This window comes from Cohnella silvisoli (assembly GCF_021190915.1).
GTDB classification, from domain to species: Bacteria; Bacillota; Bacilli; order Paenibacillales; family Paenibacillaceae; genus Cohnella; species Cohnella silvisoli.
In genome coordinates this window covers 634,386-749,728 of sequence record NZ_JAIOAP010000001.1, presented here as the reverse complement: position 1 = coordinate 749,728, position 115,343 = coordinate 634,386, and the positions used below count along the sequence as shown (strand labels likewise).

The window sequence follows — 115,343 nt, the reverse complement described above, 5'->3', positions numbered from 1 at the left end:
CAATATGGAATTGCTCCTCCCGCTAACGGTGCTGCTTGGAAAGATATTTTCGCGTTGGCTATGCGGTTTCCGAATAAGGGGACGGATGGACAACCCCTCTACGGTATAGGCACGAATTATTATCGCAACATTACGCTTAACTGCATTCTTGAAGCAGGTCGAACAGAAGGGCTGTCTTATATCCAACCTCAAACGCTTAAAGTCACGATGAATACGGAAAAATGGCGAACGATATGGAATTACGCGATTGAAGCGTTCAGGTCTGGCGCCATTAAAGGGGAAGAAGAATCGCTCGGCGGGAACGATCCTTCGTTCATGACCGGACAAGTAGCCATGACACTCGGAGGTTTCTCATCGGCGTATAGCTTTGAGGAATATGCTGAAATGTTCAAAGTCAAACGCATCAACTGGGGAATCATCACGCCTCCCGTCGATCCCGGGCAGCCGGACCGCTCCCGCTCCTATACCGTAGATGAGATATTCGGCATATCTACCGCATCGATGCATCAAGAGGAAGCCTGGAAGCTCCTTGAGTTCATCGTGTCCGATGCCGAGAATATCCGTAACAGGGCCAACTATCGGAGCCAGGGGATTCCTTCTATTACGGAATATATGCAGCCGCTCAGCAATTGGGATGACCTCTCGCCTATATATAAGCTTCAAGCCAATCCGGATAATCCGAATCCTTACCTTGTCATTGACCCTAAAATCGTGACTGCGCTCCAAGACGTTGCCCAACCGATTCTCGATCAGGTCATCCGAGGCGACAAGACTGTTGAGGCTGCGCTTGCGGAAGTGGAGCTTAAGGGGCAACAGGCGGTGGATGTGAAGAGGATGGAGTTGCAAAAGGGAGCCCTGCCCAAGTAAACCGAACTTATTCGCTTTTGAAATTAAAATTTCTAGCCAAATAAATAACCGGCGTGGACGCTACCGATATTACGAACTTAATCACATAAGTCGTGATGGCGATTTCCCACCACACATCCCAAGTATACAGTCCCGCGAATGCGATCGAACAGAAGATGAGCGTATCGACCAATTGACTGACGCCCGTGCTTCCGTTGTTGCGTATCCACAATTGGCTGCGTGTCGGGTACTTCACCTTTAGTTTGCTGAATAGTTTAACGTCAAGGAATTGGCTGACGAGATACGCGGTTAAGCTTCCCAAAGCGATACGCGGCGCCAATCCGAAAATCGTCTGAAGCGCAGGCTGACCGAAATCCGTCTCCTGAGGCTCGAATACGAGCACCATCTGCATAATAGCCGTGGACATCAGCAGGAAGAAGAACCCGAACCACACCGCCTTCTTCGCTTCCTTCTCTCCGTACTTCTCATTCAATAAGTCCGTCGTCAGATAGATCGTGCCGTACATCGTGTTGCCCAGCGTCATGACGAAGCCGAACATTCCGATCGTCTTAACCACTTGAATGTTGGCGAGCACTACAGCCGCGGCAATCCAAGCATATAACCCCTGCTTTCCGAACATCCGGTAGCAGATCAGGAATAGCGCAAAGTTGACTAGGACGAACAACGCGCCCCAACCGAAATTAAACATAACCATCCTCCTAGTTTTGTTGACGCGGGAGTTTGCGAACCGCGGCTCCGCTTTGCGGAGCAAACGTCTACCATTATAACATACAACAAGAGCCGGCAACCCAGAGGAATTCCCCCCCAGTCCACCGGCTCCCGTCTCTTCATCAAATCACTCTTTTACGCAGATTTACGTTCAACCGCCGCGACTCCCTGCCGCTTTATTTTGCCAACGAACAAGCTCAGAGGCAACGCCGCAACCGCTATGAATGTAGCGATGACATACACGTCGTTGATGCTCATCGTGAAGGACATCATCCCGATATGGATTTTGTCCGTATCCCCTGCTTGCGCTAAATTGGCGGCATGAGTAATGGAGCGCGAGGCAAGCAACGTCGTGAAGATAGCAATCGCGAACGACCCGAATACGTTCCGCGTCCAGTTCGTAATCGCCGAAGCGTGTCCCGATAGCTGTGCAGGAATTTGCTCCATGGCCGCGTTGCTTGACGGCATGACCACGAATGCGATGCCTAAGTTCCGCACGATCATCCACCATACGATATAGGAGTGAGGGACATCGACACTTAACCAGCTTAGCGTCAGAGTACCGACCGTCAACAAAACGATCCCAATAGACATCAACCAACGAGGCCCTATAACGCCATACAACTTCCCGACAAAAGGCATAGCGAGCGCCATGACTAAAGATGCGGGCAACAAAATTAATCCCGTATCCATCGGGGACACATGTTGAATTCGTTGCAAGAACACCGGGGTCAGCAGCGTGCCTGAGTATAAGCTAATCGTTATAATATTGGCTATAATCGCATTTAAGGTAAACCGACCGTTCTTGAATACCCGCAAGTTAAGCAGCGGAGTTTCGACCACGAGCTCACGCCAGATGAAGAGGATTAGATTAAGAATTCCAAATGCGAGCAGAAGCGCTATTTTCCACGAATCCCATCCCCACTTATGACCTTGGCCAAGAGCCAGCAATAAGGAAGAGCTGCTTAGGATAACGGTCACGAAACCAAGTCCGTCGAAGCTTTTGGGAACGTTCAGCCGATAATAAGGAATATAGGCATATACAAATGCGATTGCGATCAGTCCGATAGGAATATTCATTAGGAACAGCCATTGCCAATCGAAGTTTTGCAGCAGCCAGCCGCTGATCGTCGGTCCGAAAGCCGGAGCCAGCATGGCGGACAATCCCCACAAGGAGATGGCCATCGCTTGCTTCTCCCTCGGTATGACCTGATAAATAATCGACATCGTAGCCGGAATGATCAAACCGCTGAATGCTCCTTGCAGTACCCGAAACACGATCAAAGTTTGTTCGTTCCAAGCTGCGGCACACAAGGCGGAAGTAGCGGTAAATCCGATCAACGAGAAGAGGTAAAGCCGTCTGTAGCTGAATTTCTCGCCTAAATAACCCGCTATCGGAGCCGTCGTGCCCATAGCCAGCATGAATCCGGTTAATGTCCATTGCACTGAGCCAAGCGTTGTGTGAAAATGGTCCTTAAGAATTTCGAGCGCGAGATTAATCGTAGCCGAAGCAAGCACGCAAAGGAAAGAGCCGATAAAAATAGCAGTCATAATCGGCCAGAAACGGATTTGTTGATTATTCGTATTACTCATAATGGCTCTCCACACCCTCAATTGATAATATGTCTCTATTTACATATAATAAAGAACGAACATCATCATACTATGATTAGGCCCATATGTCAAAGTTTACTTATAGTCGGGAGAAAAATAAAAATGAACACGCTATCGTACGGTTTGCTCAGCTTTCTATCACGATCATCCTGTTCCGGGTATGATCTGATGCTCCAAATACAGCCATTCTGGCCGGCCAAGCATAGCCAAATCTATCCTTTGCTTGCCCAATTGGAGAAGGATGAATATGTTCAATACGAGCATATTTCACAGAGCGACAAGCCGGATAAGAAAGTCTACTCCCTAACCGACAAGGGAATAGAGGCGCTGCGGGAATGGTTATCCGAACCGGCTTCCGACCCCGTCATGCGAGACGATTTATATTTGAAAGTGTTTTGCATGTCATTGGTGGATTCGAATACCGCCCGTAATTTATTCATCAACCGTTTACAGCACTATCAGCAAAAGAAGCTCAAGTTTGACAACAAATTACCCCAACTGCAATGCATGACAGGATTGCCGCCGGACGAAATCCCTTCTTTCGACTCTCCATTCTTCGGAGCTTATCTTCTGCTCCAGAAAGCGATTAGCGTCAATGACGCGAATATTAAATGGTGCGAATGGGCATTAGAGCAGATAGCGTCACCGGCGGCTGAAAAGAGGGATTCCGTTGAGTGAGCAACAGACGGGTGAAACGGCGGAGAAAGTCATTATCATCGGAGCTGGCCCTTGCGGTTTAGCCGCAGCGCTTGAACTGCAGGCCATTGGGATCGAGCCGCTGCTTATCGAGAAACGGACGGTCGTCCACTCCATTTACCAATACCCGACGTATATGCAGTTTTTCAGCACTTCCGAGTTGCTCGAGATCGGCGGCATTCCGTTCACGACGCCGCTGGATAAGCCTACCCGGCGTGAAGCCCTTCAGTATTATCGCGATGTGGCGCTGCGCCGCAAGCTGCGTATTCAAGCCTATGAAACCGCGGTTTCAATCCTACGAAGAGAGAACGGACTATTCGCAGTTGAAACCCATGATCAATTCGGGGCATCGCGAATTTATACCGCACACTCTGTCGTTGTCGCTACCGGTTACTTCGATCATCCTAATCTCCTCGGCATTCCCGGTGAGGAAATGTCCAAGGTGAGCCACTTTTTTACGGAAGCCCACCCCTATACCGGAATGAAAGTCGCCATTATCGGCGGAAACAATTCGGCCGTCGATGCGGCGATGGAGCTTCTTCGCGTTGGAGCGGAGTTAACCGTCGTTTATCGCGGCGAGGATTATTCGTCCAGCATTAAGCCTTGGGTACTTCCGCTCTTCAAGAGCATGGTCGACAAAGGCCGCATTTCCATGCTCTTCGGCTGCCGCACGGTTCACATCGGCGAGAGGACGATTACCGTCCAGCCCATTGCCGAAGGGATTGAACCTATCGTTATCGACAATGATTTCGTACTCGCACTAACGGGGTTTCGCCCCGAACGAACACTGCTTACGGATACCGGCGCTGAAGTCGATGCTTCCTCAACCATTCCGACCTTTAATCCGGAGACGATGGAAACGAACGTTCCCGGACTGTACATCGCAGGCGTCATTGCGGCAGGACGCGAAGCCAACGAAATCTTCATTGAGAGCGGCCGCCATCACGGGAAGCTCATCGCCGGACATATTCGTGAGCGACTACTCTCCTAATTAAGCTATCCACGTTATTACGCCCGTAAACGGATCGATATCCGTGGCGGGCTTTTTGTTAGGTTAACGGCGGATACGGAATTCAAAGATGGGGCATCTTATTGCCTGCAATTGAACTTGGCATTCATGAAAATCGTTATTAAGGTAAGAAAAGGAGTGTGGTTAACATGACTTCAATGAGAAAAAGCACTCGGTTCCTGATCGCAGCATTGCTCGTTTTTCTTATTGCCGGGTGCACCAATGGCAACAATACTTCACTTCCGACTTCCGGTGTCCAATCATCGGAAAGCCCGCCTGCCGTGTCCACCGATGTTCCTTCAACCTCTTCAAGCGAATCTCCTCCATCGAATAGCTCTAACAACGAAAGCCCAGGGAACGTGCCTTCCACCTCTCCCATTTCGTCGATTGAACCCGTTTCAATGGGTAAGGTAACAGCCCTAAGGCTCGCCAATTTCAAATCGGGTTGGGCAGGCGGAGAAGGCTGGATTGCCAGAACCGACGACGGCGGCAAAAGCTGGAAGACGCAGCTGCAGCATAAGTATATCGTTAATCAATTATTTGCTCTGAACGACCAACAAGCATGGGCAACGCTCGATATCGGGGATTCGAAAAGCTTGCGGTTGCTTCACACCTCCAATGGAGGCAAGAAATGGACGGAAGCAGGAAACGTGCCTAACCGTGCATTCCTCCATTTCGTAAATTCCAACGAGGCTTTCAGCGGTAACGCCCGTACGACGGATGGCGGCAAAACTTGGGTAAAGCTCCCGGTTCCCTCCGCTCTCGCTGGAGATGCCTATTTCCATGATCACAGCAATGGTTGGGCGGTCACTCAGGGAAAAGACAAATTCAGCTTCACTCGCACCACCGATGGCGGGAAAACCTGGCGCTCGGTGATGACACGTACGACAGTGGCACCTGCTACCGGGGCTGTCATTCGATCAGCAGGTAAAAACAATGCATGGGTTGAATTAATCGGCGACTCCGGAATGACCCAGACTTCTTATTCCCTGTTCCATACTATAGATGGAGGGAAATCGTGGATTCCCGTATTGGCCCACTCCGGCGCTGGGTCCGGTCCGGCTCCGGGCTATGAGAGTGGAAAGGAAACGAAAGTTCCCGCTAACATGGGTTCAGGTCCCGGCGCCCTCTATGTCGTGAATACCCAAGTCGCATTCATGGGAGGACAGTGCATGGCTTGCGATCTTACAAACACAATGGGTAAAACAACGGATGGCGGAAAAACGTGGATTAACCTGAAGGGAGCGTTTCCCGGTTACGGACCACAGCAAATCGCCGCCGCGGACGCGAACCACATCTGGTGGATTAACACCGACAACGCCGAGCCTTCCGTCATGTACACATCCTCCGATGGCGGCAAGCATTGGAACAAGGTGCATACTTTCGATAAGCCTAAGCAAACTTAATTGCTCGTATCCGAAACCTGCGACCGGATCATGCGACGGTGCCGTTAAGCCATTTCTTGAAACTTGTTAGCAGACTAATAACGACCCTACGTGCCGCTATTTCCGGAATCGACACCTAGTACCCAAAGAGCGGCTTGTAGCTTCGATCCCCAATCATCGCATTCTGACAGTTATAAAAAATAAACGGCCAAGCAAGTTTTACCCTGCTTGACCGTCAACGCTTAAAACCTATGAACTAACACTATCATTACGGAATAACCACCAACGCAGCCGACTTGGCAGGCAGCTTCAAAGTAAATCCATCCGTCGCAACGTTTACTCCGCCGCTTGCCGACAACCGTTTCGAAGAGTTGAATCGGTAGACATCAGCTAACGCGCCCTCCCCGAACGAACCGTTTACTTTAACCGAACGAATGGCGCTGTCTTTGTTGAACAGCAGCACGTATGTTTTGCCGTCGGGCGCGACAATCGTGTAGGAGCCGAGCGCATCCGGAATCGAGCTCTTCGTGCGGACGCTGTCCCCCTTGATTTGACTGCCTTGTCCATCGTAATTCAAGTACATCTTGAAGGCGTCTTCCAACGGCGTGCCTGCTTTAAGCGTCCCGAACCTCGTCGCCAAGTCAACCCCTTCGCGGCCGAAGATGGCGAGCGCCTCGGCTTGCGCCAAACCTGCGGTAATACCGTCTCCATTGCCGAAGTTGTATTCGGAAATGGCCAGTTTCGTATCAGGCGAAATGTTGTTGATCATATCCTTCATCCTTGGAATAAGCCGGATCGGCTCCTGAATCCAAGATTGGTCGATGAAGTTAGGATCATACAACGACTTGAGCGATTGGAATCTCCGCTTGGCGACCGCCGGACCTTCTTCAGCGGCAGCTACTCCGTTCTCTTGCGGGTAGAAGTGAATGTCCAGATAATCTACTAGACGAACATGATTCTCATCTTCGTAGGCTTTAACTTTCTCCAGATACCACTCCAGGAACGGCTTTCCTTCATGGGCTTGGCGATCCGGTCCGTCCGCACAATTGTCCGCCGATGAGTAGAAGTATGCGCACCATCCCCACGAAGTAGGACCGAACACCTTCGCTTGCGGATCTTCGGCTTTAATCGCAGATCCGTACCGTTCCGTGAAACCCCAGATTTCGTCATAGGTCGGTGCTGCCGGATGTACGTCACGATGCGTGACGTGCCAAATTTCCGGTTCGTTGTCCAGCGCATAGTAATGCAATTTGTTGCCGGTTCTATCCTCAATATGCTTCATCCAATCCGTTACGAACTCCGGTCCGACCGGTTTGGATGTATCCGTTGGATCGTTATTTGTAATTTCCTTGCCATTAACGAGTACACCGTTACCGGCATCTGGATGCTCCTGAGGGGAGCTTTGCTGTTTACCATACTTCTGTTGGCTGAAACCGAAAGCCAAATCGCGAGATTTAGGAGTCCAACCGATGGTCGGAACGGTCAGAAGAACTTTACCGCCCTTATCATGCACGCCGTCGATAAACCGATCCGACGTTGAGCCGTTCGGCAAGTCGCCCGCGTTGTCATTCTCGTAAGGAAAGTTCATGAAGTACCAGTCCGACGACCGATTGGCCGTATCTAACTGCCAGTTATACCTTGTCGTATTATTGCCGCCCCAACGTTGAACCGGGAATGTAAGCGTGGAATCCGTTGGATGCATATCATCGTAATTAATGCCGTAGATTTCCGGATTAATAGGCTTGCGATCCGAATTCTTATCAACCGTAACGGTGACCGTCGGCAGCTCCGGCTCCGGAAGCTCTCCCGCATGCAGGTTCTTCAATAATCGAACATCGTCGATGTACACGGCAGCTTGATTGTTTTCGGTCGCCGCTTGGAAAATAAATCCGTCGAACTGGCCGTCCGTTAAACCCATATCGGCAAAATTGACCGTAACGTGAGTCCACTTGTTCGCCGGCAAGCTTCCTCCCTCCGCATATTTCGCGATATCCACCGAGCCAATGCCCATCGTTCCGTCGTAACCGTGCAAGAGCAGCTTCTGCCCGCCCGTCGTGCCTCCGTGAATCCAGAAATCGATGCCGTAATAATCGGATATCTCTTTCTTGGTATTGCTTACTAGCCACACGCCATCCCAGCCATCCGGCTCGAATTTGATGGAGCGCGTGCCATCGTGGACTTGCTCCGCATTGTCTAAATCCTTGTCATGCCAGCTTTGATTGCGGAATCCGTCAACAAGCTTATCGTCATATACGTTCTCACTAGCTGTTTCAGTGACCTGCACATAGGCAACGGCCGTAAAGTCTTTGTATGCAGCCGTGATTTTGGAAATGCCCGTCGACACAGCCGTCAGTTCACCCCCGTTAACCGCTACGATACCAGGGTTGCTGGACTGCCAATTCGCTTTACTGGACACAACCTCGGTCGCCCCCGTTTCCACGAGCGATTCTGCATCCAAGCGGTTAATCTCCCCCGGGAGCATAATCAATTCAGGCTTGTCCATCCGTACTTCGACCATTGCAGGAGGAGCCACGTATTTGCGCACTAGAGCGATATCGTCTAAAAATAAGGCATCCTGAACCCCGTCTGTTCCAGCGATGATCAAACCATCGAACAATCCGCCCGGCAGCTTAAGATCCGCCAGCTTGAGCTCCAGCTTCGTCCATTGTCCGCCCGGCACTCCGCTCGCGAACAGCTCGCTGCCGGACAGCTCCTTTACGGCTTGTCCGCCGGACATGAATACTAACTTCAGCTGCTGACCTCCCGATTCGCCGCCGTTAACCCAAATTTGCAGCTTCTCGTAATCTTTTTCCGTCAGGCCGCGATCGCTGTACAAATAGATTGGATCATCTCCGTTAGGCAACATGCGAATGGAGTTTTCCCCTGTGTGCACGACGTCGTGGTTATCCAGTTCGTGCGTTACCCAACCATAATCTTTAATTTGAGCGTTTAACGAATCGTCGTACATATAAATTCCGTCAACCGGCTCGATCGGTGCGGTCTCTGCACGCTCAAGCACTTCCAAAGGAACCGTGGCCTCTGCGCCTTCATACCGAGCGGTAATCGTCGTTTGACCCGGCTTCAGACCTTTAATCAAACCTTCGCCTACCTCGGCAATACTCGTATCCGAGGAGAACCAAGTCACTCCGCTGTTCACCCGATTCAGAGTACCGTCTGCATGCTTAGCAATCAACGGAGCGCTGAGAAGCCCACCCTCGCGTACAATAAGCTGCGGTTGCTCGAAAAGCAATCCGACGACTTCGCTATTATGCGGCTCTTCCTCGGAAGTAGAACCTCCTGCCCCATCCGGGAGAAAGGTTATATCGTCCACATAAACCGAATCTTGCTCTCCTTCTCCCCACAGCCAGATGCCATCGAGCAGCCCTGTCACCCCAAGCTGAGCCAGCGGAACGCGTACTTCGCTCCACTTACCTGCCGGAATGCCGTCGCCGCCTCCGACGATCAAGTCCCCTACCTTTTTCTCCACGATAGGTTGTCCGCCAAGCGAAAGCACCAGCTTAACCTGTTGACCGCCTTTATCGCCGCCATGAATCCAGAACCGCAGCGTGCCGTAATCGGCTGCAGACATAACCCGATCCTTGTAGAAATAAAGTGCTTTATCCCCATCGGGCTTCATCCGAATCGAATGGCTTCCTGTCTTGACGATATCGGTCGACCCCAAATCTACATCCGCCCAGCCGTAATCCATGAACTCTCCGGACAAGCCGTCATCGTATACGGTCAGGTCGTCCACCGATTTCCCTTTTACGTGCGGAGGGATAATCCATTGGCTCCACAGTAGAACAATAGCCATAATAACTGCGAACCCCACTCTTCTACTCATTCCGTTTGTTGCATTTCTCATCTTCCGTCTCTCCCTTGCAAATAAAATCACTATCGGTTTATCGTACCTCTCGATGGTAATGGCGGAGGCACTTGCCGCATAGTGACACGCGTCACCTTTTTTGTCATTTTAGTCATGACATCGCCCAAGGTCCCTCTTTTCTATACTCGCCTGTGTTAATCTGAGAGCATCCTAATCTTAATGAAAAGAAGATGCCCATGATCCAAGTGCTGGTTGTCGATGATCAAACATTGCTGCGGGAAGGCCTGCAGACGATTATTAATTTGGAAGAGGATATGCGGACGGTCGGCTTAGCCGCTAACGGATTGGAAGCGATCGAGATGACCGCAAGCTTCAGTCCGGACCTCGTCCTAATGGACATCAAGATGCCGCTCCTTAACGGGATTGACGGCATGAAACGAATTAAAAAGGATTATCCCGACACGATCGTTCTCATGCTGACGACATTTTTGGAAGACAATTTGATTATCGATGCGATGGCCAACGGGGCCGACGGCTTTCTGTTAAAGGACATGGCGGGAGAGCAGATCGTCCAGACGATCCGCGAAGCGATGAAAGGCCATCTCATCCTTCCCGCCCCGATTGCCGCCAAGCTTACCGCGCGGCTGTCCTATTGGAGCCAGACAGAGCCGGGGCCCTTCTACGAGCATGCGCTGGAGCAGAATGGCCTTTACTTCAACGAGAAGGAGAGGGAAATCATTCTCCTGCTCGTACAGGAAAAACCGAACAAGCAAATCGCCTCCACCCTCTATATGAGTGAAGGAACGATCCGCAATTATATTAGCGTCATCTACAGCAAGATCGGCACGAACGACCGGAATGCTGCCATCATCCGCCTGAAGGAGTTTTTAATCCCATGAAACGCAGCACGACTTCCTTGCTTGTATGGCTGTTCGCTTGCGCAATTATCCTCGGCTTATTCTTGCCTTCCTTCTTCATAAAGCGGAACGATTACCTCGGAGGGCAAAGATCCCCGCTTGCTGCCCTACTAAAGAATTGGGAAGTGTATTACGGGCAGAACCCTGTCGCCGGCGACACCTGGAAAACCTTTGGCGAAGCCGAATGGAAAAAGATGAGCCATTATGAAGGTACCCTATGGGTTCGGCGCACGCTGCCCGAGCTTCACTGGGAAAACCCTTATTTGTACCTTGGCGGAATGAACCGGTTCGAAGCGTATTTGGACGGAAAGTCGGTTTATCGCTTCCATATGGAGCCGGGTCTTGTCTGGAACCATTTCCTCGTGAAGCTTCATCCGATTCGAATAAACCCGGAAGACCATGGAAAGGAACTGACCTTAAGAATGAAATGGGACCGCCTCCCGTTTACTGCCAGCTTCTGGGTGTTCGCAGGAGATCCTGACCAAATGTTGAACCTTATGCTTCAGTCCGATTTGCCCAGATATATTTATTCTGTGTTGTATCTCACCGTCGGTTTGGTAGGAATCGCACTCCTCGCCAGGCGAAAAGAACGATTATATGTATGGTTCACCCTGTTGGCATTGTCCGCTGGCCTTGGGCTTCTGCTGCAGTGCATTTCGCTGCAATGGTTCGTGAAAGTTGAAGCCTTGTATTACTGGAAGGACTTATTGCTTCCGTTCGGCGTATACGCTTTTACCGGACTCTATGGGGAAGTTCTGGGTGCCTCCAGAAGGCATCTCGTTCAGATTACAAAGAACACTTTGTTCCTCTACACGATCGCTACCTTGTGTGCGGGGATATGGAGCCCGACCTGGTATTGGAAAATGTTTTCCGACGTACTGCCTTTCCTTGCGATAGCCGCGATGGGAGTCGTTACTTATGCTCTGGTACGTTATCGGAAAGACACGCAGGGGCAGAACGAGAGAAAGTGGCTGCTGAGAGGTTACGTGATACTGGTTGTTTGCGGGTTAGTTCATATCATCTCTATCTATTTTTATAACCCGTTGTTGCGAATCTTTTCATTATGGCCTTATATCAATGCCTTGATCGCTAACGTTCTTCCTAACGGCCTTCTCTTATTCATGCTTTGCATGGTCATGGTTCTTATTAATAGGGTAGGGCGCGTGTATCGAGAGTCGGAACGGAATGCCAATGAGCTTATGGTGAAAAATAGCGAGCTGGAACAGTTTCATCGCAATCTGGAGCAGTTGGTGGACATTCGGACTAAAGAGCTGGAGGAGGCGAGCCTTTCCTTGTCGGTGACTTTGCGCGAGAAAGCGGAGACGTTAGCCGAGGTATCCGTATTGGAGGAGAGAAATCGGATCGCGCACGAAATGCATGACGTTGTCGGCCATACGCTTACCGCCGCGATCGTTCAACTGGAAGCAGGCAAGAAGCTGGCGGCCAGGGAGGGCAACCTCCCTATGGATAAGCTGGAAACGGTCAGCGCGCTCGTTCGCAAGGGCCTGGATGACATCCGCAAAACCGTGCGCTTGCTGAAAACCGATAACACTCCCGTTAAACTTGAATCGGCGTTACAGGAGCTTATTCGGGACACGATTGAGTCGATGGAAGTCGCGATCGAAGCGAATATCGAGATTCCATCCGGCTTGGGAAGATTAACCGAGCAAGTCATCTATCACGCCCTACAAGAAGGATTAACGAACGGAATCCGCCATGCCAGATGCAGTTTATTCCGATATACGCTCCGTCCGAACGGGGATCATCTCGAATTCAAGCTGTGGAACGACGGCGCGCCCTATGGCTATTCAAAGCCGGGGTTTGGCCTGACCACCATGATGGAGCGTGTTCATCTGTTGGGAGGTACGATTAGCGTAGGCTCAGGCAAGGGGGATGGCGGGTTCCCGGTTGGTTGCGAGCTGACGATTACGTTGCCGCTGCAGCTGTCGCTGCCTTCGGCCCCTTAACGATTATCGACTTTCTCCGGATACAGATCATGATTCATCAGACGGTGCTCCGCCATTTGCTCGTATTTGGTACCAGGCTTGCCCCAGTTGCAATAAGGGTCGATGGAAATGCCGCCGCGCGGGGTGAACTTTCCCCAAACCTCGATATAACGTGGTTCCATCAAACCGATCAAATCGTTCATGATGATGTTCATGCAGTCCTCGTGAAAATCGCCGTGGTTCCTGAAACTGAACAGGTAAAGCTTAAGCGACTTGCTCTCCACCATCCGCAAGTCCGGGATGTACGAAATGTACAGGGTGGCGAAATCCGGCTGACCCGTCATCGGGCAAAGGCTCGTAAATTCCGGGCAATTGAACTTGACGAAGTAGTCTCTGGCCGGGTGCTTATTGTCGAATGCCTCGAGCACTTGCGGATCGTATTCGAATACGTAACGCGTTCCTTGATTGCCAAGCAACGTTATATCTTGCATTTCTTCTTTCGTGCGCATGAAAAAAATCCCCTTCCTGGATGAGAAGAAAGAGAATAGCGGGAACAGCTCCAATGCCACTAAAAAAATGAAAAAAACGGCACCTCGCTAAAGACCGAGGCTGCAGCGAAGGGCTGCAGCCGGGTCGATAAGACAAGTGATCGTTTTCTTAGTTTTTTATAGAGGGAGTTCGCGAACCTCTTCTTCTTTAATTATACATCCGTACTATACCACAGAGTACTTCGGCAGCCAATCCCCATGAGCTTCGATAAGATCGTCGCACATCGAGATGATGTCATCCATCGATAGCTCGGCAGCGGTATGCGGATCCAGCATCGCCGCATGATAGATATGCTCTCTCTTGCCTGTAATCGCGGCTTCGATCGTCAGCAATTGCGTGTTGATGTTAGTGCGGTTAAGCGCGGCGAGCTGCGGCGGAAGGTTGCCTACGTATGTTGGATTAACGCCCGAGCGGTCGACCAGACACGGAACTTCAACGCAAGCTTCGCGAGGCAGGTTGGCGATCAAACCGCCCGTGTTCATGACGTTGCCGCCGATCTTGAACGGTACGTCCGTTTCCATGGCTTCGAAGATATACGATGCATATTCGTGGGAGCGATGGTGCTCCAGATTCGAATCGTTGATAAGTTCTTCGCGCATCTTCTTCCAATTGGCGATTTGTTCGATGCAGCGGCGCGGATATTCGTCGAGCGGAATGTTAAAGCGCTCGATGAGCTCCGGATAGTTGCGTTTGATGAAATACGGATGGTACTCGGCATTATGCTCGGAAGATTCCGTAATATAATAGCCGAATTTCAGCATCATCTCGAAGCGAACCATATCCCAATGCTTCTCGTTCTGCTTTGCGGCCGCGCGTTTCTTGATTTCCGGATAGATGTCGACTCCGTCTTTCGTTGCTTCAAGCAGCCAAGCCATATGGTTGATACCGGCAATCTTTGTTTTAACGCCCGTCTGATCCATGCCCAAATGCTTGAACAATTCCGGTACGCATGCTTGTACGCTGTGGCACAAGCCAACCGTTTTCACGCCGCCGTAGGTGTTCATAACGTTCGTCAGCACAGCCATCGGGTTCGTGTAGTTAAGGAACCACGCATCCGGGCAAACCTCGCGGATATCCGCTGCGAAATCGAGCATAACCGGAATCGTACGCAGATTGCGGAAGATGCCTCCGATTCCGACCGTGTCGGCGATCGTCTGTCTCAAGCCGTATTTCTTGGGCACTTCGAAATCCGTAATCGTACATGGGTCATAACCGCCCACTTGAATAGCGTTAACGACATATTTAGCGCCGCGCAGCGCATCCTTGCGATTGGTGAACGACTTAATAACACACGTGCTTCCGGATGTCTTTTTGATGTTATTCAGCAAATTCTCCGAATCTTGCAGACGCACCGGATCGATGTCGAACAGAGCAATTTCAAAGCCTTGAAGAGCCGGCGTCAGCATGACGTCGCCTAACACGTTTTTCGCGAATACCGTGCTTCCCGCACCTAAAAAAGTAATTTTAGACAATTTGAAAACCTCCGAATAACAAAGTGAATGGCTATCCTCAATGTAATGCAAGCGCCATCAAAAGAGTATGGATTGATTACGCATCTATATGGACATTTGTAGTTTATTTGTTAAAGTAATAGAAAAGACTTGCAAGGAGACGCGGCCATGAATCCAGGGCACCATTATTACTCCCACAGCATCAATCCTTCCCCCATAGAAGGAGAAATTACCGTGCTGTTCAGCGGAGAAGGCCAACCGCGCAGCTTGCATAAGATGGGGCCAACCATACACGATTACTATCTTATTCATACGGTATTATCGGGACAAGGCGAATTCAACGTCCGCGACCAACGTTACCGCTGCAACGCGGGAGATACCTTCATCATTTTTCCCGGGGAATTGTTTTCCTACCAAGCGGACGAGCACCAGCCATGGCAATATGTTTGGATCGCTTTCGTAGGACATGGAGCAGCTGCTTTAATGGACTCGATCGGAATTTCACGCGATGACCCGGTCATTACCGGGAGCCCTAATCCTAATATTCGTGAATATTATAGCAGGCTGCACAGCTGCTTCCAGTCCGATTCCTTGCCCGAACTCTCCAACTTGGAATCGGGAGGATGGGTTCGCCTTCTGTTCCAGCAACTCGGACTTGCGAAACGCCGGCTTGAAGCTGCTAACCCGCCTGCAGTAAGCTTAATCGACCATACGATGAAACAAGCCATACAGTTTCTAACGCTGCAGTTTTCGCAGACGATCTCTATCGAGCATATGTCGAATGTGCTGGGGTACCACCGAACTCATCTATGCAAACTATTCAAACAAACCACGGGACTATCGCCTATGCAATATTTGCTTAAGATCCGCATGGAACGGGCTGAGCAGTTGCTCACGACCCCGATGACGATTGACCAGGTCGCTTCCTCCGTCGGCTTCGGCGATGCGCTGTATTTTTCGAGAAAATTTCGCAAATGGCGGGGGCAATCCCCTTCCGAATACAGAAAAACGCTCCGGAATGTTCCGCAGCGTTCTTAGGTTTTACGATAAAGATCGTTTTATTGGTGTAATGCTAATTACATGCTTAACGCAGGACTCAGCTTTCTCTCCGTACTAATCCATACTAACCCTGCCGCCATACAGACAGCTCCAACCATCTGCCAGGACGTTATGCCCTCGTCGAAGAAGATAAGCCCCGCGATGACCGCGGCAGCTGGCACAACGTAACGGAAGAAGTTGGCGCGCGCCGCGCCGATCTTATACATACTTGCATTCCACACGACAAAAGCGAATACAGTGCATATGAGAACGTTATAGATAATAGCCGTATAGTGCCCCGCTCCGAGCCCGTTCCAATCAACTTTACTCCAACTCCCCCATGTTAAAGGAGCCATAAACAAGCTGCCGAAGAAAATAAACCACGTGCTGACGCGAAGGGAAGAGTACTGCCTCATCAACGGCATGCAAGCAAGGTTAAACAACGCTCCGATAATGCTAACGCCGAAAGCAAGCAGGTTGCCGATCATATGATCGGATGATAGATTTAATCCTTCTCCGCCGCCTAGAATAATGAATGTAACTCCGACAACGGCCGCAGCTCCTCCAACGCCGAGGCGTCGAGTAAACTTCTCTTTGACAAACAATGGCGCAAATAGAGCTGAAAAAATCGGCCAAGGCGCAACGTTCAACAGTGAAGCATTGGCAAGCGTCGTATATTTGATCGAATACATAACGGCGATTTCTAGCCCTGTCACCCCAATGAGTCCAATCAGAGCAAGTTGCAACAAGACTTTCAAAGGAATGCCGATGCTGCCTTCTTTCATTTTCAAGATTAAGAAAAAGAACGGTACTGCCAATCCGAAGCGAAGAAAGGAAAACAGAATCGGGTCGAACGTATCCATCGCGGAACGAGATACTCCGAAATTCGCCCCCCATATTGCCGCTACAAGCGTAAGTCCTGCGTAGTAAATCCATTTTTTGTCCATGCTTTGTTGTCTATGCTCCGATCTGAGGAGATAATCTACTATCTATCGTATTGTTTTAAGTACAAGTAAGTTCCAATCTCATTGAGTATAATATCTTGATTAAGGTTGGTAAAGGCCGTTTTAGGTATGCCCAGTGACACTTTTGAGCTTAGTCAGGTAAGATTTCCAAACCGATGCATCCGTGTCTTCGCCTGGTGTTAATTCTAAGATCGTTTTACTGCCGAATACCTCCTCGAAAGAACGCCCGTCGTACTTCTCGGACAGTTCTTGAATAGAGTTTTTCAAGTAAGTGAATTCGTCAACGACCGGCTCCTCGTTTTCATTCTCCCAATTTTGCTTCAAGACCGATACGGGTACCCGGTTCCCGTTCGGAAACATCACTACGGCATCTTCAGGAATTCTAAGGTGTTCCCTTCCATGCCTTATTACTCCTTCAATTCTGCCATCGCGAACCCAATTATTGATCGTTTGGACCGTAGTTCCGGTATACCTGGACAAATCTGTTGTTGAATACACGATATTGGATTTCTGTTTAGATGCTTCTTCACTGATAAGCTCTGTCAACTTATTGAAGTATTCAATAAGTACTAGTCTATCTTGAAAAAGATTTTCATCCCACGTTCGAACGATGGTATCCGCATTTTTTACGGAGTGTGCAAGCGCTTTGACCAAGAGAGCGCTTGTCGCATAATCCAGCTCAATCATCTGCCTAAAAAGACTTGGTGCTTGTTGGTTAAAAGCCGCTTTTTCTAATGTGGACATCGGCATTATCATCACCTCACACCTCCATTTTATATAATCATCATATGAATTACAATAATTTATAAAGTGAAGTGAAAACAAAATGAAAAATATTACTCTCATTATTATCCGTCAGAACAGAAAAAATGCATGTCCAACAAAACAAAGAACCCCCACCAAAGGAGGCTCTACAACAAACCTATCGGCACAACTAACCAACATCAGTCCAAGCTAAAGTCCGCCAAACCAAGCGGCAGCGGCGCCGGCTTCTCGCAGGTGCTTTGCATCAAGTAATGCGCGCCTTGGTTGGAAGCATCATGGAAACCATGCATCGCTTCCAGCACATGATAGGCCATGTCGCCATTCGCGCGGTGCTTGCGGCCGGTTTGAATCGCTTTAGCCATATCGGCCGCACCTACGCCGCGCGCGTTCTCGGCTTTCCCGTGCGTGAGCGGGATTTCGGACCATTCCTTGGCCCCTGCGCGCCAGATGCTGACCGGGCCGCCAAAGCCGTTCGGATCAGGCACGATGAGCGTGCCTTCGCTTCCGTACACTTCGATGCGCGGCAAAAGCGAATTGCCTTTCACATCGAAGCTGGTCAAGATCGTCCCGATCGGGCCGGACGCAAAATCGATTACGCCCGCAATATGCGTCGGAGTTTCCACTTTAACCTTCTGGCCGAATTTCGGCTGGCTCGTAATCGTCCGTTCCAGGAAGGAAATGCGCGTCGAGCCCGTTACCCGGGTCATCGGTCCGAGCATCGCAACGAGAGCGGTTAAATAGTATGGACCCATATCGAACATCGGGCCGCCGCCCTTGTGGTAATAAAACTCAGGAGCCGGATGCCAGCTCTCGTGACCCCCGCACACCATGAAGGCCGTAGCTCCGATTGGCGTACCGATCCATCCGTCCTCCACAAGTTTAACCGATGTCTGAATACCGCCGCCAAGGAACGTATCCGGCGCGCTTCCAACTAACAGCCCTTTGCGTCGTGCCAGTTCAAGCACTTCCAAGCCTTCCTCGCGGGTAACCGTGAACGGCTTTTCTACGTAGACGTGTTTGCCCGCTTCCAGAGCCTGCAACATAACCGATGCATGCGCCTGCGGAATCGTCAGGTTGATGATCATCCGTATTTCCGGATCGGCGAGCAGTTCCGCTACCGAGCAGCCGCGAATGCCGTGTTCTGCCGCTTTGGCTTTAGCTCGCTCTACGTCTAAATCCGCGCAAGCTACGACTTCCATCGAATCGAATCTTGAACCGTTCTGAAAATAAATGCCGCTTATATTTCCCGTACCGATAATTCCGACTTTGATTTTTTCCATGAACGTTCCTCTTCCCCAGAGTTTTAGAGTTGGTTGTCGGCCATGCCTGTGTATGCGCCTTGGACTTCACCTTTAGGAGCTAGAGCTTTGCCATCCGCGCACCAATTGAATCCGCGTCTCATCAATTCCTTCACGATCGGTATTTCCATGATGTTCGCCTGGTGGCCGAGCGAATTGTAGTACACTCGCCCGCTGCCCCAACGTTTCGTCCATACGACAGGCATATCCACTGCGCCGTTAGGTGAATGCGGTCCTTGTGCGAGTGGAAAACGGGTCGTTGCCAGCACTTCGTTCGCCGGATCAACGTGCAAATAATATTGCTCCGTCGACACGGTGAAGTCTTCGATGCCTTCGACGAGCGGGCTTGAACCCGCCTTTATGTTAACCGTGTATTCCGTACCGTCGTTGCCTGGATGCGCGATCCACTGGCCGCCGGTCATGAACTGCCAATCCGTGTTCTCGCGGAATGCGTCGCACATTCCCCCATGGCAGCCTGCCAATCCGACGCCGCTCTGAACGGCCGCGGATACATTGTTCACCCATTCCTGCTCGATTCGACCCATCGTCCATACCGGAACAATCAAATCAAGCGTCTTCAGCTTCTCTCCATCCGAGAAAGCATCAAGCTTATCCGACACCTCGACGCTGAAGCCTTCCCGCTCGAGCTGGCCGCGGAAAATTTCCGCAACCTCCTTAGGCTGATGGCCGTCCCATCCTCCCCATACGATCAACGCTTTTCTCATAATAACCTTCTCCAATCCGTTTAGTTGCCGCTTGATTTTCTAATCTTGAGCTCGGTTTGCAGCTTCTCGTTAATAACCGTCTCCGTCTCGTCCTTGTCCGTTAACCGGGATAACAATTTCTCCGCGGCCAATCGTCCCATCTCATAAAAAGGAACTTTAACCGTCGTAAGAGGCGGCTCTGTTAGGCTCGCAGCATCGGAATCATCGTAAGCGACGACCTTCAAGTCTTCGGGCAATTGGCAGCCTCTTTCTCGCAAGCCTTGCATCAGTCCGATTGCCATGCGATCGTTACTCACGAAGATGGCGTCCAGCTTCTCCAAATCGGCATAGACCAAATTCGCCGCTCGGTTTCCGCTTGTTCGGCTGTAATTGCCTTCGTAAATAATGGATTCATCCAGCTTAATTCCTGCATCATTTAATGCTTTACGATAGCCGGTCATCCGATCCCAACTGTTAGAGTATTGCGGCGAACCGTTCAGAAAGCCGATCTTCCGATAACCTTTGTCTATCAAATGCTTGACCGCTTCATAACTGCCCTGCTCGTGGTCCGCCGCAACGACGCTAACGGAAGGGTTATCGAATCGTTGATCCATGACGCAGAAGGGCAGCCGTTCCTCGGCAAGCCGGTTAACCCCTTCCATGTCGGTATCCACGGCGCTTGCTCCAAGAATAATGCAAGCATCGACCCGCTGAGTGCGAAATAATGACACGTAGTCATATACCGTCGCTGGATCACGAAAGAGCAGCAGCAGCCCATAGCCCTTGGAGCGAACCGCTTCACCGATCCCGCTTAATATTTCCGAGAAATAATAGGTGGAGAAAAGATGCACTTTCGGCACATGGGGCAGCACAACCCCGAGGTTGCCGCTCTTCCCTCTGGCAAAGCTCGATGCGACGGCATTCAGCTCATAATTGAGCTGTTTTGCCGCTTCTATTACCCGCACGCGCGTCGATTCCTTCATCGGACCGATCCCGTTTAATACCCTGGATACGGTTGCTTCGGATACGCCGGCCAGCCTAGCTACTTCTTTGCGGTTAGTCGTCAAAGGTACAAGCACCCTGTCTGTTTATTATTAATGTACGCGTGTACATTATGGCATGCGCGAACATAGGAGTCAAGGTAAATCGCTTGGTTCATCGGTCAATAAACTACTCTATCTCCATGTATGGAATGCCGAGGATATTGTCTACAATAAGAATCACCCGTTCGTAAGAAAGCAGGGAAATTAATGAACAACAACTTGCGTAATTGGATTATTTTCTCTACGGTTGTCTTGCTTACCGGATTGGTCTTGTCACAGCAAATAGACCGAAAGAGCAATCATCCGTCGGATTCGTCGGTCACGGCCAAGGTTATGCGAACGGAAAACTCCGAATCACCCAAAATCGGCCACACTGCACCTCCATTTTCATTGACGGGTATCGACGGAAAATCATATGAGCTGATAAAAATGCGCCCCAAACCCGTCATCCTTAATTTCTGGGCTTCTTGGTGCGGTCCTTGCCAAGATGAAGCTGCAACCTTCGTTAAACTGAACAAGCAATTTGGTGATCGCATTCAAATATTAGCTATCAACCTTACAGCTGCGGACAGCGTAAAGTCCGCGCAACAGTTTGCACGGACTTATGGCTTCACGTTTCCGGTTCTGCTCGATACAGACGGCCGGATTGCCGCCCGTTATAAGATACGTGCGATTCCGTCCACGATGTTTATCGACGGGCAAGGAATAATCTCGGACGTGGTGCTCGGAGCGCTTTCTTGGGACACTCTTCATAACCGAGCTTTATCTTTGCTTAAAGATTAACCGCATTAATCCAACGAAGTATCAATTTGACAGACAATTTACGTTGGGCCATAAAAGCTGTAAGTCGGATTATATCATTTATTCCGCTCCTCTTGATGTGATCTTGAACGGGACGAATGTCGTACAGCCCGATATATTGATGATTCACCGCAGCCGCCAACACATTGTGACAGCCCGGGGAATCGAAGGGCCGCCGGATCTCGTAGTAGAAATCATCTCTCCCGGTTCTCGTAAACGGGATAAGGTGAAAAAGATGACGGTATACGAAAAACATGGCGTCCCGGAATATTGGATCATCGATTCAGAAACGCGAATGCTGGAACAATATCTGCAGAATGATCGTGAACGATACGAACTCTGCGATTTATTTGAAGGTGACGACCGGGTAACTTCGAACAAGCTGCCTTGCGTTGCTTTTGTCATCAGTGCCATTTTTAGCGAAATCATCCATTGACGAATATCCGGGAAAACACACTTGTTTATGACCGGTCAACTAATTCACTGACGTAATTACTTGGTCAATGATCCCGTATTCGAGCGCCTCTTGTGCGGACATGAAATAATCCCTGTCCATGTCCTTTTCCACTTTCTCGATCGGTTGCCCGGTTCGCTCGGAAGTAATCTGGTTCGTCTTTTCCCGAATTTGCAATATTCGCTTGGCGCTAATAGCAATGTCGCTGGCCTGCCCTTGCGCGCCTCCGTGCGGTTGGTGGATCATGATCTCGCTATTCGGAAGCGCGAAGCGTTTCCCTTTAGCGCCCGCTAATAATAAAATGGCTCCGAAAGATGCTGCCATTCCCATGCAGATCGTATGAACTTGAGGTTTAATGAATTGCATCGTATCGTAAATAGCAAACCCTGCCGAGGTGGAGCCGCCCGGGGAATTAATGTAAAGACTGATTTCCTTCTCCGGATCTTCCGCAGCCAGGAACAACAATTGGGCGGTAATGCTATTCGCCGACTGATCATCGATCGCAGTCCCCAAGAACACGATCCGGTCCTTCAGCAATCGGGAATAAATGTCGTAGGATCTTTCGCCGCGATTCGTCTGCTCTACCACGTAAGGAACATAATTACTCATCTGTTCATTCACCGCTTCCCTTATTTATCGTCGCTTTCCCCCTGTAAACGAATGGAGGCCAACGAAAGATACGGAAGCATACTAAGCGAAAATATCGTAAACTAATGATAAAAACTGCGTATCTTTCTACATGCTTCGTTCGTTTACATTAGCAAGCATAAGAGCGGGTAAAGGAGGGTTCTCGATGATCTCAACGGATAAAATGGATAATACCGCGATCGAAGCCGATGTCCACCACATGGAGCAGTTGCAAACCGCGCTTAAACGCTATTGCCTAAGCTTGACGGAATCCAGTTGGGATGCCGAGGAATTGGCGCAGGACGCTTGGCTGAAGGCGGTAACGACGTTAAAAATCGCCCGGCATGCCAACCCTGAAGCTTATTTGCTTCGGATAGCCAAAAATACGTGGATCGACCAAACGCGCAGAAAATCGGTTTTCACCCGATTATTGAAGTCGGAACAACCGAGGGTGACTTTGCCTAATAACGGTTCATTCGAGATCGAGTTCGCCTTTCAGGCTTTAATGAAGCACTTATCTCCCCTCCAGAGAGCCGTTTTCTTGCTTCGCGATGTATTCGATTATTCGATTTCCGAAGCCGCTGAAATGCTCAAGACGACGGAGGGCGCGGTTAAAGCGGCTCTGCACCGGGCTCGCCACTCTCTTGAAGCAGTCAAAGAGGATCTTGAAAAGGATACCCTTCCATTACCCGAAGACGAGGGTTTAAAGACTTTCCTGAGGATTCTTGCGAAGGCGTACCAGATGGGGGATATGGCAACATTAGTGGAGCTTGTGCAGAGAAACGAATTGGAGCCTGCCATGGCAATTGGTATCCTGCACAATAGACGGTTGCACAATTTACGCTCCGCAAGGCGTATCGATAGCAGTCAAACACCGCGCTCTCAGATTCAAATGGCGGCTTAACCGCTCCTGATCGAATGGGATATTGGCATAAAGGAAAAACCTTCAAGGTGCGTCCCCGAAGGTTTTTCCTTTATTCTAAAATGTGCTCAGGTCGCTCGGCAAGCCAATCTTCAAGCGTCGCGACTTTCTCCGGAAACTTGTAGCTTCGGGCAAGAAAACCTGCTCCGTGGCTCGGCATCGGGTCCTGATCGGTTGGCTGATAGCGCAAATCCACGCTCCAACGAACCTCGTCCGAATTGTTCTGCGTCGACATATGCAGGCAGCGATCGTTAAAGAGGATAGCGCTTCCTGCTGAAACCGGCAATACGACGGTTGCTGTTTTGCCTAGTTGATCCTCTCGGAGCGCGGTGTATCCCGTTCCGGTCTTTTCTTCCTGATGCCACTCCAATAACCGAGTCCGGTGGGTCTTAGGTTTAATATGCAGGCAGCCGTTCACTTCATTCGCGTCCACTAAAGGAATCCATACCGTAATAACGGGATTGGAGTTGGCGTCAGGCCAATACGACTTGTCTTGGTGCCATGGTACGGCGCCTGCCGCGACCTTGGGTATCTTAGGCCGTACATTATAAACGGGATTTGAAAATAATTCTCCCCCGATTAACGATTCAACGGCATCCAAAATTTTGGGAGTGCTCATTAAGCGGAAATAACCGGGTATTCTATCCCGCCAGCTCCTGCCGTACTTCAGAAAGTCATCGGCAGTCAAATCCTTAAAAAGCTCCGCCAGACGATATTTAAACGGCCGAGTTTCTAACTTGTCGCTAATCAAACCCGCTGCCAGCAGCTCGTCCGCTATGGAAGAAACCTTCTCGTTCATCGCTTCCCGTGCCGGAACCAGCTCTTCGTCCGACAATAGTTTAGGCAATACAATATAGCCTTCCTCGTTGTAGAATTCAACTTGCTCTTTAGTCAAACTTCCGCGGATCTTTTTATCGATCATTGGGTTCAACTCCTCGATTATTAATTTAATATATTTATAATTTAGCATGGTCGCTCAACATCGTATTTAGATACCCGTTCGGAAATTGATCATTTTTTCCGGCTTTTTTATTTGCGTTTCCTACGGTATCATAATCTTTAACTTAGACTTTTCCCGATAGGCGGTGCTGCATTGTTTTCGACACTTGAGCTTCAGCCTTCCGTTCGCGTTGCCCATTACTATGAATTCCCGCCGGGGAGCCAAGCAAGCGAATCTTCAAGATACGGCTACTGTTACGCATTCCATCTCATTGATGAAGGCAAAGGAAAGATCGCCGTCCCGGACGGCTTATTTAACGTCAAAAAAGGAGACCTCATTTACTTCCCTCCCAAGCTGCTGCATTCGTTCATTTCCGATCCCGATCAGCCGCTCGCCACATACAATATTTACTGCGAAATATGGTCTTCCGAACCGCTCGCCACGACCCAGCATCTCGTCTGGAACGTTGCCGATTTCGATCGCTCTTATCTAACGCAAATAAAGGTCAATACGGAAATAGACGAGTTGCCCTATCACCTCCCGCTTCAGCATCATGGAACGATGATAGCGTTATTCGCCCACATCGTGAATCACTACCAGAAGAGCAACCCAGCATCTAATCTAATCGCGAGCAGCTTGCTGAAGGCTTTCCTGCTTGAATTCATCCAACTTTCCAAAGCTCCCCTGCTAACGGATTATCGGATCAAACCTATCATAGATATGATCGACCAAGAAGCCAACGCCGGCAGGCGGTACGAAACCTGGCTTGCGCTCAGCGGTATGAAGAAAACCCAATTCCACGAACTGTTCAAACAGGCTTCCGGATTATCTCCGAAAGCCTATTGGACCCAAGCAATTATGAAGCGAGCCGCCGCAGCCTTATGGGAAAGCAACCGATCCGTTACCGACCTCGCCGACGATCTCGGATACTCGTCTATCCATCATTTCACCAAACAATTCACGGCTTTTTACGGGGTATCCCCATCCGTCTTTAGAAAACGCAGAAGGTGAATTGAGCGTCCGCGAAGTTGTGCAGAAGAGCCCCCGACAACTCTCAACATCCCCTATTTCAACAGTAAATTGTCTTGCGCCTCGTCTACTCGCTCATTATGATGGGAATGACGGATCGTGCATTTCTCATCATTTATTGAAAAAAGGAGTTCCCGACATGGCCATCAGAACAATGGACGACATTATGCCGACGGTAAACTTCGCAAGCCGATCAACGGCGCCGCCCGGAACCAACTGGGGTGTCCGCATCATTCCGGATAACCAGTTGTTCTTTGTCGTATCCGGCCACGCCGAACTGGTCATTGGACAGCACAAATATACGATTCGCGCCGGAGAGTGCGTCTACTATGGCCCGGAATGCGCCCATTGGCTGTCCGCTGTCGATGCGACCGATTATTTCAGCGTTCATTTTGAGTGGTTTCATCATTCAACCTTTCCGATTCATCCGGGCAACCGGATTCAATATCCCGGGAAGGAATCACTCGGCATCGAACCCTATAACCCGAAGCTTGACCTTCCTCCATACGGTGAAATCACCCTTCCGACTAAATTGTCCATATCGGGACTGGAGCCGATTCTGACGAGAATGGTGAAAGAATACGAGCTTGAACAGCCCGGCTACGCGCTCACACTTCGAGCACTAATGATGCAAATATTATCGCTTGTGTTCCGGCAGCTTGTAAGCAACGAATCGACGTCCAAGTCTTACGGCCGAATCGAACCCGCCATTCAAGCGATGCAAGAACAACCGGGTAAAAATTGGGCGGTCTCGGAGCTTGCCGCCATGTGCGGATATCACCCGATCCATTTCGCTAAATTGTTCAAAGAGGAAATCGGCTTGCTTCCTAAAAATTACGTCATAGGAGAGAGGATCAAGAGGGCCAAACGCGCGCTATTGCAAGAGGAAAAAGTCGAGGTTATATCCGAGCGGCTCGGTTTCACGAGCATTCATTACTTCAGCCATCAGTTTAAACGGCTAACCGGATTGACGCCAACCGAATTCAGAATGCACGGGCGCCCTCCAGAGGTGTGAATTATTTTCTTCTCCATTCCCCAGGCGTTAGCCCGCTTATTCTTCGGAATGCTTTGGAAAAATGATGTACGTCGGAAAATCCGCAATAATTGGCGATCTCTTCTTGCGACAGGTCCGAGCTTACCAACAGCTCTTTCGCATGATCGACGCGCATATGGAGCAAATACCGATGGGGAGAAACCGCGTATCTCCGTTTGAATAACGCGCTAAACCGCGATTCGGACAAGTTTGCGCGGCTAGCCATCTTCTCGACGGAAAGCGGCTCGTTCAAATGAGTCGAAAAATAAGCGACGATCCACTTCAAGGGATCTGCCTCCGCCCGCATGCCCCCCGTATTCCTCATATAACTTTCCAATATTGTCACGATGATCTCATAGGCCAATAGATGGGCTTTTAATTGCATCGAAGCATCGTACTGTCTCCATAGCTCCACCATGATAATGATCGTTTCGATTAGCTTCTTAGGTTGTTGAACCTCAATGCGTACGGGAATCTCCAAACCGTAAATATCGTTTAATCTAGGCTGCATAAGGTGTTGGTAAGCGGACAAATCGATTTGCCCTGCTTTCGTCGGGAAGCTGTTCGCCCGCTCGGGATTATAGAAAATATCGAAATGGGCAAAAGGAGTAATGGTATCCGTCGCGCCTTCCAGTATGACGATGCTTCCCGGCTGAACGAGACAAAACTGGCCGGCCTCGAACCGGTATTCCCGTCCGTCGACCCAAACTTGAAGAATACCTTCCTTAACGTAAATAAAGAGGTAATCCAACAACCGGCGTTCGGCATAACGCCACAGTTTGCGAACCGCGAAGTCGCTTGACCTTATATAAGGAACGATCGGGTGCCTATCCATTCGTTCGATCAGCGATGACATGGCATGCTCTCCCAACTTGCGTAGTAGTTAGATTATATCACGTGCTTATCCTCCGAATCCCAGTTGTTTTGAACAAAAAAATGAGCGAGAATGACAATGACGTTGCCTGCACGGCTTTATATGATGGTTATAAGATTAACGCTATCAATTGGGGGAATAACAATGCCTAATCAGCCGACTTCTTTACCCATTATGAACGAAAATTACGAGATTACTGTTGAGCAATGCGATTCATACCAGGAGAAAGGGCATATCGTCGTTCGTAATCTGGCGCGCGATGAGGAGATTGCCGTTTACGAGCCTCTCCTTAGCGAATGGGTTCGGAAATTGAATAATCAAGACAAGCCCCTTGAGGAACGGGATACGTATGGCAAAGCTTTTATACAAATCGGGAACTTATGGAGAGAGCAAGAGGATCTGGCGAGATTCACGCTTGCCAAGAGGTTTGCCAAGGTCGCTGCAGATTTGATGGGCGTAGACGGTGTGCGGATTTATCACGATCAAGCCCTCTATAAAGAGCCAGGCGGCGGCCATACTCCTTGGCATCAAGATCAAATTTACTGGCCGCTCGATACGGACAAAACGATTACGATGTGGATGCCTCTCGTGCCGATCTCCGAAGACATAGGTTCAATGACGTTTGCATCGGGCTCCCATAAGCTGGGTTACATCAATAAAATGCAAATTTCCGATGAATCGCACAAAACGCTTGCACAGTTCATTGACGGGAAAGGTTTTGAAAAAGTAACCTACGGAGCAATGGAAGCAGGGGATGCAACTTTTCACGCAGGCTGGACGATGCATAGCGCACCCGGCAATCCCACCTCTGCGATGCGCAAAGTCATGACGATCATCTACGTCGCGGACGGAACGCGAATCGCCGAACCGGACAGCAACGCTCGCAGAAGCGATTTGGAATCTTGGCTTCCCGGATTAAAGGCGGGGGACCTCGTCTCCAGCCCGCTTAATCCGCTTGTTTATCACAGGGATATGTGATCCATGCCGAGAAAATACAAAAAGCCTCCAACACCCTATCAATAGTGGGTTTGGAGGCTTTTTGTATTTGGGGCTTTTTTTCGCACCTCCATAACCCTTTCAAATCGATGTTCCCCTACTCCGGCTGTCACCGAAGAGATGACGCTAATACGTGTCGTACAATACAAAACCCAGACCGCTACAGTCTGGGTTTTGTATACGAATGATCGCAAATAGAGGGATCCCAACTAATCTTCAACGATCTGCTCGTCAACGTAGTCAGTTCTTCGGTTTATGGACTGCTAATTTCAATATAATCCATCTCCGCCCAATAACCGGTGGAACTTGAATTTTTCGTTCCTGTTGTGGTGATGGTCAAAGTATGAGACCCAGGCGCCAGGCCGGATTTCTGCCATACAATAGCCTTATTGGTGAATGTGGGGCTAAATAAATCAACGGTTTCATCAGCTTGGTTGTCCACACGTATTTTGATAATCTGTTGGTCAATCCCTATTCGCGTAGCCAGAAGGACATCTGTTCCCGAAAATTGAACGGTTGCGGTTTTACCCCCGGTATTCACGTAATGATAGGTTCCGTTATAGCGATTGCCAGCGCTCCCGCTTAACCATCCGCTGGTGAATGTCCAATTCGTTGAGCTGTCATCCAATTTGATTTTGTAGTCTGTCAAGATTTGCACGGCATCGACCTCAGCCCAATAATTAGTGGAATTCGTATTTTTCGTTCCGGTCGTGATAACGGTAATCGTGTGATTTCCCGGTGCCAGCCCTGTTTTTTGCCAGACTAACACTTTGTTGCGATGCGATATGTCATACAAGTCAATCGCTTCCGCTTGCTCACTATCTACTTGTACTTTAATGATCTGCTGGTCAGGACCAATCCGGGTAAATAATTTTGCGCCAGTACCCGTAAAATTGAAGACAGCTGTGTGCATTACCGTCGTATTTATATAATGATAACTTCCATTATGGCGATCCGCGGCAGTGCCGCTTGACCACATATTATCGTAAGTCCACTCTGAGGCGTTATCATCTACCAAATGATCGGATGATTCTGGTACTTCAGCAAAATCCAACTCAGCCCAATATCCTGTGGAGCTTGCATTTTTTGTTCCGGTCGTTGTGATGGTCAGGGTATGAAGAGTATCGGCAAGTCCTGATTTTTGCCATACCATCACCTGATTGTCCAGAGAGCTTGAATAGAGATCAACGACTTCAACGGCTCCGTTATCTACCTGCATGTTTACGATCTGGGCATCGTAAGATTTTCGCATATAGAGTTTGATATTCGAACCGCAGAAAGTCAGTTTTGCTGTCTGACCTCCTGTATTATCATTGACAGCGTGAGCAGAGCTATTAAATCGATCTGGGGAAGAAACGACAATCCATTTGCTGCTATAACCCCAGGCGGGGTCCGTATCGTCCTCAATCGTATCTACCGTTAAATCGTCAATGACAATATCCGCATTTGAGGAAGATTGGTTCACGAATTCCAAAGAATAATCATCGAAGCTGCTCGTAGTAAATCGCTTGGATTCCAACGTTACTTGGTCTTGCGAACCGGATAAATTTTGACTGAATAACGTCGCATTTCCTTTGTTCGAGCGTATCCGATATTGCCAACCCGAAGCCGGGCCGTACATCGGTTTAAATTTAAAGCTTAAACGGTATGTCGTATGCGGTTTGAGCTTAAGTTGATTGGGCAATGTCTTGACGATAGTATCGTAAATCGGATTGTAATTATGGTTCCAATGCATGATTTTAAACGATTTATTGCCGGAGCCAGCTATCGTATCTATCGTATAGGGCGGATTTGCTTTAGATATCGTAGCTACCGTATCCGTACGATGGGCAACGAAAGGTCCTGCCCAATGCGTATCTTCAAATCCTTCGAAGTAGGAATGCTTACCTCCGATCGGATTGCTTTCTTCCAACAGCCGGATATCGTCAAACTGTACGATATCGCCGTTTCCTGCTGCCCCTGTTCCTTTTAAATAAACGGTTGCGCTTGTATGCCCCAGAGGCATTGTAAAATATACTTTGAGTCTCGGCCAACTATCCAATCGATCGGCGTTAAAAGTGACATTATGGTCGATGGAGTCGACAACTTCCTGTCTTCCGTATTCCTTCACGCCAAGTAGCGCCGTTTTATCGCCGATTATATTTACAGCTGCCGTGATCGCATAGCTTTTTCCCGGTTGCAATCCCGAAATGGTTTGACTCGCCATATGATCGCCGCTTCCAGAAATTTGAAGCATGTAGTTACCTTCAGTACCTGCCGCAATCGTTACGGCTTGCGCATCGGAACGATTCCAGTAGGCGAATGATGTACTGTTAAACTCAAAATCCTTGATCTTACTGCCGTCTCCCCAAATGACGCTTGTCTGCGGCGCAGCTTCTTTGAGAAGCACATATCCTTGTTCGGCTTCATAGGCGATCGATACTTTACCGTTGCTTACGCTAATGTCCGCCGCAAACTCCCGTCCGGTGGTCTGATTTAATTTGTATAGCTTCAACGTTTTCAGTCCGCTCCAACTCGAAGGCAATGTCCACTCTTTGATACCTCCCCCGCTGCTGAAGGTATAAATTTTTTCTTCCGTTTCCACTTCCCATGGGAGAAATAAGTCTTGTGACGTATTATTCAAAGCGGCCTGTAAAATATTGTTTTTATAAATTTTGCGTACATTTCCGTCATAAACGGATTTAACCCCCTTTGTAAACAAAGCAGTTAGATTATTATTATTGCTTGAATCGTTATATATATTTAATATTTCAAAATTTTTCAAATAAGTATCCGCTAACGTATGCTTCCAAAACTCTTGGACAGCCGAATTTATCGTACCCGGCACCGGACCGACGTAGCCTAAATAACCGTATGTGTCGGCGTAACCTTTGCCAAGCACGTTTTGGTATGTCGTATTTCCCGCACCGACTATCGTAACATGGTTCATGATGAAACGGCGTATATTGGAACTCCCACTGTTTAAACTGGTATGAGCCCACGAGAGATACTTCGTTCCGAGATAGCTGATCGAAGGATCAAAAACTTGAGGATACCCGATTGAATACTCCGTAAACAGTTGCCACCCATTCTGCTTGAATTTTTTGATTTGTTGATAGGCCTGCCATCTCGCGTTCAGGCCGTTTCCGAGTTCTATATCCAAATATTGAAATTTCATATTTGGAAATGCGGCCTTGTGGGCATCGTATCTTAACCCTAAAAGTCCACTGCCCCAATACTGATCCTGATCGTTCAGTTGAGCCTCGCGATCTATCATTGCCCAGGGCTGGCCTTTCACCGTACTTGATAGAGGTGTGTCTGCCCAAAAAGAACTTTCCGGATAAGCCTCCCGTGAATTCGTGTGGGTGCCGACATAGATATTCCAATTCGCAGCTTCATCGACCAACCAGTTGAACTGGCTATTTCCGCCCAGGACATCGCTTGCCTCCCCATAGGAAGGCCATCCGTCTATCCCTTGATGCGATGTTTTAGCCAACAGAATTTGTGGGAATTTATCAGTTGCCAGGGCTTGTCTTTTGAGATAATCCAAAGCGGATTCCCATGTCCACGGATATTTGCCCCAATAATCGGTAAACAAATTGCTGAATATCGTTTTTTGAGCCAGATTTATAGGGCCGGGGAGAGGATCCATAATGCTTCGGTAAGCAATCGCGCCATCTTGCCAATCTACGCTACCGTCCCCATTTTCATCCGCAACGATCTTAATTTTCACCCAAGGAAGTTCTGTGACTTTATCGTCCGGTCCCCGATAAAAACTTTCGTATGCCCAAAGACCCGTACGCTTATATACTCCTTTATCCACAGTCTGGACGTAGCTGCTTTGAGTGGTCATACCCGTTTCAATGGCAGCAGCTAAAGCATCCGTGTAAATAATCGAATGTCCCACGCGCTGCGGACTTGCATCAATTGATTTATTCAAAACCGTACTGAAGGTATCATTATCGATAAAATTTTGATTATATGCCATAGCCGCACCGGATTGCGTGCTTCGCACGGATACCAGATTTTGATCGGGAAATTCCAGCCGGTATACTTTAGTCGAGCCTGAGTCATTGATTTGGGTCACATTCATTTCCAGTACATTGTCAACGAGTTTAAACTCCACGATCAATGATACGCTTATGGAGGAAATATCGATGTTGTAAGTGATGGTATCCGAACTTTTGATACTGGTGACACTCGGAGTATATAATGTTCCGTTTATTTTGATCTTGCTTAATGAGTCCTCCTGTCCATATATGACAGCATTCGTAGCCAAGTCCGTATATTGAATCACACGGGGGAAAGCATCATCCACTTGAACCGACAAAAAATTATTGGACAACGTTTGTGTCGCAGCCTCCGCTTTTTCAACAAACAATAGGGAGAAGAAGGCCAATAAAGAAAACGCAGCAACACACATGAACCATTGCATCTTGGTCTGTTTCATCATTTTCTCTCTCCTCAAATAGGAATTAACACCTTTTGTATATCCGGGAAGCATGCTTTTTCTATATCGTTTACATAGATCCGCAACCCTGTCCCTCGGCCATAGCGTGTTCCTGTTCGATCGTACAAGATCGTAATCTTGCGATTATGGTAGGGGACATTTTCCAGACAGAAATAATCCCATAAAGACGCGGGAATCAAAGGACGAATGTCCAAGTAGTGATCGTTGCGCGGTTTGATTCCGATTAACCCGGAAATAATCAAATCGCAATAAGAAGAATGATTGTAATCTCTACCCCTGTCTTTATTCGGATCGTTTCGTTTATGCAGAATCTTTCTTGCGATCCATTCCCCGGTGCAAGGATCTAAATTTTCATCGATCCACATCACTGCCTTGCCGTCTTCAAGACGGATTTGATGAGAGTTGGCATACATTCGGAGCAAATTGTAATAGTCCTCGATCGTAATAACAGATTTCTCATAATTGTGAATGAGATTCGCCATAGCGGTTAAGGTTTGCGACGTGGCAAACGGCCACGAGGGGCCGTTCCAAAGACATTCGTGCGAATCCTTTAGCCCATAAAATCGATGTCCCTGTTCCGCAGTGGCTGGACCGAAGGGAGCGGCAAAATAAAGCGGTTCTTTGATGTACTTCCAGGCTGCTTCATAACCTTCATCGGGCAGCAGAAAATACCATGGCACATAGCCAATCAGTTCGCAAACGTCCGCGAGTTGGCCTTCCTCCAATTGATCACCCTCCATTTGGCGCACCCAAGACTCGGGCAGGTTATGGGTGTAAGCAAGTCCTTGACGATTCAAACGAACTTTAAAAAACTGCGCCTCAGAATCCCAGAGCAATTGTTGGACTAGCTCTTTTAAAATCCGGGCCTTCAACAGATAACGGTGAGCAACATCGTTGGAACGCGCCAAAGCCGCAGTTTTGGCGATTGCCCTAGCATCGCCATACATGTAACTATTGATGGTGGGCCGATATCCGGATCCACCGATCGAGAATTCCATTCCGTCATAACCGTCATATTGCCAAAATAATCCATTATCATCCTTCTTTTCCGCTTCCCACGCCTCATAGTTGCTTATTAAATCGGGCAGCAGTTCGAGCAAAAGCCTGGAGTCTCCCGTTACCAAGTACCGCGCGTACAATGAATCCGCCGCCCAGAAGCTGTATTTGCGAGGTTCGCCTCCCTTGCGAAACCAGAACAGCGCATAGTCATCCAAGTATTGCTGATTATGAAGCCAGCGTCCCTCATAAAAATGGTGGCCAGACGCACAACTAATCGTATTATATTTCCCTGCCCAGGGTACAGGCGGTAGAAATTCCGTAATAACATAACCATCCGGCGTCTCTCGAATATGTTTTTTGAATACCTGCCAGCGAAAATAATAAACTTTTTGCAAACTCTCGTCAGGACATTCAAAAAAAGGAATATTTGCGGCAAACCATGCTGCATCCTGTTCCTCAACAAAAGATAACGGATTCAATAACACCGCTGCATCTCCTCCCGTCGTCTTCTCAAATTCAGCCTTTAATGGCTCCTGCAGCTATGCCGCTTACAATATATTTCTGCAAAATCACATACAGAATGACGATCGGCATGCTGGCCAGCACCAGACTAGCCGTGATGACGTCCCACTCACTTCCGTACATGCCAAACATTTGAAATACTTTGATCGTAATCGTAAACGCATCTTTATCCGTCAGAATCAGAAACGGCAGTAAAAAATCATTCCATGTCCATAAGGAAAATAAGATCGCAACACTGCTAATAGCCGGTTTCAAAAGGGGAAAAACAATCGAAAAAAACAATCGGATTTGCGAACAGCCGTCCATGTAGGCAGATTCATCCAATTCCACCGGTATGCTTTTGACAAATCCATGAAACATAAACAAAGCAAAACTGCTTGTAGAGACGTATATGAGAGAAAGGCTCGCAGGGCTGTTCTCGATATGAAATTGTTTGACCAGTTGGACGAGTGGGATCATATAAGAATACAACGGAATTAGAAACGGAAATGTAAACAGGATATAGAAAAACCAGCTTAACTTGCTTTTGTCTCTGGAGAGCTTGTAACCTGCCATTGAGGTGAAAACCACCACGCCAGCGATTGTTAAAGCGGTAACTGTCACATTGTTCAGCAGCGTCTGCAAGAAATCGGAAGCTTTCCACGCCTTCGTATAATTATCCAAATAAAAGCTTGCAGGAAAGGAGAGGGGCGATTCAAAAATATCTCTGAACGACTTAAATGAATTGATCAAGATCAAATAAATCGGAAACAAGTAAACGAGCGCCAATAATATTAACAACGTACCCGCTGTCATTTGAATTCCGCGAGAGCGTCTCACACTTCCACCTCCTTTGCCTTAAAGAACTTTAACTGGAAGTAAGAAATGAAGAGAATGACTCCAGCCAAAACTACCGCTTTTGCCATACCGTATCCGAATCGGTTGGCTGCTCCGTACGCCTCGTAATAAATATTCAGAGCAATCGATTCCGTAGAGTAACCAGGACCTCCTCCGGTCAATACAAATATCGCGTCGAATATTTTCAATGATCCGGCGATACTCGTGAAAATACAGATCGTAATGGATGGCATTAACAAGGGGATAATTATTTTAGTAAACTGCACCCAGCCCGTGGCGCCGTCAATTTGAGACGCCTCCAGCACGCTCGTATCGATCGTTTGTAGCCCAGCCAAATAAATAATTAAGAAATAACCGATTCCATACCAGATATTCATGAATATTGTCGAATACAGTGCGATTGCCGGATCACCAATATAATCCAAATTAAAAAATTGCCAATGAATTTGTTCCGACAGCTTAGGAAGCACTTCCGTATATAGCAATCTCCAAACAAAGCCCACCACAACGAGGCTAAACACATATGGTAAAAAAAATAAGGTCCGAAGCAAGTTTCTAAAGCTCCGGCTTCCCCATTCAATCGCTACGGCCAGAACAAGAGCGCAGATATTTGAGATGGCAACGTTTAATACGGTAAAGATTAATGTTACGAAAAGTGAGTGAAGAAATCTGCTATCTTCCGTGAATAGTTCCAGATAATTCTGAAAACCCACATATTGCGTCGTTTTACTGATGCCATTCCAATCAGTAAACGACAGCAAGAGACCTTTGGTAAACGGATACAAAAAAAACACGACATATAACAAGGTAAAAGGCATAATAAACCATAACAGAGACATCCGGTTTCTTCTTACTTTGTTCACAAACGGTATTCTCCTTCATTTCTTCAGGAAAACCGGGATGACCGATGACGATCATTCCCAGCATTCCTCTCACGATTATTTCCCTGCAAATATTTTCCATCCGGCATCGATATGTTTATAGAAGTCATCTCTGGTCAAGTTCTTGGAAATATAATCTTGCAGGTCTTTGCCAATAATATCTGCCAAGCCGCTCTGCCAATAATTGATCATAAAGCCTCGAGTTTTCTTGCCCTCTTGAATATATTGAGCCGCATCCAAACTGAGTGAATTCAGCTTAAGCTCCGGATTCGAACTGGCTGCGGATTGCTGTTGCAAAATATCCCCGACTGTCGCTTTAGCTCCTTCCTTCGACAACATCCATCGGATGAAGTCTTTCGCCTCATTCGCATGCTTAGTATCTTTGGAAATATACATTATGCCTTCCGCATCCGTTAGTAAAGTCGCATCCTTCGCGTCTTCGGAGACCGGAATCGGGGCCATTCCCAATTGTACATCTGGGTCCAGTTTGATCGCTTCACCGTAAGCCCAAACGCCTTGAATCGCCATAGCCGCTTTCTTGGTGCCTACAAGATGAGCCATATTGGCGAAATCGCTGGACAATGGTTTATCTCCAGAGTTCGCAACGTAGAGATCAAGCAATTCAAAAGCAGCATCCAGCTTTTCGTTTTTAAAAGAGGCATTACCGCCGTTCATGTCATCATAAAATTTTTGGAAATCATCTAATGTTGATCCCTGCAAAGCCCAGAACATTTGGTAGCACAGCCATACGTCCTTAAATCCTGAAGCGAACGGTGTAATGCCAGCCTTTTGCAATTTCGCTATAGCATCTTTTAGTTCTGTTAAAGTATTCGGCGGTGCGGCAATGCCTGCTTCTTGAAAAGCTTGCTTGTTGTAAATTAAGCCATATCCAAGTACTTGGGTGGGTACGCCATAGACTTTTCCGTTATACTTACCCGCATTCCTGAAGTTTTCATATACCAATTCATCCGGATTATCATTTGACAGGTCCAACACTTGCCCGGCGTCGACGAGCGGCTTCATCGCCAAATAGCCAGGGTAATTAAAGAGATCTGGAGCATCGCCCGAAGCCAGCCGCGTCTTTAATACCGCATCATAATTATCCGCAACATGTTCAAATTCAACAGTTATATGCGGGTAAGCTTGATGCAAGGCAGCATTGATCTCACTTTCGTGTTTGGGATAATCAATTACATTCGTCAAAAATTTAAGTTTGACTGGTTCCTGCTTCTTGTTATCAACCGAAGACTGAGCGGATTGAGATGGGGCTGCTGACTCCGTCTGCTTGGATTCGACGGCTTTCTTGTCAGCTTTTCCGCAACCGCTTACAATGATAAACAATACTAAAAGAATGATAAAACCCGATGTCCTTCTTTTCATGTTTGTGATTGACCTCCTGAATTATTCTGCAAGTTGGTGGCGCGCCCTGATTTGAATTATAGTTCTGTCATCTGCTTCTTTCATATGTATAATCTTAAAGTCTACTTGTATATAAATGAACACTTTGAAATTTCGCTTCAATAGGGATCCCGTAATTGTTACAATCATGAATATGAATTCCAATTCATCAAGTAATACCGGCTAAAGGGGAGGCAACGACTTTGGGTTTTATGAAAATAAGCCTTCGCAAACAAATTATCGTCATTTTCACTTCGATCGTCGTAATTCCCTTGTCCATTTTAATTTATAACTCTTACCGGAGCATTTCTGTCGAAATCCAGCAGTCCTATGTTGAGAACAATGTACAGCTGTTGAGCTTACTGAACAATCGGATCGATGACTATCTCAAACAACTGGATCAAATTTCGCTTTCCTTGTATTCGGATTTGTTATTCACCCAAGAATATCAAGCGACGGACAATGAGAATTGGGCTTACAACCTTAAAATAAAAAAACTGATGAATATTTATCTTCAGCGAAGTGAAACGAATTCCGTACTCTTTTATATTCCATACTCATCGGAAGTCTACATCATCAACAAATCGATTAACGCATCGTTTTCCAATGCCCCTAACATCGAAGCGACGAGTGGATATTCGAGAGCCATGCAAACCAAAGGGAAGTACGTCCTTGAACCTCAGCACAGACTGAAGAACTTCAATGCGGAATACCAATTGAATAGCAGTACCCCCGTATTTTCCATCAATCGGATCATTCAAACTTACTCCAAGGATTACGGATTGTTGTCCATCAACTACGAATTAACCTATCTTGAAAAAATAACGAAAGATATTATGCATTATTCAGACGAATTCGCAGTACTCACGAATCAGTCAGGTTCCGTCATCTATCAATCCGATCCATCTATCAGGCTCGATTCTGCCATTATAAACTCAATTATTTCTGGAAAAGCTTTGACAGGTTCATTTCCTACCCAATCTTCAAGTTCAGATCAACTTCTGGTTGTCTATTCCAAATCGGACAGCAGCGGAAATATCCTGCTCAAGACGATTCGGATGAAAGTGCTGCTTGCGCAGGCTTCGAAATCCAAAAACTTAAACTTAATGATCGGAGCCGCTTTGCTCTGCTCATTAATCGGGGCCATTATAGTGGTCTCCTATAGAATTACGGCCCCTTTATTAAAACTGGAAAGACACATCGGTTTGGCGGGCAAAGGTTTTTTTAACATCCCTATTGCAGTTACAAGCGGGGATGAGATCGGACGAATTTCCGTCTCTTATAATCGAATGCTTGGTCAATTAGATCAACTCATCAATGAAAAATACAAGCTGAAGCTTAAAAACAAATCCGCCGAATTGAAAGCGCTGCAGGCTCAGATAAATCCCCATTTTATCTATAACACTTTACAGGCGATCGGCAGTGTAGCTTTGGAAGAAGGAATCAAGGAATTGGAGGAAATGACCATCGCGTTGTCCAATATGCTGCGCTACAGCATCAAATCGGCCGGCATGATGGTTACCCTTGAAGATGAGATCAACAATTCAAAAGATTATTTATCCATCCAAAAATTTCGATTTGAGGAAAAATTGGTATTCCGTATTGAAATAGCGGATGAGTTAAGGTCCATCCAAATACCCAAGTTAATTTTACAGCCGATATTGGAGAACTCTGTTATTCACGGAATTGAACGAAAAAAAACACCAAGTACGATTGAAATCCGCTGTAAAGCATTAGGCGAAGTCCTCTCGATTACGGTGGGTGACGACGGGGTTGGAATGGATTCGGATAAGCTTGCTCAAATCAGAACGACATTAAGCAGAACCGATGACGAATTTGCGGAAGGGGACAGCATCGGCATCGCCAATGTTTATCAAAGGCTTCGGCTGCTGATGGGAGATCAATTCGAAATGAACATTCGGAGCGAAAGCGGTAAGGGCACGACCGTGGAAATGCTCATTCACGTTGACGACAACATTAAGAAGGAGTCGAGGGATCATGTATAAAGCGATCATAGCAGATGACGAACGAAAAGTGCGCACAGCGATCGTCAAATTGGGTGATTGGGAACGCATGGGCATTCAAATTGTGAGCGAAGCCATGGATGGGGATCAACTGTGCGAACTGGCCGACGACGAAGAACCTGATATCATTGTGACGGATATGAGAATGCCCGGTCTGTGCGGCGCCGATCTCATCAGATCGTTGAGCAATCGGCACAAAGACACCAAACTTATAATCGTAAGCGGGTATGTAGATTTTGAGTACACGAAACAAGCGATTGCAGCAAGAGCGATCGATTATATTTTAAAGCCTGTCTCCAAAGATAATCTGAATGAAGCTTTAAAAAATGCAGTGATAGAAATTCAAAATCATAGGCTAAAGCAATTGGAAATAGCCGATTTGCAAATTAAGCTGAACGAGACGCTGCCGTTGCTCAGCGAGAATCTGTTGCATAAACTTCTGGAGGAGGGTCAGTATGGAAAGCATGAAATATTAAGCAGTCTTGGCGTTGCCGAGAACGATCAGTTAGAATTGGCAACGGTTGCCGTAATCAAAATGCAAAACGCCAAACAAATTGCCGAGGAGAAGTATAATGGACAAAGCGATTTGCTTTATTCTTCCGTACTCAATATCGTTAATGAAGTGATCGCCGGGCAAGGAAAAGCTATTCGTAAGAATCCCAATGAAATCGTGATGCTCTTCTATTCAGACGCCACCAGGTTGCAGTTGTACAGCAGGTTGGAACGATTAATCATCGTGCTTCAACAATACCTGCAAATCAAGACTTTGATAGGCGTGGGACGAAACTACCCGGATTACCGCGACCTCAAGCTCTCCTTGCGCGAGGCCAGAGCGGTACTCATGCAGATGGATCTTACGGAAGAAAGCCGGATATCGTTTTATGAGGATATCGTCCATTTCACTTATAATCAGTCTACAGAACTGAAAACTGAGCGGTTGCTCGCTGCGGCAATTAAAAGCGGAAATCTGCCTCTGATCAGCCAGATGATGGAATCTTACTACGAGGAGTTTGCACGAACGGAACACATGAGTTTGCATAAAATTCAAAATTTGGGCCGGAATATTTTGCATATTCTGGAATCTTTGGTAGATTTCGTCGAAACAAAAGATGAATTTATTTCCCGATTCGTTTTACTGAAAGATAGGATGGAACAAGAGTTGAGTCTAGACAGACTCAATCAATCGGTTAGCGAGTTTTTGGCGGATATATCTGTTTATATGCGAAGTTGCAAGAAAGAAACTCAGACGTTCTATGATATTCGAACCTACGTTGAGCAAAATTATCATTTGAGAATCTCCTTGCATGACATTTCCGGTAAATTTTTTTTAAGCAGAGAGTACATATCCAAAAGATTTAAAGAAGAATTCGGAGTGAACTTTCTCGAATATTTGACAACTCTCAAAATAGACAAATCGAAAGCCCTTTTACTGGAAAACAGGAAGGTTCAAGAAATTGTTTCGATGCTTAGTTTTAATGATGAAAGCCACTTTAGTAAAGTTTTCAAAAAATATGTCGGTGTTACTCCTAAGGATTTTCGGAGCATTTATATTGCAGCAGTAGACGACGAAACTAGATCACCAAAATTGTGATTTTTTTCATTCTCGAGGCGAAAGAAAACCACATGGAGTTGTTACACTCGCATGTGGCACAATAATATTTTAACCGCTAACAACTTCTGCTCGCATATTTCCAATAATCTTTATCTTTTTGCCTACTATTGTATTTACTTTACTTGAGTGTTGCAAAAATATCGCTGTCGATTCAAACCCCGTTGAGGTCAAGATTTTAGAACCTTCGTTGAATGGCTGGATAGAAGAAGGACATCTACCCTTGAAGAAGAAATTGTTGGTTGCGACGCCACAATTTCCAGATAAATGATATGTCCCACCCTTATGGTATCCCTCTACCTGCCTATCGTCAAGTTGGTGGAATTGACACTATGGGATTTCCAGGTTAGCTTTCCTTCTTCTGAACGACCGGCATCATCATTCCGTCGTCCATCCCCATCATCCGCACGCTGTCCGACTCGGCGTCCGCTTCGGATAAGAAAACTTCCGTACCGAATGCAGGCTCCGCGTAAGCCAAGTGAGTCCGGCCGCGAGCGAGTATTTGACGGTAATTGCCCGTCTCGCCTTCGTACCCGTCATGATCCCACGGAATCCATGAGCGGGCGTTGCAGTAATGGCAGACGTAGGAACGACGGTAACGGTCTTCCGTCCGGTTCGGGAAGGAGCGGTGAAACAGATGGGAATGGAAAAATAGAACGTCTCCCGCTTGCATCGGAACCGGGATCGGCGGCGGATAATGGGCGACCACTTTGGACAGCGTGTTCATCTCGTCATCGAGATGGCTGACGTTCTCGACCGTATTTAGATCCTTAAATGCGTCCACGGCGTGTACGTTCCCGGCATTATTGCCTTCCGGCGGGTAGATCGGCTCATGATTGGATCCCGGCACGACCCATAGGCAGCCATTCTCTTCATCCACTTTCTCAAGCGCCATCCACGCACCGACCATCGTATCTGGATGCGTCTTAATATAGTATGAGTCCTGATGCCAGCCTTGCCCGCCGCGACCGGGAGGATTAAGGAACATCATGGACTGCAAAGCATAGACGTCCGGCCCGATTAACGCCTCGGTGACATCGAGCACGCGGGGATGAAGCATGCCCCATTCCGCTGCGGCATCGAGCCTGGACACCATATGCACCCGTGTCTGTTGCACGAACTCCGACTTCAAAGGATCCTCGTTCGCGCTGCCCGAGTTATCCGAGTTATCCGAATCCGCCATCTTACTCGTTTCCACTGGCTTAATGCTGCCCGCCTTCGTTCTTTCCGCCAAATCATAAAGCTTGTCGATGTCTTCTTTTGATAATAAACCCCTCACGATTAGGTAGCCATCCCGATGATACTGGGTATACTCCTTCACGCTGACCAAATAACGGTCATCCCGCTTCCGTGACTTCGGTGTATACGTTATTCCCATTATAGGAACCCCTCCATTGATCGTCTTACTCTTATTGTGCGATAACAAGGGAGCGTTCACAATGGATTAAACCCGGCAAACGGTGTGTTTATTTGATGTACTCATTCCATGTACTCATTCACCAGAATGTAGCGGTTAACGGGGTAAGGCGCTTCCGGATCGATTTTCGCCGTCGTATGCCGAAAGAGGGAATTCTCGCAACGTTCAATATAGGCGGTGGCCGTTATTCCCCTGATGCGCTTGTACATTTTCGAAAAATGATGCTCGTCCCCGAAGCCTACCCGATAAGCGATTTGCTTGACGGTCCATTGCCCGCTCATCATGAGCTGCTCCGCACGCAATATTCTGCGTTCGAGCAAAGCGCGTTTCGGCGTCATTCCGACGGAGGCCACGAACGTGCGCGTAAAATGCTCGTGAGACCACCCCGATTGCTGCGCGATCGAATCAATCGATATCGGCTCTTCGAGATGCTCCTCCATATAGGCGATCGCACGGGCGATCGGAATCGGCAGAGGATTCGCGAGTTCCTCGAGAGCATTGTCCGCCGATGCGCACAATTCTTCCAAAGCCGCGGACATTAAGACCGATAATCGCCTTTTCCAATACGGCAATTGAAAGTTGGCTATTCGCAGCATTTGCTTAATCAGACCCGGCAACAGACTATTATTGCTGACTAGCAATTTATTGCATTCTTTAAGCAAGGTGTTAAATCGGATGTCGGCATTACGGAGGTTATCGTAATCGAAATGAATGAACAGGTGGCGTACTTTCCGTGCGGGGTCGAACAAATAGCGGTGAGCCTCATCCGGCCGGGTAAAAACGAAACAAGGCTTGTCCAACTCGATAGGTACGCCTTCCAGTTCATACAGGGTCGCCGTTCCTTCCGGAAAATAGACGAGCTCGTAATCATGAATCGTCCTCGTGCCTAGAACGGAACCTGCTTGAGCCCATACATCGCCAACGCTATGGACTAACGGCCAACCTTTCTCGTTGTCGGACATTTCACCACCGCCTTCGCTTTTCCTGTTGCTGTCTATTGTAAAGTTCCTATGGCACCCGTGCAACGGTAAGGAACCCTCCACAACCCTAACCGGCTTGGGAATCTATGGTTGCAGCATATATTCGTCCTCTTGAGCCGAATCCATCCGCCCTTCCATTCCATAACAAAGGGGCTGTCTCATAAGGTCACAGTTCATCAACGACCGGAGAGACAGCCCCTATTTAGTTTGGAAGCAAAGGTTTCAGGGTTATCTGACATGCATTTACTACATTTATTTTTGGTTGAAATCAAGATTTTCGCCAATCAAACTGCATTTCGTACATGTGTTCTAGCCTATATCGGCTAAAAAACTCAATCTAACCCCAAACACCTGCAGTTTTTGCAGTTAAACGGTTCTAAAATCTGTAATTGCCGAAACAACCTGCACGAATTACATTTTGTTATGCAAAAACTCCAATTTAGAATGAAGTTATCCCTGATTCATTTTAGGGACAGCCCCCATGCCGTTCTTATTTTTAAAGCGGACGAAGCTTGGTCAACCGTCCATCGAAAATCCATTCCGCCACGTAGACGTTGCCTTTCGAGTCTACGCAGATGCCATGAGGAGAGCTAAATCTGTCTGTCCGGTAATACGATTTCGGCAGATTCGGCCAGCCTTCCTGCTTGTAAGCTTGTTGATCTTCGCCCAAATGGGCGCAAAGCCGATCGTTCCGGTCATAGATGGAGATCCGGCTGTTCAAGTCGGGGATGTACATTTTTCCTTCAAAAAAGTAAAAGCTGCAAGGCAAGTCCATATCCTTATCGATGATTCTCTTAAACTCGCCTTCAGGCGTAAACACTTGAATTCTGTGATTGCCCCGGTCCGCGACATAGAATTCGGGTTCTCCGCTCCGCAAGTCCACGGATATGCCATGCGGGCAACTGAACTGTCCCCGCTCTTTGCCAGCGCCTCCCCACGATCGGATGTACTTTCCTTCCGCGGTATACACATGGACCCAATTTTGCCCGTAACCATCGGTAATATAGATATCCCCGTTAGGCGCGACAGCCACGTCGGTAGGCATGTATTTACGCTCTGCATCATACACGTCGGAGAGTTCAGGCACGCCGATCGATAAAACTTCTCTCCCCTCAAGCGTCAACTTGACCATGAGTCCTCTACTGATATCGGTCACGTACAAATATTCGCCCGTAGCTTCTTTATGCAAATAAAATCCATGCGCCCCGTCTCCGAACTCGTCCCCATAAGCGCTTATGAAGTTTCCTTCTTTATCGAATTTGAAAATGGATGGCGTACCCGTATGGAACACGTAAACTTGATCCAACTCATCTACAACGATACCATGCGTGTAACCCAACTTATAAGATTCAGGAATTTTCGCCCAACCGACCACGACCTCGTAATCATTGCTTTTGTTACCCATTCGCCATTCCGTTTGGTTTGACAACCTTATCGCATCCTCTCGTCTTGCCTAATAATTTGGAAACATTCTACCCCATTGTACCCTATCCTATAGGATGGCGGAATATGTCTTCAGCGAGCAATCAAATATGTAAAAGCAGACAGACAAAATGGAAGAACGATGACGCATCGCTCTTCCATCCTTGTAAACTTATCGTACTCCGGCCGGCGCGTACACAACCGGGAAATGTTCGCCTTGCATAATATCGCCTTTGTTCACAGTAACATAGGACAGCATGACATGATTGTTCGTCGGCTCGTGACGCGTATGTCCAGGCATGTAATGAACGGCGATCGCCCGGCGCTTCATCTCCGAACGGTTATGCGGGCTTCCATGCCAAGTGAGACTGTGATGGTAACCTACCTGCCCTTTCTTGATCTCGAAAGGAACGGCTTTAGTATCGGCGCCTTCGGGCAGCAATTCCGGATGGCGATGGTAAGGCATGAAATTATCGTCGCTCGCCAGATGTTTCTGATGATTGCCCCACTTATGGCTGCCGGGCACCATCCACATGCAGCCATTCTCGATGACGGCATCGTCAAGCGCGACCCACGCGCTTACGAGATCGGCCGGCTGAATGATCGGCCAAAGCGGATGATCCTGATGCCATGCGGTTGGCCCACCCGTAATCGGCGGCTTGTATTGGATTTGATCATGCCAGATTCTGAGCGTGTCCGAATTGCACAGCTGCGCGACCTCTTCGCAGATCGTCTTGTTCGCGGCATGCTGGAAAAATGCGTCGCTGGCCATCCAAATATTGACGACTTGAACGACTTTCTCGTTGGCGGTCATTTTCATCCCTTCGTAGAGGGAACCGCTATCCGGTTTGTCTTCATCGTCACCGAGCAAATTATGATTGAGAACCGGTTTCTTCACTGTTTTCCCCTGTAACACGTCATCCAGTTCATCCCTAAGCCGTTCCACTTCTTCCTCGCTAAGCACGACGCTGCCTTTCAGAAATCCGTTTTTCTCGAATTCGGCTACTTGGCTTTCGTTCAACATCGAGTTGCACCTCTCCTTGACCCTGATTAAGTGGGGGTTGATAGCTTTATCATAAGCGTTCGGAGAGCCGATGTATTTCCGAGAAACCAATATTCATTTGCGTTTTTCTTAGATTATTCGTCGCAAATGGCAATCAATTGCCATCCAACCGGATTTCCCGACCGAGCTCGGCAGACTCGTAGATGGCCGACAAAATCTTGATCATGTCGACGCCATGCTCGGGCGTAATGGTTGGCGTCTCGCGGCCAAGCACGCACTCGATGAAATGCCGAATATTCGCGGTATGCTGAGGAATATCTGCTTCCGGGAAATGCGGTTGCTGGTCGATCAGCGTACCTTCCGATTCCGTGAAAATACGCAGCTTGTCATTAATAAGGCTGAAGCCGCCCTCGGTGCCTCTCCACTCCAGGAACTTCTGCTCTTCCGCGACGTTGGACGCCCAACTAAACTCGATTTGCAGCGAAGCGCCGTTATCGAAGCGGATAAACCCGGCAGCCAAGTCCTCCACGTCGAACGTGCCTTCAGGAATTCGGCCGGACGCGTCAGGGCGGTCGGCGAACTTACGGTAAGTTGTCCCCGTCACCGAAACCGGCTTCGGATTGCCGTTCAGCCACATGGCCATGTCGATCATATGCACGCCAAGGTCTATCAATGGTCCCCCGCCGGAAAGTTCCTTCGTCGTGAACCATCCGCCGCGTCCCGGAATGCCCCGGCGGCGGATCCAGCCGCAACTTCCCATGTACAAGTCGCCGAGCTGCCCTTGCCCGATAACCCGTTTGGCGAATTTCGCTTCCTCGCTGAACCGGTTGTTGCGCATCGTCATCAGCAGCTTGCCCGACGCTTTGGCCACGTCCGCCATCTTCTGCGCTTCTTGCGGATTCACCGCATCGGGTTTCTCGCAGAAAACGTGTTTGCCGCTCTGAAGGGCCGCGATGGCAATCTCCGAATGATACAGGTTCGGCGTGCTGATGCCGACGATATCGATTGACGGATCGGCGATCAATTCCCGATAATCGTCGTATACTTTCGCGTCGGGGAAATCCTTCGCCGCCGCTTCCGCGGACGCGCGGAACGCATCGCAGAAAGCGACGACCTCTACTTCCTTATGCGATAACCATCCCGGAAGATGCGCCCCTTTAAATATGCCGCCCGTGCCGATAACACCTACTTTAAGCATATTAGTTTTTCTCCTTTATCGGCTCCAAGGATGGGACAGCATGACCGTAACGAGGATAATCGGCTTTAACTGGAGCTGCCCAATTTACCGCGTTCGAGATCACTTTGCGTACTTGCGGGTTATAGTAAGTCGGATAAGTTTCGTGCCCAGGCCTAAAGTAGAAGATTTTCCCAAGGCCGCGCGTATAACAACAGCCGCTGCGGAACACTTCTCCTCCTTCGAACCAACTGACCATGACCAACTCGTCCGGCTCCGGTATGTCGAAATGCTCGCCGTACATTTCTTCCTGCGGAAGCTCGATATATTCGCCAATGCCTTCCGCAATCGGATGGCCGGGCTTAACGACCCATATCCGCTCCTTCTCGTCGGCTTCCCGCCACTTTAGATCACAGGACGTCCCCATCAGCTTCTTGAATATTTTCGAGAAATGTCCGGAGTGAAGCACGATAAGCCCCATGCCTCTTAACACTCTGTTATATACGCACTCAACGATTTCGTCGCTCACTTCATCATGCGCCCCATGTCCCCACCATGTGAGAACGTCGGTCTCACTTAAGACGGCTTCCGTAAGTCCATGTTCCGCATCATCCAAGGTTGCAAAAGTAATGTCGCAATCGGAACCAAGTCCTTCGGCGATCGCCGTATGCATGCCTTGCGGATATATGGCGGCAACGCTGTCGTTATGTTTCTCATGGCGGAATTCGTTCCAAATCGTAACTTTAATGCGTTTGTTGCTCATCGTATGATACTCCCCTTTGTAAGCTTGAAATTTTATACTCATTGTAGACAACGGCCGATTGGCGAGCAATGGTTCCTTCTATCCCGTTTTTACTCTATTCTGTTATAATCAGAAGAAGATTATGAACCAACGGCAAGTTAATGATACGCTATCATGCTCCATATCCTAAGAACAGGTGGCCGACCATGTATCCCGAAATGTATAACGAGCAAGTCGTTTACCAGAATCCGTTTCTAGCGATGCGAATATGGCAGATCGACTCGAAAAGCCAGGCTTCTGAAGCGGTACGCCAACAGCTTGAGCTCGATTGGAAGCATAAACGGTTCGTAAAATGGCACTACCATAAAGAGGTAGAATTTCTTCTCGTTATTCGGGGCGAGCTGACCGTGTTCAGTTCGGAGGAGCAAGTAGTCTTAAGAGAAGGGGATATCGCTTTATTCGGAACGAATGAGCCTCATATTTCCTTGCAGACGGATTCGCAATTACTCTACTTCGTTTTTCAAATCGATTTGCACAAATATTGGGATCAGAGCACATTGAACAGCATGAAGCATTTTTCCGAGGTTATCCGGCCGCTCAGCACCTTGAACTATATTTACCGGGACAATCCGGACGTTCGCGATCAGACTTCGCGGCTCATTCGAGAAATCTACCAAGAAATGAACGACCAAGAGATCGGTTACGAGCTTGCCGTCTCGTCCCGAATCAAGAACATGTTGTTGCTGCTGCTCCGCCATGACACAGAGCGAAAATTGCATTACAGCGACAACAACTGGCTAGACCGCATGCAACCGGCGCTGGATTACATGGATAAGCATCTGAACGAGAAGCTGTCCGTGGACGAGTTGTCCAAGAAGATGAATATGAGCTACACCTATTTTATCAAAATGTTCAAAAAAGCCGTCGGGATGCCGTTCACCGACTTCGTAACCTATAAGCGCATCAAACGGGCCGAGCAGAAGCTTCTGACGCAGGACATCAGCGTCTCGGAAGTGGCCGAATCGGTCGGATTCACCAACTTGGGACACTTCTACGATATGTTCCGGCGTTATAACGACTGCACGCCCAGGGAATTCAAGGGGCGCCTTCCTTAGGTTACGCGGATCCCGAAGATCCAGCGATTCAGCTTCACCAAGGCCAAAAAACTGCCCTCGTCACCCGAAGATGCAGCGTTGCCGCTTTACCAAGGCCAAAAAACTGCCCTCGCTACCCGAAGATGCAGCGATTCTGCTTCACCAAGGCCAAAAAACTGCCCTCGCCACCCGAAGATGCAGCAATGCAGCTTCGCCAAGGCTAAAAAACTGCCCTCACCTCCAAAAGATCCAGCGATGCTGCTTCGCCTTGACAAAATCTGGTTTAAAAGAACAAACCGCCGGGAACCCGACGGCCTTGTGCATTTCTCTAGGCTTTCACTAACCCATGAGGATCGATGACGAATTTCTTCGAAGCGCCTTTATCGAATTCGGAGTAGGCGGATGGAGCTTGGTCAAGCGAAATCTTCGTGGCGTTAACCGCTTTGGCGATTTGCGCTCTCCCGCTCAGAATAGCCATCATGAGGCTTCGGTTATATTGCATAACGGGCGTTTGACCCGTTACGAAAGTATGCGACTTGGCCCAGCCTAAGCCGAAACGGATCTTTAACGTTCCGATCCGTGCGTCCTCGTCCACGGCTCCCGGATCCCCGGTAACATACAGACCCGGAATTCCAAGGCGTCCTCCTGCCCTCGTCACTTGCATAATCGTATTTAGCACCGTGGCGGGCGCTTCGCCATGGGCATGCCCGTGTCCATGCGCTTCGAATCCGACGCAGTCGACCGCGCAATCCACTTCCGGCACGCCTAGCAGTTGATCGATCTGTTCCCCCAGATCCGCATGTTCCCGCAAATTGACCGTCTCGCAACCGAAGCTGCGAGCTTGTGCCAGACGCTCCGCATTAAGATCTCCCACGATGACGACCGCAGCGCCGAGAAGCTGGGCGGAATGAGCCGCCGCCAAGCCTACCGGTCCAGCCCCCGCTATGTACACGGTCGAACCCGGCTTCACTCCCGCGCTCACGGCTCCATGATAACCGGTCGGGAAAATATCGGACAGCATCGTTAAGTCCAATATTTTCTCCATGGCCTGCTCCTTATCGGGAAACTTCAGCAGTTGAAAGTCCGCATAAGGCACCATCACGTATTCCGATTGCCCGCCAACCCAACCTCCCATATCGACATAACCGTAAGCCGAACCCGGACGGTCGGGGTTAACGTTCTCGCAGATGTGCGTATTCCGCTCCTTGCAGCTCCGGCATCGCCCGCAAGCAATGTTAAACGGAATCGAAACCAGATCGCCCTTCTTGATGAACTCCACGTCGCGGCCTACCTCGATGACCTCGCCGGTAATTTCGTGTCCCAGCACGAGACCGCTCGGAGCCGTCGTGCGCCCCCTCACCATATGCTGGTCACTGCCGCAAATATTCGTCGTCACCACTTTAAGAATAACGCCGTGCTCGCATTTCCGCCCTACGTTAAGCGGATTTACACCCGGTCCGTCTCGAAGCACCAAATCCGGATACGATGTATCCCTAACTTCCACCTTGCCTGGTTCGACGTAAACGACAGCACGATTATTCGACATGCCTTCACTCCTTTTATTGGGGTGGAATCAATATACGTAAGCGCATTCAATTGACCCCACCATTATAAAGGGTTGCGCCCCGGTGGAACAGTAATTATCGTGCTGCGAAACTCATTCTATTCTGCTATTACGGCAAACAACCCTGATTCCGTAATACTTCTTGTTTTGTGTCCTTGCATAACAAATTAACCTATCATACCGTGTGCCCGCGAGGTTTCTTGCCGCTCCAACGCTCGTCTACTTTCTCTTCCGCCGATTGATAACGTGCATCTACGCTGATGCGATATTGAGGGGTCGTATTCTCTAGGGAGCAATGAAGCAGATACATTCCGAAAATAAGCACATCACCCGCCTCGAACGTCGTAGTCGCCCACTTGCCGCCGAATTTCTCCGTGATCACAAGCAGGTCATCCGTATAATGGCCGATATTATCGCGATCGGAATCTTTTCGGCCGTAAGACTGCTTGAGTTCCTCGAACCGATGCGATCCTAAACATACCGCCAGTCCTCCCATCTCATAAGAGACATCCCCCAGCGGCGACCATACCGTGTAGACGTTCTGCGTTCCTCTGCCCATATAGACGATATCGTAATGAGCGCCCGTGAAATCACCCTTACCTACGGCCCGGAGCCACTTATAGTGATACGTAAGGGATGGAGCGTTAAGGAATTGGTCGAAAAACTTCATGATGTGATCCCCGTTGAGAACGTTCAGAAGGGCGGGTAAATCCTCGTTCGTGCCGCCCATAAATATGCTCTTGCTGCCATCGCTCATCACGCCTTCCTCTAGCAACGTATCCCGTGACAGCTTTCCCATCCGATCCATTTTCTCCAATATGCTCGTTCTTGCCTTAAGCACTTCCTCACGCTTGTGAAACCGGCGAATGAGCAAATACCCGTCTTCCTCCATTCGGCTCCGCAAAGCATTAACATCGTTTAGGATATCGTTCGAACTTCTTAATTCAGTTAAATGAGGACCCCCTAATTCCAATTCCCTGCTGCCTACCTTTACCATCATCGTCAAGCACCCCTTGTATATGATTGTAAGTCTAGTCTACGAATCGGGGCTTTGTTCGAACATGCAGCGGTGTGTGCAAAATTTACGTTTTTGTGTGGTACTATGAAAGAAATGCACAGAGAGAGGCAGGCAATCAGAAACGATGTCCGATATATTCGTAAATCTTAATCGTTCCCTCTTTCAGCTATACTTCTATGGCCACGAGAAATGCCCGCCGCTGCACTCCGCAGGTCCGTCGGTGCGGGATCATTATTTGTTCGTATATATCGATCGGGGGAAAGGAATTTTCAGAGGAAACGGAGTCACTTACGAATTAACCGGCGGCGACAGCTTCTTCATGTTCCCCGGTCATTTGGGCTTCTATGAAGCAGACGCGAAAGATCCATGGGAGTACCGGTGGGTCGGATTTCACGGCACGCACGCGGAACGATTCCTATCGGGGATCGGCCTCTCTCCCGACTCCCCTATTCAAACTCATTCGGATAAAAATGCGCTCATTCGATTGTTCGACCAACTGTCTAATCTGGAAGGCGACGTAGAATACAAGGAACTGTTCGCGAACGGCATTCTACTCCAGGTGATGGCGGTCCTGTATAACGAACGCGCTCGCTCCAGCCCTTCTATTGCCCCCGCTTCCGGCACGGAAAACCGCTACATCCAGAAAGCCATCCAATTCATAACGCAGAACTATGCCGAGAAAATTTCCGTCCCCATGATTGCCGCCCAAGTCGGCCTAGAACGCAGCTATTTTACGAAAATGTTCAAAAAACACGCAGGGAAACCCCCGCATGTCTTCCTGCTTGAAGTACGTATGCATAAAGCGGCGTCTTTGCTCAAGGCAAGCGATCTACCCGTCGAACATATCGCGTATTCCACGGGTTTCAACAACATCAATCATTTTTCGGCGACGTTTACGCGTTTTTATCGTATGCCGCCTTCCAAATATCGCAATCAGACGAACTAGGCCTTGCATTGCGGTGCAACTAGGGAGGCTGTTTCAGATTCTGGACAAGCTCGCCGATTGAGTTTCCTTAAACCCGTACACAGCGACCCCATTTTCCTCGATATCCCACTCTACTTCCGCTCCAGCCGATACTTCCATAACAGGTTGCCGCGCACTTAAATCCGTCAACGTTCCAGCCTTCTTGAACAGCAGCTTGGCCGTCCGCCGCGGGCCCTCGTTGAGAACAACGAGCACCTTGCCTTCCGGGTGGTGCAGCGTCTTTAATCGTAATCCGGCTGTAGGGCCATTATCCCCTTCGTTAAGGTGGATGTCGCCACTTATAGCCTCACCGACTAAAGTTTGAACGAAGTGGAATGTAATCGCGTCAGGGTTGGCGAAATAACGCTGGAACGCGTTCGTCCCAAGCCGAACCGCCGTGCCTTTGCCATATGATCGGCATGTGGCCGCGGCCCTTCCGTCCGAGAATCGAGCCGTCACCCGGGAAGTCCCGCCCGCTTCCAACGGCAATCGGTAAAACCAGCCCGGAAGCACGACATCGCCGTTCTCACCATAAAGCTCCAAACCTTCGTCGTCCGTCTCGATATCTTCAACCGCCGCGCCGAACAGCGCGGCGACCTTGCGAAGCGTTGCCGCATCGAGCTTGCCGTTCTCGTCCTTCATTCCGACTAACCCATCGGCGATCAGCATTCCTCCGCCGCGAACGAAAGAATCGATGACCTCGATTTCCCGAATGCCCAGAACGATCGTATTCGCGAGGATGAGCACGCGGATATCCTTGTCTATGCCTTCCCCCGCCAGCCTATCCTCGGAAATAAATTCAACGCTCGCGGAAAGATCGGACAGCAGCAAATGAGCACCCGCGATGGCGTCCGCATACATGTTGCGATTTCGCGGATTCGCCGGGTAATTCCCTTCGCCTTCCACTTGGCCGAGAGCCATCGAACGCTCGGAGTACAGCAGCAGCACCTTCCCTTTCTCAGGAACCGCTTCCGCGAACAGCTTCTCATGCGCGCCAATAAGCTCCGCGGCTTCTTTCGCGGCAAGCAGTCGCGGAGAAGGCTTCTCCAGCTGATTCAGCAGCGCCCACTCGCCTGCTTCGTATCCGGCATTACGCGAATTAAAGCACCAGAACACGACGGCTTTCGCCCCGCTGGCTATCCCTTCCCAAATCCAATGTTTCATCGTATGGCGGGAAGGCGTGAACGGCTTCACAGAGGAATATAACGTCGTCCCGCCTTGCAGCTCGCTCACCCAGAACTTGCGCTCCGGGTCTCTCGTCGCGCTCTTCATTAAATCGGCGAAATATCCGACGGATTGCGTCCATCTTTTCTGCGGGTAACGCACCGAATGCCACATCGGATGGGCGGAACAGCCCATGAAATCGACGAGGTCCGCTTCCATCCAGATCGATTGGCCGACACCCTGCATATCCAATTGGACATTATGGGGATTCACGTGCACCGGATGCACGGGATCCCACTTGCGAATCTCGTTTCGGATGAATGTTAGCTGCTCTCTCATATTGCTCACGGTAAACCTCGTCCACTCCACTTGCTCATTAAAAGACACAAACGGCTGCTCATACGAAAGAATCTCGCGTCCCATCCCCTCCTCCAATTCCTCGAAGCTGGAATACTGGATATAAGAGCCTTTGTTAACCTCATCGATCGTCCCATAAACGTTTTGCAAATACCGGGAGTATGCCTTAATCGCATACGGAGTTTTGTAAATCGCCCGGCTTGGCTCATTCCATAAAATCCAAGAGTCTAATTGCGCATGGTTTCCGTATCGCACAGCTATGCGCCGAATATATTCTTTCGTTCTCTCCAAGTAGGCAGGATCATCCAAATCCGCTAATGATTGCGGCCCTTCGGTCAGGCGCATCCATCCCGGCGGGCTGACGGACATGAGCGTAGGCACGATCGTCAGCCCCGACTCAGCCGCCTGCTCGAAGCAAGCATCGTAGTTGTCAAACCGCCATACTCCGTCTTCCGGCTCCAACTGCTCCCATATCATGAACAGACGGATGATTTCCAGTCCGTTTTCTTTCATTTTTACGACCGTTCGTTTCACATACTCCGGAGTGTCGTCTTTGTTGATGAATAACTGACTCCCTATCCTTACTCGTTCCGGCATGCCAATCGCTCCCCCACTTCAGATCTGCTTATTTACAAATCTTACTATGCAGGGCTATTCCATGATACAATGTTCCCGGGCAAAAATAGCACGTTTCTATCATTTGCGGAAAAGGAAGGCGAACTCCGTGACGAATGCCAATATCGAAGAAAAACGGTTTACTGGAGGAATATCGCAGCATCCTTTCGCCTGCAAGTCATTCGACACCGAAGGACGCGGATATCATTGTCCTGCTCACTGGCATACTCATCTCGAGATGCTTTATATGACCCGCGGCCGTGGAACATTCCACGCCGGCGGCAGCACTTATGCCGCAGGTAAAGGCGATCTTCTGCTTATTAACGCAAACGAGGTGCATGCCGTCGACATCCGGCCCGAAGACGACGCCGAGTATTTAATCCTGAGCGTCGTTCCCGAAGTCGTATACCATACCGGCAGCACCATCTTCGAAGCGAAATATATATTCCCGTTCATGCTGGGCAATAGGCAGCATAAGCGGCATTTTAAGGCAGACGATTTGGAAGAAACTCCGGTTCCCGCGCTACTCATGGATATTCATCGCGAATACTCCGTGCAGCAATATGGCTTTGAGTTGGCGCTTCGTTCTGCGTTCACGAGCGTGTTTCTGTGGATGCTGCGATACTGGATCAGGCAAGAGCCGTCGCAAGCAGGCTTCCCTTCGTTCAGCGCTTCTTCCTTGGACAACGTGAAACCGATTTTAGAACACTTGGAACATGGCTTCAAAGAAAATCTAACCGCATCCGATGCTGCCGAATTATGCGGAATGAGCTACAGCCACTTTGCAAGATGCTTTAAACAAATCACGGGGCACAGCTTTGTCCAATATTTGCATTTCCGCCGCATTTCCGAAGCCGAGAAGCTATTGCTTACGACCTCTTGGAGCGTCACCCGCGTCGCCATGGAATGCGGCTTTTCCCACACCAGCTATTTCATCCGCCATTTCCGCGCCCATAAGGGACTTTCTCCTAAACAGTTCGTTCAACGGGTAAAAGGCAATATAAACCCTGTCCCATTGCCGACCCTGCCGCCGTTGATCGTATAATCCAAAATCGCTTGGCGAATTAGCGTATCTCTTGGGGCATCCTGCAAACGATCAGGCTTGCCGCCGAATACGCGCTCGAACGCTTGATTGTCGTCGGTATAAGCCGGAACCAACCGGAATGCTCCGCCGAACTTGGCGATATTCGATTCCGCCGGAAGAATTTCACCAAAAGCAGGGCAAAGCAGCCATGATGAGCAGACGAAGGCATGAAATGGCTTGTCCGGGAAAGTTTTGCCGTAAAATAAGTCGGCGGCTTCCATCGACCCTCTCCATAACTCCGTAGAGAGCTTGCCGCCTTCCTGAATATGGATATCGAGCACCGGACTTTCCCGATTCAGCACCTCTTCCCATTCTTCCGCACGCCATTCGGTTACTTCCCGCTCCACCGTTCCGTCAGCCCGCGTTAAATGACCCTTAATCCATTGCTCCGATCGTTCAAAGCCGGATGTCCATGTATTTTCCGCGTCAGAGTTTCCGTACGATCCCTCCATCTCCCCATCCGGTTGAAACGAAATTCCAGCCTCCGGGAATACAGCGAACCGCCCATCCAGACGATTCCGGAATACATGAACCTGCAGTCCCCAGCTCCGTTGAACATATTGAAGTCTGCCGATCTTGAACAGCAAACACCGGAAATGATTCATTAGCCACCCGACTTCGCCAAGCCCCCACACGCCATGCTTTTCCTTGTAGACATTCATCCAGAGGGAAAGGTCCGAAAAAGTGTCGAGCAGGATCTCATCGGAAATCCCCCGGTCGGCATAATATTCGCGAACTTGCGGCATCCCCGATAACAAGACGGCCACCGCGAACAGACCTGATCGTTGGCCTAGCGATTTGCCGCATTCTGTGATGAAGGATGCGATTTCCCCAATCAGTAAAGGCGAATGAAATACCATCTCATGACTTACATCCGCAAATTTCGAGAGTGCCATACTTGAATTCATTAAAGCTATCGTTTCTTTTACCTCGAATATCGCGTCTTTAGGCAAACGAACGATCGCGTTCGCTTCCTCAATCTGGTCGTCCCCGAACATCGACTTTCCGCAACAGGTGTACATAGGATAATCCCCTCTCTACTTCCCTAGCAAAATGTATCTACTCTCCATACTGCAAGCGGAACTGCATCGGAGTCATTCCCGCCAGCTTGTGAAACGTATGCACGAAGTGACTATCGTCCTGAAAGCCGACGGCAGCCGCAATATCCCTGACCGTTCTGCTGCGGTCTGCGAGCAGCAGTTCTTTCGACTTTTGGATGCGAAACTGCACTAAATACTGATACGGGCTTATCCCCCAACTTTTGCGAAACAGAGTGTTCAAATATTGCGAGCTGACTTTAAGCGTATCCGCCATTCGCCCAAGGCCGAGGTTCGGATCTCCGAATGCCTCTTCGATAAGCAGGTAGATGGGAGTCAGCCTTTCATGTCCTTTGGATAGGGAGGGTTGTCCGCTCGATTGCCCGAATTGCTTGATTAGCGACAAAAAAGCATACACCTCGAGAGATCCGTTAATGCCCGCGAAATCGAAACTATACCCGCACTTTTCGCTGTATTGCTCATGTATTTTCGCGAGCGGGCAATTTGCATCCCAACTTATCGGCAGCATCTGCTGGATATCGAGCGACGCGGTAATCGGGTTCGCCAACGCTCCATCGTAGGTCAAATACCATGTCGACCAATTCGCGGTTTCCGGATAATAGCTATGGGGTACATTCGGCTTAAGTAGAATGCCTTGATTGGGATACAATTTCACGGTTTTTCCGTCTACGGTAAACTCGCCGCACCCCTCAACCGTATGCAGCCAATGGAAATCGCGAAAACCGCCCTCTCTATTAATAGCAGCCTGATGCTCCGAATAGCCCACGCTAGTAAGATGCAGCGGCAATCGCTGATCCCACTCCGTTGTTACGAAATGTCTGCTATAAGCGGCGTTCATAGCTCACCTCTAGTTTCATTTTCTTATACCGGACATGAAGTATATTATATTTTATTTAGCAATACGTTGAACTAAAATGAAGGCGAAGTTTATTTATATTATATCCTATTGATCGGGAGTGGGGAATAACATGTCCGTGAAACTTGGTATTATTGGTTCTGGAGGAATTGCAAGTCATCATCTGAAAAACTTGGTGCAAATGAAAGACGTTACTTTGGCGGCATTTTACGATGTGGATGTTCAGCGTGCGCAGAAAGCCGCATCCGAGCACAGCGGAGCAAAAGCGTACTCTAACCTGGACGAAATGTTGGACGGCTCCGGACTTGACGGCGTCTATGTATGCGTCCCTCCAATGGCGCACGGGGATGCGGAAAATAAATTGGTCGAACGAGGCATTCCTTTCTTGGTCGAGAAGCCGCTCGGCATTAACCGGGAACTCCCGCTTGCCATTGGCGAGAAGGTCAAAGCCAAAAAACTGATCACCTCCGTCGGTTATCATTGGAGGTATAATGAATCTGCCAGCTTGGCTAAAAAATTGCTCGGGGAAAGCAAAGCGGGCATGGCGCTCGGGTACTGGATGGGCGGCATGCCAATGGTTCCGTGGTGGAGGGTGCAAGCCGGCTCGGGCGGTCAATTCGTCGAACAGACGACGCATATCGTCGATTTGCTTCGGTACTTATGCGGAGAGGTTCGCGAAGTGTATGCCGCGTACGCTCTGCAAGTGATGGGCGAGCAAGTGGAAGGTACCGACGTCCCGGATGTCGGTTCGGTAACGCTTAAGCTGGCTAACGGCATGGTCGCTACGATCTCCAACACATGCCTGCTGCCCGTTGGCCATCACGTCGGACTAGACATCTATACGAACCAAGGGGTACTTGAGCTGCGCAGCGAAGGCTTGCGGGAAATTACTGAAGAAGGGTCGAAGACGCACGAAAATATCGCCAACCCTTATTTTGTCGAAGACGAAGCGTTCATTCATGCTTTGCGGACTGGGGATACGTCGCGGATTTTATCCGACTACGAGGATTCCTTGCGGACGCACGACGTTACCATCGCCGCCAACGAATCGGCCGCTTCAGGCAAGCCCGTATCGTTAAACTGACACTATCGAAAGGGGAACCTGCTATTATGAAATATTCGCTATGTATCGGGGCCTATTCCGGCAAAGACGAAATCTATCATCTCGAGAAAATAAAAGAACATGGCTTCCACGGATTAGAGTATTATGCTTGGTGGGATTTGCAGGATTTGAAGAAAACGGCGCGGGAGCAAGAGCGGATCGGCGTCGGCATCAGCGCGACTTGCACCAAGTTCATCAGCTTGGTCGACGAATCGCTGCGCGACGCTTATTTGGAAGGCATTCGCCAGACGATCGAGGCTTGCAAGATTTTGAACGTTCGCTCCGTCATCTCGCAGACGGGCAACGTTATGGACGGCGTCCCGCGCGATACGCAAAGGCAAGTTATGGTCGAGACGCTGAAGCGCTGCGCCCCGCTGTTTGAGGAAGCAGGCATCGTGCTCGAAGTCGAGCCTTTGAACGGACTTGTCGATCATCATGGGCATTTCTTGCAGCGCTCGAATGAATCGGTCGACGTTATCGATCAAGTCGGAAGCCCGAACGTTAAGCTCGTTTTCGATGTTTACCATCAGCAGATTACGGAGGGCAACGTCATCCGCAACGCAACCGGCTACATCGACCGGATCAACCACTATCACATCGCGGACAACCCCGGACGCAAGCAACCGGGCACGGGCGAATTAAACTACGTCAACATTCTCCGCGCGATCAAGGACACGGGCTTCTCCGGCTTCGTCGGTCTGGAATGCGGTTATACGATCGATACGGATGCTGCTATCGAGCAGTTTAAGAGTGAGATTCTGGCGACGGTTGAGAAGTAACCCGGCTTATGCAATGATAGTTTCATAAAACCCATGATAGACCGATAGCTGGTCTATCATGGGTTTTTGCTTAACAATAGCAACTCAACCTCACCACTTTAGTACCACGCCTAAGCAAAATTCCTGTTTGTTCAGGATCATGTCCCATACATCCCGTGCTTGCGCGACATCCACAATGTGCGTGATCAACGGTTCCGTCTGCAGCCAGCCTTCATGAATTCCTCTCAATGCAGCATCCATTCTAGTCTTTTCCCACCCGGACGGACAATGCAGCGTGATCTCTTGCCCCCGAATCGTTGGAATGTGAATGTAGCCGTTCTCGCCGTGGAATCCGGCGGACACGAGGTGGCTGCCATGCTTCATTAAGGGCCGGATTGCCTCGAATGTGTCCATCGCCGCTACGGTATCCACGACGATCTGGACATTATGCTCCTGACTCCCCAAACCGTCGCTAATATCGATATGTCGCGTATTTATGCCACGGACCCCATCCGGAAGAAGGGACAACCGCTTGTCGTGCCGACCCAGGACGATAACGTTCGCCCCGCGCTGAAGCAAAGTTTGTGCAGCCCAGTGCCCCACCAATCCATCGCCAATGACGACAGCGAGGTCTCCCGGTTGAACGGGAGGTTTAATGCCGCAATTGTAACCGACTTGCGCGAGTACCATTCCTGAGTAAGCAATCGGAGAAGCTCCCTCAGGCAGCTTCCACACTTGGCTTACATACGTAACGGCAGGACTCACGTGTCCACCGTAAGGAAACATCATTCCTTCCACTTCGCTAACCGTCGCGAACACGTTGTCTCCGATTTCCAAACCATTCACGTTCGATCCAAGCGCCCGGACGACTCCCACCTTCTGATAACCCGGAACTTGCGGAAAAGGAGGAGGATCGCCCGGCTTGTAAGCAGCGTCTCCCGCTATTCGCTCTTGCTTCAAGAACGACGATTCGGTTCCGATACTGATCCAAGAATACGTTACGTCTATTAACACTTGATCTTCCGCCAGCTCGGGAACGTCTATCTCCCGTACCTCAACTTCCCGTTTTCCCGTAAAAACAACCGCTTTGGCTTTCATGACGTCACCTCGTCGAAACCCGTTTCCGGAGAGAAACATACCTTGATCGCTTCCTGTGTTTTCAATAGTTCGACTGCTTCATGATAACGGGTGAACGGAAGACGATGAGTCTGGATACATTCCGTATTCAGTCCTCGGGCAACCAACTCCAACAATAGAGCCCGATCCTTATCCCCGAACGGCCTATATTTGTAAGACTCTAACTTAAGTCCCTTGAACCAAAGCCGTTCTCCATATTTGACTTCCCCGCGCAGCACGCCGAAAATAACGACATGCTCTTCGACGTAATTCATTACATTCTCTACGGAAGGCGCGTAACCGACGCAATCGTATCCGAGGTCGAACCGCCGCTCGCCGAGCTCGTCGACGTGAACGGCTTCTCCGATATTCAACGCGTTAACGAAAGAGATTCTCTTACCGCTGAGATCCATGCCCACGACCCGCGATGCACCGAGCAGCTTAGCCGCCTGCATCGCAAAGATTCCGGCCGGTCCAAGGCCGGAAACCAGTACGGACTTTCCACCAAGATTCCCGAACTGCAACAGACCGATAAGGACACACTTCAGCAGTTCGAATGAAACGGCTTGTTTGTCCGAGACGCTATCCGGCAGCTTGATTAGTTCATTCTCGCGATAACGCAGCATCTGGATGTATGTGCCATCGCCAAGGGAAGGAGCCTCTAACGCGGCAACCCTGTCTCCAACTTGCAGCCCCTGCACGGACGACCCGGCAGCCTTAACGACACCGACCATCTCATGGCCCGGGAACCCGAAGGGAAGCGGATATTCCGGCGATGAAGTCGCATTGAACATGTCTTTGCCCGCCATCATGTTGATATCCCATCTCGGACATGTCGACACTAGCTTAACCTCCACTAGCACTTCGTCTTCTTTCGCTTCCGGAACTGGCACCTCCAATAGGTCGTACTGCCCCGGCCCCGTTATTTGCAATGTTTTCATAACCGTACGCATAATATTCACAACCCCTCCCTTCCCTGTTTACATCCGACACCTGATATACTACATTGAAAAAGCAGTATCGTATTTGAAGCGAATCGTTCAGTTTGAGAAATTCCAGGATGATTTCCTCAGTCATATTCACGCCTTGATCTAGCCGTTTGCACGATATTGACATTAGTCGGTCTGGGGGTCGTACACATGCTGATTCGCAGCTATGGAAATGGAATTCTTGCCGATGGATCGTCCACGGGCGGCGGCGTTCATCCTTATTATGAATTGCTCTATATCACCTCTGGATCCGCGCAAATACAGTGGGTCGATCATGTGTATAACGCTGCCGCACCATCGCTGTACCTGTTTCCGACCAACACTCCCCACGAGCTGAGAAAGCTATCCGGGCAATGCCGCTTTATTTTCGTTGAGCTCGAAGTTCCAAATCCGAATTGTTTCCCGGCATTGTCGACCGTACGCCATTGGAACGCTCTGCAGTCCTTATTGGATCAAAGGCGGCAGCCGGCCAAATACATTTTCGACTCTTTATCCTATCTACAATCCCTCCTATTGTCTGATAGGGTGGAAAATAAGAGAATCGTTACCGGAATCGCCGTCCGCGTAATCGAGACGATCTTACTCCTTATCGGACAAAACCCGGCTTTATCCGGCAACGCATTGCCGGAAAATGAAGAGCTTGCCATCAAGGCCGGAGCAGCGAGTGAAATCGTGGAGTCCGTCAAACATTACCTGGAAGCAAACTACAAGGAGCAACTCACGCTTGAAAATATATCCGCTGCCATTCATCTGAACGGCTCTTATATCATCCGTTTATTTCATCTCCACGCTGGCATGACACCCTTTCAATACTTGAACGAGTTAAGAATGAACGCGGCGCTAACCTATTTATCCACCACTCCCATGCTCGTATCCAAGATTGCCGAAGCCGTTGGGTTTCAGAGCATTCATTACTTCAGCCGATTATTTAAACAGAAATATGACGTCAGTCCGACTAAGTGGCGGGAACTGCACAATACGGCAACGATCGGTCAATAGCCCTCCTCCATAACAAAAATGGGGCCGTCCCATAAGGTCATGATCGACCTTGAGGAACAGCCCCTGCTCTCTGAAATTCCGATTGCACGATAAGACATTACAAAGAATAAATAACTGTAAAACTCCCGTAATTAAATTGAATCAAAGAAGGCTTATGGAATTTTACTGTAAAACTCCAGTTATTTCCTGCCATTCCTCTTCCTCCACCTTATTCTGCTCAAAATAACTGTACAATTGCTGTTATTTTCCCAATGAGGATGTTCAGCCATTACTTTAACTGTATAAATCCCGTTATTGCCAATAGAAGCGACAGGTTTGTACGAGCAAGACGAACGTGAAACTTACAACGATCTCCCCAGCTTCGTTTCCTTGATCTCGCCCTCATAACCTTCCGGTAGCTTGATGTTTACCGTCACGTCAGAAGGGTACGACACGCTGAGCTTCATCGTCTTGCTGCTTTCGTCCGCTGACCAGGACACGTCGATCCGCCCGCCGGACGGATGCGGCACGCTGCCGCGGGCCCACTTGAGTCCGCATGGAAGCGGCGCGATCTCGACAACGCTCCAGCCCGGCGCCAAGCTGCGCACGCCGAGCGCTTCCCGACCGAGGAAATAGGCCGGAGCCGAAGACCAAGCATGGCAATGGCTGCGCGTGAGCATATCGGCATTGGCGCGATTTTCAAGGAAATTCGGATATTGCTCCCAGCACGTCGTCGCCCCATGATCGATCATGTTGCCGTAGTTTTTGCGAATATCGTCCAAGATCAAGCTTACGCCGCCGACTTTCGCCAGCGCTTCGTAATAGAAGAACGACATGAACGGGCTGCCGATTTGCACGAATTCCGACGGCGGATTAAACAGATAACCGTCGATAACCTGCTTGCGAGCGCCTTGAGCCACGCCCGTTAGCGATGCGACTACCTGAGTTTGCATGCTAAGGACAGTGGAACGACGGCCATCCGCATGGATGCAATCGATGTACGCCTGCTTGTCCTCATCCCATAGCTGTTCGTTAATTGCAGCGGAGAGCCGATCCGCAGCTTCCCCGAATCGTGCCGTTCCTTCCGCATCTCCGGCAAGCTTGCCCATCGCGGCGGTGACGCGGAGCGTCTGAACCAAGAACACGTTCTGGTGCGTGACGATGCCGTCGTTCGGCTGATCGATCGGCGACCAATCGAGCAGGTTCCACCCTTTTACGTTAAACAGCCCGCTATCATCGATTTTCTGTAAATAATGGTCCATCGTGAACCGAATGTGATCGTACATTTCAGTCGCGAACGCCTTGTCGGCCGTCTGCTCGTAATATTCGGAACATGCGATTGCCCAGAAAAAAGTCCAGTTGGGAATAACGCTGCTCCATCCGCTCGGTACTTGATCCGCATACAGCGGCGTCTGATGTTTCGAACCCGGTACGAGACGCAAGCATCTCTTCAGAATATCCTGCACGCCGTACAAATAGTTGCTCACAAGCGCTTCGTTGCGGCTGTCGCCGACCCAGAACGTCTGCTCATAAGCGGGACAATCGACGAACGTATCTTCCATGCACAGCTTCGTCGTATGGCGGCTGATTTCCCAAATATCGTTAAGCAGCGGGTCCGAGCACTCGAACCTGCCGACCTCGGCAACCGGATAATTACTCTGGGAGAACGATACGCCATAGATCTTAACGGGAACCGCGGATGCATTCCTTACCGTCAAAGCTAAATAGCGGAACCCTCTGCGAATCGGCGTGACGTACGATTGCCTGCCGGACCGGCAGACATATCTTAGCGTATGATCGAGTCCGTAGGTTTCCTGACGGTATTCGCCCGACATGTACTCGAATCCATACCAGTCGAGAATCGTCCCCTCGGCCGCTTCTACCTCGAAAGACAAATACCCCGAATACTCTTTGCCGAAGTCCAGTAAAATCTCCGTATCATATCCGTCAAACACTGGAACGACACCAGCTTCGATATTCGGAATAACTGCGTTATGAAGCTGAGCAGGAACGGCTAGCTTGACGTTATCCTTCTTCCACACGCACAAGCTGAATACGTCGGCTTCCGAAATGTATTTGAGCTCGATCGCGCGAAGCCGCTCTGCATAACGCTCTAAATGCTCTGCTTGTTTAACCGCCCCGAGTATTTCCTTGTAAGCTTCGTCTTCCCAGTCAATCTCCCGGTTAGACTGATGATCTATATTGACGTGGTAGTCAAAAGGGCCAATCGAGCAGAAAGCTGACTGTTCCGCGAATCGAGGCAGCGGCGAGACGAACTCAAACTGTGCCGGATCTTCCGCGTAAACGCCGATTTGCAGCTTCCCGTGGTGCATCGTGCCGGATACGTCGATGAGCAGTAAATTGTCCCCTTGGGAAAGCTCCACGTCTACGTAACGTTCCGGCGTAACGCCATAAAACCGTTTCATCTCGACGACCTCGCCGTTCAGCGAGCAAGCCCGCAGACATTCGCCCCAAGCTAGAAACCCAAGCGTAGCCCTGCCCGCATGGCTCGCCCGAATCGTTGTTGCCACATATCCAGTAAACTGTAGGGGGTTGGCATGGTCCTCGCTGCCCGGAATCATTGCGGCGCGAACATCGATAACCGTAGTAAGCTTGAACGACTTCACTTTCGCGAGCGATTCTACGCGCACCGGATAAACGGTTTCTTCCGTCAGCATCGGAATGTCGCGAGGCTTCAACTTCGTCCACGGCTCCATACCTACCGGGCCGAGCACGACGGCATTTGACCATTCCGTATCCGCATACTCCGTAGTAATCCAGTCTTTATCCCAAGCGGTTGCATCCACATATTCGGCAAAACCTTGCTGGCACGACATACGCGGCGATCTCGGGTGCTGACCCAGATGTTTAGCAGTCGCCCAAGTCCCATCCGTTGCTATGGCGACGGTTCCATCTTCGTACTCCAACTGAGCAAGGAGTCCTCCACGACCCCGTACATAATAGAATGTCGATACCCCGAAATGCAGCACGAGCACAGCTATCGTATTTTTCTCGCCCGGCTTGAGCAAATGTCCGACTTCATAAGTATCATACGATTGCTCGAATGGCCACGAACGAACCGGTCCTCGACCTAATTGCGTACCGTTGACGTATAACACGTACCGCGAATCCGCCGTAATTGTCAGAGATGCGGACTCCGCCGCGCCCGCCGATGGAACGTCGAACGTTTTGCGGAAACATCTCCATTCATTGCGAGGGCTCGCTTCCCCGTCTCCCCATATCCATGAAGCCAACCACTTCATATTCAACACTTCCTTGGATTTTAATGTAGTCTCCTCTATTGTAAAAAAATACACCATAAACATTATGGGTTGATTGCGACTTTGTATAGGTATATGATGACTTCAACGAAACACGAGAGAGGATACGAAAACATGCGCAAACAAAATCCGATGATCGAAAAGGGAGAGCAGTTTTTCTCGAACGGATTGTCCTTGTACGTTAATCGGGTCAGCGAGCGATTCGACTTGCCGGAGCATGAGCATGATTTCATTGAAATCTGTTACGTATGGGCGGGAAGCGGCTTTCACTACATCGAAGACCGGACGATTCGCGTGACTCAAGGAGACTTGTTTTTTCTCCCCGTCGGCGTTTCTCATATTTTTCGCCCATCCTCCCACAACCCTAAGGAGCCGCTCATTATCGGAAATTGCATTTTCGACGAAACGATATTTCGTTTTCTGACGTCGACGTTGCCTGTCGAGTACGGACTTTACCGGTTCCGCCAGATCAGCGCCGAGACGGGCAACTGGATTCAAATGCGCGAGAGGTCCGGCGAATTCGGTCATTTGTTCGAGTCTTTGCTTAAGGAGTTCGAGAATAAGAAAACGGGCTACGAAACGATGCTGTGCGGCTTGCTCCTTCAGCTTCTTATCGGGATGGAACGAGCGATGAGTCCAGAGGCCGAGACGGGAGACCCGGTCGCCGAAAGATTGGAAATCGTCTATCGGCATATACGGGAGCACCTGCATGATAAGCTGACTTTATCCGCCATTGCCCAGCAAATCGGCATCGGAGAACGACAGCTTCAACGCAACTTAAGCGAACGCACCGGACTGTCCTTCACCGCCTTATTGCACAAGGAAAGGATCGACCGCAGCTGTCGGCTGCTGGCCGATCCCGCACTCGCTTCCCTTACCGTGGCGGACATTGCCTCCCGGGTCGGGATTTACGATCTGAAACGGTTCCACCGTCAATTTAAGCTTACAACCGGTATGACCCCTGCCCGCTACCGCGAAACATGGACACGGTTAACCCCGTAACCTCCTTGAACACTTTGCAGAAATAAGAAGTGTCCTGGTAACCGACCTTTTCCGCGACTTCGTATACTTTAAGCCGCGAATCGCGCAGCAGCCGTTTGGCCGTGTCCATGCGGACGCGGTTCACATATTCGATAAAGCGCATCCCCGTCTCTGAACGGAACAGATTGGACAAGTAATTCGCGCTGAAATTCAGTTCTTTCGATAAAGCGGCTACCGTTAATTGTTCCATATAATGCGCGTGGATATAGTCGATCGCGAGTTGGATTTCCTTGCGGTAAAGCCGGTTAGGGCTTTTCATCCCTAATAGCTTGGAGCAGCTCGACATGACCCATTCAAAGAGAAGTTCCGGCGAATCCATCCTCTCCAGCGCTTCCTGCACCGCCGCATCCCAATCCTTCGTCATAGCCTCGCCGAGCCTCAGTTCCCCGGCTTGAACGCCGATCGCCGCGAATACGTCGAACAGCAGCTTCCTAAGCTTGGGCTTGCCGGGCTTTACCTTTCGAACATGAAGGAAAAGCTCCTCCAAGGCGGCTTCCATGCTCGTTGAATCCCCATGCTTAAGGGCCGTCATCCACCTATGCGCGTATTCGGAGTCGAGGTTATTCACGTCCGTTGAATAACTTTCCGCCGCGTAAACCCGATTCCACCTTTCGTATGCGGTCTGAAACAACGCAGCCTCCGCTTGCTCGAAGCTGCCCTTCAATTCGGACAAACCTGCGCCGATTCCGCTCATTCCAGCGGATGCGTTCCGGTTGGCCGATCTAGCGACAGTTATTAGCCGGCTGGCCAAATCATAGGCGGCAATCCGCATATCCGCCTCGCTCCTGCATCGATGGAAGCCGATCGCAACAACGAATTTACTTGATGAGATGGAAATCGGAACAACCCTTTCTCCCGTTCCTTCCACTCCGTTCACCCCATTTTCCACGACTGCCGCTAAGCTGCCGACTATGCCTTTTTCCGCACAGGATGGTTCCGTAATCTGTACAGACAAGAGCATATAAGGAGATTGGCACAAGGTGAATTTGCGTTCTTCCGCCAGCCGGAGCATGCCATCGCTATCCTCCCATTCCCCCTCCCCGAGCATGATTCGTTTCATGAACTGCGACTCGGCCTCCAGTTGGCTCGCCGTCTGCTGCTCCAACTCGCTCCTTTGCTGTTCCAGCCATTCCTTCACTTGACCGAGCATCTGAAGCAGCGATTCCGGTTCTAAGTCATGCTTTAGTAAATAATCCCGGGCTCCGAGTTTCAAAGAATCTTTAACGAAGCGAAAATCATCGTATGAGCTAAGCATGACGACGACGGTATCCGGCGTTCGGCGCTTGATGGCCTGAATGAGATCGATGCCGTTCATCTCGGGCATGCTGACATCGGTCAGAATGAGGTCGAAACGCTGGTGCTCCAGAATCTGAAGCGCTTGTTTGCCGTTTATCGCTTCGGCGGCCAGGTCGAATCCATAAGCCGACCAATCGATTATCGTCTTGATCGCGTAGCGGTAAATGGCATTATCCTCAACGATCATCGCTTTATACGACATCCCGATCCACCTCTTCCAAGCTCGTATAGTAAGGCAGCCGAATGACCGCTTTTGTCCCATCGCCCGCGGCCGTTTCGAAAGTTAAACCGTATTTTTCCCCGTAATGGGACCGAATCCTTTCATGCACGTTGCGAACGCCTATGCTGTTAAGGCCGGGATATCTCTTCTCCCTATCCTCGGTCAGCAGTACGGAAGCTTTCGCTGGATCCATTCCGATTCCATTATCCTCCACGGCCACATGAAGAACGCCCTTAACGACCGAAGCCGATATCCGAATGAGCCCGGTGCCCTTGGACATTTCCAAGCCGTGCATGATCGCGTTCTCTACAAGCGGCTGCACGATAAATCGCGGCACTAACCCTTCCGTCAATGTTTCATCGACTCCATATTCCACTTTGAATGCGTCCCCGTAACCGATTTGCTGGATATAAATATAATTGCGAACATCCTCCATTTCCTCCGACAGCCGGTGAAACTCACCCGTTTTACGAATCGAAGATTTCAGCAGCCCCGTCAGCGCGCCGACCATTCGTTCGATTTCCGGCTGTCCCCGGCTCCGCGAGAACCACCGGATCGTGCCAAGCGTGTTATAGAGAAAATGCGGATTGATCTGCGCCAGGAGAACGGAATATTCCGCCTTCTGCTTCGCCAGCCGTTCGGCATATACGCTCGTAATCAGCTCATTGATCCGAGACACCATCATATTGAATCGGACCGCCAGCATGCCTATTTCGTCACGTCCGGCTGGCGTCGCCTTCACGTTGAAATCCCCGTCTTCTACGCGTCGCATCGTCCTCTCGAGCAGCTTGATGTCGCGGGTAGTGCCGATAGAAAACCAGAAAGCGACGACAATCGCGACGAAAATAAAGAGGACGCATACTCCGATAATGAGCGTTTCAAGAATGCGGGTTCCCGCTAACAACCGGTTCATCGGAATGAAACATAGGATATTCCAGCCCGTATCCGCCGACCGGTATTGGGTCAGAAGCGCCTTCTCCCCATTAACCCGAATGACTTTTCCGACGCTGGAGTCGGCCCCATCCCCGATTACCGCCGCGAGTTCCTCGATCGTGGAAGACGACTGTCCGAATCGTCCTTCGATCAAAGGTTTGCCTTGCCCGTTCAGGATAACCAGATTATCCGTATGAATGATGGATCCGTCCGAGAGCAGGCTTCTGAAATAATCCCGGTCGATATGAAAAACAATGATGCCGAAGTTGTTGTTAACATGGTTAATATCGATGTAATAACGAGTCAGCGCGACTTCGTCCGTTCCTCTTAGCGATGCCGACCAGACGATGCCCTGGTTGCCTCTGCGAAGTTCTCCTAATGCCGAGTCGGAAATTTGCTGAACTTTAGTCGTATTAAGTCCGCTGGCTGCGGAATAGGAACGCTCCCACCAGAATAATCGTCCCGCGCCGTTGCGGATCGTGATCGCGTTGATGTAGGGGTTGTTGTTCCCGTATTGAAAAAGCAGGTTGGATACCCGCGTGTAAGCCGAAGGATAGCTCGTCTCCGTAAGGGGGCCGTTTCGTTCCGATACGATTTGGGTCAGAAGCTTATCATTCAGCAGGAACACGGTGGCATTCACGAACTCTTCGACCCTGTTGTCGACGTTTTTGGAAAATTGGTCGATAACGTTAAGCGAGAGCTCGCGGGTATTGGCTTCGATATAATGCCTGGACGCAAGCGTTGCCGCGCTTCCGATGGCAAGGGCAAGCAGCAAGATAATGAAAATGTTGGACAGCAAAATTTTCGTGCGAATCCGGAAATTCCTCATTCGCTTCATCGGATTAAGACTTTCCAGCAATCGCATGGCCATTCCCCTTATCCAAAATGTCATTTGACCATCGGGCGAATCCGATTAAACGACTCGTCGAGCGCCCGAATGCATTTCTCTATGTCGTGCCTAGGATCATAGAGAAATAACGTAATCTCATTCTGGTAGGCAGCGAGAAGCTCCTGATTGACGACTTCCGGATAAAACATCGAGTAATCGAACGTTCGTCCCGGCTTTATGTATAGCTGGTCTAGCTCTACATAGGCCGGATCGAAATCGATGGGGGCATCGGCAACGATCGAGATGCCCTTCTTATTGTCTTGGAATACGACGGCCATCTCTGGCGTAGCAAAGAACTTCACGACGTCCATCGCGATGTCTGGATGCCGCGATTTCGGATTAATGACGATTCCGCCGGTCGTCTTCATGGCGAATTTCGTATTTGCCGGATTGTCGGAGCTAGGAAAGGCAAACATTCCAATATTGGCATCCGGATTCTCGGATCGAACTCCATCCACCGTCCACGTTCCGTTTAAGATCATTGCCGCTTGGCCGCTGGCGAGCATACGCAGCGCATCGCTCCATCCGGTGCTGAACGGATCGTCGCCTACGTATGCGAACCGTTCGGCCAGACGTTTCAGAACGCCCTTGAAACCGCCCTTGTCCTCGGCAAAAGTCGCTTTTCCGGCTTCAATATTCCGAATCCAGTCAGGCGTGCCGATTCCGCTTGCTAATATGTCCGGCTGAATATCCGCGTTCAGCGTCCATATGTCTTTGTAACCTGCAGCTATCGGCTGGATGCCCGCTCGCTTCAGCCGTTCGCATACGGCGAGAAACTCGCTCCACGTCTCGGGAACTCCGCGAACGCCGGCCTTGGCAAAAGCCGCTTTATTGTAAAATACGCCGACCCCGTTCCGGTCGATCGGCAACGCCCACACCCGGCCGTCCGGCGTTCGCACGCCTTTCAAGGCGTCGCCCTTCATTCCGGCGAGCAACGATTTGCCGGTTAACTCCGCGGCATAACCCGCATCGATGAATTCTTGCTCCGCTTGAATGCTGTCCGTCATATAGATATCCGGCATTTTCTCGACGGCCGCCAAATTATGAAGCGTGCTCGCATAGGTGTTCGCATCCGCCGCGATGATCTCGAAAGTCACGTTCGGATGTTTCTCGGTATACCGACTCGTCCCGATTTCCAGCCATTTGCGGGCGCCTTCTTCGCGGAAATGATGATACCAGGTCAATTTGACGGTCGCTTCCTTATAGGAATCGGCAGAGGGCTTCGCATGTCCGCCGAACTGGTCGCCGATCCAACCGCAGCCTGTCAAACCTATAATCAGCAAACACGCGCTTCCTTTGAATATAGCCGCTGCCGCCGTCCGCAAACGATTTTTCAATACCGTCACCGCCACTGCTATCATTTTATTGAAGCGCTTACAACAAATATACCACATCGCTGCCCTCAACCCTCTTGCCTAGCGCAAAATGCCGCCTCAAATGAGGCAGCATTTTATGCCAGCGGGACGCTAGGACGTTGATCCTATTAACCTTCGATCTGTTTCTTATAGGCATCCATCTGCCGCTGAAGCTCGGCAAGCACCTTATCGTAACCCGCCGCCTTCAGCTTATTGCGGAACTCTTCGACCGCTTTAACCGGATCGCCCGCTTTCCCGTACGTGATCGCCGGACCCATCTCTCCCGTCACCTGGGATATAGCGGTGATTTCCGCTTCGATCGGCGTTTTGTCGAAGACGAACTGGCCATACGGATACGGTTTCTTGATTCTGTCATATTCGGCATACAGCGTTTCTTCGATCTGATCCCAAGTCGTGTCGCTGACGATTTCGAATTTGTCGACGCGACCGCCCCAGAAGTCCGAGTAGAACTCGTTTTTCTTAGGATCGTAGCTTGCCGGACGAACGCGTTTGCCGTCTTTGATCTCGTATTGAACGCCTTCGATACCATAGTTAAGCAAATGGTAAACCTTCTCGTCGTTACGGATAATATCGTAAGCCATCAAGGCGCGTTCTGGATTTTTGCTATGCGCGCCGAGCGACGTGCCGCCGTGGGTAATGGATAATTCCAACAGGTTATTGTTCGTTCTCGAGAACGGGTACATCTGAAGCTCGGAGCCCGGCTGCTCGCGATCCATATCCACGCGTAAGCCGCTGAACGTCTGAGTGTGATGCTGGTCTACGCCGGTAAGCCCGCCTTTGAGCAATGTTCGTGTATCGCCTTTGTAGTTGAGCACGTCTTCGCGCCAGAACCCTTTATCCGCCCAACTCTTCATTTTCGTTGCGAAGGCGACCATCGTATCGTCGAATACGGGGCTTACGACCGTATATTTCTCGTCATAGCTTTTCGTTGCGAATACAGGCAGATAACCGGTGAAGATCGGAAGCTCCAGGTTATGGGTATTCGCCTGAACCCAGCCGCCGAAGGTGCTCGTGCCGCCCGTTGTATCCCAAGGAACGACGCCTTTCTTGTTGTCCTTGATGAATTGCATGTACTTCTCCATCCCGTCCCAATCCTTGATCGGTTCGGTAATGCCCGCTTCCTTCGCCCAATCGCCGCGATAGTAGAAGCCGTGATTTACCCATTGGGTATAGTCGTTCTCGGGAATGAGGACAATTTTGCCGTTATATTTGCTTTGCGCCCAATCTTCCTTAGGGATGGATTCCCATGTTTGCGGCGCGTATTTCGGCAGAAGGTCGTCCAGATTCTTGAAAGCGCCTCTCTGCGCATTGCCCCACGTATCCAGCCAGTCGGTTCCGATCGTAATCAAGTCTACCGCTTCCCCGGATGCGAGGAGGAGATTATACTTCGTTTGCCAATCGGCCCACTCCACCCATTTCCACTCTAGCTCGGCGTTGATCTTTTCCTTCATGATTTTGTTGACTTCAGCAAGCGCGGCATCGAATTGCCCGTTCTTCGGCTTATCGCCGAGGATGACGTAACTGATTTTCACGAACTTGGACGTATCGATGTCCCCGGCATCCGCCGATTGATTCGTCCCGTCGTCCCCTTTGCTGCTGCCCGAAACGTCCGCGTTGCCTGCGTTGCCTGCGTTCTTGTTTCCGGAACATGCCGCAAGTGCAATGATCAGGATGATCGCGAGCAGCAGCGTGGAAATCTTCTTGACCTTCGACATACCTAATTGCCTCCCCAGTGTATCGATTGGATGGACGATAAATGTCCTCTATGTGAGAAGATCGCAAGGTAACGCGACCTTAGGCACATCAGCTTCAACTTCCATTTAAGGCACTAACCTTTAACAGCCCCAACCGTAATTCCTTTGATAAAATAACGCTGAACGAACGGATAGAAGAGAATGACAGGTCCTGTCGCAACTACGGCGGTGGCCATTTTCATCGATTCGAGCGGCAAATCTCTCAGCTCCACATTGGAAGCAGCCGCGGAGTTCTTGATGAAGTCGGCGCTGGTGATGACCGTATAGAGAAACAATTGCAGCGGGCGATATTTCATATCCGGAGATAGGAAAAGCATGGAATGGTACCATTCGTTCCAATAGCCGATCGCGATGAACAAACCGATCGTGGCGAGGGCCGGCGTCGTCATTGGCAGAATGAGCCGTATAAATATCGTAAAGTCGCCGGCACCGTCGATTTTGGCGGATTCGGTGATGGCATGAGGAATGGAACGAACGAAGCTTTTCATCATAATGATCAGGAACGGAGTCATAAGCCCCGGAAGCAGCACGGCGAGATAATTGTCCCGCAAATTCAAGTATTGAGTTATAAGAAGGTAAAATGGGACGAGTCCGCCCGAGAACAGAGTCGTGAAGTAGATGAGGAAGGAAATCCCGTTCCGGTACTGAAAATCGGGGCGTTGCAAGGCGTAACCCGTCATCGCGACAAGGAACAATCCGGCTGCCGTTCCCGCCAATGTGATGCCGATCGTAACCCAGTAGGAACCAATGATGAGATCCGGATTCTCGAAAACGATCCGATAGGCGAAGCTGCTGAATTCCCGCGGCCAGAAATTAAAGCCCGATCTCGCGATCGATCCCTCGGAAGTGAGCGAAGTACCGACGATGAGCAGAAACGGCAACAGGCAGCAGAGTGAGAACAAACCGATAAACGAATATCCGACCGTTCTCACGAGCATGGACGATAAGTCGGTGCGAATTTTCCTGCGCGTAGTTAACAATTGTCGTCCCTCCTTCTTTAGGTGATTATTGGGTCGAATCAGAACAAAGAGTTGTCCGGCGACAGCTTCTTGACCAGCCAGTTCGCGCTAATAATAACGAAGAAGCCGAATACGGACTGGTACAAACTGACCGCGCTCCCCATCGAGAAGTTGAAATTGTTCAGCAGCGATCGAAATACGTAAGTCTCGATGATGTCAGTCGTGGCATAGAGGGACGTGTTGTTCGCGCCGACCAGGTTATAGAACAGGCCGAAGTTGCCCCGAAGTACGCTGCCAAGCGAGAACAGCAACAGGATAATAAAGGTCGGTTTAAGCCAAGGCAATACGATGTAGCGAATACGCTGCAGCGCGTTGGCCCCGTCGATTTCGGCCGCCTCCACGATCTCCGAATCGAGTCCCATGATGGCCGCGAAATAAATGATCGAGCCATATCCCGTAGACTGCCATAAATAAGTAATAATGATGATTAAAGGCCAGATGTGCGGGTTGGAATAGGTTTTGACCGGGTCGGCCCCCAGCGATTTCAATATGCCGTTCAGCAAGCCGTAATCGTAGCTTAGGATGTTGTAGGCGATTAGTCCGATTAGGACGAACGAGATGAAGTAAGGAAGAAACATGAGCGTCTGCGTCAGCTTCTTGAACCATTTCAGACGCAGCTCGTTCAGGAGAATGGCGACGAGAATTTGCAAGGCGTTGCCGATCAGGATAAAACCGAGATTATAAGCGATCGTATTGTAAGTGAGCCGCCACAAGTCTCCCGTCATGACGAGAAAGCGGAAGTTGTCCCAATGGACAAAGGTGCTCTTGAAAATGCCGTCGGTGTAGTTGTATTTAATGAACGCAAGATAGAGGCCCGGCATGGGCAAGTAAGCGAAGATGAGAAAAAACAGGATAGCAGGCATGCACATGAACAGCAGCGTCTTGTTGGAGCGTAATGTACGGAGTCGGGATCTCGGTTTAGCCAATCCGGTATATACGGCTTTCTCCGTCGCTATCGTGGTGCTCATTCGGTGCCCTCCTTTTTTCGGATAGTCTCAGGTAATCGCATCGCGTCATACTGGAAGGAAACGGAATGACCGTATCGTCCCCGGTTGCCCATATTCGACCGCTTCGAGCAATACCTTCAGTTCGTTCGCCTCTTGCTTAAACCAAGGTCCCGGCAAGTAAAACGAGTCCGGGCTTCCGCCCCTCATCGCCGGACGGGCTTCGCCTCCCGGAAGCCACAAACGACCGATCAACCGTTCGTTAAAGAACACGGATAGTTTGACGTTCGCGCCGTCGACCGTAATTCGCCAGCCCTGCCCGTTGTTCGAGTCGAACAAGCTCGCGTATAACCAGGCAACTCCGCCGGACTCCAACTCATAAGGCAGCAGGGTTGGAGATTTCATATGACGTTGTGCCTCCGCATGCTCTAACAAAGCTTCTTCTGCTGCCGACGACAATTGCCAATCGGTTGCCGAGCGCCCTTCCAAGAGGATCACTTTTCCGGTTGGAAGGCCTAGCGGACGTTCAAGCAGCAACGTTACCTGTTGCTTCCGCTCTCCTGCGATTATCCATTGCGTGATATCTAGAAATGGATCAATCGGACTTACAAGGGCAGCTTGGCTTCCATTGATAAATACATGAACAAGCGCCTGCAATCCGTCGAAATGCAGCGTCCACGAATTTGCGGTTGCAAGGGTGGAGAACGATTTCCGGTAATACTCGTAAGCATGAATATTGGGCGACAACCACCCTCCGAAGCCGACGATCGGCCACGTGTAATCCGGGTGGTCGACATCCGTCAAACCGGGTTCAGGGGTAGGAGATGCACCGCGATGGAAACGCCAGTTGCCGGTAATATCCCTTCTGTTCAGTACCGTGACGAGATCTTTGATTCCTTTCATCGCGCTTAATCGAAGCGCCGGCAGCCTGACGTCGTCGAAATTGGTGTGGCCCCATATTTCCGTGCGGGCCGACAGACGACTTATGTGCCTCGTATTGGCAAATGGAATATACCTACTTGCCCCGCCGGGAGTTATCGTTCCCGCATATTCCCCGTCGGTGTAAACGGAGACGACATCGCTTCCTTGTCGGACCAGAATGCCCATTGCATCCGCTTCGGCAAGGTCCGCTGTGCCGGTATTCACTTCGTACCAAGCGTATCCGCGGTAAATGCCATGCAGCTCCAAGAAATCGGCCTGCGCTAGAGGGATTTTGTTGCAGGCCGTCATTGGAACCTCTGGCTCCAGCGCAGCGGAGGACCATTCAATCGCTACGTCACTAGAATCCATCGCCGGGGAGTTTTTAAGGGCTCCGTAGCGGATAGCACCATCTATCTCTTCTATCGATTCAATCAGAAGCGCCTTGGATCGGCTCATCAATAAGATCTCAAGAGAACGATCATTCGGAAAACCTATCCTGCAACGGCTTTCCTCATTACTGTCAAAGGTAAGAGTAACGAGCTTGCCATCTTCCTCTTCCTCTACCGCCATTCCGTCCGGCATAATCGAACTTGCCCCGGATTCGAATCGTAAGGCAATCTTCCCTTCATTCTCCGCATGAAGGACGAGAATCGTCCGATCTGATCCCTGAAAGGCATCCGTCAATTCCCCGGTCGAATAGTCGATCGTACCCTCGATTCCCCATGCGTGAAGCGGTACTCGCTCGGGCAAGATGCTGCAACGGCCTTGCTCGACGTTAGTGAGGAAGACGAGATTGCCGCCACCGACTAGTTCCAACCGGTATGGACCGTTGTTTGCAGGCGCCGGTTTCGCTTCGGCAAGCGCGCTGCCGTAAACATTCAATATTCGGCGAAGCAGCCTTCCCTCGTAAGCTTCTTCCCGAATATGGCCTTCGGGCGAAATCATGCCGCCGAAGTCATAATCGGAAGTCATGAAAGCAAGCGGCTGTCCCCAATTGTTCGTAGCGTTCGTAAATCCGAAATCCGTTCCCGACACCTGGAGGTACGGTCCGAGCAGCTTAACTCCGCAAGACAGCAGGCGCCGAAGAAGAAAGTGGCTGCGGTTCGTTTCCGTTACGAGCAGAGGATACCCTCTCTGTCCCAACTCATTTTTATAAGCTAATACTTTCGCTTCGAATTCCGGATCGCGGTCATCCGGATAGAAGTTGCAGGTCGGCACGACTCCTTCCGCGTAACCGGATGCGCCGAACAAACCTCCTTGCCCCGCGCAAGCAATGAGCGGAACGGTCAAGCCATGCCCTCTCGCCATAACCCTCAGGGCCGAGATATATCCATGGGGATCGGAGCAATCGTAGAAATCGAGCTCGTTCTCTAGCTGCACGGCAATTACGGTGCCGCCGTTATCGATCTGAAAGCTTCTCAGAATCGGGAGGATCCGGTCAAACCAGTTGGCCGTATATTGCAGGAACGCTGCGTCGTTGTCACGCAGCTTCATGTTGTCTTTGGCGAGAAGATACGCGGGCAAAGCGCCTCCATCCCACTCCGAGCAAATATAAGGACCAGGTCTGGCGACCACCCATAATCCGGCTTCCTTGGCAGTCTTTAAGAAAGCCTCGGCGTCCCGCTCCCCTTCGAAGCTCCATTCCCCTTCCGCAAGCTCGTGATAATTCCAAGGAAAATAGACGTCGATGGCGTTGTAGCCAATTGCCTTGAGCTGCTCCATCCTGTGTCTCCAAAGGGCTCTTGGAATCCGGAAATAAAACAATGAGGCACAGAGTACAATAACGCTTTGCCCGTTAACGGACATAGAATCGGGTTCGAAACGGACTAAAGAGTCCGTGTGTATTCTAGTATTCAAATCTTTGTCCTCCTGTAGGAAGGGAAATGAAAGCGGTTACTAAACTTATTGTACGGGAGCCTCCCCCTCATTTCATTGAACAAAACTTCGATATGTTGTAAAAAACACCGCACCTACCCTCCAGCGTTCGGAGAGACGGTACGATGTTTATTTTCATTCGCCGCGCATATGAAATTTCTACGATTTACATAAGAAACGATGCTGCAGACGGCGATATCCGGATTAGTGATCCCTGTGGGATATATATCTCTTGTCTTTAAGGAACAACCGCCAGAAAAGGTAGAAGCCGGGAGCCAAGACGGCAACGCCGATCGCATAAGAGACGAGCAGCGAGCGGAATGCGGCGTCATTCGTAATAGCGTCCCCAACAGTTAAGTCGGGATATACGATATATGGAAGATGGGCCATGCCGTAGCCGACGCTAGCGAGAAAATATTGTCCGATGACGAAGGTGACGGCTACCCGCGGGCGCCCGGGAGCGCCTTGCTTGCGCTTGATCCAGAGCGCTCCATAACCGATGGCAAAGGAAACGATCGAAGCGAGAAACCATGGCCATTGCTCTCCGATGCGATCCACGATCCAGCTAGCTTCGGGTGCCATCGAGTAGGTGGCTAATACGGCGGTCAACAACGTTAACGGGCCTATTAGAATCGCTATTTTGCGATAAATGAGGTATGTCGACGTTTCCTCGGCTTCATGCGCGTAATCAGACAGGAAGAGCGCCGCCAGGAACAGCTCAGAGGAAATTCCGAAGGCTAGATGAGCATATTCGGTTGAGCTTGTCAGCAGCTTGCCAAACAGTAAAGCAGGATGTCCGTTTTCCGAGACTTCGACGAAACCGCCCAAGGAAATCGGCAAGACGCTAAGCAGCAAGCCGGGAATAAGAACGCCGGTCAACCCGGAAACCCAGCGCAGCGGCCTGCTGAAGCGTTTCGTAGAATAGCTGTACACCATGAAGCTGCTGCGAATCGCGAGAAGCAGCAACACCAGGCTGACGGGCAATAGCAGCAATGAACCGAACCAGAAAGCCGCTCGCGGGAAAAAACCGACCAGCGCCACGGCGATGAGCACAAGAAACACATTGGTTACTTCCCAAGACGGCGACAGGTAACGATTCGCGATCTGCGCCGCCCTCGTCCCCGATCTGCGGTCGAACATGAGCGCCCAGAACCCCGCGCCGAAATCCACGGACCCGAGTATAGCGTACGCAAATATGAAAGCCCACAAAATCGAAATCGCCAACGTCGCATTATCCATTCCTCTTACTTCCCTTCCGTTGCGGCAAGCTCGCGAGCGACTGGCTTACGCTTGAAATAATAGCGCATTACTCCAATGGTAATGAACATTAGCAGCACATATAATCCGATGAACAAACCGAACAGCACCCCGATATCCTGCGATAGGGTTGCCGCATCCGCCGTTTTCTGCACGCCGCTGATCACCCAAGGTTGCCTTCCCGTGCAGCTGAAAATCCACCCCGTCTCGATACCGACAACGGACAAAGGCCCGCCGGCAACGACAATCCACAGCAGCCATCTCGGATATGCCCGTTTAAGCGCAAACCTAATGAACATCGCGCCCATGGACAGAGCGATCAAGAAGCTGCCGATCATAACCATGAGATTAAACAGCGTATGGATGAACAGCGGCGGCCAAAGTTCACGGGGAAAATCGTTAAGTCCCCGAACGACGCCGTCGAAGCGGTCGGTCGCGAGGAAGCTTAGCGCCCATGGAATCGTGATGCCTCCGGTGACAGTCTGCTTTTCTACATTCGTGCTACCGAAAATCTCAAGCGGGGCGTGTGAGGTCGTATCGAACAAGCCTTCCGCGGCGGCAAGTTTAAGCGGCAAGTATTGATGGAGCATCTGCGCGGTGAAGTGTCCGTTAACGGCGGTAGCCAAGGAGCAAACCAAGCCTACAACCAACGCTAAATGCAGACTTTTCCGGTGATATTCCCGCTCGCGCTCCGTTTTATTTTTCTTCAGCAGCTTGTAAGCAGCAATCGACCCCACGCAAAAAGCCCCCGTCATAAAGGCGGAGGCTACGACATGGGTGGCGGTAACGCCGAAGCTAGGGTTAAACACGGCCTTCAGCGGGTGGATATCCGTTATTTGGCCATCCGCTGCAAGGCGAAAGCCAGTCGGCGTGTTCATCCAGGCATGCACGTTAGTAATCAGAACCGCCGATGCGGCTGAGCCCAGCGACACCATGATCACGCTTAATACGCGCATCTTGCGGGATAAGCGATCTGCCGCGTAGATGTAGATGGACATAAACAAAGCTTCCAGGAAGAAGGCCCAGATCTCGATTTGAAAAGGAACCGCGATGACTTGGCCGACGATCTGCATGAAACCCGGCCACAGCAACGACAGCATAACTCCGACGATCGTTCCGGACGGAATGGCTACGCCGAGAAGGATAGCCTGCGCCTTTGTCCAACGCTTCGCCATGACGGAATAGTCCGGATTTTTCGTCACCCCTGCGCAAATCTCCGCGAACACGATCATAAAAGGAACGCCGACCCCAAGCGTCGCGAAAATAATGTGAAAAGCCATCGAGGTACCGAACAGCGACCTTGCCAATACGACGGAATCCATTGAATACGCACCTGCTTTAGCTCTAGTCTGACCCTAGTATGCCTCCGCAGATGGTAAATGATGTATTTTGATCATTTAATGAGGATAAGCCATATCGAATTCTACCCCGCAAGGACCGCCATCGGGATTGACCTCCAGATCGACGGCTGTACCGTCTTGCCGAAACAATGGCCGATAGTGATTGCTGATATGGGTAGCGGAAGCATTAGCATAATGACAAATGAAGGCGCGCCGGAATTGATCCTTCGTCTTGTTCCGATATGATCCATGGATCAGATTACCGTTGAAGAATAGCACGTCTCCTTTGTCCATGATGGCCGGAATCGCTTTTTCATCTTTCGGCGGCTTAACGTAATGGGTCGTGAACGATTCGTTCGAATCCGCCACGTCCGGGCAAGTGAGAGCAAAATCCCCCGTCTTCGGAACGACCAGCAAACCGCCGTTCTCTTCGGTTGCAGCGTCGACCGCCGTCCATGCGGCGATACAGTTGCCCGGCTCCACCTGCAAATAAAAGTTGTCTTGATGCAGCGCCTGACCGCGCGAGCCCGGGGGTTTATAGTAAAACATGCTTTGCGCAGCCAGCGCTTCTTCCCCGTACAGATCGGCCAGTGCCTCTAGAACCGGCTTGTGAAGCATGTACTTCATTGCCGTTTCGTTGAAGCGATGCGGATGCATGACGCGGGGATATCTCTTCAGCGGATCATCCGTTTCCCCTCCCAGTTCGGGCTCGAAATGTCCCGGCACCTTCATATGGCTTATTTCCTCGAATGTATTTTCAATCGTTTGCAAATCTTCTTGCGAGAAAAGACCTTTTACGATTACGTACCCTTCTCTCTCAAAGTGGGCTAGCTGCTCATTCGTCAATGCCTTCAGCGGTGTGCTCATATGCGAACGCTCCTCTAATAAAGTTCTTATTCCTTGACATCAGAATAAAACATTCCGTATGTTAGATGAAGTAAGATAATGGCTATAAAGTAGTGGGATTATGCTATAAGCCATCAATGAGCGGAGGTTTTCCATGCCTTTTTTTAACCGTCCAGAAGAATATTCCGAATTTCCGAACGTCCCCGTATTCGGAGGGCACTTCGACGAAAATGATGCTTACCGCGTCCGCAGACCGAAAGGCATGAGTGACTGGCTCATCGTATATACGCTTAGCGGAGAAGGCTATTTCCGCACTTCGACGGGGGAGAGACGCTGCGGCGCCGGGCAAATCGGACTGCTTCGTTCCGGAGTTCCGCATGAGTACGGCACGATGCCGGGACACCGCTGGAATTTCGTCTGGGCACATTTTCAGAAACTATCGGAAATCGATTATTTGCCTAACGAAGAAGTGCTCCTCCATACGCTTCCGGACGGATATTTGCGGAAAAGGGTGTATCGTACGTTTCAGAACCTTCTCCACGACTCCTGGGACCGATCCAGCTTCTGGAACGCGCTCTGCGAGAACTCGCTGCGGGAAATTCTGCTTCTGATCGCGCAGCGGTTGGACAAAAAAATCGATCCGAGAATCGAACACACGCTCCAACTGCTGACCCGGTCCATGAAAGAAGAAATCCGCATCGACGATTTGGCCAAAGCCGTAGGTTTGTCCTCATCCAGGCTATCCCACCTGTTCAAGCAAGAAATGGGCGAATCGGTGGTAGAGCACCTTAACCAGATGAGGCTCAGGCAAGCCGCCTTGCTGATGGAGCATATGGGCAGAACTGCCACCGATGCCTCACTGGATGTTGGTTTCAACAACTATAACCATTTCGCCGCTCTGTTCCGCAAAAGTTACGGTCTAAGTCCGCGGGAATACGTGAAGCGATCGAAAGAGTCGGACTTTAACCCGTCGAAAAATTAATTTCTTCCTTGTGATAGAAATTATCGTTTTGCTGTGTCTATAAGAGTGAACCATGAAATGAAACTATCCAAACTAAAGGAGAATGAAAATGAGAAAAGTAGTTTTGTTCATGCACTTATCGCTTGATGGTTACGCAGCAGGACCAAAAGGAGAATTGAATTGGATTCCATACGATGAAGAATCGATGAATTATGCGGACGAGGTAGTAAGTACGGTAGGTTCACCCATATATGGACGCGTAACTTTTGAACTGATGGAAAGTTACTGGCCCACTGTGCCTAACAATCCATCAAGCAGTAAACGCGACATCGATCATGCTAATTGGTACGAGAAAATTGAAAAAATCGTAATTTCCAGAAGTTTGGACAGAGTTGAGTCGAGTCATACAACGTTGATTAAAGCAAATATTGCAGAAGAAATCGCGAAACTGAAACAGCAACCCGGGAAGGACCTTGTCATATTTGGCAGTCCAAGCATTGCGCGAACTTTTATTGAGTTGGGTTTAATCGATGAATATCGGCTTACGATTAGTCCTGTTATTTTAGGCAGCGGAATAACCGTGTTTAATGACCTCAAGGATAAGATTAATCTTAAGCTTTTAGATTCCAGAACGCTTCGTTCAGGTCTTATTGCTCTCCACTATCAGCAAGTAAAAGGTTGAGAATACTCTTATAGTGGTATACAATGTGAGCATTCGTATTGATGGAGGGATTAGTGCTTTGATTATGGCCGTATTTTTGACAGTCGTTATCAGTTAACAACCAACTGAATAACGCGAAAGGCATGAGAGAAACCCGAGACCTATCGTTCAGGGTTCTGTTTCCTCTGATTTCTGCATGCCTTCGACTGTCAAAGAACGGAATATTCAATCACTCTCTTTTCTGAGGCGTACCTTTCAAAAAAGGGTGCCTTGTTTGTGCGCATAAGAGACGCGAATGGACTTTTGTTCATTCGTGTTTTTTTATGCCCAAATATCAAAATACGAAGGAGCAATAAAGAAATGGCGCATTATTTTGCAACAGTATTACCGGGGCTGGAATACGTTCTGAGGAATGAGATTCGAGTTAAAATTGCTGACGCAAAGTTTCAAAGCTTAGAGCGAGGCAAAGTTTATTTTACATCCAAGTTGCCTATAGAGGCTTTAATGGCTCTACGGACTGCCGACAACCTTTACAGACTGATTCATAGGTTTCAGGTTGGACCCCATAAGATCCATTTAGCTAATATTGAACAAGAAATTTACACGTGCGACCTGTCTTGGGCATATTCGAACCGATCCGGGATGATCAGCTATAAGGTCAATGCCAGTCGAATGGGGAAACACACTTACTCTCGTTTTGATGCGGCTGAAGCGGCCGCTCGGGGGATTGCGCGGCGCGATTCTCGTTGTTGGCACGATATTGTTGGAAAACATGAAATGGAGTTTCGGCTTGATATTAATCATGATGAAGCGGTTTTCGCTTTGAGGCTAACAGATGCCTCGTTTCGTTATCGGAATGCGGAGAGAAAGTTCTCTCAAGCCGCTTTGCGTCCTACCGTCGCTCATGCTCTTGTCTGGTTATCGAACCCTGAAGAGACGGATGTTTTTGTTGACCCGTGCTGCGGTTCAGGTACGATACTTGCCGAACGTCTCGTTTATCCTTACTTTCAAATAGATGGCGGGGATCTGTCCAAGGATGCCGTGGAAGTCTCTAAGGAAAATACCGGCTCTCATAATCATGCTAGAATTCATCATTGGGATGCCCGGCAGCTGCCACTTGATTCCGATTATATAGATAAAATAGTTACGAACTTGCCCTTTGGCCGGCAAATCGCAGCAGACGAAAATATTTCCGGACTGTATTGCGATGTTCTCAAGGAAATGAAACGGGTGTTGAAAAGGAACGGAAGCGTACTTTGCTTAACGGATGCGGATGCTGCTTTGCAAATCGCTGCAGAGCGGGTCCAATTCAGTTGCTCGAAGGAGACGACTCTCAGCTTAAAAGGGCTTCATCCGACAGTTTTTTCGCTCAAAAAGCAGTAATACGAAATTTTGATCAGCAGCCAGTGCCCGCATGTCCTCCATCAGCGCATTAATCGAAACGCATTCGTTACGGATGCGTTTTTTGAATTCGGTTATGGACACTTGATTCATATTGTGAAAATAAGGCCAGGGGTAGCTCGCGCAAAGAGTTATCTGGGAGAAACAAAGTAGAAGAGCATTGCGAGATTTTGCATTAAGGTGGAAACTTCTCTACTCAAAGTCGGTTATTCCGACTATTGGGAGGTTTTTCGGCTATCTTCCCTGCTCAAAGTCGCTTTTTCCGACTATTGGGAGGTGCTTCGACCATCTTCTCTGCTCAAAGTCGCTTATTCCGACTATTGGGAGGTTTTTCGGCCATCTTCCCTGCTCAAAGTCGCTTTTTCCGACTATTGGGAGGTGCTTCGGCCATCTTCTAAGTTTTAAAGGGCCACTCATTCGCGTTCCAGGGACGGAATGACCATGCTTATACCCCGTCATTAATCCTCCCATCACTTCGAAATGATGCGAAGGCCATAAAACTGCCTACATCTTCCGGAAGTGCAGCGTTGTAACTTCGCCAAGGCCAAGAAACTGCCCTCACCACCTTGAGTGCGGCGTTGTGACTTCGCCAAGGCCAAAAAACTGCCCTCACCGCCCGGAAGCGCAGCGTTGCAGCTTCGTCAAGGCCAAAAAACTGCCCTGACGGCGATGGCACCTCTGAATCCGAATATTATGAAAAAAAGACCGCAGCCTGTAGCTGCGATCGATCTCGCTTCATACTAGAAAACTCCGACACAACACCCCCTTTCAGCGCTCCTGACTCAAGTCTATTGCTTCCGTAAGCAGCAGCAAGGTCAACCCTTGCCCGTACAGGGTTGGGAAGATCGGAACCTTATTGTAAGCCTCAACGCTTTCGAGCACCGGCGTGCCCCCGGAAACGCCGCTGACCGCGCCGTTGTCGCCAATCCGCGACAAAACGGCCGCTACCGTCCGGTCGGAGCAATCCTTCATCGAGTCAGGAACAAGCCCCATGCGGGCAGCTTTATATAGCCCATAAGCAATACCGGCTGACCCCGACGTTTCCTCGTAATAGTCGGGTTGATCCACTACGGTAGGCCACAGCCCGCTCGCGTTTTGCCGTTTCGCGAGTGCCACGGCGAGTTTCAGATACCTCTCCTTAATCTCGCTCAACATTCCGGAATCGTCCAAATCGCCTGCCAATTCTTCCAGAATCATCGGAACCCCGCACGCATTCCAGGCGTTTGCCCGGTTCCATTGCGCCGCGGACATCCAATCACCCGCTTCGCAGTTCCAACCGTGATAGAGCAATCCGGTTTCTTCATCCTGCAAGGCGCGAAGGTGCAGAAGTACTTGCCGCAAAGCCTCGTCCGCCATTCGGCGGTCCGACAGCATCCGCGCGGCCCGGGCTAAGAATAGAACGGCCATAAAGACGGTATCCGCCCAAATCTGTTCGCGGAATGAGGCTTTCTCGGTTACGGTGTGCTCGAAAGCGCCATTCCTCGTTCGGGGAGACTTCTCCATCATCCAAAGGGCGATTTCCTCAGCCTTTTCCGCATAATATCGAGTTCCCCTCTTATCGAACAACAGAGGAAAGACCGCATAAGGCGCCATCGAATTGATGACCTTGACGGAATCGGATTGCCATTTATTTCTGTCCACCCAATCTGCTACTTCTTGGATCGCCCGCTCCTCTCCGGTCACTCTCCCATACTCCGCCACGGCAATGATGCCCACTCCCGAATTCCAATCCCACCGGTCGATGTTCATGGCCCAATCGGTCCATTCATGGTTTCCCCACTGAGCCTGCTCGCCGTGCATCATAAATCGATAAACTCGGCGCGCCGCTCCCTCCAAATCGCTCCTTCTCAATCAAACTGCCCCTTTCTAATATGAAAAAATGCCACTCACCCAGCTACAATAGCTGGTTGCGATACTCGGTTGGCGTCAAGCCGAACTGTTTCTTGAAGCTTTCCCGGAAATGGTCCTGATCCGTATACCCGATACGCTCGCAAATCTCATAAATTCGATTCACCGGATCTTTCAGCAGCCGGGCCGCTTCCTCCATGCGGAGTCCAATAATCAAATGGTTGATCGTCATGCCGGTCACTTCTTTAACCAGCAGATTCATATACTTATCGCTTAAACCGACCGCGGCTGCCACGTCCGAAAGTGCCAATTCCCTGCGCATATATTGTTCCTTCACATAGCGGACGGCTTGTTCGACCAGCTTCTTCTTCTTTAAGTTTCCGGACAAATCCCCGGGAAGCAGCAGCTCCGATAAATGCGGAAGCTTATCCTTGGACACCTGCCCCGCAAAAGCCAGCTCCTTGAGTTCCTCCCGTTCTTTGCGCAACGACTCCACCGCGCGCGCTAACACCTTCTCGATCTCACCCGGGTCGATCGGCTTCAGGACATAGTCCAGCACATGAAGCTTGATCGCTTGCCTCGCATACTCAAACTCGTTCAACCCGGATAAAATGATGCAGCGAATATCCGGCTTGCGGGCTTGAGCAGCCTCTATCAGCTCTAAACCGTTCATCTTGGGCATCCCGATGTCGGTCAATAGCAGGTCCGGCTCCTCTTCATCAAGCCAGGCCAACGCTTCTTCGCCGTTATGGACGGCGCCGAGCAACGTAATGCCTAACGACTGCCAAGGAATGGATCGCACCAACGTTTCGCGAACGGTTTTCACGTCCTCGGCTATAAGCAACTTATACATTCGCTAACACCTCCGCGTTTCGCAACCCAACCTGTTGTCGATAGGGCAACACGACTTCGACTCGGGTACCCTCGTCGGTATCCACATATTTCAAGCCGAATGCTTCTCCGCAATGCAGTTGAATTCTTCGATGAACGTTTAACGTTCCGTAGCCGGATCTCACCCCGCCGGCTTTGCCATCAAGCTCGCTTCCCGGATGCTCCCGGAGCATGCGGTTCATCCGGACCGGATCGCATCCTCGTCCGTTGTCTTCGACGCTCAATACAAGTACTCTACCTTTAAGCCGGGCGGAAATGGTTATCCAACAATCGGACGTACGGTCCGCAAAACCGTGTATAATCGCGTTTTCCACGAGCGGCTGCAGCGTAAGGTGTACGATACTGGCGGATAAGAGATCATCCGGAACGCGTAAATCCACGTGCAAATTGTCCATCATCATCTGTTGAATCCGGAGATAGGCATCGACCTGCTTAAACTCATCCTCCAAGGAAATCCAAGCTTCTCCCCGATTCAAGCTATGGCGAAAGACGTTGGCTAAGGCGCGGACAATCTCGCTCGCTTCCCGATCACCCGCCATAATGGCGCGGCAATTGATCAAATCCAAGGTGTTGTATAGAAAATGCGGGTTAATCTGGGCATGCAGCAGTTCCAACTGCAGTTGGCGGCGTTCCATCTCTTCGGCGAAGGACTTCTCGATCAGCCCGTGCAGGGTGACAAGCATCGCCGCGAATTTCTGGCCCAACTCATCCACTTCGTAAATGCCCGAATTTTGCTCCGGAAGCGACTCCTTGAATTCCAAAACCTCCGGTCGCTGCATGGCGGAAACTAACCGCGTGATCGGAACGGTGACCCGCACGACGATCCTCCGCAGAATGAAACCCGCGATAAGCAACGCCGCGATGGCCGTTGCGGCGCCAATTGCCGATATGGCGAACGTATATTGGTTGAAATGGCTTTCCGGAACGACCGTCAACAGCTTCCATCCATTCACGAACGTCTCGAACATGACCCGATGCTGTTCGCCGTCGATTCTCGTAACCAATGACCCCGATGCGCCTTCCAGCGCGCGCACATACGGAACATTCACCACAGATTCGAGGAAGTTGTAACGCTCGCTGAAGATGACCCGATCGCTTTCGTCCAGCAAGAGATGGTAACCCTTCTCCAGTTGCGCATTCTCGAACACGCTTCGTATGCTTCCGGTATCTGCGCCCACGATTACGGTGCCGATGCTCCGGCCATCTTTGATGCTCGTCTTCGTTCTGGCCGAATAGATCATAGAGTCATTGGATTGTCCCGTTCTTTGCCCCCACCACTCGGTCTGCCGCACCCCGCGGTTTAGGCTGCGATACCACTCCTGATCTTGCAGGTCTTCGTATTTATAGATGCCCGTCGTCGGGTCGAAGCGATCCGTAGCCATCGCGTATAATCCGCTTTCCGGCTCCAGCGCGATGGACACGACGTAAGACTTTTTGGCTATGCTGCGGGAACCGAAATCGTTGAGCAAGGACAACAAGGACAAATTCTCCAAATTCGTCTGCAAGGCGAAATAGTCGTCGACCGCCTCATAGGTTTCCTTGTGACCGCTTTCCAGAAGGTTTTCTATGGACGGATTGGATAAAATGAAAGCCGCCATGTTATTCATCGTATCGAATTGATACCATATGTTCCTGTAGACGAATTTCATCGACTGATCCGCCATGTTGTGGGTATGGTCATTCTGCACCCGAATAAGGATGTAACTGGCCGCCGTGGCGAAAAAAGCGATGATGGCGACGATTAGCGCGAAAATAGGAAAACTGAGTCTCGACAGCAATCCGGAGTTCCCGTTCCTCGTTCGTTTACGCATGGTCATCCTCTCCCCGCCGTTATCTCCTCAGTAATTTACCGGAGGGATAAACGGGTTATTCAAGGGTCTAAAGCTCCCCGCCAATCCAGGAAAGCGATGGCAGGGAGCTTTGGTTCAAACGGATAACGGATATTAGTTGCCGGATTTCTTCTTGAAGGACTCTTCCAACTCGCTCAGAATTTGCGTGCCGCCCTGAGACTTCCATTTTTCGACGAAGTCGTCGAATTTCTTAATATCGCCGCCCATGATGATCTGAGTGAATACGGAGTCGCGCATCGTGTTCAGTTCTACCAGCTTAGCGATTTTCGTCGGAGAATCCAAATAGTTGGACGCGTCCGTGATCTGGAACTTGTTATTGATCGCTACGTCAAGCGATTGGGAATACCGGAGCGGCAGAGACTCCAGATACCGCGGCCAGCCATTCAATCCAGGCGCGAACAGGTAGCTCTGAGTTCCGCGGAAATTGCCGTTCTTGTCCTGCTTGGTCTTCGGATCGAGCAGATCGGTAACCGTTTTCAACTTGCCGTTGTCTAGTTTGTAATCTTCGCCTTCGATACCCCATACGGTCAGCATCTGATTTTCGGGAGATAAAGATTGTTCGATAATGGCCAGAACTTTCTTCGGATCCTTGGTCTTAGCGCTGATAGCGGTCATCTGGGAAAATGGAGCACCCATCGGAGCGACGGCCTTGCCGTCCGAACCTACTAGGGAACCGGTCAAGGATAAATATTTGAAAGGCTGTTCGGATTGGTCGGGCAGCTTCTCGTCCGCTTTCAGCTTTTTGCTCTTGATCAGCTCGTTCGTCTCCACTTGCGTATCGTAATCGTTCGGAGTGGACCACCAGCCCATCCAGGAGAACAGTTTACCGCTGTAAAGCTTCGCGCGCAGCTGCTCTTCTTTAATGGTCGCGAATTCCTTGTCGATCAAGCCTTCCGCGTACATTTTTTGCAAGAACAACAGAGCTTCCTTCATTCTAGGATCGATATCGTAGTTGCCGAACTTGCCGTCCGTTTCGGTGAAAAAGCCCGGAGTTACGCCAAATGCGCCGAAAACGTTGTCAAAGGAATTGTTCGCGAATTTCGTTTGGCCGATCTGGGCCGTGTAGCCTCCGAGCGGGATGACGTCAGGTTTCTCCGCCTTGACCTTCTTCAGAAGGTTGTAATATTCGTCGAGCGTTTGCGGTACGCTTGCGCCCATGGCTTCAAGATAATCTTTCCGCAGAACCAGATTCCAACGATACCCGGCACCCGGTCCTCCTTGATAAGGAATTCCGTAAATTTTGCCGTTTACTTTCGCTTGCTCGAAAATTTCCTTAGGCACCTCGCGCAAAATATTAGGCGTATCCTGTTCGTTAATCAGATCGGTAAGATCCACGAACGCCCCTAACGGCGCGTATTTCTGGAAGTCGTCCGCGAAGTCGATTCTGACCACGTCGGGAATGTCGCCGCTGGACATTTTCAAATTCAACTTCGTCTTATATTGCTGGACGTCTACCATTTCGGGATTAATTTTGATATTGAGCTTTTGCTCGATCGCTTGCTTAACGACGTCTTTCGCTGGGTCGTAAGGGACGGAAATGTCTTGCGCCTTTAACCATTTGAGCTCATAAGGCTCGGACGCCGATGGAGAAGCCTCCGAAGGTGAAGCCGATGCGCTTGCCGACGTTGTCTCGGTTGCCGGAGATGCGCTCTCCGACGCGTTTTCTGCGTTATTTCCCTTACTGCACCCCGCGAGGGTGATTGAGCCGATCAATACGGCCGTAAGCAAACCGATCGACCATTTTTTTCTTTGACTGGACATGAACGAATGACCTCCTAAATTTAGCTTTATATTTACCCTTAGGGGATAAACCAATGGTAAAGTCCGAATCATCTACCCTTTCACCGAGCCGACCATCATCCCTTGATCGAAGTATTTCTGGATAAGCGGATAAATGATCAGCATGGGCAACGCTACGATAACGATGGCGGCCATCTGAATGCCTATCGTCGGCGGCGGCGTCGTTCCCGCGGCTTCGAGCAGCTCGGGCGGAAGGCTGGAGCTCGCGATAATCGATCGAAGCACGAGTTGCACCGGCGCCTTGTTCCAATCGGTCACATAGAGCAGGGCATTGAAGAAATCGTTCCAGTAAACGACCATATAGAGCAAGCCGACCGACGCGATAACGGGCATGGACAGGGGCAGGATGATTTTCCATAGGATCCTGAATTCCGAAGCCCCGTCGATGGAGGCGGATTCCCTTAAGCTCTCGGGAATGCCTTCGAAGAACGATTTCATGATGATCATGTTGAAAGCGCTGAATGCCATAACCAATATAAGAACATAATTCGTATTCAATAGTCCTAGCTGCTGAACGGTAATATAGGTTGGAATCAATCCCCCCTTGAACAGCATCGTGAACACAAAGTACAGAATAATGATCCGCCTGCCGGGCAATTTCTTTTCCGCCAGCGCGTAGGCCACGGTTGTAGTGAGGAACAGCGCAAGAAGCACCCCCCCGACCGTATTGCGAATCGTGTTCCCGTAAGAGGTATAGATCAGCGAGCCTTTCTGCAACAGGTATTCGTAGTATTCGAAGCTGAAGGAGGTCGGGAACAGGATCATCCCGTTCTTCTCGCTGAAAATGTGATAGGGAGTAACCGATACGGAAATGACGTACCAGAATGGCAGGACGATGACTAGAGTTAATAGCGTGAGCACGATATAGTTGGTCGTTACAAAGGCTGTCTCGCCTCTCGTAAGCTTCATAGTTTCGATTCCCCTTCTCAGAAAATACCGGAATCGTTATTGATTCGCTTGGCGATGTGGTTGGCGGTCAACACCAACAAGAGTCCGATGGCGCCTTTGATGACGTCGGCGGCAGCGGCAAGGCTAAGATTGAACTGCTCGATCCCGATCCGGTAAATGTAAGTGTCAAGAATGTCTCCCATCTCGAACACCATCGGATTGTAAAGGTTAATGACCTGATCCAGTCCGGCGCTCATGATATATCCGACCCTCAGGATGAAGATGACGATGATCGTCCCCGTGATTCCCGGCAATGTTACGTGAATGATGCGCTTAAATCGGGTTGCTCCATCGACGATAGCCGCTTCGTAAACCTCCGGATTAAGACCCGCAATGGCGGCAATATAGATGATCGCGGCCCAGCCCATTTCCTTCATCGCGTCGGTGACGACAAGGATCGTTCGAAAGTACGCGGGTTCGACGAGCAGATAAGCCGGCGTTCCGCCGAAAAACTCGATGAATTTGTTGATAACCCCGGTTTCCGGAGACAACAGCAGCGTAATGATTCCTCCGTACACGACCCATGACACGAATCTCGGCAAGTAGACCGCGGTTTGAAGCGTCTTCTTGAACCAGGCCGTCCGGATTTCGTTAAGCGCGAGCGCCAGGAGGATCGGGCAAAGGAATCCGCTAATCATTTTGTACAGGCTTATGATCAGCGTGTTCTTGAAGGCGTTGCGAAACATCTCGGACTTGAACAGCATGTTGAAATGTTTCAGCCCCGCCCATTTGCTTCCGGGAAAGCCTTGAATGACGTTGTAATCCATGAATGCGATGCTGACCCCGTAGAGCGGGAGATAATCGAAAATGAAAACCCATATTAATGCGGGCAACAGCAAAATATACAACAATTTGAATTTCCAAATCCGCCTTAGCTTCCATCTGAACAGCGGTACGCTTCTCTCGGTCGTGCTCTTGGTTGCCAGTTCCATCCTGTGCTCCTCCTATCTTCTCTCTAGCGCATTTCTAAGATGAAAGTGCTTACAATAGCTAGCTTATCTGAAATGGCAGGGTCGGAAAACCGGAGGGAAGGACGATAACACCCGTGAAAAGTCGCATTAAGCGAAAAGGGTTATGACACCCGACGGAGGTACCTCGAGAAAATGAACGCCTGCCGTCAGTTGAATCATTGAACGCCGAACAAGGCTCCCCTTGCAGTCTTTAATCTCCATTTTTCTGCTTCCGGCGTCCTTGTCCAGCTCGATATATAATCCGTTGCTTCGTGTTCCGTTAACGAAAACGGCCGTTTCCGGCAGCTCGCTGCTTAGCGTGATGACCGTTCGATGATAGGCAACCGCTATCAGCTTGACGGCGTTGCTCGCAAGGACGAGCGGATACAAGAGTTCGGGATGATGGGGCTCCAAGCGGCCGTCCAGCAGAACGTTTCGGTTGTCGGTCCAGAATCCGAGCCAATAAGCGATCATCTCGGCATGCTCTGCCGGAAGCCGATCAAGCCGAACGGATATTTGCGGCACCGCGAACAGCACGTTGATGAGTTGAAGCGCTGCGCTTTCCGCAGGTTCGTCCGGGTGCCACATCAGCATGTCGGCATGGGCCGCCGTATCGCCGCACAGCAGCCGGATATCCAGGGTTCGTACCCGGTTCTCGACGGAATCGTTCGGGCAATCCGCAGCCCTGAACATATTTCCGTATTTGCGCATGTAAGGCCCAACATAGGCTTGGCGGAATTCGATCATCACGTCCGGGTTAATGGCGCTAAGCCGATCCATGATGTCGGACATGAGCCGGTCAACCGCTTCCGGCACCGAGACGTAATCCCGCCCTCCGCCGAACTCATGCTTTTTGTCCTCGGGCAGGTTAAAGCTGTCGATAAAGTCCAGCTTAAAGCCGTCCAATTTCCATTCGATCATCGCTTGTTCGTAAATTCCGATCAAATATTCCCTAACCTCGGGATAACGCGGATCGACGATCCCCCAACCGCGCGCTTCGATCGTATACAGCATCTTGTCGCGGAAACGATCCCAAGCTTTGCTATGCACGCCGACGAAAGGGACGGAATACCACAGCACGTATTTCATCCCGAGGTTGTGAACGCGATCGACATGGGCTCTCATATCCGGTATTTTGTCCGCGCATACTTCCCAGTCGCCGCAATAGGCATAACCGCGCTCGCTGTTGTTCGTTTGCCAGCCGTCATCCACGATGACGGTTTCGCAGCCTAACGCTTTCGCCAAACGGCACTGCTCCTCTATCGCTTCCGGCTCCAAGTCTTGATGCAAGCTATACCAAGTCGAATACATCGGCTCGCGCGCGGCGGCGGGAACCGGCGACGGCGTCAAACCCGGAAGACCCCTCCACCACTTCTGCACCTCGTTCAAACAGTCGTAATAAGCCTTGTCGCGAAAATCCACCCTAAGCGTCGCCTCATACGTATCGAGCGGGGCAGTCGGCTCTTCGAATAATGCGATCGAGCAATGAAATTCGGCCGCTTCTTCGTTAACTCCCGCTTTGCAGACGACCGGATTAAGCGTATCCGAGAACGCGAAGGTCATCCGGCTGCGGCCGGATCCGCTAAACAAGCAGACGACGGGTGCCGAACTCGTCGATTTGCTGGAATAGCCTTTCGTCCAATCCGGCGCCAGCCCGCGGTTGCGATATCCGTTCGGGTGCCAGACGCCTTGGATATCGACGATCGGATGTTTCCAAGACAGCCGAAATACCGGCGGCGTCTCCGGTTTGTCCGCCGTAATCCGGATATGGATAAGCTCGATGCCTTCTTCGGGAGTTTCTATGGAAACGACTCCTTGAAACCTGTCGTCCGCGCCAGTTAATTGATAGTGATGGTGTCTATCTTTCTGTATGTTTGGCATGTTACGGTACCTCCAGCATGAATTTAGGCAACAAGAAACAGAGCACGGTTACCCGCATTACTGCGGAAGATCGGCTTTGTTTTGAATGAATATCGGATGCCTTCCGGTAGGAGGGCATCCGATATTCCTATTAAATTTAGTTTGTGCAGCTTGCTGCTCGCAGTCTCTGGCGCGAGTTACTCGACTTTTCCGTGTAACTCCCTGCTCGCAGTCCACTCTGGTGCGAGTTACTCGATTTTTCCGTGTAACTCCCTGCTCGCAGTCCACTCTGGTGCGAGTTACTCGATTTTTCCGTGTAACTCCCTGCTCGCAGTCCACTCTGGCGCGAGTTACTCGATTTTTCCGTGTAACTCCCTGCTCGCAGTCCACTCTGGCGCGAGTTACTCGATTTTTCCGTGTAACTCCCTGCTCGCAGTCCCACTCTGGTGCGAGTTACTCGATTTTTCCGTGTAACTCCCTGCTCGCAGTCCCACTCTGGCGCGAGTTACTCGATTTTTCCGTGTAACTCCCTGCTCGCATCCCACTCTGGCGCGAGTTACTCGATTTTTCCGTGTAACTCCCTGCTCGCAGTCCACTCTGGCGCGAGTTACTCGATTTTTCCGTGTAACTCCCTGCTCGCAGTCCCACTCTGGCGCGAGTTACTCGAATTTTCAGTGTAACTCCCTGCTCGCTGTCCACTCTGGTGCGAGTTACTCGATTTTTCCGTGTAACTCCCTGCTCGCAGTCCCACTCTGGCACGAGTTACTCGATTTTTCTGTGTAACTCCCTGCTCGCAGTCCCACTCTGTTGCGAGTTACTCGATTTTTCCGTGTAACTCCCTGCTCGCAGTCCACTCTGGCACGAGTTACTCGATTTTTCCGTGTAACTCCCTGCTCACGGTCCTCTCTGGCGCGAGTTACTCGATTTTTCCGTGTAACTCCCTGCTCGCAGTCCACTCTGGTGCGAGTTACTCGATTTTTCCGTGTAACTCCCTGCTCGCAGTCCCATTCTTGCACGAGTTACTCGAATTTTCAGTGTAACTCCCTGCTCGCAGTCCACTCTGGCGCGAATTACTCGATTTTTCCGTGTAACTCCCTGCTCACGGTCCCTCTCTGGCGCGAGTTACTCGATTGGAACATCGTCATGGATGTTTTTCCGTGTAACTCCTCCGCGGAATGAACTTCTACGGCTGCTCAACGCGAATCTTCATCCAAAACCGTCGTTCTTCCGTTGGCTGGAGAGAAATGCAATTGCCGTGTCTTATGCAGTCCTGGATATCCGAGAACCAGGAGGTGGAGGGCTCCAAAGCCACCGTATACATCTCGCCGTCGTTATTGGACCAATAGCGCAAACAGAGAAATGTGCGGTGATCCCATTCTAGCAGCAGCTTCAAATTCAAATTCGGATTGAAAATTCCGGCCGCGCCTTCATGGGCGCTCATCAAAGGAATATAGCACGCTTCTCCGTCCGGCATGCGCGGGTCGATCTTAAGCAGATTTTTCCTGTTGCCGCTAGGCAGCCTGACGGAAGTAACCTCCTCTTCGAAACTCTCCAAAGGCTCATCCCGGTTTTGCTCATAGCGAAGAACGTTAAACGCGACGGCGTCCCTCGGAAGTATGACTTGAGCCTGCTCGTCGATCAACGGGCTGCCGAACGCCGGATGATGCGTCCAAATAAAATGCACGGCGTCGCCGTCCGTATTCACGATCCGCTCGACAATGCGAATCTCGCTCTCCCCGGCCGATATCGTTTACGTCTTCTCTATCGAAAGAGGAGTGCAGGGAAGAGCAAGCCAACAACGCAGAGATACGCTCTGCCCATCCGCCCTGTCAATGCGATACTCCCAGGGGACTCCCGCAGATTCCCCTTCCTCGCGCCGCCCCGCTTCTCCGCTGCCATATGAAGCCCTGTTCGGAATAATCTCCTGCCATCCGCCCGGATATCCTTCCGCATAGTGAACGAGCCTGTTCTCCCTAAAATCCCTTCCTTCATAGTAGGTCAATCCTGCCCGCGTTTTCATCAATAGTTCGAGATTCAAAGGTTTAAACGCGAGCTCCCAGATGTCGGTGCCTTTGCCGACCAGAATAACGGTTCTCAACCATTCGTTTTCCAGCCGTACGGCTTGTATTCCGTCGACAAGCATTTCCGCAGCCGTACAGGGACCGTCCATGCCGTTTCTCCTTTCTCACCTCTGTATCTCTTGCTCCAGAATGAGCGTGCCGTAAGCTTCCAGAGCGACCCGTCCGCCAACGGGTTCCTGACGAATCAAGTCTTTCCAATCGATACCCATCTCCCAAACCCAATCCATATCCATCTCAAGCGGAACCGGATTATGATTCAGAATAAATAGGAATTGTTTGCCTTCATCCTCGCGAAGGGTAATTTCCACGCCTTTCGGAGCATTCGGACATAGAGGCGCCACTCCCGCCTTTAAACAAATTTCCAGCAGCAGCTCGCGAATGAATCGATCCTCCGGATGCGCGGACACATAATAGGCCTCGCCTAGACCATAGCGATTCCGCGTCACGGCCGGTTGTCCGGCGTAGTAATCCTCCAAATAGACCGCGATCGCCTCCGCTCCGTTCAAGCGAACGACCTCGCCCCATTTATCGGTTCGGTAATGACTCCCGCCCTTCCACTCGATCCGATTGGACATATCAGGCTCCAACACATCGGTCTCTTCAACGATAATGCCGAATACGTCATCGATCGGGCGAAGAAAGCCGCCGTACTCCACGACGTCGCAACCGTTCACCATCCCGCTGTTATAGCTCGTAACCAACTTGCCGCCTCGCTCCGTGAAAGAACGCAAATTATCCGGAACGCCCTCCTCGAACATGTACAACATCGGCGCGATGACGACGTCATAACCGGATAGATCGGCAAGCGGATGAATGACATCCACTGGAATATTGGCTTCGTACAGCGGCCGGTAGAATGCGGTGACGACGCTGCGGTAATCGATATCCCGACTCGTTTTGTTCCATTCCACAAGCCACATGAGGGTAATATCGAATAGGATGGCCACTCTAGCATGAATATGAGATCGCAGCACGTTGTCCATCTTTTCCAGCTCATGGCCAAGCTGCCCGATTTCCCGAAAAATCCGATTATCGGATTCCGTGCCGTGACTGACGAGCGAACTGTGGTATTTCTCTACGCCTCCGCGGCTTTGCCGGAATTGGAAATACATGATCGCTTCGGCGCCCCTGGCTATGGCCTGATAGCTTTGCAAGCTCATCATTCCCGGTCGTTTGGCCGGGTTGTAAGGTTTCCAATTCACGTTGCTGGAAGCTTGCTCCATGAGAAGAAACGGGGCATGCTTCAAGCTGCGGAAATAATCGTGCTGAAATGCGGCCCATACGGCGTAATCCTTATGCGGCGGGTACGAATCCCAAGAAATAACGTCCAAGTGGGGAGCCCACTTAGGATGAATCTGGCCCAAAAAGTCGATCGAATAGAAATTGGTAGTGATCGGGATGTCCGGCGTAACCCGAACGATCTCTTCCTTTTCCGCCAAGAAGCCTTGCATATTGCTGTCCGACATGAATCGTTGATAATCCAGACTTGCGCTCGTGTGGGTCATCCCTCCGACCGGGGGCATGATCTGCTGCCAATCGGTTTTCGTAAGACTCCACTGCCTGAGCTGCCAGCATTCGTTCAAATGATCAAGCGTCTCGTATTTATTTTGCAGCCACGCCCGAAATTCCGCAGCGCAGTAATCGCAATAGCAATGCAAGATGCATTCGTTGTTAATGTGCCACATCATCAGGTTGGATCGTTTTCCGTAACGTTCCGCCAACAACCTGGCAATATTGCGTATGTGCTTCCTATACAATGGATGATTAGGACAATAAGCCTGCCGGCTCCAATGCGCGACCCTTTGACCGTTCTCGTTCACTTTCAGCATGTCTGGTTCCTTCTGAAACATCCATGAAGGAGGCGCCGCGGTCGGCGTAGCGAGCACGACTCCGATTGAGCTTCGTTCCAACAAATCGAACACCTGATCCAGCTTACTGAAATCGAAACGATCCTCCGAGGGCTGGATCATCCCCCAGCCGAACACGTTTAGCGTAATGGCGTTGATGCCAATCTCTTTCATTAGAGCCATATCCCGTTCGATGATCTCCGTCGGCCATTGCTCGGGATTATAATCGGCCCCGTACATGATGTGCGTGCGAAGCTTCTTGTTTTCCATACAGGCAATCACCTCTCTTGAACTGAGGGCAGGCATTCGGCAAATTGCGCCGAACGCCTTGAATCCCCCTTCATTCAGGCAGTCTTACTTCTTCAGGAACTCGTCGATTTGCTTTTGCAGCTCGATTTGAATTTTCTTCAAATACCCTTCGCCTTCGGCCTTCAGCGCGTTCCAGGTTTCCGTCGGATCCGTTACGCCGTTGAATAACGAAGAATAATATTTATCCTCGATCGCGCTGTACAAGGAAACTTCGTTCGCAACCGGCTCCGGGTTGAACGAGAAGCCCGTCAGCGCGCTAGCGATTAAATTATCGGCATTGGCGTTGAATTTGTAATGCTCGATCGATACGGGATCGTAACCGGCGTTCAAGCGGTCCTGCGTCGGGTTCCAAATCCAAGCATAAGGGAAGTACCCGTATTTGCTATCCGGCAGCGTCTTGTATTGATCGTCGCCGATCGCTTCGTAATCTTTGCCCTCGATCCCGTAGGCGAGCAAGTCGTAGTTTTCTTTCTTCGCGGTCCAGTTCAGGAACATCATGGCACGCTCTTTGTTTTTGCTTACTTTAGGTATGGCCTGGAAATTCGCTTGCTTGAAGTTCGTCGTGACTTTGCCTTTTTCCAGCGGGATGAAGGTTACGGCTTCTACTTCGGCGCCCGGCACGTTCTTCGGAATGGAAGTCATAACCTGCTGCGGCACGCCGAAACTGTTCGTCGCGAGAATGGCCACGTCGCCCGACTCGAATACGGTAATCACGTCTTTGATGGCCAGAATGTCGGGATGGATTAACCCTTCCTTATACAGCTTGCGCGCTTCTTCGATCCAAGACCAAACCGGCGGATCCATTTCGTCGAACAGGTTATACACTTTGCCGTCATTGTTTTTATAGTGCAGGATAAGGCTTTGGCCGATCGCGTCGGATCTCAGAATCTCCGGATTGAAAGTCATGAAAGACCGGAACGCTCCCCACGACTGATCTTTCTGTCCAGGTTGGCCGCTGGTTAAGATCGGAATGATTTTCTTTTCGTTCTCTTTGACTTTGTAAGCGAAAGCGATTAGTTCGTCGTAAGTTTTGATCGGAGGTATGCCATATTTCTCCCTGAGGTCTTTACGAACCAAATACGTTCTTCCGTCAAGATGAGAATTGCCGAGCGGTAGCGCATAGATCTTGTCTTGGAACTTGTTGGCGTCGAACATTTGCTGGGAACGTACCGCGACGGCGTCTTGGCCGTATTTGGCCAGCAGATCCTCAAGCGGCTCGTAGTACCCGGCGGCAATCATTTGTTCCATGTGCAGCCAAGGCGCATCGAAAATCAGATCGACGTCTTCGCCCGATGCGAGCATGACTTGCGTTTTCGAGGCGAGATCGGACCAAGGCACGAATACGAGATCAAGCTTAACGTTAATCGTGTCCGCCATTCTTTTCTCGGCTTCCGCTATGATCAGATCCATGTTCGCGGGACGGTCGCCCGGAAGGATGATCTTTAATGTGACAGGGTCAAGCTTCTCTCCTGCCGCCGGAGCCGGAGTTCCCTTTTGCGGGTTCGTACCGGAACTTTCCGGGCTGTTCGATTTGGAGCTGCAACCGATTAATGCAAGCATGATCAATAATACCGATAACCCTACCACGAGCGTCTTTTTCATAATGCTGCTTCAACCTCCCGATGAATTTGATCTATCTATGCTTAACCGGATCGCTCCGGGACAAGCCTAACCTTTAAGTGCGCCGATCGTAATCCCCTTGACGAAAAATCTTTGAACAAAAGGATACAGGAAGATGATCGGACCGATCGTTAAGCAGACGGTCGCTAGCTGTACCCCATAGGTCGGCACCGCTTGGGAGTAATTCGTCTGGCTCCCCCCGACGTACGAACTAATATTGACGTTCGATATAATCTGCCGAATCATGATTTGCAGCGGATGAAGATTATGATCATCGATGAACAATAAAGCCAGATAGAAGTCGTTCCAATACTGGAGCGCGTAGAATAAACTTACCGTTGCGATGACCGGCTTTGAAATCGGTATGATTATGCGGAAGAAAATGGACAAGTCATTGGCGCCGTCGATCGTCGCGGCTTCGTTAATCTCATAAGGCAGCGTTCTGAAGAACGAGACCATAATAAACGCGAAGAAAGGATTTAACATATAGGGGAGGATTAAAGCCCAAAGCGTATCCTTCAACCCTAGCGTACTCGCGATTAGAATATAGAAGCCGACTAACCCCGCGCCGAAAACCATTGTGAAATACGTCATGAACGATAAAATTTTGCGATACTTCACTTTCGGGTGAGCCAGCACGTACGCATACATCGACGTAATCAGCACGGCTAGACACGTTCCGGCAACCGTTACGATGATAGTGACCAGATAGCTGCTCATGATTTGCTTGCCCGCCATCGTGTATTGGTAAGAAAATAGAGAGAACTCCTTCGGGAATAGCTGCATGCCGTGTAATTTGATGGTGCTTTCCGAGGCAAACGAATTGATGACGACTAACCAGAACGGAATGACGCTAAGGATGGCGAATAGGATGACGAACAAATAAATGCCGATCACAAAACCTTTTTCCAGCATGGATTTATCTTGTTTCACGCGGGTTGACATCGGTTATTATCCCTCCTTAGAATAAGCTGGAATCTTTGTCGATTTTTTTGGCGATTTGATTGAATATCACAATCGTGATTAATCCCATAACCGACTGATAGAGTACGACCGCGGAGGATTTGCTGAAATCGCTTAATACCCGAAGCGCTCTATACGTGTAAGTGTCAATGACGTCCGTAGTCGAATACAAGGCGCTATTATCGCCGACAATTCCATAGATCATTCCGAAATCTCCGTAGAAAATTCGACCGACGCCTAGCAATCCGAGAACGATGACGACGCTCCTGATTAGCGGAATCGTAATATGAATGATTTGTTGAAAGCGAGTCGCTCCGTCAATCCGCGCGCTCTCGTAATATTCGCCCGAGATGCCCGTTATTGCCGCGAGAAAGATAATCGAATAGTAGCCCGCGAACTTCCATACGTAGATAAGCGTTAAAATGGCCGGCCATACTTCCGATTTGAGGTACCAATTGATTTTTTCCGCTCCATAAGCTTCAAGAGTCCTGTTGACCATTCCATCGGTCGTATTCAGGAAAGCGAATGCCATCATGCTGACGACCAGCCAGGATATGAAATAGGGCATAAAGATAAACGACTGAGCCAATCTCTTGAAGAGAGCATGGCGAATTTCGTTCAGGAACAGGGCCAACAGCAGAGCGATTCCCAATCCGAAAATAAGAAACAATCCATTAAGAAAAGCCGTATTAAACGTCACCTTGTACCAGTCGTCGCTCATAAAGAAAAACTTGAAGTTATCGAATCCGACGAACTTGCTTCCCCACAGGCCATCCGCCAACCTATACTTCTTGAAGGCGATTAAATGTCCGGTCAAAGGAACGTAAGCGAATACGATCAAAAATATCAGGCCCGGAAGCGCCAATAGATACAAGTACTTATTTTTCGTTATCTCTCTGAGAAAACTCAACCGTTCCACCCGCTTCTGTATGTTAGTATGTTCCTCTCGTGCCATAATCATAGGCCGATGCGCTTATCGCCGTATAGTTCTGATCTAGGAAAACCGGTGCTGATAACGGCGGAATATCGGGTTCTTATTGCGGTTGTGAGGTTCCCATTCCGGAAATCGCCTCATCCGGCCAAAGAAAAAGCGCTCCGGCAAGGGCGCCGGAAACGCTTAATAGGTTTTCATCGCTATCACTTATCCCGATATTGGCTCGGCGTCATGCCCGTCGCTTTCTTGAACGTCGTAAAAAAATGGCTCTTGGTCTGAAATCCAGATCGTTCGCCGATATCCGTTACCGTCCAATCGGTCGTTTCCAGAAGTCCCTTCACCCTGTTAATCCGTTCTTCCATAATATAATCGGAGAGCGTTGTCTCGAACACTTCCTTGAACAGCTGCCGGATATAGCGGGTGGACAATGAAACGTGCTCCGATATCTCTTCTATAGTCAACAATGGATCATGCAGATGGGTTTTCACGTATTCCACGATCTCCGTTACGATTTCGTCGCGCCGGCTTGACCCTTTTTTGTTGCTTAAATCATCCATAATCTCGAGAAGTTCCTGCTCCAGCCAGCCTTTGATCCCGCCTAAGGTATCAAACTTTTCCAAAATACTCTCGATTCCTTCGACCGATTCGACGGACGGCAGTTTATTGAAGGTTTTGAACAAAGTGTACAGGATCAAAGACAGTTGGAACTTGCTGTCCGCATAATGCATCGTCTGCATATGTCCGAATATTTGATCTAAGCTTGTTTTGACTTCTTCCGTCTTCCCCAGTCTGACTCTCTTGATCAGCTCGTCCAGCAGGTTGTCGTCAGGTAAGGGCTGAACCCGTTCCATATAAGCTTCGAAATCTTGTTCCAAATAGATCTTGTCTTCCCCGGATATAAATTTAAGCATCGTTAGCTCATGAATGTGATTGTAAATGCTGCGCAGATCGTCGCCGAAATTATTTTGTCCGCTTACGGCGATCGTCACTTGAATCTGCGTCCATTTGTTGATTTGTTTGCCCACTTCCTCCAAGGTTTCCACCAGCTTGTTCATCGGAATGTCAGAGCCCGATAGGAGCAAAGCAATGTGATCTCCGCCCAGATCAACGGATACCGAGTGCCAGTAACGATTAATGATCTCTTCCGCAATGTTGCCGATCGCGTATTTCATGAGTTTTCTGGAAGCAAAGTTGTATTGATCCTCGAACAGGCTGTATCCGTTGATTCTAATCACGCTAAGATAAAGGCCGTCGCCTTCGAATAATTCCGTCTGCTCGCGGAGATAGTGTTCGACGGGGACGATAAGCTTGCCTTGAACGATCCATTGCCTTAAATATTCCAGCTTGATTACGCTCTTGTGCTCCCGGATGGAGGTATCCATCTTATCTACCTGATTCGCCAGCATCTCGATCCCGTAACGGATAACCTTATACTCTTCCCGCGGCCCTTCGTTGTTCTCGCTCCTCAGCTGCAAGCCGAATTTCATTTCCAATTGATCCGCAAGTTGGGAAAACGGCTTATACGTGCGCCGGGAATTCCAGAACAGAATGCCCAGCATGACTACGACGAAGGAAGCGGCGAACAGCAGCATCTTGTTTCGGAATGAATTAAAATCGGCAAGGATTTGATCGTATTTGGCTGTCTGATATAAGGTCCAGCCCTGAGGTTCGATTTGCGCGTATTGAATCGACCATAACTCGCCCTTGTATTTATGGGCGTAGCTCCCCGTCTCTTCCGTGGATTTCTTGGCCAACTCGGCGTACAAATCAACCGTGTCGCTGGAACCCAACATAACCTGCCCTTTACGATCAAGGATGAAGGATCGCGTGCCCGATGAGCGGTTGTCTTTAAGCAAATATTGTTGAAGCAGATTAATGTCCATGAGCATGACCAAATAACCGAACGATTGTTGGCCGGACGGTACGGTCGGTATAATCAACGCCATTTTCTTCTGCCCGTTCGATGGGTACAGGAAAAAATTCAGGTATGATTTTCTGGATTGTCTGACGATATCCAGCATAGCCTGATCCGAGAATCGGGCAAACGATGAGACTCCATACTTCAAGTTAATCGCATGCTCCGACCGCATATTGAATAAATAGATATTCTCTATGAAGGGTTCCGTCGTCGTATAGTTGGCGGCCGCTTTCATCGCGTCCGTCTGATGGTCCGGCTTCTCTTGTTTATCGGTTAGCCAGAGTTGGATGCTCTTGTCTTGATACATGTTCAAACCGTATCCGATCATCTTCTTGAATAGAAACCGCGAATTTTCCTGCGCGTGAACGACCTCGATCTGATTCGCTTTGTCGATTTGTTTCATGGCATAGGTAGAAAATTGACGGGATATGATATACACGAAGGGGATGGACACCAGTGAAAATAAAATGCACAACGCCAAAAAAATACGAATGTATTTATGTTTTGGAATGAAACGCTTCATCCGTATTCCCCCTTGAACCCTCTTTGGTCTCTCTCACCGGAAAGTATAAAGTGAAGCCTCCTAAGTTACAAGTTCTATAAATGGAACTGGAGTCTTATTTCAGGAACTTGCGCAGCAAAAAGAAGACCGGACCCATTCGCATGGCATCCGATCTTCTCATTACTTCATGCGCTTGCCTCAAGCTTGAGGTGTTGTCGGCTGGACTCTTCCTTGCTTCTGCTGCACGGCATGCCATGCTTCGTGGGGGAGATGCTGCTCTTGGCCTGCTCCAACGTGAATATCGGAGCCTTGAGCATAGGCATGAGCTTGCAATTGAGCAGGTTTGTCGGAGTTATAATGTACTTTCGCGCCATCCTCCGAGTCAAACATAGACTGTATTTTAGCATGATTGGGTAACCTAGCGGGTAAACCAGTGTTGTTTTTTTGCGGTTGAGTCATTGCCATAACCTCCTGATTGCCCGCTTGCGATTGCAGCTCAAGCATTTGATCAGGGGTCATCCCATGCGAATGGGACAGTGACGGGGAAGACGCGTTTGATGGAGAAGATCTCGTCTGGGGAGACGATATCTCTTTAGATCCATGCGGCATATGAGTTGGCATTAGGACACCAGCCTTCCGTTATACTCTAAATAGTCCATACCCGTTAAGCGGAATAATAGGCTTATCGTCTAACAATAGTCCCTCCGATTGACCGCGAAGAGCAACGTCTACCAGCCATTGGGTGAAAGGAGCGACGTTCATTGTCTCCATCTCCTGCAAACTGTAAAATCCTGCAGCATCAACCTCGACGCCATCCGGAGTCGGATCCCCGCTCACATAGTCCATCGAGAAAGCGACATACAGGTTATGGATGCTTCTCGGCTGGTCTCGCAAGGCTACGACTCCACGAACAACGGCTTCCACGCCGCATTCCTCCGCAACTTCTCTTCTTATCGTCTCTTCGATCGGCTCCAACTGCTCGATATATCCGCCTGGGTTCGTCCAATAGCCTTTGCCTGGCTCCTGCGCTCTGCGAACGAGCAGCATTTTATCGTCCTTAACGACTAGCGCGCCAACGCCGATGCTATAATTTCCCCAATGAACGAAGCTGCACTGGGTGCAAGCTCTTCTTAACGTACCGTCAACGTCGCGGGTCTCCATTTCCTGACCGCACGACGAACAAAATTTCACATCCAACTTGTGCCACCTGCTCTGCTCTATTCATGGTCTCAAACATTGTGAAATCTCTTAAGTTATACTCCCAGTTCGCTAATTCCGCAAGAGTATTTTTCGCTTTCTTTCAATTCTTATTAACCGGCTTAGCCATCCTCGGGATGGGCATGTGCCATCCTTCGCCAAGGCCAAAAAACTGCCCTCGCCATCACGAAGCGCAGCGTTGCGACTTCACCAAGGCCAAAAAACTGCCTTCACCACAACGAAGCGCAGCGTTCTAGCCCGATGAAGGTACTTTTCGCCTTGAGTACTTATTGAAAAACAGTAAATATAGGAGGACCTAAGTTGTAACCTTAATAAGAACTATTGCGGAACAATCACCTTCTTGTTCACTTTGCGGTATCTGGCCGGAGACAGCTTATAATATCGCTTGAACACGTGATAAAAATGGCTCAGGTTATCAAAGCCCGCTTCTATGGAGATATCGATAATGCTCTCTTCCGTATGGAGAAGAAGACTCGCCGCATATTGCAGCTTAAACCCGTTCAGCCACTCGGTCGGCGTCATTCCGTAATGTTTCTTAATGCTGCGGCCTAAATGCTCCTGGCTCTTGCCGCTTAGCTCGATCAACTTCGGCAATCCCGCAACGAAATGCTCTTTCTGCTGCATAATCACTTTGAGCTCTTGCAGCCATTGCGGAATGGAGGACTTGGCGTCATTCCGTAACCTTTGAAAATATTGGACGAACACATGAAGCAACAACATCTTGAATTGATGCCGGAGAATCGTCTTATCTGGATTGGACGAGAAGGCGAGCTCTTGAAAACTGCTTTTGATCGCAAACGGCTCGAAGGGCTGCAATTTTAAGACTGGTGGCAGCTCGCACTCCAACATCCCCTTCACAAATGCAGGTTCCTCTAAATAGTTATTGAATGAATCGAAAACCTCTTGCGGAAACGCGATGTTAACGATGTGAAAAGGCGCTGTGCCGATCGTTTCGTAATAATGCTGATCCTCCGGCCTAATGAACACAAGAATCCCGGAAGCTAACTCTTGCTTAACTCCATTCACATAGTGATTCACCGGATCAAAAGTTACGAATATTTCAAAGAAGTCGTGATCATGCGGATCGGAGGTTACGTGCATCGTCTGACGATAGGCATAGTGAAAGGATAATTCCGGATCGATGGTGGATTCGGCCAATAGCTTCAACATGTTATCCCCCCTCCTTCAGAACATCTTAATATCAATATAGCACAAAAAATGATGTTAGGAGCTTCGGGCTGCGACAAGATGTTCATCGCCTAATGCAATATTCTTAAGAGGAAGAAGATAGCTCTACCACTTAAGGGAGGTTCCTTCAATGACAGATGCGCTTACCTTGGAAGAAACTAAATTTTATGAGCAGAACGGTTATATCCTGCACAAGAAGCAGCTCTTCAGCCCGGAGAAGTTATCGAAGCTCACGGAGATTTTCGAAGAGCAATGGGCCAGCCACGGCAGAAGAATGAACAGTGAGCAAGACACCCCTCATTTTCGCGATGAGCGGCTGCTTCCGTTCTTATTGGATGACAATGTGCTGGACTTGGTCCAGTCCATCATCGGACCGAACATTGGCTTGTGGTCCAGCCATTTCATATGCAAGGAACCCCTTATCGGGCGACAAACTCCGTGGCATGAAGATTCTTCTTACTGGAACGGACGTTTAACCCGCTTCGACAAAATCATAACCGTGTGGCTCGCGATCGACCGCAGCTGGAAGGAAAACGGCTGCATGCGCGTCATCCCGGGGACGCATATGAACGGGTTCTCGGAGTATGAAGACGTGAGCATGGGGGAAAATATTTTCAACACGCAGATTAAAAATATCGACGAATCCAAGGCGGTGTACTTTGAGCTCGAGCCCGGCGAATGCTCCTTGCACGATTCCAGAATCATTCACGGCGCGCCGCCGAACAAGAGCGAATTCCGCCGTTGCGGATACACGATGCGCTATTTCGCTACAGATGCCAGGGTCATTCCGGAAGTCAATGAAGGCCATAAAATATGGCTCGCTCGCGGCATCGATGTGGATGGACGCAATCAGTGGGAGAATGCTTAATTTATTGTAAATAATAAAGCACTCCCGTTGGCTTAAGCCCGCGGGAGTGCTTTGTTTAGTGCGAGTTTACAGAATCTGGACTTACTGAGGCGCACGGAGCACCAAAACTGCCAATAGGTTCAGAATTGGACTTACAGCATCTCAGACTCTTGCACGCACGAATTACTCGAATACTTAGAACAACTCCCCGCCACCAGCCCGGCACGCACGAATTACTCGAATATTTAGCACAACTCCCCGCCATAAGCCCCGCCACGCACGAATTACTCGAATATTTAGAGCAACTCCCCGCCACAAGCCCCTGCCACGCACGAATTACTCGAATATTAAGAACAACTCCCCGCCACAAGCCCCGACACGTACGAATTACTCGAATATTTAGAACAATTCCCCGCACTAGCCCCTGCCACGCACGAATTACTCGAATATTTAGAACAATTCCCCGCCACAAGCCCCGCCACGCACGAATTACTCGAATATTTAGCACAACTCCCCGTCACCAGCCCCTGCCACGCAGGAATTACTCGAATATTTAGAACAACTCCCCGCCATAAACCCCGCCACGCACGAATTACTCGAATATTTAGCACAACTCCCCGCCACAGAGCATCAGAAACACCAATAGGTTCAGAATCTGGACTTACTGCGTCGCGCGGAGCTTCAGAAACACTAATAGGTTCAGAATCTGGACCTACTGAGTCGCACGGAGGCAGGGAGGTTACTGCTACCTGCTCGCTTAATTCTTCACGACACTCAAATCGTCGATTTGAATCCATGTGTCCGCATTATTCGCCCAAGTACCGACAAACAACTCGACGCTGTGATTGTTGCCGGAGTTAAAGACGACCGTCTGCTGCGTGTAATAGCCGAATGCTTGGGTCATATGAAGCTCGTTTAGAATCGGACCGCCTCCCAGCGTTTGCGCGCCGAAATAACCGTTATTATGATTGGCGGAGGTGCGAACCCAGCCGGTCATCGTATAGCTGGTATTCGGCTCCACGGCGATTTCCTGCTTCATCGCGTTCCAGCCAGTTGTATTGCGTGCCCAAGCATTGTTAACTCCCGTGCGGGAAAATCCAAGATTGCGATCAATTCCAGCATTTCCCATTTTGTACCAGGGTGAAGTCGGTGTAGATGAAGGCTGCTGCTCGAATCCAGACTGCCCAACAAGATTAGGCCCCCGGACAAGGCTGACGTCGTCCAGTTGAATCCACGTATCGCCGTTGTTCGCCCACATCCCGCCGTAAACTTCCACGACTGAATTCGCGCCTGAATTAAAGTTTACGGTAAGCTCGGTATAATTCGCCAAGGAGTAAAACCGGGTTTCATTCAGAACGGGACCGTTATTCGGCCCTCGCGCCCCGAAGTAACCTTCGTTATTATTGCCTGACGTTCGTACCCAGCCCTTCAATGTATAATCCGTGTAAGGCTGAACGGCTACGCTTTGTTTTAATGCATTCCAACCGCTATTATACCGAACAAACCCGTTATCTTGACCGGTTCTCGCACTTCCGAGGTTGCGGTCGACGCCGCCATTCCCCTGCAAGTACCATGGAGCCATGTACGTGGTTGCAGCCTGCGTCTCGAACCCCGGCTCGGATATCAAGTTATTGCCGAAGGAGTCGGCGGTTAAAGTCGCTTTCATCAAAAACGTATTGTACGGCCCCCACTCGGACATGACAAAATACAAATCCGATCCGCCGTTCGACCAAGGATGCATGAAAGATCCGTACATCCCCGGGTAATCGCTGCCTCTCACGAGTATTTTCTCGCCGCTCCACGGTCCCGTCGGACTTCCCGCATCCCTCATGACAAGCGCTTCGGTATACGGATTCAAGTAAGTCATTATAAATCTGTTGTAATACGTGTTATAGATGACCGACATTTCTCCGGCAATACCGATCGTGACGGGCGCGGCCGTCGCTTCCGACGTATTCCAGCCGTTGCCGTCCCAATAACGGTAATCCCCGATATTGAGCATGCCCGCCTCCGGCACTCTCGCCAAATACACGCTGCCATATCTCCCGTTCGGCGTTGCGTACATATACACGAACCCGCCGTCCTTCACGAATGCGGCCATTTGAAATTTACTGCTCCAACTCGCGTTGTTTTGCCATTTTGCCGTGGCGTGTTTCGTCCAAGTTTGCCCGTTATCGTCGGAATAGGCGATGCCTGAATAATTGGTAAACCATTCTCCCGGATTGCCCCAATGATTAACGGACATGTAATGAATATAATGCCTGCTGCCGACCGTAACCCCAGCCGTCGGAATGACCGTCATTTCATCGTTATTGATTTTTTTGGAATTGAGGATTTCTTTGGCATGGCCCGGCGTATCCTGAATCATCGTGGAAAAAGTCATCCCATCCACGAGATTCGTATCCGAGGATTTGGCGAGTACGTTGCTGCGCCATCCGCTGCCGCAGCCCCCGTTGCCGCACCATCCTGGACCGAAGGTGTCGCCGAAGAGGACGAATATTTCGCCTCCTCCTTTGTCCCACATGATGCCGAGATCCGTTCCTTCCACCTGATAATTGGAGTGTGTCTGATTCGGATTGGGGATCGTCTCCCCGCTTGGAGTTGCACCGGTAACGCGTGAAATCTTGGTTACATTCGTGGGAGTCACTGCCCCGGCCGCCCCGGCATACGCCGTTGACACCGCCAACAGTACAGCTATCAGAAGCCATTTCCACCTTTTCTTAACCGTGCCTCCATCATCCTCACTTAGGATATTGTCCAGCAACAAACTCTTTCCCGAAGCGGTCGAGCAAACGCAAATACCCTTCGGCCGCGGCCCCATTACCCCAATCGAATATCGTGAATTCGCCCATCGGATCTTCTACCGGGTGCGTTCTTCCCCCATGACCGTAGTTTTCCATCATAAATCCATAATCCTTTTCGTTCAGGAACGGCCACGCCTTCTCCCATCGCTCTTTGACCGACTCATTCTCGGGGCAGTACATCATCGTGAACGATGCGCGCATAGCCGCCAGTCCCCGCTCCTTGTATTCGTCCTCATTCAGCTCGAATCCATAGGCAACAATGAGTTCGGCGAAAAGGCTCTGCCGCGCATCGTTCCATTCCCCGTCCGCGTTCATTACTCCGAAACCGCCTAAAGCCGGCACATAAATATAAGGCGGCTGCCATGTCGCTTGGGTCATCAGCAGTTCATCCAAGCAACGCCGACCGATATTCAAGTAGTCCTCCCGCCCCGTCAACCGATAACAAGCGAGCAGCGCTTCAGCCGTCCAGAACATCGAAAAATTGCACTGCTTGTGCATGTTATTCCGAACAATCTTATTTCCCAACGACTCGACTTGCATCCAGCGGCTGCACGACCAGTAGGTTTCGAAGTCTTCCCAGCGTCCTTCCGGTACGATTTCCGTGCACACTGCATCCATTGCCTTATAAGCGGCATCCGCATATAACGGGTCGGCGGTTAATTCGTACAGCTTCAGCAAAAAAGTAACCGAAAGCGAAGTTTCCGGGGAATCATCCAATACTCCGCAGGGCTTGAAGCTCTTCTCGTCGATCCATCCCGGGAAAAATCCGCGCTCATCCTGCAAAGCCAGTAGAGAATCCGCATATCTACGGGCATAATCCAGCAATCGCTCATCCCGTTCCAATTCGTCATGCCAGCGCAACATCAGTAAAGCCGTCCAACTCATATCCAAAACATGAAGCGGAGCCTCGCGAATGTTAAGGTGAAACGGATTGCGGTCGGAATTGCCCCAGTAGAGGGTCGACCAGCCTTTGGACCGATTGTAAACTTTGCCATCCAGCTCAACCTGTTCCATCTCCGTTGCGATAACCGACGGAAAGAAGCCGTTCGTTTGCGGTGCCGATAAAGCAAGCTCCTTCATCAAATGAGCTTTCTCCACGTAATCTTCATTTTTAATCAGCCGTCCGTAACGGAACAGTCCATGCGCGGAACGCAGCGAGCTGAACCACGCTTGATTCCAGATCGATCGAACCTCCCTTTCGCTAGGTACTCCCGGATAATTCGGACTTTGGGTCACGTTCACGATGAACACCGGGGCGCCAACCCTTTTACCATCAAGCTCGAATTCCTGCCATACCACATCCCGCCAATCCTGAAACGCCCAATGATAAGCCCGATCTACATACGAATCGAGTTCGCCGCTAATCGGCTGCCCTTGAGCGAGAAGCGGACTTCCCCATCCCTTCCACATAAGGCGGAGCAAATCGCGCCACGGATTGGCAATGCTCGCCGGGTCTTCGGACACGAAGAGATAAAAGCCGAACTCTACCTGCCCCCGAGGAAATCGCGCTCCCGGTTCCCGAAAGTACAGAACATGCTCTTTAACCGAAGTGCCGCACATCCCCAATGCAAGCCGATTATTGGGCGCATCCATGTCCATGTACCAGCGGGGATCGGAAGAACGACCGCTCATAACCTCCCCTTTGTTATCAGCCAACACATCCAGATCGGGAACTATCGAGAGCAGTTTGGCACCGTCATGTACGATAAGCGCAGGACTGCGGAAAGAATGCTGGTCGATCACGTGTTCGGATGTTGGAGTAAGGTGCGGGGACCAGTGGAACGTCGGCAATATAACCGGACGAATTTCCACGCGCCAATCGTCCTGTTGGACTTCTTCGTCCAGCGTAAAGCGTATACGAACTTTGGCCATCCCTGCCGAAGGGTAAGATACTTGAATATCCGGTCTTGCGTTACCTAACCAATCGCAGGTAAGCGTTCCTATGAATGGTTTGAAATCCTTGTCTAAAGCGACCAATTCGAAAATATGGCACATATGAAGCTCCTTCTGTCCTGTGCGGTTAGCCTTTAATTCCCGAGCTCACAATGGACTGAACGTAGTATTTTTGCAAAAACAAAAACAAGATCAGTATGGGTACGGATGCGGCCGTGTCCGCGGCGAGAATTTTCCCCCACTCCGTCGACTGAAGATTCGTGAAGGTTGCGATGGCCACTTGCAGCATTTGTTTGCTCTCGTCGTTAATGACGATAAGCGGCCATAAGTAGGAATCCCACTGTCCCAGGAATGTAATCAGACCCATCGTGATCAAAGCGGGGACCGCGGAGGGAATCAGAATTTTGGCGTAAATGCCGAACCATGAAGCCCCGTCGATTTTCCCCGCCTCCAGAAGCTCTCTCGGGACATCCGCGAAAAATTGCACGAGCAGGAAAATGCTGAAAACGGAAACGGCTGCAGGAATAATCAACGCGTTGTAACTGTCCGTCCAATGGAAGGCATGAATCAGCAAATACGTCGGGACCATCGTAACTTCTCCGGGTATGACGAGCGCGGAGAGGAACACCGCGAATAACAGGTTCCGGCCGCGAAACTTGAGCTTGGAAAACGCGAACGCGGCCATCGAATTAAACAACAGCGATAATAACGTGACCAAACCCGCGACGAACACCGTGTTCTTAATGAACACTCCGAGCGGCTTGCTTGAATCGCTGAAAATGGCGATATAATTTTGCAAAGTCCATTTAACGGGAAAGAGCAGGTGCCACTCCAAGGATACGTACTGAAAGAGCTCTTGGCGGGGTCTGAACGATCCCAAGATCATCCATAGGATGGGAATCAGCGAAATAAGCGCAATAACAATCATAAGCATCCATTTCAGGAGATGTCCTGCGCGTTCCAAAGTCGATCAACTCCTCAATATTCCACATCCGATTTTAATAATCGCAATTGAATAATAGATATGAACATAACGATGACGAACAAAATAAAGGCAGCCGCGGAGCCATAACCCATCTCCATTTGCTGGAAAGCCATTTTGTAAATAAAGTAGACCGATGTCGTCGTTGAATCCGCCGGACCGCCGGCCGTTAATATGAAGACGGGACCGGATATTTTAATCGCATCCATCGTCGTAATGATGATGATGAACGTCATTGTTCTTTTTAATAGCGGCAGCGTAATCTTGAAAAATTTCTGCAGCCGAGTCGCGCCGTCCACTTCCGCTGCTTCATATAAGTCGCTGGGAATGCTGTTTAATCCGGCAACGAATACGATCATGAAAAAACCGGCGGATTTCCACATGGCCAGCAGCATAATTCCGTACATAGCCAATTTAGTGTCCGACAAGAACGCTACTTGCGGCAAACCGACACTATGGAGAAGGCTGTTGAGCAGACCGAAATCTTTGTTGTAAATGAGCTTAAATAAGGTCGAAGCTACGCCCATGGCGATAACTACGGGCATAAAGTATGCCGTTCTAAATAACCCTGAAACCAAGGAGCTTTTGTAGACTAGCAATGCCATTACAAGGGCAATAATCGTCTGAACGGGAATGACGACAAGCGCAAAATGAAAAGAATGGACGAGGCTGCTAATGAATTTAGGATCAGCCAGCAAATCCTTGTAGTTGGTCAACCCGATGAAAGTAGAATCGGGGTTGATCAGGCTATATTCCTTAAAGCTGATTATAAATGCGTTGATCATCGGGTAAAAAGTAAACAGCGCCAAACTTATGACGGCCGGCAGTATAAATAGATAGGCCGCCCTCTCTTCTTGCCTGCTGAAGGATACGGGAAATTTCAAAATTCCACCTCTTTTCTAAAAAGGGGAGAGCAGCTTAGGCTCTCCCGATCGTAGACGTCTGTTATTTAATTTTCTGAAGAGCCCGATCTATCGTGTTTACCGCCTCATCGACGGCTTCGTCTATATCCCGATTAGCCACTCCTATATCGGCGAACAATTTTGAGATGGAGGACGTAACGACCGGATAAGCCGGCGTTACAGGCCGCGGATGTGCGAATTTGCTGGATTGCTCCACGAAAATGTTCATCGGATACTCGGATAATTCAGGGAATGCGCTTGCGGTGGAAAGACGGGCAGGCAAGTTTTTGGTTTCTTGGTACCAGACTTTCGCCCCTTCGACTCCCGTTACCCAATTGACGAACATCCACGCCTCGTCGGGATGTTTGGAGCCTTTCGTAATCGCCATATTCCAGCTGCCGTTAGGCGTAACTTGTTTGGCATCTTTCCATAATGGCGCGATATCCCAATCCTCGCCTAATTTGAATTCCGGATGGGAGGTCGCGAATCCCGATATCGCCCAAGGTCCGTTGACGATGATTCCGAGTTTCCCCGTCTCGAA

At 49.9% G+C, this 115,343-nt stretch carries 90 protein-coding genes and 1 riboswitch (2 of these 91 cut by a window edge); of the genes, 26 read left to right on the top strand and 64 right to left on the bottom strand.

The genetic code is table 11. From position 1 onward, the window contains the following. Nucleotides 1-867, top strand: partial view of an extracellular solute-binding protein gene (locus tag K7P76_RS03105; RefSeq protein ID WP_232183171.1) — the 3' portion only. It extends 453 nt beyond the left edge of the window; 867 of the gene's 1,320 nt are visible here — the last part of the coding sequence; its start codon lies beyond the left edge, outside the window; its stop codon occupies nt 865-867. Nucleotides 868-874: 7 nt separating this feature from the next. Here K7P76_RS03105 and K7P76_RS03100 read toward each other — a convergent pair whose 3' ends face one another. Together K7P76_RS03100 and K7P76_RS03095 are read right to left on the bottom strand one after the other, a co-directional pair. Beyond that, complete coding sequence (locus tag K7P76_RS03100) at nt 875-1,555, bottom strand: queuosine precursor transporter (RefSeq protein WP_232183161.1); 681 nt, start codon at nt 1,553-1,555, stop codon at nt 875-877. A gap of 155 nt (nt 1,556-1,710) precedes the next feature. After that, nucleotides 1,711-3,168 (bottom strand): MDR family MFS transporter, encoded by a 1,458-nt coding sequence (locus tag K7P76_RS03095; protein ID WP_232183159.1) that lies wholly within the window; start codon nt 3,166-3,168, stop codon nt 1,711-1,713. A gap of 123 nt (nt 3,169-3,291) precedes the next feature. Between K7P76_RS03095 and K7P76_RS03090 the strand changes: the two genes are divergently transcribed. The 3 genes from K7P76_RS03090 to K7P76_RS03080 all read left to right on the top strand — a co-directional run bounded on the left by K7P76_RS03090 (nt 3,292) and on the right by K7P76_RS03080 (nt 6,300). Next, the gene (locus K7P76_RS03090) at nt 3,292-3,867 is read left to right on the top strand and encodes a PadR family transcriptional regulator (protein WP_232183157.1); all 576 of its coding nucleotides are present in this window, start codon (nt 3,292-3,294) and stop codon (nt 3,865-3,867) included. After that, a complete protein-coding gene (locus K7P76_RS03085; protein WP_232183155.1) occupies nt 3,860-4,876 on the top strand; it encodes a YpdA family putative bacillithiol disulfide reductase in 1,017 nt (338 codons plus the stop codon). The genes K7P76_RS03090 and K7P76_RS03085 overlap by 8 nt, the downstream gene beginning before the upstream one ends. A 167-nt stretch (nt 4,877-5,043) precedes the next feature. Beyond that, nucleotides 5,044-6,300 (top strand): WD40/YVTN/BNR-like repeat-containing protein, encoded by a 1,257-nt coding sequence (locus K7P76_RS03080; protein ID WP_232183146.1) that lies wholly within the window; start codon nt 5,044-5,046, stop codon nt 6,298-6,300. Nucleotides 6,301-6,547: 247 nt separating this feature from the next. On the opposite strand, the gene K7P76_RS03075 is transcribed toward K7P76_RS03080, so the two are convergent. Then, entirely contained in the window at nt 6,548-10,144 is a 3,597-nt protein-coding gene (locus K7P76_RS03075) for a glycoside hydrolase family 44 protein (RefSeq protein WP_232183145.1), read from the bottom strand. 197 nt (nt 10,145-10,341) lie between these two features. Between K7P76_RS03075 and K7P76_RS03070 the strand changes: the two genes are divergently transcribed. Further along, a complete protein-coding gene (locus tag K7P76_RS03070; RefSeq protein WP_232183142.1) occupies nt 10,342-11,004 on the top strand; it encodes a response regulator transcription factor in 663 nt (220 codons plus the stop codon). Then, nucleotides 11,001-12,989: a sensor histidine kinase gene (locus K7P76_RS03065; RefSeq protein WP_232183140.1), complete on the top strand. Its 1,989-nt coding sequence runs from the start codon at nt 11,001-11,003 to the stop codon at nt 12,987-12,989. Before K7P76_RS03070 ends, K7P76_RS03065 begins: the two co-directional genes overlap by 4 nt. Here K7P76_RS03065 and queF read toward each other — a convergent pair. Together queF and K7P76_RS03055 are read right to left on the bottom strand one after the other, a co-directional pair. Next, nucleotides 12,986-13,477: a preQ(1) synthase gene (queF, locus tag K7P76_RS03060; RefSeq protein ID WP_232183137.1), complete on the bottom strand. Its 492-nt coding sequence runs from the start codon at nt 13,475-13,477 to the stop codon at nt 12,986-12,988. The two genes, K7P76_RS03065 and queF, sit on opposite strands and share 4 nt — an antisense overlap. A gap of 142 nt (nt 13,478-13,619) precedes the next feature. After that, a riboswitch (PreQ1 riboswitch) is annotated at nt 13,620-13,663 on the bottom strand. 18 nt (nt 13,664-13,681) lie between these two features. Beyond that, entirely contained in the window at nt 13,682-14,989 is a 1,308-nt protein-coding gene (locus K7P76_RS03055) for an alpha-glucosidase/alpha-galactosidase (protein ID WP_232183135.1), read from the bottom strand. 147 nt (nt 14,990-15,136) lie between these two features. Here K7P76_RS03055 and K7P76_RS03050 point away from each other — a divergent pair, with 147 nt between their 5' ends. After that, nucleotides 15,137-16,006: a helix-turn-helix transcriptional regulator gene (locus K7P76_RS03050; RefSeq protein ID WP_232183132.1), complete on the top strand. Its 870-nt coding sequence runs from the start codon at nt 15,137-15,139 to the stop codon at nt 16,004-16,006. A 38-nt stretch (nt 16,007-16,044) separates the two neighbouring features. Here K7P76_RS03050 and K7P76_RS03045 read toward each other — a convergent pair whose 3' ends face one another. The 5 genes from K7P76_RS03045 to K7P76_RS03025 form a co-directional block, all read right to left on the bottom strand. Further along, a complete protein-coding gene (locus K7P76_RS03045; RefSeq protein WP_232183129.1) occupies nt 16,045-16,953 on the bottom strand; it encodes a DMT family transporter in 909 nt (302 codons plus the stop codon). Between the two features lie 120 nt (nt 16,954-17,073). Then, nucleotides 17,074-17,727 (bottom strand): helix-turn-helix domain-containing protein, encoded by a 654-nt coding sequence (locus K7P76_RS03040; protein ID WP_232183127.1) that lies wholly within the window; start codon nt 17,725-17,727, stop codon nt 17,074-17,076. Nucleotides 17,728-17,915: 188 nt separating this feature from the next. Then, the gene (locus tag K7P76_RS03035; protein ID WP_232183125.1) at nt 17,916-19,016 is read right to left on the bottom strand and encodes a Gfo/Idh/MocA family protein; all 1,101 of its coding nucleotides are present in this window, start codon (nt 19,014-19,016) and stop codon (nt 17,916-17,918) included. A 23-nt stretch (nt 19,017-19,039) separates the two neighbouring features. Further along, a complete protein-coding gene (locus K7P76_RS03030) occupies nt 19,040-19,759 on the bottom strand; it encodes a ThuA domain-containing protein (protein ID WP_232183115.1) in 720 nt (239 codons plus the stop codon). A gap of 20 nt (nt 19,760-19,779) precedes the next feature. Continuing rightward, the gene (locus K7P76_RS03025; protein WP_232183112.1) at nt 19,780-20,805 is read right to left on the bottom strand and encodes a LacI family DNA-binding transcriptional regulator; all 1,026 of its coding nucleotides are present in this window, start codon (nt 20,803-20,805) and stop codon (nt 19,780-19,782) included. Nucleotides 20,806-20,988: 183 nt separating this feature from the next. Here K7P76_RS03025 and K7P76_RS03020 point away from each other — a divergent pair, with 183 nt between their 5' ends. Together K7P76_RS03020 and K7P76_RS03015 are read left to right on the top strand one after the other, a co-directional pair. Then, complete coding sequence (locus K7P76_RS03020) at nt 20,989-21,564, top strand: TlpA family protein disulfide reductase (RefSeq protein ID WP_232183110.1); 576 nt, start codon at nt 20,989-20,991, stop codon at nt 21,562-21,564. A gap of 43 nt (nt 21,565-21,607) precedes the next feature. Beyond that, a complete protein-coding gene (locus K7P76_RS03015; protein WP_232183108.1) occupies nt 21,608-22,018 on the top strand; it encodes a Uma2 family endonuclease in 411 nt (136 codons plus the stop codon). Nucleotides 22,019-22,057: 39 nt separating this feature from the next. Here the strand turns inward: K7P76_RS03015 and clpP are convergent, their stop codons facing one another. Next, nucleotides 22,058-22,645, bottom strand: coding sequence for an ATP-dependent Clp endopeptidase proteolytic subunit ClpP (clpP, locus tag K7P76_RS03010; RefSeq protein ID WP_232183106.1), 588 nt, complete (start codon nt 22,643-22,645; stop codon nt 22,058-22,060). A 184-nt stretch (nt 22,646-22,829) separates the two neighbouring features. On the opposite strand from clpP, the gene K7P76_RS03005 reads away from it, so the two are divergent. Next, entirely contained in the window at nt 22,830-23,567 is a 738-nt protein-coding gene (locus tag K7P76_RS03005) for an RNA polymerase sigma factor (RefSeq protein ID WP_232183094.1), read from the top strand. Nucleotides 23,568-23,637: 70 nt separating this feature from the next. Here K7P76_RS03005 and K7P76_RS03000 read toward each other — a convergent pair whose 3' ends face one another. Further along, entirely contained in the window at nt 23,638-24,507 is an 870-nt protein-coding gene (locus K7P76_RS03000; RefSeq protein ID WP_232183092.1) for a phytanoyl-CoA dioxygenase family protein, read from the bottom strand. A gap of 171 nt (nt 24,508-24,678) precedes the next feature. Between K7P76_RS03000 and K7P76_RS02995 the strand changes: the two genes are divergently transcribed. Together K7P76_RS02995 and K7P76_RS02990 are read left to right on the top strand one after the other, a co-directional pair. Then, complete coding sequence (locus K7P76_RS02995) at nt 24,679-25,536, top strand: AraC family transcriptional regulator (protein WP_232183091.1); 858 nt, start codon at nt 24,679-24,681, stop codon at nt 25,534-25,536. A gap of 157 nt (nt 25,537-25,693) precedes the next feature. Then, complete coding sequence (locus K7P76_RS02990; protein ID WP_232183081.1) at nt 25,694-26,569, top strand: helix-turn-helix transcriptional regulator; 876 nt, start codon at nt 25,694-25,696, stop codon at nt 26,567-26,569. Between the two features lies 1 nt (nt 26,570). Here K7P76_RS02990 and K7P76_RS02985 read toward each other — a convergent pair whose 3' ends face one another. Beyond that, nucleotides 26,571-27,443 carry an AraC family transcriptional regulator gene (locus K7P76_RS02985; RefSeq protein ID WP_304518381.1) on the bottom strand — a complete coding sequence of 291 codons (873 nt, stop codon included), beginning with the start codon at nt 27,441-27,443 and terminating at the stop codon, nt 26,571-26,573. Nucleotides 27,444-27,605: 162 nt separating this feature from the next. Between K7P76_RS02985 and K7P76_RS02980 the strand changes: the two genes are divergently transcribed. Beyond that, nucleotides 27,606-28,439 (top strand): phytanoyl-CoA dioxygenase family protein, encoded by an 834-nt coding sequence (locus K7P76_RS02980; RefSeq protein ID WP_232183075.1) that lies wholly within the window; start codon nt 27,606-27,608, stop codon nt 28,437-28,439. Nucleotides 28,440-28,710: 271 nt separating this feature from the next. Here the strand turns inward: K7P76_RS02980 and K7P76_RS02975 are convergent, their stop codons facing one another. From K7P76_RS02975 to K7P76_RS02955, 5 genes are all read right to left on the bottom strand, one after another. Beyond that, nucleotides 28,711-32,889, bottom strand: coding sequence for an endo-alpha-N-acetylgalactosaminidase family protein (locus K7P76_RS02975; RefSeq protein ID WP_232183074.1), 4,179 nt, complete (start codon nt 32,887-32,889; stop codon nt 28,711-28,713). An 11-nt stretch (nt 32,890-32,900) separates the two neighbouring features. Further along, nucleotides 32,901-34,391 (bottom strand): MGH1-like glycoside hydrolase domain-containing protein, encoded by a 1,491-nt coding sequence (locus K7P76_RS02970; RefSeq protein ID WP_232183072.1) that lies wholly within the window; start codon nt 34,389-34,391, stop codon nt 32,901-32,903. Nucleotides 34,392-34,422: 31 nt separating this feature from the next. Further along, nucleotides 34,423-35,247: a carbohydrate ABC transporter permease gene (locus K7P76_RS02965; RefSeq protein ID WP_232183070.1), complete on the bottom strand. Its 825-nt coding sequence runs from the start codon at nt 35,245-35,247 to the stop codon at nt 34,423-34,425. Continuing rightward, complete coding sequence (locus K7P76_RS02960) at nt 35,244-36,128, bottom strand: carbohydrate ABC transporter permease (protein WP_232183068.1); 885 nt, start codon at nt 36,126-36,128, stop codon at nt 35,244-35,246. The genes K7P76_RS02965 and K7P76_RS02960 overlap by 4 nt, the downstream gene beginning before the upstream one ends. A 75-nt stretch (nt 36,129-36,203) precedes the next feature. After that, nucleotides 36,204-37,526, bottom strand: a complete 1,323-nt coding sequence (locus tag K7P76_RS02955; RefSeq protein ID WP_232183066.1) for an ABC transporter substrate-binding protein — start codon at nt 37,524-37,526, stop codon at nt 36,204-36,206. 230 nt (nt 37,527-37,756) lie between these two features. On the opposite strand from K7P76_RS02955, the gene K7P76_RS02950 reads away from it, so the two are divergent. Both K7P76_RS02950 and K7P76_RS02945 read left to right on the top strand, forming a co-directional pair. Continuing rightward, nucleotides 37,757-39,550, top strand: a complete 1,794-nt coding sequence (locus K7P76_RS02950) for a cache domain-containing sensor histidine kinase (protein ID WP_232183433.1) — start codon at nt 37,757-37,759, stop codon at nt 39,548-39,550. Further along, entirely contained in the window at nt 39,543-41,159 is a 1,617-nt protein-coding gene (locus K7P76_RS02945; protein WP_232183064.1) for a response regulator, read from the top strand. Before K7P76_RS02950 ends, K7P76_RS02945 begins: the two co-directional genes overlap by 8 nt. Before the next feature lie 364 nt (nt 41,160-41,523). Here K7P76_RS02945 and K7P76_RS02940 read toward each other — a convergent pair whose 3' ends face one another. The 6 genes from K7P76_RS02940 to K7P76_RS02915 all read right to left on the bottom strand — a co-directional run bounded on the left by K7P76_RS02940 (nt 41,524) and on the right by K7P76_RS02915 (nt 47,936). Then, nucleotides 41,524-42,555, bottom strand: a complete 1,032-nt coding sequence (locus K7P76_RS02940; protein WP_232183062.1) for a phytanoyl-CoA dioxygenase family protein — start codon at nt 42,553-42,555, stop codon at nt 41,524-41,526. A 101-nt stretch (nt 42,556-42,656) separates the two neighbouring features. Further along, the gene (locus tag K7P76_RS02935) at nt 42,657-43,556 is read right to left on the bottom strand and encodes an AraC family transcriptional regulator (RefSeq protein WP_232183060.1); all 900 of its coding nucleotides are present in this window, start codon (nt 43,554-43,556) and stop codon (nt 42,657-42,659) included. Between the two features lie 514 nt (nt 43,557-44,070). Beyond that, on the bottom strand, nt 44,071-45,003 hold the full coding sequence (locus K7P76_RS02930) for an NHL repeat-containing protein (protein WP_232183058.1): 933 nt from the start codon (nt 45,001-45,003) through the stop codon (nt 44,071-44,073). Nucleotides 45,004-45,168: 165 nt separating this feature from the next. Next, nucleotides 45,169-46,020 (bottom strand): phytanoyl-CoA dioxygenase family protein, encoded by an 852-nt coding sequence (locus K7P76_RS02925; protein ID WP_232183056.1) that lies wholly within the window; start codon nt 46,018-46,020, stop codon nt 45,169-45,171. A gap of 133 nt (nt 46,021-46,153) precedes the next feature. Beyond that, nucleotides 46,154-47,197: a Gfo/Idh/MocA family protein gene (locus K7P76_RS02920; protein ID WP_232183054.1), complete on the bottom strand. Its 1,044-nt coding sequence runs from the start codon at nt 47,195-47,197 to the stop codon at nt 46,154-46,156. A gap of 1 nt (nt 47,198) precedes the next feature. Beyond that, the gene (locus K7P76_RS02915) at nt 47,199-47,936 is read right to left on the bottom strand and encodes a ThuA domain-containing protein (RefSeq protein WP_232183052.1); all 738 of its coding nucleotides are present in this window, start codon (nt 47,934-47,936) and stop codon (nt 47,199-47,201) included. 185 nt (nt 47,937-48,121) lie between these two features. Here K7P76_RS02915 and K7P76_RS02910 point away from each other — a divergent pair, with 185 nt between their 5' ends. After that, the gene (locus K7P76_RS02910; RefSeq protein WP_232183050.1) at nt 48,122-49,030 is read left to right on the top strand and encodes an AraC family transcriptional regulator; all 909 of its coding nucleotides are present in this window, start codon (nt 48,122-48,124) and stop codon (nt 49,028-49,030) included. A 307-nt stretch (nt 49,031-49,337) separates the two neighbouring features. Here the strand turns inward: K7P76_RS02910 and fdhA are convergent, their stop codons facing one another. Both fdhA and K7P76_RS02900 read right to left on the bottom strand, forming a co-directional pair. Beyond that, complete coding sequence (gene fdhA / locus K7P76_RS02905) at nt 49,338-50,555, bottom strand: formaldehyde dehydrogenase, glutathione-independent (protein ID WP_232183049.1); 1,218 nt, start codon at nt 50,553-50,555, stop codon at nt 49,338-49,340. 193 nt (nt 50,556-50,748) lie between these two features. Next, nucleotides 50,749-51,573 carry a phytanoyl-CoA dioxygenase family protein gene (locus K7P76_RS02900; protein ID WP_232183047.1) on the bottom strand — a complete coding sequence of 275 codons (825 nt, stop codon included), beginning with the start codon at nt 51,571-51,573 and terminating at the stop codon, nt 50,749-50,751. Between the two features lie 142 nt (nt 51,574-51,715). Between K7P76_RS02900 and K7P76_RS02895 the strand changes: the two genes are divergently transcribed. Beyond that, nucleotides 51,716-52,537 carry an AraC family transcriptional regulator gene (locus K7P76_RS02895; RefSeq protein WP_232183045.1) on the top strand — a complete coding sequence of 274 codons (822 nt, stop codon included), beginning with the start codon at nt 51,716-51,718 and terminating at the stop codon, nt 52,535-52,537. Between the two features lie 33 nt (nt 52,538-52,570). Here the strand turns inward: K7P76_RS02895 and K7P76_RS02890 are convergent, their stop codons facing one another. After that, nucleotides 52,571-54,673 carry a beta-galactosidase gene (locus K7P76_RS02890; RefSeq protein ID WP_232183026.1) on the bottom strand — a complete coding sequence of 701 codons (2,103 nt, stop codon included), beginning with the start codon at nt 54,671-54,673 and terminating at the stop codon, nt 52,571-52,573. A gap of 127 nt (nt 54,674-54,800) precedes the next feature. On the opposite strand from K7P76_RS02890, the gene K7P76_RS02885 reads away from it, so the two are divergent. Then, entirely contained in the window at nt 54,801-55,736 is a 936-nt protein-coding gene (locus K7P76_RS02885) for an AraC family transcriptional regulator (protein WP_232183025.1), read from the top strand. On the opposite strand, the gene K7P76_RS02880 is transcribed toward K7P76_RS02885, so the two are convergent. Beyond that, nucleotides 55,673-56,797 carry an acyltransferase domain-containing protein gene (locus K7P76_RS02880; protein ID WP_232183023.1) on the bottom strand — a complete coding sequence of 375 codons (1,125 nt, stop codon included), beginning with the start codon at nt 56,795-56,797 and terminating at the stop codon, nt 55,673-55,675. The genes K7P76_RS02885 and K7P76_RS02880 overlap by 64 nt on opposite strands. 37 nt (nt 56,798-56,834) lie before the next feature. Further along, the gene (locus K7P76_RS02875; RefSeq protein WP_232183021.1) at nt 56,835-57,671 is read right to left on the bottom strand and encodes an AraC family transcriptional regulator; all 837 of its coding nucleotides are present in this window, start codon (nt 57,669-57,671) and stop codon (nt 56,835-56,837) included. 130 nt (nt 57,672-57,801) lie between these two features. On the opposite strand from K7P76_RS02875, the gene K7P76_RS02870 reads away from it, so the two are divergent. Together K7P76_RS02870 and K7P76_RS02865 are read left to right on the top strand one after the other, a co-directional pair. After that, entirely contained in the window at nt 57,802-58,773 is a 972-nt protein-coding gene (locus K7P76_RS02870) for a Gfo/Idh/MocA family protein (protein WP_232183019.1), read from the top strand. Nucleotides 58,774-58,799: 26 nt separating this feature from the next. Continuing rightward, nucleotides 58,800-59,570, top strand: coding sequence for a TIM barrel protein (locus K7P76_RS02865; RefSeq protein ID WP_232183018.1), 771 nt, complete (start codon nt 58,800-58,802; stop codon nt 59,568-59,570). Between the two features lie 90 nt (nt 59,571-59,660). Here K7P76_RS02865 and K7P76_RS02860 read toward each other — a convergent pair whose 3' ends face one another. Both K7P76_RS02860 and K7P76_RS02855 read right to left on the bottom strand, forming a co-directional pair. Then, nucleotides 59,661-60,647, bottom strand: coding sequence for an alcohol dehydrogenase catalytic domain-containing protein (locus tag K7P76_RS02860; protein WP_232183017.1), 987 nt, complete (start codon nt 60,645-60,647; stop codon nt 59,661-59,663). Continuing rightward, nucleotides 60,644-61,618 (bottom strand): zinc-dependent alcohol dehydrogenase, encoded by a 975-nt coding sequence (locus K7P76_RS02855; protein WP_232183016.1) that lies wholly within the window; start codon nt 61,616-61,618, stop codon nt 60,644-60,646. The genes K7P76_RS02860 and K7P76_RS02855 overlap by 4 nt, the downstream gene beginning before the upstream one ends. 186 nt (nt 61,619-61,804) lie before the next feature. On the opposite strand from K7P76_RS02855, the gene K7P76_RS02850 reads away from it, so the two are divergent. Next, a complete protein-coding gene (locus K7P76_RS02850; protein ID WP_232183014.1) occupies nt 61,805-62,653 on the top strand; it encodes a helix-turn-helix transcriptional regulator in 849 nt (282 codons plus the stop codon). A gap of 341 nt (nt 62,654-62,994) precedes the next feature. Here the strand turns inward: K7P76_RS02850 and K7P76_RS02845 are convergent, their stop codons facing one another. Further along, on the bottom strand, nt 62,995-65,895 hold the full coding sequence (locus K7P76_RS02845) for a family 78 glycoside hydrolase catalytic domain (RefSeq protein ID WP_232183012.1): 2,901 nt from the start codon (nt 65,893-65,895) through the stop codon (nt 62,995-62,997). A gap of 93 nt (nt 65,896-65,988) precedes the next feature. Here K7P76_RS02845 and K7P76_RS02840 point away from each other — a divergent pair, with 93 nt between their 5' ends. Continuing rightward, nucleotides 65,989-66,915: a helix-turn-helix domain-containing protein gene (locus K7P76_RS02840; protein WP_309244723.1), complete on the top strand. Its 927-nt coding sequence runs from the start codon at nt 65,989-65,991 to the stop codon at nt 66,913-66,915. Here K7P76_RS02840 and K7P76_RS02835 read toward each other — a convergent pair. The 10 genes from K7P76_RS02835 to K7P76_RS02790 form a co-directional block, all read right to left on the bottom strand. After that, entirely contained in the window at nt 66,857-68,452 is a 1,596-nt protein-coding gene (locus K7P76_RS02835; RefSeq protein ID WP_232183008.1) for a response regulator transcription factor, read from the bottom strand. The genes K7P76_RS02840 and K7P76_RS02835 overlap by 59 nt on opposite strands. Beyond that, complete coding sequence (locus K7P76_RS02830) at nt 68,442-70,268, bottom strand: cache domain-containing sensor histidine kinase (RefSeq protein WP_232183006.1); 1,827 nt, start codon at nt 70,266-70,268, stop codon at nt 68,442-68,444. Before K7P76_RS02830 ends, K7P76_RS02835 begins: the two co-directional genes overlap by 11 nt. A gap of 23 nt (nt 70,269-70,291) precedes the next feature. Beyond that, nucleotides 70,292-71,629 carry an ABC transporter substrate-binding protein gene (locus tag K7P76_RS02825; protein WP_232182997.1) on the bottom strand — a complete coding sequence of 446 codons (1,338 nt, stop codon included), beginning with the start codon at nt 71,627-71,629 and terminating at the stop codon, nt 70,292-70,294. Nucleotides 71,630-71,775: 146 nt separating this feature from the next. Then, a complete protein-coding gene (locus K7P76_RS02820; protein WP_232182994.1) occupies nt 71,776-73,383 on the bottom strand; it encodes an ABC transporter substrate-binding protein in 1,608 nt (535 codons plus the stop codon). A 113-nt stretch (nt 73,384-73,496) separates the two neighbouring features. Further along, entirely contained in the window at nt 73,497-74,360 is an 864-nt protein-coding gene (locus K7P76_RS02815; RefSeq protein ID WP_232183432.1) for a carbohydrate ABC transporter permease, read from the bottom strand. Nucleotides 74,361-74,440: 80 nt separating this feature from the next. Beyond that, nucleotides 74,441-75,310: an ABC transporter permease gene (locus K7P76_RS02810; protein WP_232183431.1), complete on the bottom strand. Its 870-nt coding sequence runs from the start codon at nt 75,308-75,310 to the stop codon at nt 74,441-74,443. A gap of 144 nt (nt 75,311-75,454) precedes the next feature. After that, nucleotides 75,455-78,112: a beta-galactosidase gene (locus tag K7P76_RS02805; RefSeq protein ID WP_232183430.1), complete on the bottom strand. Its 2,658-nt coding sequence runs from the start codon at nt 78,110-78,112 to the stop codon at nt 75,455-75,457. Between the two features lie 273 nt (nt 78,113-78,385). After that, complete coding sequence (locus K7P76_RS02800) at nt 78,386-79,420, bottom strand: cytochrome d ubiquinol oxidase subunit II (protein ID WP_232182992.1); 1,035 nt, start codon at nt 79,418-79,420, stop codon at nt 78,386-78,388. A 5-nt stretch (nt 79,421-79,425) separates the two neighbouring features. Then, nucleotides 79,426-80,760, bottom strand: coding sequence for a cytochrome ubiquinol oxidase subunit I (locus K7P76_RS02795; RefSeq protein ID WP_232182990.1), 1,335 nt, complete (start codon nt 80,758-80,760; stop codon nt 79,426-79,428). 75 nt (nt 80,761-80,835) lie between these two features. Continuing rightward, on the bottom strand, nt 80,836-81,645 hold the full coding sequence (locus K7P76_RS02790; protein WP_232182988.1) for a phytanoyl-CoA dioxygenase family protein: 810 nt from the start codon (nt 81,643-81,645) through the stop codon (nt 80,836-80,838). Between the two features lie 133 nt (nt 81,646-81,778). Between K7P76_RS02790 and K7P76_RS02785 the strand changes: the two genes are divergently transcribed. The 3 genes from K7P76_RS02785 (at nt 81,779) to K7P76_RS02775 (ending at nt 84,629) form a co-directional block, all read left to right on the top strand. After that, entirely contained in the window at nt 81,779-82,606 is an 828-nt protein-coding gene (locus K7P76_RS02785; RefSeq protein ID WP_232182986.1) for a helix-turn-helix domain-containing protein, read from the top strand. A gap of 88 nt (nt 82,607-82,694) precedes the next feature. Next, on the top strand, nt 82,695-83,267 hold the full coding sequence (locus K7P76_RS02780; RefSeq protein ID WP_232182983.1) for a dihydrofolate reductase family protein: 573 nt from the start codon (nt 82,695-82,697) through the stop codon (nt 83,265-83,267). Nucleotides 83,268-83,606: 339 nt separating this feature from the next. Continuing rightward, nucleotides 83,607-84,629 carry a methyltransferase domain-containing protein gene (locus K7P76_RS02775; RefSeq protein WP_232182981.1) on the top strand — a complete coding sequence of 341 codons (1,023 nt, stop codon included), beginning with the start codon at nt 83,607-83,609 and terminating at the stop codon, nt 84,627-84,629. A gap of 786 nt (nt 84,630-85,415) precedes the next feature. Here K7P76_RS02775 and K7P76_RS02770 read toward each other — a convergent pair. The 17 genes from K7P76_RS02770 to K7P76_RS02690 all read right to left on the bottom strand — a co-directional run bounded on the left by K7P76_RS02770 (nt 85,416) and on the right by K7P76_RS02690 (nt 107,356). Then, nucleotides 85,416-86,498 carry a glycoside hydrolase family 88/105 protein gene (locus K7P76_RS02770; RefSeq protein WP_232182980.1) on the bottom strand — a complete coding sequence of 361 codons (1,083 nt, stop codon included), beginning with the start codon at nt 86,496-86,498 and terminating at the stop codon, nt 85,416-85,418. A gap of 43 nt (nt 86,499-86,541) precedes the next feature. Continuing rightward, the gene (locus K7P76_RS02765) at nt 86,542-87,348 is read right to left on the bottom strand and encodes a response regulator transcription factor (protein WP_232182977.1); all 807 of its coding nucleotides are present in this window, start codon (nt 87,346-87,348) and stop codon (nt 86,542-86,544) included. Continuing rightward, nucleotides 87,341-89,197, bottom strand: a complete 1,857-nt coding sequence (locus tag K7P76_RS02760; protein WP_232182975.1) for a cache domain-containing sensor histidine kinase — start codon at nt 89,195-89,197, stop codon at nt 87,341-87,343. The genes K7P76_RS02765 and K7P76_RS02760 overlap by 8 nt, the downstream gene beginning before the upstream one ends. A 132-nt stretch (nt 89,198-89,329) precedes the next feature. Beyond that, nucleotides 89,330-90,997, bottom strand: coding sequence for an extracellular solute-binding protein (locus K7P76_RS02755; RefSeq protein WP_232182973.1), 1,668 nt, complete (start codon nt 90,995-90,997; stop codon nt 89,330-89,332). Nucleotides 90,998-91,069: 72 nt separating this feature from the next. Further along, entirely contained in the window at nt 91,070-91,945 is an 876-nt protein-coding gene (locus tag K7P76_RS02750) for a carbohydrate ABC transporter permease (protein WP_232182971.1), read from the bottom strand. Between the two features lie 17 nt (nt 91,946-91,962). After that, nucleotides 91,963-92,916, bottom strand: a complete 954-nt coding sequence (locus tag K7P76_RS02745; RefSeq protein WP_232182969.1) for an ABC transporter permease — start codon at nt 92,914-92,916, stop codon at nt 91,963-91,965. Nucleotides 92,917-93,042: 126 nt separating this feature from the next. After that, nucleotides 93,043-94,815, bottom strand: a complete 1,773-nt coding sequence (locus K7P76_RS02740) for a glycoside hydrolase family 36 protein (RefSeq protein WP_232182967.1) — start codon at nt 94,813-94,815, stop codon at nt 93,043-93,045. Nucleotides 94,816-95,977: 1,162 nt separating this feature from the next. Next, nucleotides 95,978-96,541: a DUF4432 family protein gene (locus K7P76_RS02735; RefSeq protein WP_309244722.1), complete on the bottom strand. Its 564-nt coding sequence runs from the start codon at nt 96,539-96,541 to the stop codon at nt 95,978-95,980. 3 nt (nt 96,542-96,544) lie between these two features. Continuing rightward, on the bottom strand, nt 96,545-96,964 hold the full coding sequence (locus K7P76_RS02730; protein ID WP_232182958.1) for a hypothetical protein: 420 nt from the start codon (nt 96,962-96,964) through the stop codon (nt 96,545-96,547). 15 nt (nt 96,965-96,979) lie between these two features. Continuing rightward, on the bottom strand, nt 96,980-98,992 hold the full coding sequence (locus K7P76_RS02725; protein ID WP_232182956.1) for a beta-galactosidase: 2,013 nt from the start codon (nt 98,990-98,992) through the stop codon (nt 96,980-96,982). Between the two features lie 84 nt (nt 98,993-99,076). Next, on the bottom strand, nt 99,077-100,633 hold the full coding sequence (locus K7P76_RS02720; protein WP_232182939.1) for an ABC transporter substrate-binding protein: 1,557 nt from the start codon (nt 100,631-100,633) through the stop codon (nt 99,077-99,079). A 66-nt stretch (nt 100,634-100,699) separates the two neighbouring features. Further along, complete coding sequence (locus K7P76_RS02715; RefSeq protein ID WP_232182937.1) at nt 100,700-101,596, bottom strand: carbohydrate ABC transporter permease; 897 nt, start codon at nt 101,594-101,596, stop codon at nt 100,700-100,702. 16 nt (nt 101,597-101,612) lie between these two features. Further along, the gene (locus K7P76_RS02710) at nt 101,613-102,533 is read right to left on the bottom strand and encodes an ABC transporter permease (RefSeq protein ID WP_309244721.1); all 921 of its coding nucleotides are present in this window, start codon (nt 102,531-102,533) and stop codon (nt 101,613-101,615) included. 218 nt (nt 102,534-102,751) lie between these two features. Then, on the bottom strand, nt 102,752-104,989 hold the full coding sequence (locus K7P76_RS02705) for an AraC family transcriptional regulator (RefSeq protein ID WP_232182933.1): 2,238 nt from the start codon (nt 104,987-104,989) through the stop codon (nt 102,752-102,754). 177 nt (nt 104,990-105,166) lie between these two features. Further along, nucleotides 105,167-105,427: an eCIS core domain-containing protein gene (locus K7P76_RS02700; RefSeq protein WP_232182930.1), complete on the bottom strand. Its 261-nt coding sequence runs from the start codon at nt 105,425-105,427 to the stop codon at nt 105,167-105,169. A 180-nt stretch (nt 105,428-105,607) separates the two neighbouring features. Continuing rightward, the gene (locus K7P76_RS02695) at nt 105,608-106,165 is read right to left on the bottom strand and encodes an NUDIX hydrolase (RefSeq protein ID WP_232182928.1); all 558 of its coding nucleotides are present in this window, start codon (nt 106,163-106,165) and stop codon (nt 105,608-105,610) included. Between the two features lie 339 nt (nt 106,166-106,504). Further along, the gene (locus K7P76_RS02690) at nt 106,505-107,356 is read right to left on the bottom strand and encodes a helix-turn-helix transcriptional regulator (protein ID WP_232182918.1); all 852 of its coding nucleotides are present in this window, start codon (nt 107,354-107,356) and stop codon (nt 106,505-106,507) included. A 148-nt stretch (nt 107,357-107,504) separates the two neighbouring features. On the opposite strand from K7P76_RS02690, the gene K7P76_RS02685 reads away from it, so the two are divergent. Further along, complete coding sequence (locus K7P76_RS02685) at nt 107,505-108,242, top strand: phytanoyl-CoA dioxygenase family protein (protein WP_232182916.1); 738 nt, start codon at nt 107,505-107,507, stop codon at nt 108,240-108,242. 736 nt (nt 108,243-108,978) lie between these two features. Here K7P76_RS02685 and K7P76_RS02680 read toward each other — a convergent pair. From K7P76_RS02680 to K7P76_RS02660, 5 genes are all read right to left on the bottom strand, one after another. Continuing rightward, complete coding sequence (locus K7P76_RS02680; RefSeq protein WP_232182914.1) at nt 108,979-110,985, bottom strand: glycoside hydrolase family 183 protein; 2,007 nt, start codon at nt 110,983-110,985, stop codon at nt 108,979-108,981. Next, nucleotides 110,963-113,020, bottom strand: coding sequence for a glycoside hydrolase family protein (locus K7P76_RS02675; RefSeq protein ID WP_232182912.1), 2,058 nt, complete (start codon nt 113,018-113,020; stop codon nt 110,963-110,965). Before K7P76_RS02675 ends, K7P76_RS02680 begins: the two co-directional genes overlap by 23 nt. 25 nt (nt 113,021-113,045) lie before the next feature. After that, nucleotides 113,046-113,882, bottom strand: coding sequence for a carbohydrate ABC transporter permease (locus K7P76_RS02670; RefSeq protein ID WP_232182910.1), 837 nt, complete (start codon nt 113,880-113,882; stop codon nt 113,046-113,048). 14 nt (nt 113,883-113,896) lie between these two features. Further along, nucleotides 113,897-114,784, bottom strand: coding sequence for a carbohydrate ABC transporter permease (locus tag K7P76_RS02665; protein ID WP_232182908.1), 888 nt, complete (start codon nt 114,782-114,784; stop codon nt 113,897-113,899). Nucleotides 114,785-114,845: 61 nt separating this feature from the next. Next, a protein-coding gene (locus tag K7P76_RS02660; protein ID WP_232182906.1) for an ABC transporter substrate-binding protein crosses the window boundary here: on the bottom strand, nt 114,846-115,343 show its 3' end. Its footprint extends 867 nt past the window's final position; the window shows 498 of its 1,365 coding nt (coding positions 868-1,365); its start codon lies beyond the right edge, outside the window; its stop codon occupies nt 114,846-114,848.

Excerpts from the sequence above, each read along its gene's own strand:
- K7P76_RS02810 (WP_232183431.1), bottom strand. The coding sequence starts at position 75,310 with ATGTGCATGCCTGCTATCCTGTTTTTTCTCATCTTCGCTTACTTGCCC.
- K7P76_RS03020 (WP_232183110.1), top strand. The coding sequence starts at position 20,989 with ATGAACAACAACTTGCGTAATTGGATTATTTTCTCTACGGTTGTCTTG.
- K7P76_RS02980 (WP_232183075.1), top strand. The coding sequence starts at position 27,606 with ATGCCTAATCAGCCGACTTCTTTACCCATTATGAACGAAAATTACGAG.
- K7P76_RS02725 (WP_232182956.1), bottom strand. The coding sequence starts at position 98,992 with ATGGAAAACAAGAAGCTTCGCACGCACATCATGTACGGGGCCGATTAT.
- K7P76_RS03045 (WP_232183129.1), bottom strand. The coding sequence starts at position 16,953 with ATGGACAAAAAATGGATTTACTACGCAGGACTTACGCTTGTAGCGGCA.
- K7P76_RS02910 (WP_232183050.1), top strand. The coding sequence starts at position 48,122 with ATGTATCCCGAAATGTATAACGAGCAAGTCGTTTACCAGAATCCGTTT.
- K7P76_RS03075 (WP_232183145.1), bottom strand. The coding sequence starts at position 10,144 with ATGAGAAATGCAACAAACGGAATGAGTAGAAGAGTGGGGTTCGCAGTT.
- clpP (WP_232183106.1), bottom strand. The coding sequence starts at position 22,645 with ATGAGTAATTATGTTCCTTACGTGGTAGAGCAGACGAATCGCGGCGAA.
- K7P76_RS03080 (WP_232183146.1), top strand. The coding sequence starts at position 5,044 with ATGACTTCAATGAGAAAAAGCACTCGGTTCCTGATCGCAGCATTGCTC.
- K7P76_RS03100 (WP_232183161.1), bottom strand. The coding sequence starts at position 1,555 with ATGTTTAATTTCGGTTGGGGCGCGTTGTTCGTCCTAGTCAACTTTGCG.
- K7P76_RS02890 (WP_232183026.1), bottom strand. The coding sequence starts at position 54,673 with ATGCCGGAACGAGTAAGGATAGGGAGTCAGTTATTCATCAACAAAGAC.
- K7P76_RS02830 (WP_232183006.1), bottom strand. The coding sequence starts at position 70,268 with ATGCGATTGCTGGAAAGTCTTAATCCGATGAAGCGAATGAGGAATTTC.
- K7P76_RS02700 (WP_232182930.1), bottom strand. The coding sequence starts at position 105,427 with ATGACTCAACCGCAAAAAAACAACACTGGTTTACCCGCTAGGTTACCC.
- K7P76_RS02675 (WP_232182912.1), bottom strand. The coding sequence starts at position 113,020 with ATGTGCCATATTTTCGAATTGGTCGCTTTAGACAAGGATTTCAAACCA.
- K7P76_RS02945 (WP_232183064.1), top strand. The coding sequence starts at position 39,543 with ATGTATAAAGCGATCATAGCAGATGACGAACGAAAAGTGCGCACAGCG.
- K7P76_RS02840 (WP_309244723.1), top strand. The coding sequence starts at position 65,989 with ATGATGACTTCAACGAAACACGAGAGAGGATACGAAAACATGCGCAAA.
- K7P76_RS02900 (WP_232183047.1), bottom strand. The coding sequence starts at position 51,573 with ATGATGGTAAAGGTAGGCAGCAGGGAATTGGAATTAGGGGGTCCTCAT.
- K7P76_RS02920 (WP_232183054.1), bottom strand. The coding sequence starts at position 47,197 with ATGCTTAAAGTAGGTGTTATCGGCACGGGCGGCATATTTAAAGGGGCG.
- K7P76_RS02880 (WP_232183023.1), bottom strand. The coding sequence starts at position 56,797 with ATGTACACCTGTTGCGGAAAGTCGATGTTCGGGGACGACCAGATTGAG.
- K7P76_RS02750 (WP_232182971.1), bottom strand. The coding sequence starts at position 91,945 with ATGAAGCTTACGAGAGGCGAGACAGCCTTTGTAACGACCAACTATATC.
- K7P76_RS02940 (WP_232183062.1), bottom strand. The coding sequence starts at position 42,555 with ATGGGAATAACGTATACACCGAAGTCACGGAAGCGGGATGACCGTTAT.
- K7P76_RS03090 (WP_232183157.1), top strand. The coding sequence starts at position 3,292 with ATGAACACGCTATCGTACGGTTTGCTCAGCTTTCTATCACGATCATCC.
- K7P76_RS03035 (WP_232183125.1), bottom strand. The coding sequence starts at position 19,016 with ATGGAAAAAATCAAAGTCGGAATTATCGGTACGGGAAATATAAGCGGC.
- K7P76_RS02850 (WP_232183014.1), top strand. The coding sequence starts at position 61,805 with ATGCTGATTCGCAGCTATGGAAATGGAATTCTTGCCGATGGATCGTCC.
- K7P76_RS02720 (WP_232182939.1), bottom strand. The coding sequence starts at position 100,633 with ATGAAAAAGACGCTCGTGGTAGGGTTATCGGTATTATTGATCATGCTT.
- K7P76_RS02755 (WP_232182973.1), bottom strand. The coding sequence starts at position 90,997 with ATGTCCAGTCAAAGAAAAAAATGGTCGATCGGTTTGCTTACGGCCGTA.
- K7P76_RS02820 (WP_232182994.1), bottom strand. The coding sequence starts at position 73,383 with ATGTCGAAGGTCAAGAAGATTTCCACGCTGCTGCTCGCGATCATCCTG.
- K7P76_RS02990 (WP_232183081.1), top strand. The coding sequence starts at position 25,694 with ATGGCCATCAGAACAATGGACGACATTATGCCGACGGTAAACTTCGCA.
- K7P76_RS02955 (WP_232183066.1), bottom strand. The coding sequence starts at position 37,526 with ATGAAAAGAAGGACATCGGGTTTTATCATTCTTTTAGTATTGTTTATC.
- K7P76_RS02895 (WP_232183045.1), top strand. The coding sequence starts at position 51,716 with ATGTCCGATATATTCGTAAATCTTAATCGTTCCCTCTTTCAGCTATAC.
- K7P76_RS03040 (WP_232183127.1), bottom strand. The coding sequence starts at position 17,727 with ATGATAATGCCGATGTCCACATTAGAAAAAGCGGCTTTTAACCAACAA.
- K7P76_RS02870 (WP_232183019.1), top strand. The coding sequence starts at position 57,802 with ATGTCCGTGAAACTTGGTATTATTGGTTCTGGAGGAATTGCAAGTCAT.
- K7P76_RS02845 (WP_232183012.1), bottom strand. The coding sequence starts at position 65,895 with ATGAAGTGGTTGGCTTCATGGATATGGGGAGACGGGGAAGCGAGCCCT.
- K7P76_RS02875 (WP_232183021.1), bottom strand. The coding sequence starts at position 57,671 with ATGAACGCCGCTTATAGCAGACATTTCGTAACAACGGAGTGGGATCAG.
- K7P76_RS03095 (WP_232183159.1), bottom strand. The coding sequence starts at position 3,168 with ATGAGTAATACGAATAATCAACAAATCCGTTTCTGGCCGATTATGACT.
- K7P76_RS03005 (WP_232183094.1), top strand. The coding sequence starts at position 22,830 with ATGATCTCAACGGATAAAATGGATAATACCGCGATCGAAGCCGATGTC.
- K7P76_RS02935 (WP_232183060.1), bottom strand. The coding sequence starts at position 43,556 with ATGTCCGACAACGAGAAAGGTTGGCCGTTAGTCCATAGCGTTGGCGAT.
- K7P76_RS02855 (WP_232183016.1), bottom strand. The coding sequence starts at position 61,618 with ATGCGTACGGTTATGAAAACATTGCAAATAACGGGGCCGGGGCAGTAC.
- K7P76_RS02805 (WP_232183430.1), bottom strand. The coding sequence starts at position 78,112 with ATGTCCGTTAACGGGCAAAGCGTTATTGTACTCTGTGCCTCATTGTTT.
- K7P76_RS02685 (WP_232182916.1), top strand. The coding sequence starts at position 107,505 with ATGACAGATGCGCTTACCTTGGAAGAAACTAAATTTTATGAGCAGAAC.
- K7P76_RS02785 (WP_232182986.1), top strand. The coding sequence starts at position 81,779 with ATGCCTTTTTTTAACCGTCCAGAAGAATATTCCGAATTTCCGAACGTC.
- K7P76_RS03030 (WP_232183115.1), bottom strand. The coding sequence starts at position 19,759 with ATGAGAAAAGCGTTGATCGTATGGGGAGGATGGGACGGCCATCAGCCT.
- K7P76_RS02715 (WP_232182937.1), bottom strand. The coding sequence starts at position 101,596 with ATGTCAACCCGCGTGAAACAAGATAAATCCATGCTGGAAAAAGGTTTT.
- K7P76_RS02730 (WP_232182958.1), bottom strand. The coding sequence starts at position 96,964 with ATGGACGGTCCCTGTACGGCTGCGGAAATGCTTGTCGACGGAATACAA.
- K7P76_RS02915 (WP_232183052.1), bottom strand. The coding sequence starts at position 47,936 with ATGAGCAACAAACGCATTAAAGTTACGATTTGGAACGAATTCCGCCAT.
- K7P76_RS02815 (WP_232183432.1), bottom strand. The coding sequence starts at position 74,360 with ATGCTCGTGAGAACGGTCGGATATTCGTTTATCGGTTTGTTCTCACTC.
- fdhA (WP_232183049.1), bottom strand. The coding sequence starts at position 50,555 with ATGTCGAATAATCGTGCTGTCGTTTACGTCGAACCAGGCAAGGTGGAA.
- K7P76_RS03000 (WP_232183092.1), bottom strand. The coding sequence starts at position 24,507 with ATGATCGATAAAAAGATCCGCGGAAGTTTGACTAAAGAGCAAGTTGAA.
- K7P76_RS02975 (WP_232183074.1), bottom strand. The coding sequence starts at position 32,889 with ATGATGAAACAGACCAAGATGCAATGGTTCATGTGTGTTGCTGCGTTT.
- K7P76_RS02925 (WP_232183056.1), bottom strand. The coding sequence starts at position 46,020 with ATGTTGAACGAAAGCCAAGTAGCCGAATTCGAGAAAAACGGATTTCTG.
- K7P76_RS02865 (WP_232183018.1), top strand. The coding sequence starts at position 58,800 with ATGAAATATTCGCTATGTATCGGGGCCTATTCCGGCAAAGACGAAATC.
- K7P76_RS02985 (WP_304518381.1), bottom strand. The coding sequence starts at position 27,443 with ATGTCATCGCTGATCGAACGAATGGATAGGCACCCGATCGTTCCTTAT.
- K7P76_RS02795 (WP_232182990.1), bottom strand. The coding sequence starts at position 80,760 with ATGGATTCCGTCGTATTGGCAAGGTCGCTGTTCGGTACCTCGATGGCT.
- K7P76_RS02765 (WP_232182977.1), bottom strand. The coding sequence starts at position 87,348 with ATGTATAAGTTGCTTATAGCCGAGGACGTGAAAACCGTTCGCGAAACG.
- K7P76_RS02690 (WP_232182918.1), bottom strand. The coding sequence starts at position 107,356 with ATGTTGAAGCTATTGGCCGAATCCACCATCGATCCGGAATTATCCTTT.
- K7P76_RS02950 (WP_232183433.1), top strand. The coding sequence starts at position 37,757 with ATGAAAATAAGCCTTCGCAAACAAATTATCGTCATTTTCACTTCGATC.
- K7P76_RS02740 (WP_232182967.1), bottom strand. The coding sequence starts at position 94,815 with ATGCCAAACATACAGAAAGATAGACACCATCACTATCAATTAACTGGC.
- K7P76_RS02760 (WP_232182975.1), bottom strand. The coding sequence starts at position 89,197 with ATGCGTAAACGAACGAGGAACGGGAACTCCGGATTGCTGTCGAGACTC.
- queF (WP_232183137.1), bottom strand. The coding sequence starts at position 13,477 with ATGCGCACGAAAGAAGAAATGCAAGATATAACGTTGCTTGGCAATCAA.
- K7P76_RS02800 (WP_232182992.1), bottom strand. The coding sequence starts at position 79,420 with ATGGATAATGCGACGTTGGCGATTTCGATTTTGTGGGCTTTCATATTT.
- K7P76_RS02745 (WP_232182969.1), bottom strand. The coding sequence starts at position 92,916 with ATGGAACTGGCAACCAAGAGCACGACCGAGAGAAGCGTACCGCTGTTC.
- K7P76_RS03065 (WP_232183140.1), top strand. The coding sequence starts at position 11,001 with ATGAAACGCAGCACGACTTCCTTGCTTGTATGGCTGTTCGCTTGCGCA.
- K7P76_RS02775 (WP_232182981.1), top strand. The coding sequence starts at position 83,607 with ATGGCGCATTATTTTGCAACAGTATTACCGGGGCTGGAATACGTTCTG.
- K7P76_RS02860 (WP_232183017.1), bottom strand. The coding sequence starts at position 60,647 with ATGAAAGCCAAAGCGGTTGTTTTTACGGGAAAACGGGAAGTTGAGGTA.
- K7P76_RS03050 (WP_232183132.1), top strand. The coding sequence starts at position 15,137 with ATGAATCCAGGGCACCATTATTACTCCCACAGCATCAATCCTTCCCCC.
- K7P76_RS02790 (WP_232182988.1), bottom strand. The coding sequence starts at position 81,645 with ATGAGCACACCGCTGAAGGCATTGACGAATGAGCAGCTAGCCCACTTT.
- K7P76_RS02835 (WP_232183008.1), bottom strand. The coding sequence starts at position 68,452 with ATGTCGTATAAAGCGATGATCGTTGAGGATAATGCCATTTACCGCTAC.
- K7P76_RS02780 (WP_232182983.1), top strand. The coding sequence starts at position 82,695 with ATGAGAAAAGTAGTTTTGTTCATGCACTTATCGCTTGATGGTTACGCA.
- K7P76_RS03070 (WP_232183142.1), top strand. The coding sequence starts at position 10,342 with ATGATCCAAGTGCTGGTTGTCGATGATCAAACATTGCTGCGGGAAGGC.
- K7P76_RS02705 (WP_232182933.1), bottom strand. The coding sequence starts at position 104,989 with ATGAAGCGTTTCATTCCAAAACATAAATACATTCGTATTTTTTTGGCG.